This is a genomic window from Atlantibacter sp. MEI4A-1023 (assembly GCF_056155425.1).
In genome coordinates this window covers 1728147-1843018 of sequence record NZ_CM149568.1, presented here as the reverse complement: position 1 = coordinate 1843018, position 114872 = coordinate 1728147, and the positions used below count along the sequence as shown (strand labels likewise).

Genomic DNA, 114872 nt, shown 5'->3' with positions numbered 1-114872 from the left:
GGAGTTATTCCTGCTTGCTTTTCTCATCCCGAATCTTATACCGCTAATGGGGATCATGAATTAACTAATGACGAAAATATTGCAGGCAAAACACTCAATTACTCTGGACATATTGTTGCCAGCGGCGCGGAGTTAGAAGCAAATTGTGATTGCTCCCAGACTGCGCTAACCAAGTCATCTACAGTATATGAAACCAGCTTTGCTGGTAGCCCCTTATTGGCAGGTAGCGAAGAAGGTTACGGTTATTTAAACGACTACATGGATATTGATGTTACAGCTTACACTGATGCCATTGATCATCAGGATGGTGCGGGTTTGCCTGGTATGACAATAAATGTTTATCCCACCCCTGTTTCAGCACGGGAAAGTAAATACAATTCTGTTGCCAATTCAGAGCAGAAAGCCAGCGTATGCCGTGATGGAACTCGACCTTCTGGTGCCACGGACACTAAAAGGCGATTTAAATGGAATGTGATGGCATTTACTCTAAAAGTTAAAAAAGCAATTGTGGGCGAAGTAGTTATTCCCCCTATTGTGGTTGTTCAGAATTACAGTTGCCTGTCATTTGGTTCATCCTCGCCGTGCACACGCGACATGGGCGAACATGTTTCTGATATCTACCTGAGCGGCACACTTTCTGCCCCGTTGAGCTGCACGATTAATGCAGGTAGCACGATTGAAGTAAGCCTGGGGGTAATAGCAGCTAAACAATTTTTCGGCAAAGGACAAAAACCTTCAGGCTATTCGCCACAGAAGGTGGATATTTCTTACCATTGTGACAATGACCCGTTACGTAGCAGCAGCGATACCGTAAAAATGACCCTGACGGCAGACCAGGGGGTGGCTTCGGGTAGTAAAGGATTAATTGCAAACATGGTGGACCGTAGCGATATAGGCGTACGGATGTTTTACGCAGACGATAAAGATGTCACGCTCGACGGTTCAGTAGATATTCCTGTAGTCATTGACCAGGATGGGAACGGACATGTTGCTATGACCGCCACGCCGGTCAGTACAACCGATCAGACGCCGACAGCTGGAAAGTTTGAAGGATATATCACAGTGAAAATGGACTTACGTTAGTAGCAGGTAAGGCGGCATTCGTTGTCCATTTTTATCTATCGGCTGGAGCCTGAAAATTCCTACTCCTGTTAAGTGAAGAACGCCCTCTTCCCCGCCTGTTGCCGTACCCCGGCAACAGGCGGTTTCCCATCAAAACCCTAAGCTGTCCAGCAAGTCATCAACCTGATCCTGGCTCGCCACCACGCCCGCTTTGGTGGTATCCACCTGCGGGCCGTTGAGCAGGCTGTCGTTTTCACGTTTCGCACGGGTTCCCGGTTCCGGCATATTTTCCAGCAGCACCATCAGCAACTGCCGTTCAATTTCCTGAATCACGTCCATCATGCGTTTGATCACCTGACCGGTCAGATCCTGGAAATCCTGCGCCATCATAATTTCCAGTAACTGGGCGTTGGTGTAGCTGGTATGCCCCGGTACATCAGACAGATACTGACGGGTGTCGGTCACCAGCTCGCGGGCGTCGCTCAGTTCGATAGGATTTTCAAACCAGTCGTCCCAGCGTTTGCTCAACGCTTTTGCGCCCTTCTCCAGCTCTTCCTGGTGCGGCTGCGACGCCTCAACGCTGTTCAGCGCGCGCTCCGCCGCCTGGGCGGTCATTTGCACTACATAATCGAGACGATCGCGGGCATCCGGGATCGCTTCCGCGGCTTCGGCAATCGCCTGATCCAGCCCCAGCTCACGCAGGCTGTCGCGCAGCATGCGCGTTAAGCTGCCGATGCGGGCGATAATATCGGCGGCGGAATGTTCTTCACTGGGTTTTATTGCAGGTTGCAGCATCAGGAGCTCCTTACATTCCGAGTTTCTCGAAGATTTTGTTCAGTTTCTCTTCCAGAGTCGCCGCCGTGAACGGTTTCACTACGTAGCCGCTGGCCCCCGCCTGCGCTGCCGCAATGATGTTCTCTTTCTTGGCTTCCGCCGTCACCATCAGCACCGGCATCGCTGCCATTGCGCCGTCGGCGCGGATAGTCTTCAGCAATTCCAGACCATCCATGTTCGGCATGTTCCAGTCGGAGATCACAAAACCAAATCCGCCCGCCTGCAGTTTATTCAGCGCATCAACGCCGTCTTCTGCTTCTTCTACGTTATTGAAGCCCAGCTCTTTCAGAAGGTTGCGCACAATGCGACGCATGGTGGAAAAGTCATCCACAACCAGAAACTTCAGCTCTTTATCCGCCATCAAAATACTCCTTAATTAAATACGTATTGCCTGTCCGGCACTGATTTTCGCCAGCATCTGCTGGCTGACCTGGCTTAGATCGACGACTTCGCTGACGCCACCCATATTGATGGCCTCGCGCGGCATGCCGAACACCACACAACTTGCTTCGCTCTGGGCGATGTTCCAGGCACCCGCCTGATGCATCGCCAACATTCCCGCCGCACCGTCGTTACCCATCCCGGTGAGGATCACCCCAACCGCGTTGCGCCCCGCATATTTGGCGACGGAATGAAACAGCACATCCACAGCCGGACGATGGCGGTTCACCGCCGGGCCGTCGTGAATTTTAATTTGATAGTTTGCCCCGCTGCGCGACAGCTCCATATGACGATCGCCCGGCGCGATATAGGCATGGCCCGGCAAAACGCGCTCACCGTCTTCGGCTTCCTTCACGCTGATCTGGCACAGCTTATTCAGGCGTTCGGCGAAAGAGCGGGTGAATCCGGGTGGCATATGCTGGGTAATCAGCACCGCCGGGGAGGAGAGCGGCAGCGGTTGCAGCACGTGGCGGATCGCCTCAGTGCCGCCGGTGGACGCGCCGATAACAATCAGTTTTTCGGAACTGAGCATCGGGCCGGCTTTCAGCGTCGCGGGCACCGCCTGCTGGGCGCGGGTCGCGACTTGCGCGCGCGCCGCAGTGCGTACTTTCTCGGCGATCATTTCGCTGTAGGCCAGCATCCCTTCACGGATGCCCAACTGCGGTTTGGTGACAAAATCCACTGCGCCCAGCTCCAGGGCGCGCAGGGTCACCTCCGAGCCTTTGCCGGTCAGGGAAGAGACCATCACCACCGGCATCGGCCGCAGGCGCATCAGTTTTTCCAGAAAATCCAGCCCATCCATGCGCGGCATTTCCACATCCAGCGTCAGCACATCAGGGTTGTATTTTTTGATTAAATCCCGGGCCACTAAGGGGTCGGGCGCCGTCGCCACCATTTCCATATCGCTGTGACTGTTGATGATTTCCGTCATGATTTGACGCATCAACGCCGAGTCATCTACAGACAGCACCTTGATTTTACTCATTGTCTTTCCTTACTCAGCGCGTAAACCGTCTGGCCACGGAGCCAGAAATCGCGGCTGAGATTACTGAAATTCTCTGAATGCCCGGCGAACAATAACCCCCCCGGTTTGAGTAACGGCACAAAACGCTTGAGGATCTCCTGCTGTGTTTCTTTATCGAAATAAATCATCACGTTGCGGCAAAAGATTGCGTCAAACGGGCCGGGTACGTTGTACTGCTTATCCAACAAATTCATTGCGGCGAACTCAACGGCGTTGCCGAGTTCACTGCGCACCCGCACCAGCCCTTCATGGGGACCGGTGCCGCGCATAAAGTAGCGTTGCAACTGCTGTGGAGAGAGGGTTTTAAGCTCCTCCTGGCGGTAAATGGCGCTTTTCGCCTTTTGCAGCACTTCGGTGTCGATGTCACTGGCGAACACGTTAAAACGCCCCGGGGCGATGCCCAGCGCGTCGGCGAGCGTGATGGCGATGGAGTACGGTTCCTCCCCCGTCGAGGCGGCGGCGCTCCATACCCGGTACTCCCCGCTGCGTTTGCGCGCGTGTTCGGCCAGCACCGGAAAATGGTGCGCCTCGCGGAAAAACGCCGTCAGGTTGGTGGTCAATGAGTTAACAAAAGCCTGCCATTCTGCGCTGTTCGGGTTCGCTTCCAGCATACTCAGATAGCGACCAAAATCGTCGAGACCCAGGGTGCGTAACCGGCGAACCAGCCGGTTATAAACCATGTCCCTTTTATGCTCAGCCAATACAATCCCGGCGCGCTGATAAATCAGTTGGCATATCCGACGAAAATGCGCGTCGGATAGCGCGAGGCGCTGGGTCATCTGAAACAGTAATGACGTTTGCCCATTGGGCAGTGATGATGTCATAGCGCCTTCTTTACATGGATTCAGGTTAAAACCGGCACCCGTTGCGGGGTGACTGCCACTTCATTGTCTTCCCGGACAATACTTTCAAGATTAAATGCCGATACCAGCGTGGTGAGACGCTCGGCCTGACCGGACAGCGAATCGGTCGCGGCAGCGGCTTCTTCGACTAACGCAGCGTTTTGCTGCGTCACCTGATCCATTTGGCTTACCGCCTGTGCAACCTGCTCAATGCCGCGGCGCTGCTCATCGGATGCCGAGGCGATCTCCCCCATGATGTCGTTGACCTGGGTAACTGAACGAACGATTTCCGACATGGTATTGGCGGCGGTATCCACCAGCTGCGAGCCCTGCTGCACCCGGGATACCGATTCGTCGATCAACACTTTTATCTCTTTCGCCGCATGGGCGCTGCGGCTGGCCAGGTTGCGGACTTCCCCGGCAACCACCGCGAATCCGCGGCCCTGTTCGCCTGCGCGTGCTGCTTCTACCGCCGCGTTCAGCGCCAGAATATTGGTCTGGAACGCGATACCGTCGATCACGCTGGTGATGTCGCTGATTTTCTGCGAACTGACTTCAATGCCGCGCATGGTGCTGGCGACGTTGCCCGCCTGCTCGCCGCCTTTTTTCGCGGTTTGCGCCGCGTCGCGCGCAAGCTGCGAGGCCTGGCGGGCGTTGTCGGCGTTCTGGCCGACGGTGGCGGTCAGTTGCTCCATACTGGCGGCCGTTTCGGCCAGCGACGCCGCCTGCTGCTCGGTACGCGCCGACAGGTCGTTATTCCCGGCGGCGATTTCGCCAATACCGGTATGCATTTCATGGCTACCCTGGCGCACTTGCCCCAGCGTGTCGCGCAGGCGCGTTTGCATTGATTTCAGCGTTTCGAAGATCAACGAAATCTCGTTACGGCCATAGACCTCAATGGTGCGCGCCAGATTACCTTCGGCGATGCTGTCAAAGTGGCTGCGCACAATCGCCAGCGGGGTCACTACCAGCGCGCGTACCCACCACAGCGAGCCCAGCAGCAGGACCATGGCTGAAAGCGTGCCGACGGCAAAAATCAGCCCGGAGATACGCAGATTCAGTTGGCTGTCGTCGCTCGCCTGCTTAACGAACTGGCTGATATGCTGCTGCCATGCGTCATAACTGGCATCAAACGCCTTTTGCGACTGCTGTACCGGAGCGGTCAGGAAATCAGAAATCTGGTTACTTTCCAGCCATGTGGCCTGATGCTCAATGTCATCGCGCCAGGTTTTAAAACTCTGCGCAGTTGAGGCTTTCATCGCCTCGCCGTCCGCCGTCAGCGACGTAATCGCCATAAACTGCTCAAACAGCGCATCCGCCTGCCTGAGGCTGGTACGCGCCGTGGTCATCAGCGCTTTGATATCCTCCGGCGGATAGCTCAGCGCCGTCAGGGTGCCCGCACGGTTCAGCGAGGTGCCTGCTTCCAGCAGTTCGGCGCGGGTTTGGGTCAGGGTGTCGCGCTGGTAATTACTGGTTTCAACCATTTTCAGGTTCTGGTTGTCATCACGGAACGCCCAGAATGACAGGCCGTTACTGCTGATCTGCAATACGCCGCAGAGGATCATTAGTAACATCAAACTGGTCGAGATACGGATACGGTTAAACATTCACTCTCCCACATGGCAACATTGCCGATTCAATCCCGTCATACTTCAAGTTGCCGCATTGTTGGGTATGCTCCCCCGTTCCTGGTCCCTTCTCCCTGTCGCCCATACAACCGCTCAAATTACTCAGGGTGGTTATTAAAATGTTTCCCAGTTGTCGTCCTGGCCGCCAGCGAGCGCCTTACGGGAGGTCAACGCCGGCGCGCCGCCCCCGGGGATGTCGTCGCGGACAGGGTGCGAGTTCTGGTGTGTTGTTGGTTGTGTGTGTATACGAAAAGCGGAAACGGCCTGGGTCAGCAGACTGGCCTGTTCTTCCAGCGCCACGGCGGCGGCGGCGGATTGCTCCACCAGCGAGGCGTTCTGCTGGGTGACGCGGTCCATTTCGGAGACCGCCAGCGCCACCTGGTCGATGCCGCGGCTCTGTTCATCCGACGCCGAGGCGATTTCACCCATGATGTCGGTAACGCGGGTCACGGCGTTGACGATGTCCTGCATGGTGTCGCCTGCGCTCTCCACCAGCACCGAGCCGGTATCCACGCGCGCCACGGAATCGTCAATCAACGCTTTAATCTCTTTTGCCGCCTGGGCGCTACGGCTGGCGAGGTTACGCACTTCCCCGGCAACCACCGCGAATCCACGCCCCTGCTCGCCTGCCCGCGCCGCTTCTACAGCGGCGTTCAGCGCCAGAATATTGGTCTGGAACGCGATGCCATCGATCACGCTGGTGATGTCGGCGATTTTCTTCGAGCTGGCGGCAATGTCGTGCATGGTATTGACCACGCCGTCCACCACTTTGCCGCCGCGCCCGGCGGTTTCCGAGGCGCTCTGCGCCAGCAGCGAGGCCTGGCGAGCGTTTTCGGCGTTCTGTTTCACCGTGGCGGTTAACTGCTCCATGCTGGCGGCGGTTTCTTCCAGCGAGGCCGCCTGCTGTTCAGTGCGTGAAGAGAGGTCATTGTTCCCGGCGGCGATTTCGCTGGTGCCGGTATAGATAGCGTCAGAGCCTTCGCGCACGCTGGTCACGGTGTCGATCAGCTCCTGCTGCATATGCTGGACGCTGGAGGCCAGCGCGGTGATTTCGTTACGCCCGGCGATGTTCAGCTTCGGCGTCAGATCGCCGCTGGCGATTTTACGGATATGGCTAATCACCTGGTTCAGCGGGTTCAGCAAGGCGGTACGGATCCCGAACCACACCAGCACAATCACCACCAGCAGGGCAATGCCCAGCGCGCCCAGTTGCCACAGCGCCAGACGGTAATCCGCTTTGCTACTCTCATACGCGGCCTGGTAAAGTTCGATATTCAGCGCTTCGTACGTTTTGATTGCTTTATCAAGCGCGTTTTGTTTTCCCTGGGTGGCCTGGGCGAAATAGGCGTCCATATTGCCGGTTTCAAGAAACTGCACCAGTTCGGTCAGCGCACCGTTGTAATCGTTGTAGGCTTTTTCCACATCGCTGATGGCGTTAGTCATGGCGGGTAAAGCGACATGGCTTTGCTGGAAGGCGGCGAAATGCGCCTGGGCGCTTTTCAGCGAGGCTTTGGCGCTGTTGAGTAAATCTGTTTTAGCGCTGCTTTGTTGGATGGTCGGCGTCATCAACATGCGCGCCGATGAGCGGCTCAGGTTGATGCGGGTTTGCAGCATCATTTCCCACGCCTCGTTTAACTCCCCCTGCTGGATCCGCAGTTCATGCGAAATGCCGAACGTCTCCTGGTTCTCTTTCACCGAGGTGAAGAACAGGCCGCCGGAAATCAGTTGCAGCAGAGCAAATACCACCAAAACAACCATTAACAGGGTGACGACACGAATACGGTTCAGCATACAGATAACACCTTCTCAGCAGGTCTACTGTCGCTGTTATCGGCACCTTAGCGGGGAACTTTATTGCACAATGTCAATTGGCACGCCTGACGCCACAGCTCGGATGGCGTATCACTCATCCTTCAGGGCCTCCAGCGTCAGTTGATTGTTTCCGGCCTCAATGACCCTCGCCCTATCCGGATCGAGATCGTCCCGGCTCAGTACCACCCGCCACGTGTTATTTTCCTGGTCCGGCGACATAAACATCCCCGCTACCGCCACATACTGCGTCTTCGCCTCCATCGGCATATCGATCGTTACCGCCCCGCCCGGCTGCAGGCGAATGTCTTTCTCTGCCACCAGGTCCGCTTTGATGGCCTGACTGTCCGCCCTGAACAGTGACGGGTAATCCGTGGTATCAAAGGTCTTTCTGTCTTTAAGCTGATAGACCCGCACTATCGTAGACAACGCAGCGCCGCTGGCATTGCTGTTAACCGCCTCACGGGCCCGGATATCCAGATGTACGGTCTTTATCTGCTGATAAAAAATTGATTTGGTCACAGCGACAGTGCCATCCGTAATGCTCTGGGTCAGCCCACAGCCAGCAAGCATCAGGGTGATACCTGCGACCCGTGTAGCCTGGTGAAATTTACCAGCGATAATCGCCATTTTCATCGGTCTCCCTGCGGTGAATATGTTCCTGAACGCGCGCATAGCGGCCCAGATTAATGGTGATGATTTTCGGATATGTCAGGGTGTTTGACGGGTTCAGCGGACGCATCACGGCGGTGCGCCCCAGCTGTACCGCCCCCACACGGGGCTGGCTGCTCATCGTGGCATCCGGAAGCAGCCTACGGTCCACGCGCAACTGCAGCCGCACGTCAAGACGTGACCCGAGATAGACGTGCAGCAGAGCCATTAAATCCGTATGAAGCTCTCCCCCGGGTAGCCAGCCCTGCACTTCTTCCGCCCTGGCGGTGGTAAGCCTCATCAGTACCTGACTGTTCACATCGGTGCCATAGCTCCCCATCACCGGTCGCCTGGCCAGGGTGACGGGGTGGCGCACGCTCATCGTCAGCGGCTTTTTCAGCGGGACGCGTCGCTTATCGTGGTGCCAGATTTTCGCCTGAGTCCCCGGCGCCAGCAGACGCACCAGCGAGGCCATCCCTTCCGCGGTTCGTCCCGGAAGTATCATTACCGGCAACAGCGCCAGAAAGCGTGAGGCAGGTGCGGCGATACTGTCTGTGCAGCCGTCAATCCCCAGCCGCGCCAGCCCCAGCAGATACTGCGATACCTTGTCTTTGCCACCCGCTTCGAAGCTTGTCGGATACGAATATTTACGCCAGATGCGGTAGTACTGGGCAATCAACCGATGGTTGAAGATATCGAGAAAATCAGCGGTCGCCTCGTACCCTTCCCGCCGCTGGCTGATGTCATCGATATAGGGTGTGGGCAGCGGCGACTCGACGCCGTAAAGCCCCATAAAAGTGATGCGCACCGTGGGCGGCAAGTGGGGATATTCCGGCGGCTCAAGGGCTTTCATTTCCGAAGCGGGAAACCCCATCCCCGGATGGGGCCGGAAGCGCACCGGTTCATGACGCATCTGCCAGGTGCTGCCGATCACTGGCTTATCCGGCTGGCTCTGCTCCAGTAGCTGGCAGAAGCGGTAAAAGTTGATATACGGCAGCCGGTCGCCCAGCGCCTCCATCAGCCTGGCAGGCGCGGACTGTGATTCTCTTTCCACCGGATACATTTTCCTTCTGGCTGAACAATGAGCGTGAGCTGGTTAAACTGGTTCATATCGGCATAGAGACCAAAGAACCGGTTAAGCATTTCGCCAAACAGGTGAATATCCCCCTCTCCCGTGAAGCCGTTACTGTCGAGGGTGACTTCGATATCCAGCCCTCGCAGCAGATACCCCTGCTCAAAACGCTGAAGGCGGTGATGCGCGACATGCTGAATGGCTTCCAGCCGGCGGGTATTGAGTTCATCTTCCTGCCAGTTATAGAGTGCCAGCGTTCCGCGCAGCACTTCGGCGGTACTCATCATATTGAGGAAGCCGGAACCGAGATGGCTCAGCACCCGCCAGTGAAAACGGTCTTCGGCAGGGGGGTAAACCGGCAGCGTGGGCTTACAGAGATTTCTTACCGTTAACTGTGTTTGTACCACCTGCTCACAACGGTCAAGCAGCGTGCTCTGGAGCGCGCGGCGCGGTAACTGGCCGTTGGTGCCGGTGATTTGCAGTGATACTGCTTCACGTTCAAATAACCGGTCATCTTCCCACTGGTGACCGCCCAGAATAAGCCAGGTGTCATACAGCCCGGTCACGCTGCGTTTTACGCGGGTGTGGTAATAACGTGGTGGGGCATTACGGCGCATCATTCCGCCTTTATGACGGAAGCTACTGAACGGCACGTACTCCGCATCACGGGTCCGGTTTGAGCCAGTGACCGAATCCACGGAATAAACTTCGGTGTGTCCGTCCTGCAGCCTTTTCGGTCGCAGTAAATATTCGCTTTCAAGACCAGTGATGGTGAGCGGATCTGCTTCCAGCGTGAACAGGTTAACCACCGGCACGCAGTGGAGGCGTACTGCGTCATCGGTCACCGGCAGGTCTGATGGCCACAGGGCGCTGAAGACCACTTCAATGTCGACATACGCAGCGCCAGGCGGGGGCGTGATACCGTCAAGGCCATTCAGGTGGACAAACAAAAACTTGTCCCGGAAGGTGAAATATTCCAGCAGCAGCTGATAACCGCTGAACGCCGTGTCGCCTTTTGGCCACAGCCCTTCCTCTTCACCAAATCCACCCGGGGAGAAATACCCGTCAAGCCGGATACGGTCGGCCTGCCCGGGTAAACGCATGTAGAGCGCTGCCTGCCGTTTCGTCAGCATCAGGTGCAGTTGACTGCTGACCAGGGGTTCAGCCCCGAGATACAGGTTCAGGTGACTCAGGTCAGCATGAGACCAGTCTGCCTGCGTGCTGCAGGCAAAACGGATACGCAGCACCGAGCGGCCATCTGGTTCGGTGGTCATGGTGACGCCCGAGACACCGAGAGGATTGAGCATGACATCCTGGGTAGTACGATAGCGGCAGACTGTATTCTTCGGCCCTACCGGGCGGGAGTAAACTTCAAGACCAGCGGGTATCACTTCCGCCATTTTCACGGACTGACGCGCGGGCGTAAACGCCACCACGGAGAGCGACGGAATCGTACGCAGATAATGTGGCCAGAGCATGCTGACCAGCCCTTCGGTGAGTTCCGGCAGGTCATCATCAATTTTTTCACGCAGCCGCCCCATCGAGAAAGCAAAACCTTCAAACAGGCGTTCAACATACGGGTCGGGTGTACCCGTCTTATCCAGGTCCAGCATCGCGGCCCGGTCCGGGTGGGTCTGGGCAAACTCTTTCGCGGCTTCACGCAGGTAGCGCAATTCCGCGTCATAATAACGCAGGGTTAAATCGTCCATAAAAATAGAATTCCTGGAGAAATTAGTTCATCACATCAGCAACCGGATCTGACGGTGCCACACCGGTCGTGCTGAAAAGCGTCTCCGGCAGACGGAAATTGCGCAGTTTCAGCAGTACCAGCGGCCCTTCTCCGGCTTCGGTTCGCAGGGTGTAATTTAGGATACGTCCGTCCTGCGCTTCCCAGCTCAGGCTGTAACTGCTGCTGACCCCCGGATAAGCACTGACTGCCGCTTTATCAAGCAGGCGTATCCAGCCCCAGGCACCGGGGATATCCGCATACTGGCGGGTACCCGCCTGCGTGCTTATCCAGCTCAGGTTAGCGCCAGGCGCCTCGGTATCCGCAGGCCACGTAAAGCGCTTCCACGTCGGCAACTGGTTTACGTAGATCAGTTTCTGATTGTCGATAATCATGTCAGTCTGCATCACGCCAGCGGCGGTGCCCGGACGCAACTCAAAATTCATACCGGCATTACCTTCGGTGAAGGCCACATCCGAGATATGACTCAGGGTGTTGATGGCATTGAGAAAGGCCGGGTTAAAAGCCAGCCCCTGCGCGTTAATGCTGTCCGGTACCCAGTGGCTGCCTTCCCGGTGTAACACCCCTTTGAGACGGGTCTGGAGAAACTGCGCGATACGCCCGGAATCGGCGTTGAGGTATCTGGCGAGCAGAGGCAGGGAAACATCGCTGCTGCTGTCGCTGAACGGATAGCGGCCCCCAAACGCGCTGTTCCACTCGCTGACCACAGCCTGCTGCCACTGAGTATTAAGGCTCTCTGCCGCCGGGGTCAGTACCTGCTGCCAGGCCTGCTCCATAGGGTTCACGAATACCGCCTGACCAAAACCGCTCCACTCCTGGCCGAGGCCAGCGGCAATCAGGCTGCCATAATCGCGGGTTTCGGTCAGATCGACCGCCTTGCCCTGAAATACCGTCTGGGCAATGGTCTGGGTCATGGCCTGCGGGTCTGCGGCATTGGTCACCTGCTGCAGACGCAATCGCACCTGCGTCACCCGGGTCAGATAAGACTGCAGGCTCTGAGCCCCGGTTCCGGTGCGGCTCTTGTCCATCAGCGCCAGCACCGGGCCAAAGGTCGCGTCCAGCGGACCCTGTACTCCGGCACTCTGATCAATGGCATCCTTGTCGTCACTGCCCAGCAGATTTTTCGCTGATTTCACCAGTGAATCTGAAATCGCTTCGCCTGTTTGTCCGGTGCGCCCCTGCACGTTCAGGGTGTTCATCAGCGCCACCAGAGGCGACTGGCGTACGTCAGCCATCAGGGTCAACTGGTCAATGGAATCTGACAACGTGGCGGCCCGCTTCCAGCGCAGGCTGTTAAGGAACTCCAGCCAGGCACCACCAAAGTCAGCAAAGTAGCGCTCCGTCAGGCGCTTTTTCAGCGCTTCCGGCGAGGTTTCATCCGGGTTTTTCTCCAGCGCTTTGCTGTCAGTGAGTACCCAGTCGAGTTCGTCACGGCGTGCCTTCACCACTTTTTCAATGGCAGGTTGCACCGCCTGCTCCCATGCCTGGCGGGTAAACATCCCCGGCACGATTTCGGGGGTGCTGAACAGACGGGACGCATCGGTATCACCCGTCATGTTTTCCAGGCGCATATCGACATACAGGTGCGCGACCTGAGAGAGCATCTTCTGGTACAGGGTTGATTCACTGTTGCGCACCCCCATCAGGCGAACCAGCAGGGAGCGCGCCTGGCTAACCATGCCCTCATCCGCTGGCAGATGCCACTGTGGATGCGCTGCCAGCTGCGCGCCATAGAATGACAGCAGTGACGGGGCCATACCCTGCCAGACACCGTTTTTCACGCCGTCACGCTCCGGCCACTCATGCATCAGGGCCGTGCTGAACCAGGCGGCGTCCATATGTTCCGGGTGGGCCAGCATCAGGTAAAGCCTGAGCTGGTTATAAGCGCTTTTTGCCCGCTGCTCACGCAGCGGGCTGCCCGGTGGCAATGCATTAAAGGCATTCAGCTGCGCGCGCAGATGGTCAGCAGCGGCATCACGCAGCAGAGGCTGGGCGCTGTCCTGATAACGTGGCCAGAGTGCGGCAAGCAGTGCGTCATTCTGGCTCAGCCCGGCCTGCTCGTACCACGGCACGCCGTGCTCTGAGCGGTACTGTAGGCGGGCAAGGGTTTTTTGAAGTTCAGACAGGGCGTAAAGACGCTGTTCCGGCGGCAGGCTCTGCCGGGCGGCCAGCGCGGCCTGCGCATTCGCGCCGTTAATCTGGTTGCGGTTGGTTACCCAGGAGAGTCCCATCCAGGCGGCCCATGCCACCATAGAAAGCGCGACAACAAACGCCATCACTTTGCGCCACGCCATACCCGGCCTGCGTGGACGCAGTCCAGCCGGAAGCGTTCGGACAGAATCAGGCAGCACATCCCAGCGCTTGTCCATGCCCCAGTGATGCTGTACCGCGCGCTCAGCACCGGCAGAGGGCTGACTGAACACCACACCGGCCAGCGGCAGCGGGCGGTACGGATTGAGCATCACCGACAGCGGCGCGGTCACGCTCTCCGGTTCACGGATGAGCTGGTCGGCCAGCGCCAGTAAGAAATTCTGTTTTACATCACCACAGGTCTGCTGCAGGCCCTGCGAGGTGAGCATTGGCGTCAGGGCAGCGAGCTGTTGAGCCAGCCCCCCGGTGCGGCAGCCCGCAGGCAAAAGACAGCCTGTCGCCTGCACGATACGCCCTTCCGGCTTACCGGCGCGCGGATGCAGGGACCAGACGTACAGCGGGAGTTTCCAGCCCAGCGCATCCATCCGGCTGCTGATGGCATGAGACAGGGAATCCATGGTGCTTTCGGAAGGAACCGGTAGCGGCGGCTCCAGACCGGGTACAGACAACTGGTCAAAGGCCGTGGTGACCCATACCAGGCCATCCACCGGACGGCGGCGCAGTTTACGCAGCGCGGTGAGCCAGGCGCTTTCTGCTGGTGAGTTGAGATCGCCGCCCCAAAGCAGCAGCGTGCCGCGATCTTCTTGCCAGAGCTGGTCGGTGAGGCCAGGGGTCAGTTGTTCCACCTCGGAGGCAGTGCCGGTTATCAAAAGAATGCGCGTTTTACGGCTCCAGCGACGGCCATATAAGTTATGCATCGCGAGGCGAACAATTTTGACCGTCTCGCTGTATTTATCCTGGTCAGCGCGCGATGCATTTTCCTGTCGATGATTTTTACCTGCTAATGCATGAAGCTGCTGAATAAAGGTCAGCGAGATAAGTGATTGCCATAACCGAACAAATAAATCATCACAAAGTAAAATGAATATACATAAACCCGCGACCGTCAACGATAGCGCCAATTTTTTCTCGGTGGTAAGCAGGTAAACAAAGGGGTTTTCAGTCCAGATGAGTCCTCCACCTATAGCCGCAATCAGCAGGACGATTATCCAGGTACTGAGGCGTTTTTTCTTTTTCACATCACTATCCTTTGTGAAGCATTATGCAGGATGGACAATAGCCATTTGGGTAATTTGATCGCCAATAAGTAGCCACTGAGGCAAACCCGAAGTAACGGCATGTTCGCATGCGCAAATCAGTATAATATTGCCCACTGCGGCGGCTGGCCTGCCAAAAGCATCATCCAAAACCTGTTCCCCTTTTTTGGCACATAAAAATCCAGACTTATCCATTACCTGAAGAACAGCGGCCAGCGCATCGCTTTTCACCTGCGTACGCCAAAGATACCAGGGCAATCCTGCGGTTATTTCCCCCCAACTCGCCGACTCTTTAACGGCAGCATCGGCATCCCTTACTATAACTGGACGATGTATCCACATTTTCGGCTTGATATGCTGCCGTTCCAGCCAAGCAGGCGATGCCAACAATAGGGCGGATACAGATTCTGCCTGCCCGTCACGAGCCAGCAAAAATAAATTCATTTCAACAGAAAGTAATAGCGTGTCATCCTGCCTGTCGAGCCACTCATCCACCCACATCAACCCATCGCTTTCAGTAGTGACACTAACGTCATTAACAGTTTTTGACTCAAGAAAGGATCTCTGCCAGGCCGTGATAATTTGCTCTTCTTTCAGTACGCCATCATGATGAAGGCGAACATCGAACTTACCGTTGAATTGTGCCAGTTCGGTGTGAAGCTGCCGGATGACGCGGGTCAGCACTGCTTCAAGGCGTGACTGATATTCTGCTTCATTCAATATTTTTATAGTCGGAGAAAGCAAGGCCGAAGTCAGCACAGACTGAACAGCAGGAAAATAGTGTGTTTGAAGCGCATTTGCTCCCTGTAAAAGCGCGGCAGCAAGTTTATTGCTGGCTACAGGAGTGGTGTAACTTATCCCGAGTACGCCAACGGCTTTCCGACCCAGTAAAACCTGCTTATCATGCTGATCTTGGTGTAAATGGTTCCACCACATTACGCGATCGCGTTCGTTTTCATAGTGTCGTAACCTGACAATATAACCAGTCATCCCTGCAGAAAAAGGAACGAGAAGCGTACAAAACCAGAACCAGGCGGAATATGTCGTCAATCCTTTTGGCCAAAGAGAAAGCACCAATACGGCCCCGATAATACCGATCAGAATAACCACGAGAAACCAGCGTGATTTATCCGGAGGAATCGGTAATGGCTCTGCCTTTGGGATTTGTTTGAGATCAACTGGCATAATTAACGTTTTCCTGCAGCAGGCAATGAAGAAATCAGCGAGCATCCGCAGCCGCAGCGATGACCATGTAGTGCAACAGGCTTGCCATTAATTTTTGAACCTTCATCACCCTCTGCGATATATGTTTCACCATGTTCAGGACAGGATACTTTATCCATCAAACAGGCGACCTCCAGCCCCATAAATTTCACTCCGGAACTTCCTTCAAGCACTGTGCCGCCATGAGTCGTTTTATCATTAATGCGAATTACACCCTGCATACCCATTCCTTTAAGCCAGATAAAAAACAACTCCAAATAACCCTACCCCTATAAATATCATCCAGAATAAAGGGGAGCCATATTTATCAACGAGGCTCTTTTTAAGTTCCCAGCCGGATTTATTAACAATATCAAATACAGGATTTTTAATATCTGTCGTGCTGAATTTATAAGAATACTGTTCTCCAATGGTGCCATCCGTTTTTATGCCCCAGGACTTTCCGAAACTAAATTCTTTGCGACTACCCCACTGGACTTGTTTTTTGAAACCTACTCTCTCTGTGTTTATCTCAGTTTCGATATCGATTGATTTTTCTCTGTAGCTCACTCGATTATTTGATTCATTAAAACTCAGTGTCAATTCGTATTGCTTCTTCAGGCCACCAACGCCAAATAACTCGATCCATTTCGCATCCACAATCTTCCATGAAGCAATTAGCTTATCTCCTTGCGCCATTACAGAAAACGGAATATCGCCATCCTGATTCACTTCCATGAGTCGAGATTTTAATTCCGAGAGAGGAATAGGTCGCTCAGTATTCATATCACCTCCTGTTATTACTGCTTTAAATATTCGAAATCATCATCAATGAATATTAGTTATAAAAATAACCACCATCACATGTGTCACAAAAGTAATATAGACATCATTTTATTTCCTCAGGTGAGTTAACTACACATCGTACTGTAGTGCCATCAGGGAAATCATTATCTGGAATATTATAACCGCGGAAAAAATTCAGACCGACATCTCCAGTAGGATCAGGATGATCCCCCCCGCGCCGCACCTTCCAGTACTGCCCGGTATCTACATCTTTAACAACTGGTTTTTCTGGACCATGACGGTCTTTCCTTGGGGAGTATTTATAATACTCAGGATCATACCAATCTTTTACCCACTCATAACCATTGTCAGCCATGCCATATAAACCAAATGAAGTTGATGGGTATTTATCTACGGAAAAAAAACTGACAAAGCATTTATTCCAAACTGTTCTTCAACTTTATTTCTATCTTCATCAGTAGCGTAGTTTTCTCCTTGTCCACTTTTCTCATTTTCTCGCCAAACTCCATCATCTGTAGCGACTAAAATATTCCTCCCACGATTTCATGCGGCATACTTCCATTGAGCTTCAGTCGGGAGTGAAAAAGGTAATCCAGTTTCATTTTCCAGCCAACTACAGTAGTTATTTGCTTCAGTCCAACTTACTATAGCTGGGCTATTCTTAAAGTGAGTCATTTCAGCTAATATTCCATTTCTCCATTTTTTATCGAATCGCTGCTCGGGCAACCCTGCCATTTTTAGATAAAAATTATAGTCCTCATGTGTGACTTTAAATTTACCGATCGAATAACTGCTGAGTTCTACTTCATGAAGTGGTTTTGTGTCTTTCTCGGGAGAGCAGTGAGGACCGCCATCTCTCATTTTCTTGCAGAAATCGCCCATCCAGAAAGTACCACCTTTGACATAAATTAAATCCGCCTTAACACGACTTATGTAAGTCTGAATTGCTGCTTGCTCTTGCGGGGTATGTTTTATTGTACTCGCTGGATTATCACAACCACAAATAAAAAGAGCCAACGCAATACTCTATTGCTTTATTCTTTTTCTCACTTTATTGGCTCCACAGAATTAACCACGCAACGAACCGTAGTGCTAACAGGATAAGGGTTATCTGTAATTCTGTAACCACGAAAAAATGTTAAACCGACATCACCTGTAGGGTCTGGATTATTACCGCCACGCAATACTTTTCTGTATTGGCCAGTACGTTCATCCTTAACAACAGGTTTTTCTGGCCCTTGCGGGTCTTTTTTATTGGATACATTATAATAATTAGGATCATACCAATCCTTCACCCACTCATAACCGTTATCGGCCATGCCGTATAATCCAAGAGGCGATGGAGGGTATTTGTTGATGGGAAAATGAATTAATGGACCATTCAACCCGGTTTCATGTGCAATCATTATTCGGTCTTTATCTGTAGCGTAGTTTTCGCCTTGTCCACTTTTCTCATTTTCTCGCCAAACTCCATCATCCGTGGCGACTAAAACATTCCTCCCACGACTACGTGCGGCATACTCCCATTGAGCTTCAGTTGGAAGGGAAAATGGTAATCCACTCTCGTTTTTTAACCAGGTACAATAATTGTTCGCCTCAGTCCAGGTTACTACTGCAGGACTATTTTTAAAATAGTTCATAGTCGCCAGCATCTCTTCTTCAAATTTTTCTTTAAAATGCTGATTTGGCAAACCTGCCATTTTTAGATAAAAATTATAGTCCTCATGTGTAACTTTAAATTTACCGATCGAATAACTGCTGAGTTCTACTTCATGAAGTGGTTTTGTGTCTTTCTCGGGAGAGCAGTAAGGACCGCCATCTCTCATTTTCTTGCAGAAATCGCCCATCCAGAAAGTACCACCTTTGACATAGACTAAATTAGCCTTTATACGGCTTAAATAGCTCTGTATTTCTGCTTGTTGTTGTGGAGAATGTTTTATTGAGCTTGCAGAATTGTCACAACCACAAATAAAAAAAGCCAACATTGAAATACATTGCTTTAGTATTTTTTTCACTTAATTGGCTCCTCAGAATTAACTACGCATCGTACCGTCGTGCCATCTGGGAAATCATTATCTGGAATATTATAGCCGCGAAAAAAAGTCAGGCCGACATCTCCAGTCGGATCGGGGTTATTACCTCCGCGTCTAACCTTCCTATATTGCCCAGTTTTTTTATCTTTAATAATGGGTTTATTAGGCCCTTGAGGGTTTTTTACTGGTGAGATATTATAATAGTGTGGATCATACCAGTCTTGAACCCATTCATAACCATTATCAGCCATACCATATAAACCGAGCATCGAAGGAGGATATTTATCTACAGGGAAATGAACTAATATACCATTTATTCCAGTTGAATTTTCAACTATTTGTCTGTCTTCATCAGTTGCATAATTTTCGCCTTTTTTAGTTTTATCATCCTCTCGCCAAAAGCCATCATCCGTTGCTGCTAAAATATACTGACCGCGATTACGTGCAGAATATTCCCATTGTGCTTCTGTTGGAAGAGAGAAGAGTAATCCGGTCTCATTTTTTAACCAGGTACAATAATTATTCGCCTCAGTCCAGGTTAATACTGCAGGACTATTTTTGAAATAAGTCAAGTTTTCCAGCATTTCTTCTTCAAACTTTTCTTTAAAATGCAATTTTGGTAAGCCTGCCATTTTTAGATAAAAATTATAGTCCTCATGTGTGGCTTTAAATTTACTGATCGAATAACCGCTGAGTTCTACTTCATGAAGTGGTTTTGTGTCTTTCTCTGGGGAGCAGTAAGGACCGCCATCTCTCATTTTCTTGCAGAAATCGCCCATCCAGAAAGTACCACCTTTGACATAAATCAAATCCGCCTTAACACGATTTATGTAACTCTGAATTTCTTCTTGCTCTTGCGGGGTATGTTTTATTGTACTCGCTGAATTATCACAACCACCGACGAAAATCATTAATACGAGACTATATTTATAAATACTATACTTTGACATTATTCAATCCCTTCCCATTTTTGCTTATACTGCGCGTCCACTGGTACAAAATGACATAATGAAGTATAAAACGGGTTATTATCGCAGTTTAAAAAATACTGTTTCGAACAGTTTGGAGAAAATGCATATCCGTAGGCGGGGTTATTTTTCAGGCGGCTCATGACTTCGTCAAAATCCCTTAGGTTTAACTTATCAATGATAGCTTCCAGTTCTTGATCCTGATTGAAACCTATCTGCAAAAACACAGACAAATTTTTCTGAGCTAACTTGACTACTGCATCTTCATCCCCAGGGAAGACGGTTCCTTCCTTTGTGATCCGTGTTAATACTTTCTTCCATTCCCGCTTCGTCTGAATACTGGATAAAATGTGTAATACAGCCCTCTTTCTATCTTTATTGGTATCAGGTAGAAAACCATCCCCCTGATTATTGATATCTATACGATCATATGCACCGTCACCTGTAATGATATACAGAGCAATACCTTTCGCTTCTGGAGAGAATTCATACACCTGCCTAGGATCAGCGTTAATCACATTTGCAAAATCATTACGCTTATTTGACTTTTTTTTTGCTTCCGCAATATCGCTGGTTACTTTTTTTACAAAAAAATTAAAATCAGTCACTACATCATTATATTCAGCAATTATATTATTGTAATATCCTTCATAGATATTTTTGCCGCCCATCACCAGCATATAGGATAATGCTAAAAACGCTTCATAAGTAATTACAGTAAGATGCTTATAATCAATACCATATAACTGATAAATAACCCAAATAGCGAACTCCTGGAACAGTTCAGGCGTAATTTCACCTTCTACCTCGCCTTTCGCACCTACGGCCAGACAGAGACTGCCTTTAATATGGAATCTGAACTTTCCTTTTACGAACCGGACTCTAAATTCCCCGCTCAGACCAATCCCCAACTCCGCATCGCCCCCCAGAGTCAGCGAGGCGAAATCCTGGAATTCCCCCAGATGCGCCCCTTTTTTCTTTTCTGACTGACTAATGGGAGGAAGAATTTCCTTTAGTGCAGGAGAATCCAGCCCAAAGGTATTCAACATATTCGGGAGTTCGTCCACCAGCGAATCGAAAGGTTTTAACCATTGTAACGCCCCGCCCAGGCTGCCACCAACTTTTGCGCCACCAAAGGCTTCCCCCTTCAGCTCCAGCCCTTTTGGGTTCTCTTTGCTGTCTTTGATTGTTACGCCTTCTTTTTTTCGGGCAGCGAAACGCGAACCAGGCGTGCGGTTTCCCATCAACAACTGCTTATTACCGAACGTCACAAACTGCAGGTTGCCTTCCGCCTGCGCCGAGGCGCCGACATATCCCGTTAACTCCCCATCAATTTTTGCCCGCAAAACCCCAATTTTCGCTTCCTTAGTATCATTGACCATAAATTTAAGTTCCCAGCCGCTCCGATCTGGAACATAAACGGTTGAGTTCACCTGGCCGCAAAACACGGTTAATTTTGCTTCCGCTTCCCCTTTTATCTGAACCTCACCCGTATCCGGATTCCACTTATTTAGCGTGGAGGCGTTGGCCGTAAGTCGCAGAAATTGTGCACCAGCGGAAACGTCAATATATTTGCCTTCTTTGCTATATTTAGCATATTGATTATTCCATGCATCAGCCCATTCTGTCAGCGTAGTTTCATAGCTAATATCCGCGCTGACCGACATGGTGTTATCCATCATCTGCTTGATAACATTTTTTACAGAGGCCAGTTTGTTTTTTAACGCATTAATATTGATACCGGTGATATTGCCTTTATCATCTCTGGTAAAGATCGCTTCACCGCTGAACGTATCAACCGATATGATAGTAAATTTACTTTTAAACGCGTCATAATCAGACTGCTTTATATAAGAGTAGCAGCGGCCATATATCCCTTTTTTTAATGGTTGAACAGGAATCAACTCAACCACAGGTTTATAGCCCGTCTGCTCATCGAATTCACCTAATTCAGCTTGAAGAGCTTGTGTTGCTTTTTCGAGAACCGTTTCAGCCGTAGTGACTTTATCTTCATACTCAGGCAGTTTATCTTTATTTGCAATGTTTTTGAGATTTGTACCGTACTTCTCAATTGCCTGAGAGTATTCAGCCCTGGCCTTATGTTGTTTATCTACTAACTCGCTAAGCTTGCTCATTACCTTTTCAAGTTCTGCGGCATCAGTCTCTTCAACAAAAATTAACTCAAGTGTTTCTATACGAAAATAACACTGACATGATTTATGCAAAACCACTTTAACATTTTTTTCTACTTTGCTTAGCGAATGTTCCGCAACGGGTGTTCCTTGCTCGCTCATCATCTTGTCCTTGATTATTCATAAAATAATTTGATTGCTTCGGGGTCCACACCATAATGGGCCTGTGTATAGCCATTCTCATCCGTGACGCCACGAATAATCTGTCCATCCTCTGTCTCAATCCGATAAGGAATGTACGGTTTAGGCTGATTATTAGCCTGGTCCTTTATCTGGAATCCACCATTCATCGGATTATGAAACTCGGGATCTTTCACAGCCACAGGAGAAAGAGCCTGTTCAAGCGATGCACCTCCCCCCCACAAAATACGCCCGCTTTTCAGATCTATTTTTCCGGGAGCACCAATTTCCACTGCACCGTCTTTGATTTTGATATATGCACCGCCTTTACTGGTCAGAGTGATCCCCTGAGCCGCATTCAGCACTATCTCACCGCTGACACTGTTGAGATTCATTGCTTTGTCTGACTGAAGTCGCATCGCATCGGTTTGCGCCTGAATATCCACTTTGCCTCGGGCGGCAAATATATTCATTCCCATCTTTTGGGCAAACAGGCTAATAGCTTCACCCGCCGCTACGGTGAATTTTTTCATTATGCCCATATCCACATTTTCTCCTGCAGTTGCGGTCAGCGTATGGCCTGCAGAAAGCTGGATATTTTTCGGTGTTACCAAACCAATACCCGCAGGTGCAGAAGCCAGTAACCCAGCTCCTCTTAACTGCGAAAGAACATTACCAAGCTGCTGCTGAGAACCCGTATCGGCTTCCATTGCTCCCGACACGCTGGCGCTTTGCGCCAGAGAGGTCACTAACCGTAGCGCGTCCTGTAACTGCGCAATAGCAGCCTGCATCTCTAGCATGTCTCCCCGCGCTTTGGGTTGATTATCAGCGCTGATAAAAATACCTTTGCCGCCCCGAATACTCACCCAATCATCCGTTCGCAGTTCAGCCCCCTCTCCGCGAAGCGCCCTGTCAGCGTTGACATTGTGCCCTAAATTAAGCTGCGTCTTGCCCCCATACTCCGTACTGAGCTTAACGTGCTCTTCACCGCGCTTGTCCTCCATACGCAACTTATTCAAACCCGCTGTGCGGATGACATTGCGCGTGCTGTTGGCTTCCGTAACGTGGTCAACATGCCGTGAATCGTGCATTGCGTGCGCGATATACGGGCGGTCCGGGTCGCCTTCATGGAACGCAATGGCAACTTCAGTACCCTGTATTAACGGAAAGTGGAAGCCGTACTTATCGCCACCGTAAGGTTTGGCAAAGCGCACCGGCATACTTTCCATCCCCTGACGCTTGTCGTCACGGTCGGCATCAAACTTCACCCGGTACATGCCCGAGGCGTCCTGCCAGGCGTAGATGTCGTTCTCTTTGGCGCTGGTCACCCGCGCCATCAGGGTCCCGCTGACCACCGGGCGCTTTTTAGCGGCAGGACGCCAGCAGCGGTTCTCAAAGTACGGCATGGCCGCCCACTCCACTTTCAGGGCATTTTTGCGGCTGGCGGTGTAACCGGCGCTGATGATAACGAGGCCGTTTTCCGTTTCCCGGGGCAGCGTTGGCGGGACGGCCGTTTCGGTGATGGTCAGGACCTGGGCAGGCCCCAGGGTGTGATCAGTACTGCTGCCGGTCACCGTGGTCTGGCTGGACAGGAAGCGTTCATGCTCCAGGCGCGCCCAGAAGTTACCGGTTTCGGCAGCGGGATTAATTTTATCGCCGCGCTCAAGGTGGCGCGGACGGTAATGGTAAACCTCACCATAGGTCACGCCCTCGCCATCGCCCCGGGTCATGTCTGCTGGCGCGGTGGTCAGGATGTTCTGGGCTTCCCGGTGGTTGTAGTCACTGGCTGTGACTGTGCGCTCCGCTACGTTGTGCCAGAGACGGACGCCCCACACTGACTCCATCGCGTTGTCATTTGTCCCTGACGGGCTGTTCAGCGGCAGTTTTTTACCAAACGTCCAGGCGCTCTGCTTGTCCGCAAAGTGCACCACCTCGGTCCGGGTGTCAGGCTGTAGCGAGAAGAAATAAAATATTCCCACTTCGGCCAGCAGGCGTTCGATAAACGCAAGGTCACTTTCCTGATACTGGTTAATCTGTTCACGCTTCGGGTATTCGGCCTTCAGGTTGAATTCATACTCCCAGCCTTTCAGGCCATGCTCCTGGAGTACTTCAGTCACCACCTCCGGTATCGATTTATTGACGAAGAAGCGGTGGGTTCGGAACTGATTTTTTAACAGCGCCAGAAACGGCTCAATAATGACTTGATAAGTCGCCTGGTCACGCGAACCGCTGATACGCTTAAAATGGGTGACCACGCCGTGCACCACTTTCTGCCCGGTCAGTCCCATGAGCGGCCCTGTCCCCATAGTCAATGTGGCAGGCTTACTCAGCAACTGTGCGGCATCAATATTCAGATCGCTGCTGGTAAACAGGACGGTGTAATAATACAGCTCACTCATATACTCTTTGCCGCTGAACTCCTCCACATCCAGTGATGAGGCGCAGGACGGTATATTCAGACGGTAGCGGTTCAGCCCGCCTTCAGTTAATGTATTCAGCGTATCAGTCAGACTCATTGTATTAACTCCATGGGATAACCTGCTGTCCATAGCTTTAATTGCCGAAAGGCAGATAACAGGCATGATCGGGGTACTCAGCGAGTACGGAAAAGAGTGATTACGGCTCCCGGCCCGACAGAAAACACGAGGGCTTTTATCAGTAACACAGCCATTTCAACATTATCCGAAGGGAAAAATGTATTTTATTATTCGGTTATTTCGCCGTATGGGCGTGTTATTTCTCTGCTGGTAGGCTGGACATTAAAAATACGTCCATTATTAATCTCCAAAATTATCACGAATTTACGCGGTTCATCCTCATATCTCTTTGATGTTAAAACATACTCAACGATAAACTGGCCGTTTGTCGGAAAACGATAAAAAGACGGAGGAATACATAACAATCCGTTTGCAATTAACAACTCTGGATTGTCAGTGAATTCCTTTTCACGCGATGGTGTGTGTCTGGGATTGATTGAGATGATGGCTGGCTGATAATCCTGTGCATTGACGATATTAAAACAAACATCTTCACCTACCCGGCTTACTTGCGTAGTTTCATCAAAGCGGAGTCTGTCACCGGATCCAGGGCAGCCCGTCAGCGTTAACAGACATATAAAAAACAGTAAGCTCGATCGCAAATAATGACAGGCTACTCTGCTTACCATGGGAAACCTCGTAATGTATTTCGGTATTGTTGACGTATTACAGGCTCAGAAATGTTACCGTCCAGAGTGACGTCATTAGACCTTCGTAAAATAGTCCATGCCCAATACCCATGAGTCTGCAACGTAAAATTATCTGCAATGATTTGTGCTTGCTGCTCCATCGGATAATCACTTAATAAACGGCCATCAAGAGTATAACGATAACTTACCAGCCAACTGATAAGTCCCCGACCAATTACATTCATCCCTCTGGCCCGTTGCCAGACGTGGCTCATTTCATGGATAAACAAATGTTGAAAAGCATCGGTCGACTGTGAAAAATCTTCATGGTACTGATCGCGAAAATACAGCTCACCGTTCGGCGTCATTGCCGTATCTTCATTTTGCAGATTAAAAGGCAAATAACTGTCTTTATGAATCCAGACTTTTGGATACTCAATGGTGGATGCAAATACTGATTGCGCCAGTTGGATTTCACCGATGGTCAACAGCCTGAGTTTTCCATCTTTTATTGTTTGCTGTGTTTTATTAGCCATGAACGAACTCCTGTTCTATCCCCTTCTCCATGAGATCTTCTCTTTATCGTTTCCTGACACGCTACCGCCCCTCGCTGTTTCCCGTGAAGGGGACCAAAGCGCACAAGGTCGGGCTGGCAGGTTGTGGTTTTCTTTGCTGAAGGCCCGCGGGCTGCGGACGCTCAGCAAAAAAAGCGGACAGAGACACTCTGCCCGCTTGCGGCTTACGCGGTGGCGCGTTCGTTCCAGGAATCGGAATGAATGATGTTGCCGTCTTTGTAGGTCCAGGTGATTTTTTCGTAACGCAGTTCAATCTGCTCGAGGTGGTTATGCTTTTCGAAAGAAGGATCCTTGATGTCGTGCATTTTCGGCGCGACTTTCACCAGCTTGACGTTTTCCAGTTTGGTGTTGAAGTACTCCACTTCCTGGCCCGCGTCGTTGATTTTGTACCATTTGAACTCCGCCGTTTTCAGGGTCTGACCGGTGGTCACCGCCTTGTACAGGTACGGGCTGGAGGAGTCGATTTCCTTGGTGAACAGGAACGGGGTGTGAATGCGGGTGCCGGTCAGCTTGCCGGTGTTGTTGTCGGTCGGGATGTACAGGTTGTGCTCCTGCGCCACCACTTCAATGCTGCCTTCACGGTCTTTAACGTCCACGGACCCTTTAATGTCCGCGCCGCCGTCGTCTTTCAGCCAAAGATAAACAGGAATTGCCATGAAATTACTCTCCATTGTGTTGTGAAGCGTCATCATCCTGCGATGACGCCGGGGGGGTGCCCGGCAACTGACAGGCATTCGCCTGCGGCACCAGACTGATTTCGACACGGCGGTTCAGCGCGCGGCCTTCCGGGGTGTCATTGGTGGCGACAGGGCGGCCTGCGCCGTATCCCTGCACCGCAAAACAGCTTTCCGGCACGTCGCCGGTGTCGCGCATCCAGTCGCGTACCGCTCCGGCACGTTTCAGGGACAACGGCTGGTTTATCTGCTGACTGCCGGTGTTATCAGTGTGACCCGCGATCACAATCAGCCAGCCCGGTCTGGCTTTGATGCCCACCAGGGCGTTCACCAGCACGCGGGTGGAGCCCGCCTTAAGGTCCGCGCTGCCGGAGTCGAACAGCGACATGCTGTCGAGGCGGACGGTTTTCGGTCCCTGAATAATCTTTTTGATAACAGGTGGCGGGGGTGCCCAGTCATTCACGGCGGCTTCTACCGGCGGGATCAGCCGCAGACCCTGGTACAGCCCTAACCGGTAGCGAACAGGCGCCCCCCGTCGCTGCCAGTCATCCAGCAAAGCCCCGTCAGCACGCAAACGCTGCTGCGCCCGGAGTTTGGGGGCAACAGGCTGACCGCCAGGATGGTGATAGAGGGCAAGGTGATCGCCAATATTGCGGATAAGACGCTGGTTATTCACCCAGGACGCCAGCATCGCCAGTGCCAGGAAAATCCCCGCTATCAGGCCGGCATAACGCCAGAACACCATCCGGCGGCTGACGCCCCGGCGTCGTGGCAGGACGGGCAGCAACAGCTCCGGCAACGGTAAGGGATCGTCGGTCGGAGCAATGTCCGGGAGCAGTGCCGTGAGGCTGGCAATATGCTGTTGCCACAGGTTGCCGGTCAGCCCCCTGACGGGTGCCATGCAGATCCCCTGGGCACAGAGCTTCAGGGCTGGCAACTCACCATGGCGAACCTGTAACAACGAGTCGACGGTGCTCGCCTGCCAGCTCAGCAGACTGTCCAGCCACAATGCCTGACTCAGGCGTGACAGGCGCTCGCGGGCATCGTTGTCCCGGGTCCACTCAGCCAGTGACAGATTGCCCTGACCGGGCTGATGGACTTGAATGCCGGCGCGATTGTTGACGGCGGTGAACCAGACAGGCTCTGCATCGTGGCAGGCTGGTGGCGGGGACACCCATGTCACTGTCCAGACGGGCGGAATGCTGCCCGTGGCGGTACGACACTGCACCACACCGCGCAGCCAGCCACGCAGTTGCTGGGCGATATCATCCGCAGAGCTGTGCTTTTCGGGCAGGATGGCCAGTAAAATGGAAATCTGCGACACCAGGGCCGGACGGACCTGACTCAGGTGCTGCGCCAGTAGCGGCAATTGCTCTGCATCTTTTACCCACAGATACCAGCCCTGCCGGGTTTCCCGGTGACAGGTTCCGGGTGCAAAGAGCGCCGTGTTATCTCCGCAGGCCAGAATGACGGCCCCCTGAAAATCCTCCGGCGGCAGGTTGTTATCCCCGAGATCCCTCACCGCTACGGCCAGCGACCGGGCAGCCCGCCGCTGGTGCCACAGCATCATGCCGCACACCAGGATAATCAGCAGACTAAGTGCCACGCGGCTAGTGACTGACAACGGCCAGAAACCCAGGATGAGCCACAACGCCAGCACCGTGCTCAACGCCGTTAACAGACTCCGGTAAGCATCACGCATCACTCACCCCGGCCTGACAATCTGGTTCACCAGTTCGGTGAGCGAAGACGAGAGGAAAAACCAGAGTGCAGCCAGTGCCGCCGCGCCGATAACCCAGGATAACCCGTACCCGCCACGACCGCTCCGCAACCGGGACGCCCCGGCCACTATCGGCGAATCCTGCGCCAGTGAAAAGGGCGGCACCCGTTCACCGAGCTTGCGTACCACATCTTCCCGACGTTCATCATCCCGGGCACGATATTGCCCCACAAACCCCAACTGCAGAGTGCGGTATAAGCAGATCAGCACAGCGGTGTCCGGCGCGGTTTCCTTAAGCAAATTACGGATACGCTCCCAGAGTTCTTCCCCGGCATTCAGCGTTCCAAAGAAATGTGCCTGTAGCGGGTCCCGGTGCCAGACCAGATACCCGTTATCTGTCGTCCCACGGTTAAGCACGCTTTCATCAAGCAGGGCGCACAGGGCATACACCATATGATCACGGCTGATATCGCTGTATCCCGCACTGGTCAGCGCGGTCCGAGCCTCCTGAACCAGGCCACAGGCCCGGCGGTATAGTTTTTCCCCTTCCCGTACTTCCTGACCGCCACGAAGCTGGCTGGCCATCAGCCAGCCGGGATAGAAAATACGCTCAATTTCGCTGATATCGGATTTGGTCATGTACGCAGCACCGCAAAGAGTTCAAGGTTCACATCACCGAGCGAGCCCGGAGTGTAAAAAGTACAGCTCTGCGTCTCCAGCATCGCCCGTGCGGCTTCCGTAGACAGATCCAGCGAGAAGTACTGGTTTTCCAGACGCAACGGAATAGCCGCCGGCACATGAGTGAGCGGTTTAATCACCATCCCACTCAGCGCCACATTCACCACATCGGAGACATCGTCAAAACTGCCGGCCTTGCACAACAGCGGGAACCTGATCTGTAGTTCGTGATTGGGCATGGATGAGCGTACAGAGAGGTAGAAATCAGCCCCTTCACGCAGGCGGGCGTCATGCAGGGAGCCTTTCCAGATCTGATCGTGATGATCAAGATGAATACTCACCACCCGTGACGGCAGGCTCGCTTCAAGGAGTTTGTCCAGCAGGGTCAGTAACGGCGTGAACACCTGTTCAGGTGCATCATGCTGATACGCCGGAATATCACCGGCATCGTGCTCCAGCGAGAACGTCAACAGACTGCCGGCAAGGCGGACTAGCTCCCGGTACAGCGGTTCGGGATGGCGGGACGGCGTCTGTAACAGCTCCACCAGAACCGGTTCGGCACTGTTCAGGGCATTGAGCAGCCAGAACAGAGACACGTCGGCCACGGCAAAATCGGCCATACGTTCATTGCTCTCACGGCGCATGGCCATCAGGCGACGACGACGGACCTGTAGACGCACCAGGAGGTCACCCAGCTCAGTGACCAGTAAGGGGCTGGCGGAAAGCGATAGCATGGGCGGGACGAACGACGGGTCCCGGCTCCACTGCCCCTGGGCATTACGCACCAGACGGGCCACCGGACAGGTCAGGTAAGCCGTATTTTCCTGGCTGGATAAGCGCAGCGTGATGGCGTTGCGCAGAACAGCCAGCTCACCGCTTTCATGGCCAGCCAGTTCCTGAACCACCACCCGCTCCGCTTTCCAGCGCCGGGGACGTTCGCTGTCCTGCCCGTTATCCAGATTGCCACCACTGGCACTCAGAAGGGGTAGCGAAGCGACCACCTCAACGGTCTCACTTCCGGCCGCAGGAGACAGGTCGCAGACCGGTGGCAAATTGTCCGCGAGGTCCGTATCCACAATCGTGCCATCCTGAAACCGCAACACCAGGCGGGTGGCGTTCAGTCGGGACAACGCCAGGGCCGCATCATCAAACTCAGCAGCCACCACACCCCAGGGATGAGAAATCCCCATCCGGGCCACCGTGTCAGCAATGTGTGCATTCCAGCGGGCCTGCTGCTGAAACTGTTGCGGGGCCAGTACGGCCCCGTCCTCCCAAAGTGGGCGATAAATTTTCATCCCTGATCCCCCTCGCCTTACGCTTTCGCTTTCGGCATCTGGCTGACCAGGGACAGACTGACGTCCATGCCCTCCACCTGGAAATGCGGTACGGCAAACAGTCTGACGCGGAAGAAGCCCGGGTTGTCCTCAATGTCTTCCACCACCACTTTTGCATCGCGCAGCGGGTGTGAGGCCTGCAGTTCATCACCCGGATCGGTCATTTCCGTCACCAGGCCGCGCACCCAGGTATTGAGCTCCAGCTCAAGCAGGCGGCGATCCTTGGTGGTGCCGATGTTTTCACGCTGAATAAGCTTCAGGTAGTGAGCGATACGCGACAGCAGGAAGATGTACGGCAGACGGGCATTGATACGGCTGTTGGCGGTGGCGTCGGCGGTGTCGTACAGCGCCGGTTTCTGGGTGGAGTTCGCCGAGAAGAAGCAGGCGTAGTCGCGGTTCTTGTAGTAAGACAGCGGGATGAAGCCAAGGTTAGCGAACTCAAACTCGCGGGTTTCCGGGATCATCACCTCAGAAGGAATTTTCACCTGATTCCCGGTACCGAGGTCATACAGGTGAATGGGCAGGTCCTGCACGGCGCCGCCCGCCTGCGGGCCGCGAATTTGTACGCACCAGCCGTTGTTGATGAAGCTTTTCACCATGTTGGCGGCAAAAGCGAACGAGGCGTTGGTCCACAGGTATTTATCGTGTTCCGGCCCCTTCACTTCTTCGGTGTAGTTAAAGCTGCGCACCGGCACGGTATCCGGGCCATACGGCAGGCGGCCCAGCACGCGCGGCATCACCAGACCGATATAGCGGGAATCGTCAGTGTCACGGAAGCTTTTCCACTTGATGTACTCGGCACGGTCAAAATAGTTGCCGATATCCTTGATGGCCGCGACCTGCTCCATGTTGTCTTTTAAAAAGAACGCCGGTCCTGCAGAACCAATAAACGGCATGTGAGCCGCAGCGGAGACTTTTGAAATATTGCGCATCAGCGCCACATCCTGAGCGGATGCATCGAACTCATACGCAGAGATGACCGCGGCAAGGGGTTCGCCACCCGGGGTGTCGTATTCCGCGATGTATGTCTGCTTATACAGTCCGCTCTGAATAATTTCCGGAGCGTCCTCGAAGTCCTGACGCAGCTCTTCTTTGGACAAATCGAGTAATTCCAGCTTCACGTTCTGGCGAAAATCGGTTTTATCCACCAGTGATTTCAGACCCCGCCAGATACTCTCTGTGCGCTGAAACGCTTCATGATGCATGACTTCATCAAGCTGACGGCTTATCTGGAAATCCAGCTCTGCAATATGCTGGTCGAGAATCGTTTTATCCAGCTTGTCCACTTTCTGCCCGGATTTCTGCAGGCACTGCATAAACACTTTCACTGCGGCGGTGACACGCGCATCCGCAGACGTTTCTGCCATCACGGTATTATCATCAAAACCGTTTAAATCACCGAGCTCAGCGACCGGCGTTAAATTAATTTTGTTAAACAGCGAGGCATATACCCCACCCTGCGGCAGTGTTTTTTCAATTGTGGCGCTGCCCGCCAGATTACGGGATTCGTTATTAACTGACATCAGCATTTACTCGTCATTATTCCGTTAAAAGAAGTTCCAGTCATTAATCCTGGAGCGGGGCCAGCGCATTCAGCTCACTGCGCAGTTCATCGGACAGCAGGGGGTCTTTTAATATTGCTTCCAGTTCTTTCCTGAAAGTCACATTATCAAGAAGATTGGATTTCAAATCGCGTAACAGATTACGCATTGAGAGCATGGCACGAAGCTGGGGAATTTGACGCGCGACAGCCTCAGGTTCAAAATCTTTCATATTTTTAAAGGACAGCTTCACATTTTCTTCAGAGCCGTCGTTTGCGAGGGTATTTTTAACGGCGAGACTGACCTGAGGATTAAGGTCAGCGAGAACACTGTTGAAATTATTCCTGTTGACGTTGATCTTTTCGCGTTCAGAAAGGGGCCCTTCTGCCCTGCCATTGCTGAAGTCACCCACGCTCAGGAGCTTCAGCGGCAGTTCAATTTTCTTCCTGGCGCCACCCGTTAAAAGATCCAGTTTTATATTTACGCGCGCACGCGGTATCTCGTTCTGAAATGATTCAGACATATATATTTATCTCCTGAATTAATTAATCCCTTATGCGGGTAGAGTGCCATTATAAAAGATCGGCATTCAATGTTAATACCCAGTTGAGCGTAACGTAAAGGAACAAAACGAATTTATTAATATCTGGAAACACTCATTAAAACCAAACGGTGCTTTATTTTTTCGGGATAACGGGTTCTGCACGGGATGGTAATTAATTACTAGTATGAAATCGAAGTTTATTCGCACAAAAATAAGAATATATAAATGTGTAACAAAAAAAAACACTAATACTGAAAAGTGCAAAAATATAAATATCCCATATGATTTATTTATACTGAAAGCATTGTGTAATATTACTCCTTTGGCTGATACCCGTTAATGTCCGCCAGAATGCATGAAAGAGTGAAGAGATATAAAAAAGAAACACGCGCCCCCTTTACGTTGTTTAACGACATTCTGACTTACTCGGTTCAATTCACCATTAGCTTTTCACGGCAGGCTAATTGCCCTGCCAGTGACTCTTTATCATCACCTGGTTATACCACCACGCCAGACAGATCAAATGCTGGCTGATAACCCTTGCAGTAAGCTGTCCGGCAATAAGTCGCCACGGATGCCCTTCCAGCCACTGGATAAACGCGTCGCAACTACGCAGCGAAATTTGTTGCGGTTGATATGCCAGGGGATCACCGGTGAGTCGTGCCACCATCTTGCGCGCAGTGGCGCTTTCCCATAGCTGCCAGTGATTATTCCACCAGCCGAGACGCCAACTGCCGCGCGGATACCATTCCCCGGCGCAGCCGCTATCCCCCTCCTCCACCACAAACCACAAACGGGTATGACCTGCTTTCACGTCAGACGCCCAGGCGGTGATCGCCGCGCCACGCAGCACGCATTCGTGGGCCAGATAGTGATTGGTGACCGCAGGGAAACGCCGCTTCAGGCGCTGAAAGTGACCGTGCAACGCAATCACCGGGCGAACCATCGTCCCGCTGTCGTTGCGTTTTAACGCCGCGCTGCCGTAGCGGATCTCATCAAACTGACTGCGCGCCAGGAAGCGGTCTTCCGCCGCACGGACCCGCTCCACCAGCGGCAGGTCACGGGGTTCGGGTTGCAATGATTCATCGCCCTGATAGCGCAGGGAGTCCCCCACAGGCCACGGGCTGTAATTGGTGGAGATTTGCACAACCCGCCCGGAATCCGCATCGGCGCTGATGATGACGTAAAGTTGCTGATGGCGGCGCATTCCCTGGAAAGGTAGCGCCATAATTTGGCTGGCGATTCGTGTCACCGGCTGTTCAGCGAAGGGATTCTGGCTTTCGCACCACACCGCTGCCTGTTGTAAAACCCGGTAGGCCGTGGTTTCACCCTGGTGTTCCCCTGCGGCGAGCGCGCTGAGCAGTGTCTCCCGTCGCGTCCCGGCAGCCTGGCTGACGCGCAGGGGCGTGAACGCCCGTCCGCAGGCTGTGCATTGCAAACGCGCGCTACCTGAACGGTTCGAACCATAGCGGATCAACCGGGCATGACAGCCGCGCGGGCAGCCCTGCCCGGTCAGGCCCAGGTGATGGGCAAACAGTTGCGCGAACCAGTCATTGCATTCCGCTTCGTTAAACAGCGGCGGCAGGCTGCCGCATTTCCCGCAGCCAAGCGCCGGATAGCCCAGCCGATACACCGGCCAGACATACTCAGGCGCATCCGCCACACCCAGATTGGCGCATTTTCCGCTTTTACAAACGTTCAGACGCACCTGAAAACGGTTATCCATCACCCGGTTACCCACGCATTGTGTCAGTCGGCACAGGATGACGCGGTTTCCCCGGCATCGTTGTGAGGGCATTCACAAAAGCAAGGCGTGTGGGCGGCAAAGATAGCCGCGCCTCTTTTTCAATTAAGGAATGATGATGAAAGTTAACTATCTCTCTCTGGCGCTCCTCGCGGGCTGGTGCGCACAAGGCCTGGCGCAGGATGTCACGGTCATTTACACCAACGATCTGCATGCTCATGTAGAGCCGTACAGCGTACCGTGGATCGCGGACGGTAAGCGTCCGGTAGGCGGGTTCGCCACGATTTCTACCCTGGTGAAACAGGAAAAAGCGCGTAATCCCACCACCTTTTACTTTGATGCCGGGGACTACTTTACCGGCCCGTATATCAGCAGCCTGACCAAAGGCAAAGCGATTATCGATATCCTTAACACCATGTCGGTGGATGCGGCATCGGTGGGCAACCATGAGTTCGACCACGGATGGGACAATACCCTGCTGCAACTGAGCCAGGCGACATTCCCGATCCTGCTGGGCAACGTGTTTTATCAGAACAGCCAGGTGCCGTTCTGGAATAAGCCGTACACCATTCTGGAAAAAGATGGCATCAAAATCGGCGTGATTGGGCTGCACGGTGTGTTCGCTTTTGACGATACCGTTTCTGCGGCGATGCGCCAGGGTATCGAAGCACGCGATGAGGTGAAATGGCTTCAGCACTATCTGGATGAACTGCGCGGCAAAGTGGATATCACCGTGGCGCTGATGCACGAAGGCATTCCGGCGCGCCAGTCCAGCAAAGGCAGTACCGACGTCAAACGGGCACTGGATAAAGACATTCAAACCGCCAGCCAGGTGAAAGGCCTGGATCTGCTGATCACCGGACATGCCCACGTCGGTACACCAGAACCGATCAAAGTAGGTAATACGCTGATACTGTCTACCGACAGCGGCGGCATTGATATCGGTAAGCTGGTGCTCGACGTCAATCCCAAAACCCGCGCACATACGGTGAAAAGCTTCGAGTTAAAAACGCTGTTTGCCGATGAGTGGAAACCCGATCCGGTAACCCAGCAAACCATCGATAAGTGGAATAAACAGCTACAACAAACGGTAAGCCAGCCGATTGGCGAAACGCCCATTGCCCTGACCCGCGCTTATGGCGAATCCTCTTCCCTTGGCAACCTGTTCACCGATGCGATGATGGCGGCAGCACCGGATGCGCAACTGGCGGTGACTAACTTGGGCGGCCTGCGCGCGGATATTAACGCCGGGAAAATTACCCTCGGCGATGTGATCAGCGCTTTCCCGTTCCCCAATGAACTGACGGTGATGGACCTTAATGGCAAGCAGGTGCGCAACCTGATGGAGCACAGCGCCTCGCTGACTAATGGCGTGTTGCAGGCGTCGAAAGGCGTCCTGATGCGCTACGACACCCATAAAGCGCCGGGCGCGCGGGTGACGCAGTTGACCCTTAACGGCAAACCTATCGAGGATAATCAGGTGTATCGCGTAGCGACCAACAGTTTCCTGGCACCGGGGGGCGACGGATTTATGGCCTTCACTGAAGGGAAAAACAAACAGGTGCGCGGTGGGTACAACTTATCAGATGCGCTAATCGATTATCTGAAAGCGGGCAATAAAATCGACCCGGCAGTGGTGAATGAAAAACGGGTAGAAGAAGTTAAGTAAAAAAAGCCCGGCGGGTTTTGCCTGCCGGGCTTCCTGACGTTTACGCCACGCGAGCGGCAGCGCTGTCCAGCAGCGCCATTTCTTCGCTGTTGAGCAGTTTTTCGATGTTGACCAGGATCAGCATCCGGTCGCCCACCGCGCCGAGGCCGGTCAGGTATTCGGTAGACAGCGTCACAGCGAATTCCGGGGCCGGACGGATCTGATCGTTGGTCAGGGACAGCACGTCAGACACGCCATCCACTACAATCCCCACCACGCGCTGGCCCAGGTTCAGCACGATCACCACGGTGTTGTCGTTGTAATCCACATCTTCCTGATTGAATTTGATGCGTAAGTCGACAATCGGCACAATCACGCCGCGCAGGTTGGTCACGCCTTTGATAAACGACGGCGTGTTGGCGATACGGGTTACCTGATCGTAACCGCGGATCTCCTGCACTTTCAGAATGTCGATGCCGTATTCTTCATCGCCGAGGGTGAATACCAGAAATTCCTGGCCAGACGGCTCTCCGGCCAGCTTGGTTACATTACTCATACCGGTCATTTGCATATTTTCCTAAGCTAATCAGGCGGCTGTCTGCGCCATACGTTGTTCACGGTTAATACCTTGCAGCGCGGATACATCCACAATCAGCGCCACGCTTCCATCACCCAGAATGGTGGCGGCAGAAATACCCGGCACCTTGCGATAGTTGCTTTCAAGGTTTTTCACTACCACCTGGTGTTGACCAATTAACTGATCGACCAGCAGCGCATAACGGCGGTTAGCGCTTTGCAGGATCACCACGATGCCCTGGGTAGCCTGGGTTTTCGCACCTTCGACGTCGAACACTTTCCACAACTCCACCAGCGGCAGGTATTCGCCACGCACTTCCAGCACGCGCTCGCCGCCCGCCAGCGGATGTAAATCTTCTTCGCGCGGTTGCAGGGACTCCATGACCGCGTTGAGCGGCAGAATGAACACTTCTTCATTCACTTTCACCGACATGCCGTCAAGGATAGCGAGGGTCAGCGGCAGCAGAATGCGAATGGTGGTGCCCACGCCCTGTTTGGACTGGATTTCAACGTGGCCGCCCATTTCCTGGATGTTCCGTTTCACCACGTCCATACCCACGCCGCGCCCGGAGACGTCAGTGACCACTTCGGCAGTAGAGAAGCCTGGTGCGAAAATCAGCATACCGACTTCATCGTCAGTCATGTTTTCGCTTACCGGCAGGCCCTGGGACATGGCTTTTGCCAGAATACGCGCGCGGTTCAGCCCTGCGCCGTCGTCGGTGACTTCAATACAGATGTTGCCGCCCTGGTGTTCGGCGGAGAGGATCAGGTTGCCTACCGGGGATTTGCCCGCCGCTTCGCGGTCTGCCGGCATTTCGATACCGTGGTCAAGGCTGTTGCGCACCAGGTGGGTCAGCGGATCGATAATGCGCTCAATCAGGCTCTTATCCAGTTCGGTAGAGCTGCCCTGTAACGTGAGTTCAATCTGTTTGCCGAGCTTGCCCGCCAGGTCGCGTACCAGGCGCGGGAAGCGGCTGAAGACGTACTCCATCGGCATCATACGAATCGACATCACCGACTCTTGCAGGTCGCGGGCGTTGCGCTCCAGCTGGCTCATGCTGGTGATCAAATCCCCGTGCGTCACCGGATCCAGCTCGTTAGAGCGCTGGGCCAGCATCGACTGGGTGATCACCAGTTCGCCGACCAGGTTAATCAACTGGTCAACTTTCTCTACCGCCACGCGGATGCTGGTGTTTTCCCGCTCGCGGGTAGCCGGTTTCTGCTCGCGCTCGGCGCGCGCAGGGGCCGCAGCCACCGGTGCGGGCGGCGCGGCAACGGGGATAGGTTCAGGTTTAGCGTCTTCAACCACCGGTACGGGCGCGGTTTCTACCGGCTGCGCCACCGCGCTGCCAGGCGCGGAAAACGCAATCTGTTCCGGCTCCACCACGAAGCACAGCACGGCGCTAATGTCATCAGCGCTCACGCTGGTATCCAGCGTCGCGCTCAGGGTATTTTCCCCCTGCACCACGTCGCTCAGGTCGCCCAGGTTGGCTAACTCTTCCTGCAACTGCGCCACTTCGCTGGCTTTTAAGCCGCTTAAGGTGATACGCAGCTTACCGACGTCGGCGGCGGCTTCCTGTTGCGGCGTGACCAGCGTCAGGGGTGCCGGTTCTGCACTGGCTTCGCCCTTCGCCTCCAGCGCAAGCTGGCGCAGCGCCTGGCAGATGTATTCGAAGCTGGCAGCGTCCGGCTCTTCTGAACTTTTATACGCGTCGAGCTGTTCCTGCATAATATCTTTGGTTTCCAAAAACAGGTTGATAATGTCGGTGTTGAGTTGCATTTCACCGCGCCGGGCTTCATCAAGCAGGTTTTCCATCAGATGCGTGGTTTCCTGCAACACGCTAAAACCAAATGTGCCGGCCCCGCCTTTTATGGAATGGGCCGCACGGAAAATGGCGTTCAGTTGCTCTGAATCCGGCGCTTCGGGCGCCAAAGAGAGCAGATGCTGCTCCATATCAGCTAACAGTTCGTCAGCCTCATCAAAAAACGTTTGATAAAAATCGCTGATATCCATACTCACGCTATCACCTCGGACCCGGTTGTGGCGGTGTTGAGTTCGTCGCCGGGGGCACTGCCCCCGGTTGGGCTAAATCGCTGAGAGAGCCGTTCTGGCTGTCGGCGTTCTCATGCAATATCGATTGCTCGGTCTGCTTGTTAAGGACCAGGATGCTGATGCGCCGGTTAATGGCTTCATCCGGTCCTTTGTCGGCCAGTTTCATGGTGGCCGACATGCCGACGACGCGCAGCACTTTGCCGTCGTCCAGGCCGCCGATCACCAGTTCACGCCGCGAGGCGTTCGCGCGATCTGCCGACAGTTCCCAGTTGCTGTAGTAGCGCTCGCCGGACGCGTAGGGAATGTCATCGGTATGGCCTGATAAGCTGATTCGGTTGGGAATGTCGTTAAGCACCGGCGCGATGGCGCGCAGAATATCGCGCATATACGGCTCCACTTCGGCACTCCCGGTTTTAAACATCGGGCGGTTCTGGCTATCGATAATCTGGATCCGCAGCCCTTCCGGCGTCAGGTCGATGCGTAAATGCGGTCGCAGCGCACGCAGTTTCGGGTCAGATTCAATCAACTGGTCCAGATCGCCACGCAATTTTTTCAGCCGGCTGGTTTCCATGCGCTTTTTCAGCTCATCGATATCCGGCTCTTTTTTGACTTCACCCTGCGTCTGGGTGTAATCATCGCCGCCGCCCGGAATCGGGCTTTCGCTGTCGGCGATGCGCTGCCCGCCAGTGATCGCAGCAGAAAGCGGGGTACGGAAATAGTCGGCAATTTGCACCAACTCTTTAGGGCTGGCGATGGAAATCAGCCACATCACCAGAAAGAACGCCATCATCGCGGTCATAAAGTCGGCATAGGCAATCTTCCACGAACCGTGTGCGCCGCCGTGGCCTTTATGTTTGCGTTTCTTAACGATAACGATCGGGCGATGTTGATTCTTCATGCGTCTTCCGTCGTCGTTTGTTGATTCGGCGATTTTACGGCGCGTACATGCTCATCCAGCTCGATGAAGGACGGACGCTCGGTGGAGTACAGCGTTTTACGGCCAAATTCGACGGCGATCGGCGGCGCATAGCCGTTCAGGCTGGAGAGCAGCGTGACTTTGACGCACTGCATCATTTTGGTGGTTTCCGCGCTCTTCTGGCGCAGCACGGTCGCCAGCGGGGAAATAAACCCATAAGCCAGCAGAATACCGAGGAACGTCCCCACCATTGCATGGGCGATCAGCGCGCCCAGTTCCGCCGCCGGGCGGTCCGCCGACGCCAGGGCATGCACCACGCCCATCACCGCCGCCACGATACCGAAAGCCGGGAGCGAGTCGCCCATGATCGCCAGACTGTTGGCCGGGATCTCGCACTCGTTCTCGTGGGTTTCGATCTCTTCATCCATCAGCGCTTCGATTTCGAAGGTGTTCATGTTGCCGCTGATGATCAGGCGCAGATAATCGGTGATGAATTCAAGCATCACTTTATCGGCAAGAATACGCGGGTAGCTGGCGAAAATTTCGCTCTCTTTGGGGTTTTCGATATCACGTTCAAGAGAGAACATCCCCTGCTGGCGCGACTTGGCCATCAGGCGGTACAGCAGCGCCATCAAATCCATGTAGGTGCTTTTGTTGTATTTGGAGCCGCGAAACAACAGCGGTAACGCTTTGACCGTGGCTTTGATCGCTTTGCCGTTATTCCCGACGATAAACGCCCCTACCCCTGCGCCCCCAATGATGACAAATTCAGCAGGTTGATAGAGTGCGCCAAGGTGACCGCCGGTCATCATATAACCGCCGAACACTGTACCGAGAACAACCAGGTAACCTATAAGAATCAGCACGACATCTTCCTTCCGCTGTTGACTGTGACAAGGACTCACAAGCGAAAGACGTTTCGTGTCGGACGGGGAATAAAAAAAGCAGCGATAAGAAACTTATCGCTGCTGGAGTGATTCACCACACCTGACGCTTAAACAGCCTGTACGACCTGTTCATCCAGCAGTTGTGGGATAATATCGGCAGTATCTCGGGAAAGTTTACGCCTTTTTACTGCGCGGGAAGGCGGCTGGCATAAGCTACAGGCGAAACTGCCAACCGGCTGATGCGCATGGGTAATAAAATTGCCGCCGCAGCAGTTGCAGGTCGAGAGTTCCAGCATCCCGCTTTCAACAAAACGAACTAATGTCCATGCGCGGGTCAACGCCAGCAGCGGGCCATCATCCTGAGACGGGCACTGTTCGAGGTACAGGCGGTACGCTTTGATCACCGCATCCACACCGGAACATAACCCGGTGCGTAGCAGGTACTGCCATGCGTTACAGAACATCGAGGCATGGATGTTCTGCTCCCAGGTCATAAACCAGTCCGTGGAAAACGGCAGCATACCTTTTGGCGGCGGGCTTCCCCGTAATTCTTTATACAGCTTGATTAACCGCCCACGGCTCAGCTGGGTTTCGCTTTCCAGCATCTGAAGGCGTGCCCCCAGCGTAATCAATTCCATTGCCAGCTGAATGTCGCGCGCTTCCTGAACAATGCTCTTTTCGACCATGATCAGGCCCTTTTCTTTTTGCTGACGTCGTCAGCTGTCGTCGCATTGTTAAGCAGGCGTGTGGAAAGCAGGATCCCGGTGTGAACCTGTTGCAGATCGTCAACGCGTGACTCCTGCGTCAGGCGGGTAATGGTTTGGTGATCGTCAAAACGAAACTGACAGATTAGCTGATTGGTCTCGGCCAATTTTACCATCTGCGGCAGCGTGAGCTCGCCGAGGGTGTTTGCCATCTCTTCAGTTACGCCCAAACGGAACATGGCAGAGGCTTTGTCCTGGCTTATTAAACGTTGAGCCAAAAGAAGATACGACAGGTTGATGTCGTAAATGTGTTTCAGTAACTCGGATGTGTGCATTTTTCCCATCCAGAATAACCAACTGCGTACTATGCGGTATGCCCGCACCCCGTGATGTCGCCAGATAAAATCTGGAAAAATAAAAATAAGGGTTTAATGTTGCAATAAAACAAGTGGTTATTGTAAAGCCCGCGCCACAGGGGCCGGTCGTCACAAAAAGTTACTTATTTGAAGACAATTCTTATTTCCCTTACAAAAAACTAAGATTTTTCCTAAAGCGAGCAAACTGTACTCGTCAGAAATTTTACATACAATCAGGGCGTGATGATAATTTGGAAAATATGTGACACAGATCACATTTATGAATTAAAAATCTTAATAAACCAATCAGAAAAGCTATAGAAACGGTTATTTTTTGAGCAAAACTGGTACGGTTGTCGTATTGCTTTTACGAATAATCATTCATGGCACGTGCTATTTACACCGCCATCAACAAAAGTTTCCGCTCAAATTTAACTCATTTTATTTAACATTAATGAAACATATTTTTCCACCCGTCCGACATAATCTTAAATATATTTAATTGTTAATAATCAATAGATTAAAAATAAAACGTGCGCCAAATAAAATTTTTGTAAATATTTTATTGAAGCGCAACGCAAACCCTGCCTCGCGGATATTTTTGGGTTACGTCTTTACTGCACAACTATTTCACATTCGTTGCATATTCCTTATATAAGAATAATTAATATTTTTTCTGTTAACTGCCTCCATAACCTGGGGTAGTTACCTTGCGCAAACGTTGAAAAGCGCGTATTTCCCTGGTAACGAGCGCCATTTCTCATGTGAGTAAGGAGCGTTACATGAGCTATAAACATCTGCTGGTCGCGGTTGCGCCTACCCCCGAAAGCCATCAACTGGTGGCGAAAGCGGTTTCTATTGTCCGGCCCGTTGAGGGTTCGATTACCTTGATTACTCTGGCATCCGATCCCGAACTGTATAACCAGCTCGCTGCGCCCATGATGGAAAATCTGCGCGAGCTGATGCTCGAAGAAACCCATCTGTTTTTGCAGTCTCTCAAAGATCAGGCTGGCTATCCCATCCATGACACGATTATCGCTACCGGGGAGTTGAGCGAGCATATCCTCAATATCTGCGCCAAAACGCCGGTAGATCTAGTGGTATGCGGCAATCACAATCACAGCTTTTTCAGCAAAGTGACCTGTAGCGCAAAGCGGGTTGTGCAGTCCTGCTCGGTGGATGTGTTACTGGTGTCGCTATAACAAACGCGGCCCAATAAAGGGCCGCGTTTCGTTACAGGTTAAAGCGTGAATGATCAAGCGAGTTTCTGGAACGTCGCAATCTTTTGCTGTAGCTGGCTTTGCGCGCTACGCGGCGCGATCTGCTTTAAGGTGGCCAGGAAGCGCTCCTGCCAGTGATGAATATCGTTTTGCTGCACCACGCACATCATTTCACTGTGGCGTGAAATACGCTCCGCCAGCGGCATGGTTAACGCCCGGTTCATCGCATTAGCAACTTCATCCCGGTCGTATGGATTGACCAGCAAGGCAGAGGTTAATTCATTGGCCGCCCCCGCGAATTTAGACAGCACCAGTACGCCAGGATTCGCCGGATCCTGGGCCGCCACATACTCTTTCGCGACCAGGTTCATCCCGTCGCGCAGCGGCGTAACCAAACCCACATCCGCGTGGCGGAATACTTTCATTAGCAGTTTGCGGTCGAAATGCTGGTTAAGGTAATAGAGCGGTGTCCAGCCCAGTTGTCCGTATTTACCGTTAATGCGCCCGGCCTCGGTTTCCAACTGGTGACGGATATCCTGGTAGGCCTGCACATCGCCGCGCGACGTCGGGGCAATCTGGGTGTAGCGAATTTTACCGTGATGCTGCGGGTAGTTTTCCAGCAGCGCCTCAAAGGCCTGGAAGCGTTCCGGTAACCCTTTGGAATAATCAAGCCGCTCAACCGAGAAGATATTCTTAATAGTTCCCAGCTCTTGTTTCAGCTGTGCCAGTTTTGGCGGCAGCGGGCCCGCAGCCTGGGCGGCGATCTCTTCCGGTTCAATACCAATCGGGTAGACCGAGGTGGTGAACTGTTTCCCGAAGGCGCAATGGCTGTGTTTATCCCGCGTCGTTAGCGTCGTTTGCTGCGCGACACTTTCTAAAAAAGCGTTTTCATCGTTGGAAGTCTGGAAGCCCAACAGATCGTAATCACACAGTTTCTCCAGTAAATCGGCGTGCGGCGGCAAGGCGTTGAAGATTTCCGGCGTCGGGAACGGGATATGTAAGAAGAAACCGATGCGGTTATTGATACCCAGCGAACGCAGTGCGCTGGCGAACGGCAGCAGGTGGTAGTCGTGGATCCACAGGATATCGTCCTCTTCCAGCAGTGGTTTCAGTTTTTCCGCCAGTAGCTGGTTCACCCGCAAATAGCCCTCCCAGGCGTCGCGCTGGAAGTTCACCAGGTCGAGACGGTAGTGGAACGCCGGCCACAGCACGGCATTAGAGAACTGGTTGTAATACTGTTCGTAATCCTGCTCGCTAAGATTAAACGAGGCCCAGGTAATATTATCCCGGCTCACGGTCTTCAGCGGCTGGTCTTCATTACCAATCTCTCCGCTCCATCCAAACCACAAGCCTCCCGCCGCTTTCAGGGCCCCAAGCACGCCAACCGCCAGGCCCCCTGCGCTTGCTTTTTTATCATCGGGCGGCGCGATACGATTAGATACTACGACTAAGCGACTCATAACCTACACTCCTGTCATTCAATTTTTGTTCTTTTTCTAGTTGTATTACCAACTTTTCAAGCCATACGTGGACGGCCTTTACATTCATCAGACGATACTTCGCGTCGGTTTCTCCTTTCCCTACCTTGATGGAAATGCCGTTCATGGCATTCACCGTGGCAAATCCCGCCTCGTCTGTTAAGTCATCCCCGATAAACACCGGGGTGCGGCCTGCGAACGGTTCCTGCTGCATGAACGCCGCAATCGCCTCGCCTTTGTTGATGCCGCGCGGTTTGATTTCCACCACGCATTTACCGGGCTGTAGCGAGAGCTCTTCATACAGGCTCACCAGCGTGGAGGCCAGGCTGAGAATACGTGATTCAAATTCAGGCGCCTGGCGATAGTGCAGCGCAAAGGCCATTCCCTTGCACTCCAGCTCGGTGCCAGGCATTGTCGCCAGTTCGGTTTCAAGGCGCAGTTGCAGCGCGCGCACCAGGTCGGCAGGCAGCGTAACAATATGGGTATTTCCGTTGATGTCGCGACGCTCAGCGCCGTGCACCCCGGCAACAGGGAAACGATGCGGTGCGGCCAGCTTGTCGAGCTCAGCCATAGAACGTCCCGAAATCAACGCCAGCGCCCCATTATGAAGACCGGAAAGCTTTTCCAGGAGGGCACGCACGTCGGTCGGTATGTGAACCAGATCGGGATGAGGTTGAATTTCTGCCAGCGTACCATCGAGGTCAAAGAAAAAAGCCAGGTTTCCGTTATTCAAGGGTGGTAGAGAGAGTTCAGTAGCCACCAGTGGTTTCCTCCTTACACAGTCAAAAGGCAACCAAACAGTTACCTGCCATTATCAATAGCCATGTAAGTATAGACAGTGTGACGAGGCTCGCCATCTCCCTGACGGGCCTGTAAGGCTTGCCAGCGCTGGATTAGTCTGAAAAACGCCATAAAAAAGCCGACCCGTGAGGGTCGGCAATCAATAATTATTACGAATGAATCTCGCGAATAATCGCGATGTTTTTTGTGAAAAAAGATTACACCGTGCGTTTGGCTTTCTGTTTATAGCGGTCGAAAATCACCGCCGCCAGCAGAATCAAACCACGCACCACATACTGGGCGAACGGCGAGATATTCAGCAGGTTCATGGCGTTTTCCACGGTGCCGAGGATCAGAATACCGGCGACTACGTAAGAAATTTTACCGATACCGCCTTTCAGCGAAACGCCACCCAATACGCAGGCCGAGATGACAATCAGCTCATAACCGATAGAAGTCATCGGCTGGCCGCTGGTCATACGGGAGGCCAGGATGATCCCCGCAGCTGCGGAAACCAAGCCGGACAGCACGAAAATGATGATTTTAGTGCGCACTACCGGTACGCCAGCGAGACGCGCCGCCTCTTCGTTACCGCCAATCGCAAGGGTGTTACGGCCAAAAGTGGTTTTATTCAGCAGAAAGCCAAAAATAATCAGGCAAGCCACGGTCAGCCAAATCGGCGCAGGCAGGCCCAGCCAGTTGGCGTAACCCAGGGTAAAGAAGCTTTCGTCTTCAATCCCAACCGCTTTACCGTCAGAGATAATGTACGCCAGGCCGCGCACGATCTGCATGGTGGCAAGCGTAGTGATCAGGGCGTTGATTTTCAGTTTGGCAATAACGAAACCGTTCACAAAGCCGCTGAGCATACCGAGCGCCAGGCCGGCAAATACGCCAATCCACAGGCTTTCGGTCATATTGATGACTACCGCCGTCGTTACCCCGGCACAGGCGATGACCGACGCCACCGACAGGTCAAAGTCCCCGGACGCCAGGCAGAACAGCATCCCGCAGGCCACCATGCCGGACATGGAGATCGCCAGCCCCAGCCCCTTCATATTGATAAAGGTGGCGAAGTTGGGCACAAAAATCGCACAGGCGATAAACAACACGGCAAACACGACCAGCATACCGTACTGGTCCCAGATACGGCCGAGGGTCAGCGATGACTTTGGCGCACCGGATGTGGTTAAAGCAGACATAAACTCTCCTGTATCAGGCGACAGCCTGGCTGATTTTTGGCATCGCAAGGCTTAGCGCGTCTTGTTCGCAGGCCTCGCTATGCAGTAACTCCCCGGCGACTTCCCCTTCACGCATCACAATGATGCGGTCAGCCACCCCGAGCACTTCTGGCAGGTCGCTGGAGGCGAACAGCACCGCCACGCCCTGCGCCGCCAGCGCATAGATAACGTTATAAATTTCGTGCTTCGCCCCCACGTCGATCCCGCGCGTTGGCTCATCAAGCAAAATGACTTTCATCTCTTCCGACAGCCAACGGCCCAGGATCGCTTTCTGCTGGTTGCCCCCGGACAGGTTCATGATCAACTGCCCGGCCGTCGGCGTTTTGATATTGAGAGATTTAATATGGTGCTGGGCGTTTTGCGCCTCCCAGCCGTTGTTAATCAGGCAACCAGCGCTGATGTGCTTGCGCCGCGCGCTGATGTTGATATTGTCCTGCACCGAGTGCACCGGAATAATACCGTCCGCTTTGCGGTCTTCCGGGCACAGCATCATGCCGGAGCGGATCGCGTCGCCTGGTGCACGGATAGCTACCGGCTGGCCGTCGATAAAAATTTGCCCGTCAGTGATCCGGGTGCCGCCGAACATGCCTTTCATCAGTTCGCTGCGCCCTGCCCCGACCAAACCAAACAGGCCGACGATTTCACCGCTGCGTACCGACAGGGAGATGGGCGTACGCACGCCTGGCGCTTTCACGTTTTCCAGACGCAGACGTTCCGGCCCGTATTCGCGCGGTTTCCAGCCGTAGATATCACCGATTTCGCGTCCGACCATCGCCTGCACCAGTTTGTCGTGGTTGACCTGTTGCATATCATCGAAGGTGCAGACGTAGCGGCCATCTTTAAACACCGTGATGGCATCGCTGAGGGCGAAGATCTCTTCCATACGGTGAGACACATACAGGATCACGCGCCCTTCGTTACGCAGTTCGCGGATCACCCGGAATAAGTTTTCGATTTCACGCGCCGACAGCGAGCTGGTGGGTTCGTCAAAGGCGATAACTTTGGCGTTGCGCGCCAGCGCTTTGGCGATTTCGACCATCTGCCACTGCCCGATAGACAGGTATTTGAGCGGCGTTTGCGGATCGATATCCAACCCTAAATGTTCAAGCTGCAGTTTGGCTTCGTAGTTCAACAATGACCGGTTCACAAAACCCATTTTGTGGGGGATCTGGCCCAGATAGATGTTCTCGGCCACGGTCATTTCCGGCACCAGGTGCAGTTCCTGGTAGATGATCGCCACGCCCGCGTTAAGCGCCTGGGTGGTATCGGCAAACGCCACTTCCTGGCCTTTCAGGGCGATGGTGCCCGTGGTCGGGGTATAGTTGCCGCTGAGAATTTTTAACAGGGTCGATTTCCCCGCGCCGTTTTCGCCCATCAGCGCATGAACCTGCCCGGCATGGCAGTCAAAACTGATATCTGATAACGCTTTCACGCCCGGGAAGGTTTTCCCGATGCCGCGAAATGAGAGCCAGGGTGTTGATTGCTGCATAACGCCTCCACAAACCACCTAAAAGGCGAGCGCACCTGCGGCGCTCGCCCAACGACATTACTTACCGCCTAAACCTTTTTTTGCGAGTTCTTCTTTGAAGTTGTCGCGCGTAATCAGCACCACGTCGGTCACCTCGGTGAATTTCGCCGGCTCAGCGCCTTTGGTCACCCAGTTGTAGAGCATTTCGCTGGATTTATAGCCGTGTACGTCCGGGCTTGGCAGCAGAGAACCATAGAAGCCGGTAGCCTGCCCTTTGGACAGTTCGCTCACCGCGTCAACGCCGTTGATGCCGATACCGATCACGTCCGGGGCTTTAAAGCCCTGGCCTTCAGTGGCGCGCACGCCGCCCAGCACGGTGTTATCGTTCATACCGACGATCAGCCAGTGTTTCACTTCCGGATGCTGAACCAGCATGGAGTTAGCGGCGTCGAAAGCGCCTGGGATATCGTTAGACTTGGTCGGAACCTGGTAGATTTGCTTTTCCGGGAATCCGGCGGCTTTCAGCGCGTCCATGGAACCGCCGGTACGACGGCGCGCGGTATCCAGTTCGTTAGCGGTGATGGCCATCACGGCGGTCTCTTTCACATCCCAGCCGCGTTTTTGCATCTCTTTATACAGTTCCTGGCCCTGGCGTTCGCCAATTTTGGTCGCTGCCATCATCACCAGCGGAACGGTATCCATCGGCTTGCCTTTGGCGTTAACGAACTGGTCATCCACCGCGATGACTTTCATGTCATAGCCACGGGCTTTCGCCACAATCGCCGAGCCCAGTTTCGGGTCTGGTGTACAAATCACAAAACCTTTCGCGCCGCTGGCCGCAAGGCTGTCGATGGCGTTAAGGGTTTTTTCACCGTCTGGCACAGCGATTTTGATTACTTCAAAACCTAAATCTTTGCCCGCTTTATCAGCGAACTTCCATTCGGTCTGGAACCACGGCTCTTCCGGTTGCTTCACCAGAAAACCCAGTTTCATGGTTTCTGCGATAGCGGATTGTGACATAACGGCAGCCAGACCGATGGCTGCCAGAGCTTTAGTAAATTTGTGCATGAGCAACTCCAGCTTTAGTTTTCTTTTTGCAGGGTAATGAATCATTAAAATCTTTACTAAAAGGCTTTAAAACAACGCATTAGCTTTTTTGGGAATCAACGTGCTATTGCTGGAGATAGTTTTAGCGGGAAATTGATTATCCATAGGAGAGCAAAATCACATCGCAGAATTACAGTAAAACAGTGCATACATTTAGCGATAAAGAACATAAAATTTGGCTGATATGTATGACAATTAAACTGACAGCAACCAAATAATCCATATTCATAGCTCGACAATCCTTGCGCATTTTTTCGCCAGAGACGGCATTTGCAGAATCAGGCCGACGTTAAGCTTCATTGCTCCCTTAAATTTATAAAACGGGAAAAAAATGAAAAAAATCATTTCAGTGATTTATATAATTTCATGATTCTTTTACCAGACACATGCCTGCTGCGTGCCCGTAATATCGGACTATTACTGATTTACTGCACAAATAATCTTCATCATGGCGGTTCTAATATCGAAACAACATCACAGAATAGCGGCATAGAATAATGAGATAGTGAGCGTATGCTAAAAAATATCGAGGACCTCCCCGCCGAAAATCATTATCGCGATGCTGTATTAACCGCCACTCACAACGTGAATAAAATAGGTTTCTGCGGCGTCTTCGTCGGTATACAGCTTTCAGTTACATAAAGAAATAAGGAAATCCTATGATTACTAGCGGAATGGTACAAAAACTAAATGCTCAGATGAATCATGAGTTTTACACCTCCAATTTGTATCTCCAGCTTAGCGAATGGTGTAGCGAACATAGCCTCAACGGCACCGCGCTGTTTCTACGTCACCAGGCGCAAAATACCGTGACTCAAATGATGCGCATGTTCGACTATATTAAGCAGAGCGGCGCAACGCCGGTGCTCAAGGAACAACACGCCAAATACGGTAATTTCGCTTCTCTGGAAGATCTGTTTGAACATACCGTCAACGATTACCAGCTGCGTATTAAGGCGCTGGCGACCCTGACCGATGAAGCTCGCGCGGCTAACGACACGGCGGCAATCAGCTTTCTGAGGAAGTTTAAAGATGAAGAGCTGGTGGACGGCACGCTGCTACAGGTGATCCTTGACGAGGTGCGCAGCGCCAGGAAGGCGGGCACCAGTATGGAACAGACCGACAAGCATTTAGTGGGCGTTATCGATCTTTATCACTGATCAACATTTTCCGCTGAGGAGGCTATATGCCTCCTTAGTAAAAACCCGGTTTAGATCAGAAACGGACGTTTATGCTGGGAATGTTTTGATATTCACTATCTCATACCATTATTATTCAACCAACAACGCCAATATATATTGACGAAATAGCTTTCATTTTGTCTGCGCTATTATTTATGGCGCTATGCTAATTTAGTGGATATATCTCCTTATATTCTTCCCGCCCGTCAGGTTATTAACTTTGCCAGTTAATGTTAATAAAAAGTAATTAATAGCCAGATTTTTCCCTTCTTTTTGCAAATAAGATCTACCTCTCAATGATTACTCTTACATTTTGTAATGCTTTAGCGATTCACCCAATTAACTTTCAAGGATTGTTATGATCACCATTGAGTTTATCGTTATTATTCTCTGCCTGCTGGTGGGCACCCGCTTCGGTGGCATGGGGCTGGGTCTTATCAGCGGCATTGGTTTATTTATTCTGACCTTTATATTTGGCCTTGAGCCCGGAAAACCACCGGTCGAGGTGATGCTGACAATTCTTGCCGTCATCGGCTGCGCCGCCACGCTGCAAACGGCGGGCGGGCTGAACGTGATGATGCAATTTGCGGAAAAATTGCTGCGCCGTCACCCACAGCACATCACCCTGCTGGCGCCGTTCACCACATGGACCCTCACCTTCCTGTGCGGCACCGGGCATGTGGTCTACACCATGTTCCCGATTATCGCTGATATCGCCCTGAAAAAAGGCATCCGACCGGAACGCCCAATGGCCGTCGCTTCCATCGCTTCACAAATGGCCATCACCGCGTCTCCGGTCTCTGTTGCGGTGGTGTCGCTGGTGTCGATCATCGCGGCGAACCACGGCGTTGGCCAGGCGTTCGGCATTCTGGAAATTCTGGCGGTGTCGGTGCCAGCCTCGCTGTTTGGCGTGCTGATTGCCGCGCTGTGGAGCCTGCGCCGCGGCAAAAACCTCGAAGATGACCAGGAGTTCCAGGAAAAAATCAAAGATCCGAAACAGCGTGAGTTTATCTTCGGCTCTACCGAAACCCTGATGAACCAGGTGTTCCCGAAGCAGGCCTGGTGGTCAACCTGGATTTTCTTCGCCGGAATTTTAGTGGTGGTGCTGCTCGGCGCGATGCAGGATCTGCGTCCGGCCTTTGAAGTGAAAGGCGTAATGAAGCCGCTTTCGATGAACCTGGTGATCCAGATGATGATGCTGATCGCCGGTGCGGTGATGCTGATCGTGTGTAAAGTGAATCCGGCAGCCATTTCTAACGGCGCGGTATTCAAAGCGGGCATGGTGGCGATTTTCTCGGTATTCGGCGTGGCATGGATGAGCGATACCTTCTTCCAGGCGCACCTCGATGAACTGAAAATGGCGCTCGAAGGCGTGGTGAAAAGCCACCCGTGGACCTACGCGCTGGTGCTGTTCCTGGTCTCTAAACTGGTGAACAGCCAGGCGGCAGCCTTAACTGCGGTAGCCCCGATGGGCTTAATGCTCGGCGTGGAGCCAAAAATGCTGATTGCGTTCTTCCCGGCGTCTTATGGCTACTTTATTCTGCCGACCTATCCGAGCGACCTGGCCTGTATCGGTTTTGACCGTTCTGGCACCACCCGCATCGGTAAGTACATTCTTAACCACAGCTTTATCATCCCAGGCTTGATTGGCGTGAGCTGCGCGTGCGTAGCCAGCTACCTGCTGGTCTCCGCCCTGTTCTGATCGCTTAAAACAGCAAACCCGCGCAAGCGCGGGTTTGTTGGTAAAAGTGAAAGGTTAACCGTAGGCGCGCAGCGTCCGCTGGCAGAGGGCCGAACGCACGCAGTCGTCTTTGCCGAAGCGCACTACGCTAATCATTTCGTCATCGTCAAAACGTTCAAGCGCATCGCTCAGCCCTGAGCGAACACCGGATGGCAAATCACACTGGGTAATATCGCCATTAACGATCACCGTGACGTTTTCCCCGAGGCGGGTTAAAAACATTTTCATTTGGGCCGCTGTGACGTTCTGAGCCTCGTCCAGAATCACCACCGCATTCTCAAAGGTACGACCGCGCATATAGGCAAAGGGCGCGATCTCGACTTTACCAATCTCCGGGCGCAGGCAGTACTGCATAAAGGATGCACCCAACCGCTTCACCAGCACGTCATAAACGGGGCGGAAGTAAGGGGCAAACTTTTCGGAGATGTCGCCGGGCAAAAAGCCGAGGTCTTCGTCGGCCTGTAATACCGGGCGGGTCACGATAATCCTGTCGACATCCTTATGTATCAGGGCCTCCGCGGCTTTCGCCGCACTGATAAACGTCTTGCCGCATCCGGCTTCGCCGGTGGCGAATATCAGCTTTTTGTTCTCAATGGCGTTGAGATAACTTTCCTGCGCGTCGGTGCGCGCCACTATCGGCGAGGCGTCGCGGCTGTCCCGCGCCATGCCAATAGCTTCAACACCACTCATCTGCACAAGCGAGGTGACCGATTCTTCTTCACGTTGTTTATGACTCCGTGAGTCGCGTCTCAGCACACGTTTTGCTTCGCGACGAGCTTTGATCACTGCTTTTTGTCTTCCCATGGATGGCACCTTGAATAGTTGGTTTACATATTACGCAGCGCCCTGAGGCGCGCGTTGATGCGCACGAACATATGAGGTTTGGCTTCCTTTTAAGCCATAGACTGCCGGTTAGAGTGATACGCCGGAAAACCGCCGTATCAATAACATCGGTAAAAAGCGCGAAAGAGGGAATATTGATGGTGAAGAAAGCGTTACCGGGAGAAGGCTCACCCGGTGAGGATGTGAAACGTTGAAAAAGGGTTTGTCCATTACAGGACGCTGTCATCCGCGATCTCCATAGTGAATTCAGGTTCACAACCGGGAACTACCGCACACACAATCTCTACACTAAAAATTAGCATAACTACAACAAATTTTTTACTTATCTACAACGATTATACAATCTTACTGATGTGACAGTTATGACAGGGAAATTTTACAGATTTATTTCAACTGGATAGTCATATAAAAAAATTATGGATTAATCGTGAGTAAATGAAAACATTAGCGCCAGAATGGCCTGTTCATCACGCTTTTATTGCTGAAAGCCAGCCGGGAAACCCCGGCTGGCTGTTTCAGTATGATGTTAAATCGATTACTGCGCCTGAAGTTTTGACGGCGCGGGGGAATGGTACACATCGTCCGCTTTTTCAAAACGTTCAATCATGGTTTTAGACGGGGCTTTGCCCATCAGGCTTACCACCACAATACCGATGCTGGCGAAGATAAAGCCTGGGATGATTTCGTACAGGTTAAACCAGGCGAACTGTTTCCAGACGATAACCGTTACCGCACCAATAATCATCCCCACCAGTGCGCCGTTGCGGGTCATACGCGACCACATGACCGACAACAGCACCACCGGACCAAACGCCGCGCCGAAGCCCGCCCATGCGTAGCTCACCAGGCCGAGCACGCGGTTTTCCGGGTTTGCCGCCAGGGCAATCGCCACCAGCGCCACCACCAGCACCATTAAACGGCCAATCCATACCAGTTCACGCTGGCTGGCGTTTTTACGGAAGAAGGCTTTGTACAGATCTTCGGTGATCGCGCTGGAGCACACCAGCAGCTGGCAACTCAGGGTCGACATCACTGCCGCCAGGATTGCCGACAACAGGATACCGGCGATCCACGGGTTGAACAGGATTTGCGCCAGCTCAATGAACACACGCTCGCTGTTCTGGTTAACCGAGGTCGCCAGCGCCGGGTTATTGGTGAAGTACGCGATGCCAAAGAAGCCCACCGCGACCGCGCCTGCCAGGCACAGGATCATCCAGGTCATGCTGATGCGGCGCGCGTTAACGATGGTGTGGTGGGAATCCGCCGCCATAAAGCGCGCCAGAATGTGCGGCTGGCCGAAGTAGCCCAGGCCCCAGCCCATCAGGGAAATAATCGCGACGAGGTTCAGCCCCTTCAGCATATCGACGTTTTCGATGCTCTTCTGTTTGATCACTTCCATCGAATCGCCCAAACCGCCTACCGCGAAAATCACGATAACCGGTGTCAGGATCAGCGCGAAAATCATCAGGCTGGCCTGCACGGTATCAGTCCAGCTCACCGCCAGGAAACCACCGATAAAGGTATACAGGATGGTCGCTGCCGCCCCGGCCCACAGCGCCGTTTCGTAGCTCATGCCGAAGGTGCTTTCGAACAGGCGCGCGCCTGCCACAATGCCCGATGCGCAATAGATGGTGAAGAACACCAGAATGACCACCGCAGAAATAATGCGCAGTACGCGGCTGTTATCCTCAAAACGCCCGGTGAAATAATCCGGTAACGTTAAGGCATTATTGTTGTATTCGGTGTGTACGCGCAAACGCCCGGCCACCAGCTTCCAGTTGATCCAGGCGCCGACGGTCAGGCCGATGGCAATCCAGCTTTCCGAGATACCGGCGATAAAAATCGCGCCCGGTAACCCCATCAACAGCCAGCCGGACATGTCCGACGCCCCTGCGGACAGCGCGGTGACCAGGCTGCCGAGACGGCGTCCGCCGAGGATATAGTCGTCAAAGTTTTTGGTCGAACGCCAGGCGATAAACCCTATCATTATCATGCCAAAGATATAAATCAGGAAAGTCACCACCATCGGTGTGCTTGTTGTCATGCAAAATCTCTCCAAATGGGATCACGTACGGTGTAACCCGTACGTTTATTCGCCGCCGGAACGCAGCAGCTTGGTTATCGTCGCTCTTTAAGGAGCAGTATCCTGCCGTAAGCGGTTTTCATTCACAATCGATTTAACACCCCATTCACAACAAATTCACCCCAGAAACTGCGCGTCTTTTTCAGAGGTTGCACTCGCTCACGCTTTTGGGTGGTTGCACCCGGAAAAAGTGTTAACCAGGCCGTATTTCTTAGGCTACCGCGTCGATTGTGTTTTCGATCATCGTGTTTTCTTATTTAACAATTCATTCATTTTTTGGCTTGCTACTCAGGTCACATTTAACACGGTTGCACAAAGTTGCAACATGATGGATATTGCCGGTACTTGATTACAAAACAGCAAAAAATAAACATGGGAGTTAACAACATGGGCACCACCACCATGGGCGTTAAACTGGATGACGCGACGCGGGAGCGCATTAAATCTGCCGCATCGAAAATTGACCGCACGCCCCACTGGCTGATTAAGCAGGCGATTTTTAATTACCTTGAACGGCTGGAAAATAACGATACCCTGCCGGAGTTGCCTGCCCTTCTGGCGGGCGCGGCTAATGAGAGCGAAGAAGCGCTCAGCGCTGCGGGCGAAGAGAACCATCAGCCGTTCCTGGAATTTGCCGAGCAGATCCTGCCGCAGTCGGTGAACCGCGCGGCGATCACCGCCGCATGGCGTCGCCCGGAGACGGACGCTGTGCCGATGCTGCTTGAGCAAGCGCGCTTAACGCCGGACATGTCCAGCCAGACTCATCAGCTGGCATGGAAACTGGCGGATAAACTGCGTAATCAAAAAACCGCCACTGGCCGCGCTGGCATGGTGCAAAGCCTGTTGCAGGAATTCTCCCTCTCCTCCCAGGAAGGTGTCGCGCTGATGTGCCTGGCGGAAGCCCTGCTGCGTATCCCCGATAAAGCGACCCGAGACGCGCTCATTCGCGACAAAATCAGCAACGGCAACTGGCAGTCCCATATTGGCCGCAGCCCGTCGCTGTTTGTTAACGCCGCCACCTGGGGCTTGCTGTTTACCGGGCGTCTGGTCTCCACTCATAACGAAGCCAGCCTGTCGCGCTCCCTGAACCGGATTATCGGCAAGAGCGGCGAACCGCTGATCCGCAAAGGTGTGGATATGGCAATGCGCCTGATGGGCGAGCAGTTTGTCACCGGGGAAACCATTGCCGAAGCGCTGGCCAATGCCCGCAAGCTGGAAGAGAAAGGTTTCCGTTACTCCTACGATATGCTCGGTGAAGCCGCGCTGACCGCCACCGATGCCCAGGCTTATATGGTTTCTTACCAGCAGGCGATCCACGCCATTGGTAAAGCCTCCAACGGTCGCGGCATTTATGAAGGGCCGGGGATCTCCATCAAGCTGTCGGCGCTGCACCCGCGCTACAGCCGCGCCCAGTATGACCGTGTGATGGAAGAACTCTATCCGCGCCTGAAATCTCTGACCCTGCTGGCGCGCCAGTATGATATCGGGATTAACATCGACGCCGAAGAAGCCGATCGTCTGGAGATCTCCCTCGATCTGCTGGAGAAGCTGTGCTTTGAGCCGGAACTGGCGGGCTGGAACGGCATCGGTTTCGTGATCCAGGCGTACATGAAGCGCTGCCCGTTCGTGATCGACTACCTGATCGACCTGGCGACTCGCAGCCGACGCCGTCTGATGATCCGCCTGGTAAAAGGCGCATACTGGGACAGCGAAATCAAACGCGCCCAGGTGGAAGGGCTGGAAGGTTACCCGGTCTATACCCGCAAGGTGTATACCGACGTTTCCTACCTCGCCTGCGCCAAAAAACTGCTGGCGGTGCCGAACCTGATTTATCCGCAGTTCGCCACCCACAACGCCCACACCCTGTCGGCCATTTATCATCTGGCCGGGCAGAACTACTATCCGGGCCAGTATGAGTTCCAGTGCCTGCACGGCATGGGCGAACCGCTGTACGAACAGGTGGTGGGCAAAGTGGCTGATGGCAAACTCAACCGCCCGTGCCGCATTTACGCTCCGGTAGGGACTCACGAAACGCTGCTGGCGTATCTGGTACGCCGCCTGCTGGAAAACGGCGCAAATACCTCGTTTGTTAACCGCATCGCCGACACCACGCTGCCGCTGGATGAGCTGGTCGCCTGCCCGGTCGCCGCAGTGGAAAAACTGGCAGCCCAGGAAGGCATTCCCGGCCTGCCGCATCCGAAAATCCCGCGTCCGGTAGATCTCTACGGCAATGGCCGCGCTAACTCTGCGGGGCTGGATCTGGCTAACGAACACCGTCTGGCGTCGCTCTCTTCGGCATTGCTGAATAGCGCCACCCAGAAATGGCTGGCGCAGCCGATCCTCGAAGAGGCCGCGTGCGACGGGGAGATGACCCCGGTGATTAACCCGGCGGAACCGCTGGACATTGTCGGCTATACCCGTGAAGCCACCCAGGAAGAAGTCAGCCTGGCGCTGCAAAGCGCAGTAAATAACGCGCCAATCTGGTTCGCCACCCCGCCGCAGGAGCGTGCCGCCATCCTGGAACGCGCCGCGGTATTGATGGAAGACCAGATGCAAACGCTTATCGGCGTGCTGGTGCGCGAAGCGGGTAAAACCTTCAGCAACGCCATCGCCGAAGTGCGCGAAGCGGTAGACTTCCTGCGTTATTACGCGGGCCAGGTACGTGACGATTTTGATAATGAAACCCATCGCCCGCTTGGCCCGGTGGTATGTATCAGCCCGTGGAACTTCCCGCTGGCGATCTTCACCGGCCAGGTAGCTGCCGCACTGGCGGCGGGTAACAGTGTGCTGGCAAAACCTGCTGAGCAAACCCCACTGATTGCCGCCCTGGGCGTACGCATTCTGCTGGATGCGGGCGTACCGGCAGGCGTGGTGCAGTTATTGCCAGGGCGCGGCGAAACCGTTGGCGCGCAGTTGACCAGCGATGAGCGGGTGCGCGGCGTGATGTTTACCGGCTCCACCGAAGTGGCGACGCTGTTGCAGCGCAATATCGCGACCCGTCTCGATCCGCAGGGCCGCCCGACGCCGCTGATTGCCGAAACCGGCGGGATGAACGCCATGATCGTCGATTCTTCCGCCCTGACCGAACAGGTGGTGGTGGACGTAGTTTCCTCGGCGTTCGACAGCGCCGGACAGCGCTGCTCGGCATTGCGCGTGCTGTGCCTTCAGGATGATATTGCCGACCACACCCTGACTATGCTGCGCGGCGCAATGGCGGAATGCCGTATGGGCAACCCGGAGCGCATGACCACCGATATCGGCCCGGTGATTGACGCCGAAGCCAAAGAAAACATTGAGAATCACATTCAGGCGATGCGCGCCAAAGGCCGTCCGGTATTCCAGGCGGTACGCGAGCATCAGGCCGATGCCCGTGAATGGCAAAGCGGCACCTTCGTCAAGCCAACCCTGATTGAACTTGAGCGTTTCGATGAACTGCAAAAAGAGGTGTTCGGCCCGGTACTGCACGTGGTGCGTTACAACCGCAATAACCTCGATGCGCTGATCGAGCAGATCAATGCCGCAGGCTATGGCCTGACGCTGGGGGTTCACACCCGTATCGATGAAACCATCGCTCAGGTCACCGGCAGCGCCAGCGTTGGCAATATGTACGTTAACCGCAATATGGTTGGCGCCGTGGTCGGCGTGCAGCCGTTCGGCGGCGAAGGTCTGTCCGGCACCGGTCCGAAAGCGGGTGGCCCGCTGTATCTGTACCGTCTGCTGGCGAATCGCCCGGAGAACGCGGTAACCACCACCTTTAACCGCAACAACAGCCTGCCGGTGGACAGCCAGTTGCGCACCGCGCTGCTGCAACCGCACGAGGCGCTAACCCAGTGGGCGGCTAACCGTCCGGCGCTGAAAGCGGTATGCGAGTCGTTCGGCCAGCAGGCGCAAACCGGGGTACAGCGCGTACTGCCAGGGCCGACCGGCGAGCGCAACACCTATACCCTGCTGCCGCGCGAACGGGTGCTGTGCCTGGCGGATAACGAAGATGACGCCCTGGTGCAGCTTGCCGCTGTTACCAGCAGCGCCAGCCGCGCGCTGTGGCCGGAAGATAAACTGCATCGCGAACTGGCCGGTAAACTGCCTTCTGCCGTTGCCCAGCGCATCGACTTCGCAGGTGCGGATTCGCTGATGAGCCAGCATTTTGACGCGGTTATCTATCATGGCGATTCCGACCAGTTGCGCACCCTGTGTGAAAACGTGGCGGCCCGCGACGGCGCGATTGTTTCGGTGCAGGGTTTTGCCCGTGGCGAAACCAATCTGCTGCTGGAGCGGTTGTGGATTGAACGCTCGCTCAGCGTTAACACCGCGGCGGCAGGCGGCAACGCCAGCCTGATGACAATCGGCTAACGCTTCGCTACCCTAAAAGCTCCGTTCAGGAGCTTTTTTTTGGGGATCGATCATGAAACGAATAGGATTAACGGTGATTGCGTTGCTGATGTCATCGGCGGCGCTGGCCCAGGATTGTGAAAAGGCCGCCACGCAGATGGAGTTAAATCAGTGTGCAGGAGAAGAGTATAAAAAAGCGGATGGCGAGCTGAACGCGGCCTATAAAAAGGTGTTTACCCACGCCAGCAAAGAGCAGAAGGATTTACTGAAACAGTCACAAAATGCGTGGATCAAAGTGCGTGATGCCGACTGCAACTTCATCGCTTCTGGCGTCGATGGCGGCAGCATTCAGCCGATGATCTTTAGCCAATGCCTGGCGGATAAAACCCGCGAACGCACCGCGTACCTTGACTCGCTGTTGCAGTGTGAAGAAGGCGATTTAAGCTGCCCGCTTCCCCCGGCCAGTTAACGGGGGCGGATGCCCTCGATAATCATGCGCTGGACGTTGTCCACCGTCTGCTGGAAGAAGGCGTCATCCTGTAAGGTGGCGCCGGTTACCGCTTCGACCTGTACCGAAAAATCCGCGTAATGCTGAGTTGTCGCCCAAATCATAAAGATCAGGTGATTGGGATCAACCTGCGCCAGTTTTCCCTGCGCCACCCACCCGGCGACAATCGCCGATTTCTCCTCCACCAGCGGTTTGACGTCCCCGGACAGTTCCCCCATCAATAATGGCGCGCCCTGGAGCATCTCCATACAAAACAGCCGGGAGGCTTCGGGGTAGTCCCGGGACACGTCCATTTTTAAGCGGATGTATTCCCTAATGGCGGTCAGCGGTTCGAGATCGCTGCGAAACGCCCTCAGCGGTGCCAGCCAAATCGACAGGATCTGTTTCAGCACCTCAATATAAAGCGCGTCTTTAGAGGGGAAATAGTAGAGCAGATTGGTTTTCGACACCCCTGCGCACTCGGCGATTTGCTCCAGCGTCGCGCCGTGAACACCATATTTTGAAAACTGGCTGAGGCCTGCCTGTAAAATGGCATCCCGCTTCGCCGCCACCGCCTTTGAACGTTTACCGGCGGGTTTCTTTCCCTGCGTCATGCGTGGATTATCCTTCCGTTTGTTCTACGGCCTGCTCGCTGGCCGTTTTTTTTCTGAGCTTTAGTTCGCTGACCAGCACGCCGAGCACGATGCAGGCACCGCCCAGCAGGGCAATGGCGGGCAGGCGTTCCCCGGCCATCCGACCAAAGATCCCGGCCCATACCGGCTCGCCGGTGTAAATCACCGTGGCCCGCGTCGGCGACACGCTGCGCTGGGCCCAGTTCATGGTGACCTGAATAATGGCGCTAAAGATGCCTAATCCCAACGCCACCACCAGCAGCCCGGTGGAAAACGGCGGAACGCGCTCCCCGGCCGGGGCCATCATCATAAAGGAAACCAGCGAGGCCGTAGCCAGTTGCACCACCGTGACGCGCTTGATATCCACTTTGCCAGCCCAGGCGCTGATCAGAATGATTTCGGCGGCAATCGCCACCGCGCCAATCAGGGTAATGATTTCGCCCTGGCCCATCGCCAGCAGGTTGCCGTCCGGCCCGGCAAGGAACACCAGGCCGATAAACGCCAGCGCCACGCCGATCCACGACATCAGCCCCGGCATTCTGCCCAGGCACAGCCACTGTAACAACGGCACCAGTGGCACATACATGGCGGTAATAAATGCGGATTTGCTGCTGGGAATGGTTTGCAGCCCCCAGGTTTGCAGGCTGTAGCCGAGCGCAATAGCTATGCCGATCGACACGCCTGCTTTAAGTTCCAGGCGCGTCAGCCCACGCAGGGATTTAACCGAAAGCAGGCCAACCGCTAACGCCGCCGTGGCGAAACGTAGTCCCACGAAGAAGAACGGATCGCTGAGGGTCACCGCATACTGGACGGCAAGAAAAGTCCCGCCCCAGAACATGGTAATTAGGATCAGCAAAGCTTCCTGTGGCTTAACGGAAAATTGATAGCGTTGGCGTAGCGAGGACATGAGAGCACCAGAAAATGTGACAGCTCTCAAGTTTGCGATGGATTAAGCCCTGGCGCAACGCTTAAAAACGAAACCGCCGGACGAAGCCGGCGGCGATGTTGATTAACCCCGTTAAAGCTCAGTCATCGGGTTAATCCACAGGGTTTGGCGAGTTCGGGTTACTCATTATTTCCACGGTTGCCGCCATGGCTATTTTTCCCCCCTTTTTTCCCCGCTTCTGATGCACGTTGCGGGTCATTTTTAAAGTTCCCGCCGCTTGCCTGGCCGCCTTTACGGCCAGCTTCTGATGCTCTTTCACGATCTTCTGCAAAGTTGCCAGAACCACCACGATGGTTTGCCATATCTTACCTCCGGTAAGCGAAACATTAGTCTTTATACAGTTTTGAAAGAAAAACAGCCTTATTACCCGCGGGTGACAAGAGAGACATTTCGTTTGCCGCGTGAGTTAAAGCCTAGACCACACGGGCACGCAGATCATTTTTGCGTAACATTTAGCAACATGTAATCCATCAATCGGGTGATTATTAACCGCCATTATCTATAAATAGCTCTAATCAGTACCAAAATTGGTAGGTTTTATATGTGAAAGAATGCAACAGAGCGGCAACGTTGACTAAGTTGCTATACATCAAGCAAAAGTCTGGGAAATTTGCACTCCTGGCGCAACGTCATATCTTTAAAAGAGGGCAACCTGGCGTTGCGAACAAGATATTGAACTCAGGAGTGACTAAAGATGGCGAAGATTTTAGTGCTTTACTACTCAATGTATGGACATATCGAGACCCTGGCACAGGCCGTAGCGGAAGGCGCGCGGGGCGTTGAAGGCGTTGATGTAGAAGTGAAACGCGTTTCCGAAACCATGCCGCCTGACGTCTTCGCCAAAGCAGGCGGTAAAGCGCAAACCACGCCGGAAGCCACCGTCCAGGAGCTGGTAAATTATGACGCGATTATCGTCGGCACCCCTACCCGGTTCGGCAATATGTCAGGTCAGATGCGCACCTTCTGGGACCAGACCGGCGGCCTGTGGGCATCCGGCGCGCTGTACGGAAAAATCGCCAGTGTGTTTAGCTCCACTGGCACCGGCGGCGGCCAGGAACAAACTATTACTTCAACCTGGACTACCCTGGCGCATCACGGCATGGTGATTGTGCCCATCGGTTACGGCACCAAAGAACTGTTTGATATTTCACAGGTGCGCGGCGGTACGCCGTACGGCGCTACGACCATTGCGGGCGGCGACGGCTCGCGTCAACCCAGCGAAGAAGAGTTATCTATTGCCCGTTATCAGGGCCAACACGTCGCCAGCCTGGCGGTTAAACTCAAAGGCTAAAGGTACAGGAGAATATTGATGCCAAATCAACAATCGAAAGCTCATCACGTGGGTGAATGGGCCAGTCTGAGAAATACCTCGCCGGAAATTGCTGAAGCCATTTTTGAAGTGGCGGACTATGACGAAAAACTGGCGGAGAAAATTTGGGAAGAAGGCAATGATGAAGTGCTGATCCGCGCCTTTAAAAAAACCGATAAAGACTCCCTGTTCTGGGGGGAGCAAACCATCGAACGGAAAAACGTCTGAGTTAACGCCCCCGCCGCCCGGCGGGGGCAATATTTTATTTCACCGCCTCTTCTAACACCCCGGTAAATTTATCCCACGGACAAAAACCCTCGCTGTCGGTTGGGCAGCCGTTAAGTTGCAGCGTGACGCGCTGCGGCGGGCTTTCCAGATTGAGCGGCGTGGCGTCGCGTAACTGATCGCTACTCTGATATACGTATTCCACCTTCATCAAATCGCGGTTGGTTTTGCTGTCGTGCCAGCGCTGGAACATAATTTTGCCGCCAATAGGCGTGCGCTCGTACTGGTGGGTAAGCTGGTACGGTTTGAAATCCAGCGCCGTCAGCAGCGAGGCGATATTCGAATCATGCCCCACCAGCACCGTCACGGCAGGACCCTGCTTCTCGGTCACCAGCGCTTTCTGAATGTATTTCACCAGCGGTGCGGCCACGTTGCGCGCCACCTCCGGCGAGGTAAACAGCGTATCCTGATAGCCGTTTTTCAGCTTCGACAATACGCTCCACTGTTTATCGGTTTTGATCTGGCCCCAGGCCACTTCATCCACGGGGAAGCCTTCGTAATACTGGAGCGTAAAGGCATCCACCAGCGAGTTACCCACTTTCAACGGCCCACTCACGCCCGGCTCCTCGGTGGGTTTGGCGCTAAAGGTATCTTTCGCCGCCGTTAAGTCACACACCTGTTTCTGTTTGCAGGAGGGCGAGTCGTCATAACCGGTGATCTCTTCGAGCAAGGTATAGCTTTCATCCAGTTGATATTCACTACGCTGGGTTTCCATCGCTTTCAGCGCCGCCTGCTGGAATTCTGGCGAGGTGTTGGTGATCACCGGATTGAAGGTGGGGTCCATCGTGCCCATTTTTTCCTGATGATGGACCGGAATATCGCAGCCCGGAAACGCGCCGGTTATAAAGAACTGCGCGGTGGCGACGGTGCGTTGCAGGCTGTTAGCGTAAACATAGACCCGCTCGTTCGCCGGGCATTCGCCCTTCGTCACCAACCCCTGTTGGGCAAACCACTCGCGGAAATAGTGGCCCATATACACTTCCAGCACGCCGCCTTTGGTGGTGAGCTGCCCGCCGGGGACATCCCACTCTGGCCATTTTTGCGCGGTGGATTGTTCGAGTACGCTGCCGTTATTGGCAAGCGGCGCGCGTAAGTTATGGCGGCTCATCAGTAAAACCTGCTGGAGCTGATAGCCCTCCGGCGCGGTCTGCGCCTGCGCCAAAGCGGGTAAGAGCACGGCAGAGGCCAGCGCCATTGCGAGTATTTTTTTATTCATGCCAGGTTCCTCAGGACGTTTATTCCAGCAACGAGTGTGGCAGAAAAAACCCCAACACCCCGGCGAGCGGATCGCAAAATGACGGATTTATGACAGGTTAGGCATTCCGGCGGATAAGTTTTATAATGAAACCATATAGTGTTTTTTTTTAAGGAGAAGCGATGAAACGGACCCGTATGGCTAACACCACCTGCCCGGTTGCCCGGTCGCTGGATATCATCGGCGACTGGTGGTCGCTGCTGATTGTACGCGATGCGCTACGCGGTATCACCCGCTTTAGTGAATTTCAAAAAAGCCTCGGCATCGCCAAAAATATGCTCACTGTCCGCCTTAAGCAACTGGTGGACGAAGAGATCCTGCGTTTGCAACCCGCCTCCGACGGTAGCGCCTGGCAGGAGTATGTCTTAACAGAAAAGGGCCTCGCGCTGCAAACGGTTCTGGTGGCGCTATCCCAGTGGGGGAATGATTTTCTGTTTGATGCTGACGAAACGCCTGGCGTGCTGGTTGACATCACCCATCGCAAACCGCTGCGCCGCCTGGAGCTGATCGCCGATGATGGCCGCAAACTGGAACCCGCCGAAGTCCAACCTAAGTTACCGGCCCGCTAAAATATAAACGCCCTTTTGGTTAAAAAAAAAAGCGCGCGAATTGGTTGCATCATAAAACCAAATTATCTACAGTTAATTTAGTTTCAATATGCAACTTAATTCCAAGGAGTCAACCATGAGCAGCGCATCTTCTACAGCAGTGATTACTGGCGCGTCATCCGGTATCGGCGCGGTATACGCCGAGCGGCTGGCAGCCCAGGGGTATAACCTGATACTGGTGGCGCGTCGCGCCGAACGGCTGCAAGCGCTGGCGACACAGTTGGCGGAGCGTTATGCCGTCAACGTAACCCCTGCGATCGCAGATCTCAGCCGGGAGTCAGGCATCGAGGCGGTAGAAAAGGTATTGCGTGAAGATGACGCCATCACCCTGCTGGTGAATAACGCCGGTGCGGCGCAGATGGCGTCGTTTCTGGACAGCAGCGCCCAGGCGCATCAGGACATCATTACCCTGAATATCACTGCCCTCACCCGCCTGTCGCTGGCGGTACTGCCGCGTTTTAAAGCGCGTAACGCCGGGACGATTATCAACATCGCCTCGACGCTTTCGATTCACGCCCGTGGCGAAACCGCGCTGTACAGCGGCACCAAAGCCTACGTGTTAAATTTCTCGCGCGGTTTACAGGCAGAATTTGCCCACAGCGGCGTGCGGATCCAGGTGGTGATGCCGTCCATTACCGCTACGGAAATATGGGGACACTCCGGGATTGCCCATGCGCAACTGCCCGAAGGCACCGTGATGAGCACTGAAGATATGGTCGACGCCGCGCTTGCCGGGCTGGCGCAGGGAGAAAACATCACGATCCCGCCGCTACACGATATGGCGCTGTGGGAACGCTACGAAGAGGCGCGGTTAGCGGTGTTTGCCGCCTCGCGGACCGGTATTCCGGCACCGCGTTATGTGGAATAAACGGTTAAGGCACAGAAGGCCAGCAATGGCCTTCCCGCACTAGACCTGCATATTCATCACGTCCTGGTAGGCCGACACCAGTTTATTCCGCACCTGAATTCCCATTTGCAACGAAACCGATGATTTCTGCAAGTCGACCATCACATCGTTAAGCGAAACGCCTGGCGCGCCGAGTGAAAACTGGTTCGCCTGGGCGCGGGCGGCGTTCTGGGTATCGCTGATGCGACCCAGTGCGGCCTGTAGTTCGCCAGCGAAGCTGACGGCGGGCTGCGGTTGTACCGGCGTGTTGCGCGCAGACAGCATGGTGGCCTGCAACTGCTGAACGACGCCTTCAATCCCCTGAATGGACATAACACTCCCCTGGATCATTTCGAGTAGACGGAGGTTACCACCTTGTCAATGAGATAAAGGCGTTAAATAGCCCCTAAAATCTCATCTATTTGGTTCATCGAAATTCCCGGAAAGCCAAATAATGGCAGCGCCATCATTGTGGAAGTTATTGTGCACGTTGCACCCGGGAGTCCGTTTTGCTTCATAACACCGAAATTGTTGTCCACGCTGAGCGTAGAGGTGCGCGATGAATTCCGCTGCTCAAGCTCAGGCGCCAGCAAATAAAGCCAACGAATGGTTAACCCGCCTGCGTTCAAATCCTCGTATTCCGTTGATGGTGGCCGGCGCGGCTGCGGTCGCTATTATCGTGGCCCTGGTCCTGTGGGCGAAAACCCCGGACTACCGGGTTCTGTACAGTAATCTCAGCGAAAAAGATGGCGGCGCCATCGTTACCCAACTCACCCAAATGAATGTCCCGTACCGTTTCTCTGAAAACGGCGGCGCAATCCTGGTGCCGGCGGATAACGTGCATGAACTGCGCCTGAAGATGGCCGGGCTCGGCCTGCCGAAAGGCGGCGCAGTCGGATTTGAGTTGCTGGACCAGGAAAAATTCGGCATCAGCCAGTTCAGCGAGCAGGTAAACTACCAGCGCGCGCTGGAAGGTGAACTGTCGCGCACCATCGAAACCTTAGGCCCGGTGAAAAGCGCCCGCGTTCATCTTGCCATGCCAAAACCGTCGCTGTTTGTCCGCGAGCAAAAAGCCCCTTCCGCTTCCGTCACGGTGAATCTGGAACCGGGCCGCGCGCTGGATGAAGGGCAAATTACCGCCGTGGTGCATATGGTCTCCAGCGCGGTAGCCGGTCTGCCGCCGGGCAACGTGACCCTGGTCGATCAGGGCGGTCACTTGTTGACCCCGTCCAGCACCGCCGGACGCGATCTGAACGATGCGCAGCTAAAATACGCCGCCGACGTTGAAGGCCGCGTCCAACGCCGTATCGAAGCTATCCTCGGTCCTATCGTCGGCAACGGCAACGTTCATGCCCAGGTGACCGCGCAGATCGATTTCGCCAGCAAAGAGCAAACCGAAGAACAGTACCGCCCGAATAACGATCCGAGCCAGGCAGCCATCCGTTCGCGTCAGCTAAACAGCAATGAGCAAATCGGCAGCGGTTTGCCGGGCGGCGTGCCGGGCGCGCTGTCTAACCAACCTGCGCCGGCGAATAACGCGCCTATTGATGCGCCTGCGGCGCAAAACCCGCAAAACGCGCAGAACAACGGCCAGCGTACCCAAACTGCCAATAACAACAGCACCGTGCCGCGCAACACCCAGCGCGATGAAACCACCAACTACGAAGTCGATCGCACCATCCGCCATACCAAAATGAACACCGGCGATGTGCAGCGTTTGTCCGTGGCGGTGGTGGTGAACTATCGCACCCTGCCAGACGGCAAACCTCTGCCGCTGACCAACGATCAGATGAAGCAGATCGAAGATCTGACCCGTGAGGCGATGGGCTTTACCGAAACGCGCGGCGACACGCTGAACGTGGTGAACTCGCCGTTCACCGAGACGCTGGAAACCGGCGGCGAACTGCCGTTCTGGCAACAGCAGAGCTTTATCGACCAGCTGATGTCCGCAGGCCGCTGGCTGATTGTCCTGATTGTCGCCTGGCTGCTGTGGCGTAAAGCGGTACGTCCGCAGCTACAGCGCCGCGCCGAAGAGACCAAAGCCGTCCAGGAAGTGGCTCGCCAGCAGAAAGAGATGGAAGACGCAGTGGAAGTGCGCCTGACCCGCGACGAGCAAACCCAACAACGTCGCACCACTCAGCGCCTGAGCGCCGAAGTGATGAGCCAGCGTATCCGTGAAATGTCAGATAACGATCCGCGCGTGGTCGCGCTGGTCATTCGCCAGTGGATGAGTAACGAAATATGAGTGAACTGAGCGGTACCGACAAAAGCGCCATTTTGCTGATGACCATCGGCGAAGACCGGGCGGCGGAGGTGTTCAAACACCTCTCCCCGCGCGAAGTGCAACACCTGAGCGCAGCGATGGCCAACGTGCGCCAAATCTCCAATAAGCAGTTGACCGACGTGCTGGCGGAGTTTGAACAGGAAGCCGAACAGTTCGCCGCACTGAGCGTCAACGCCAACGACTACCTGCGTTCGGTGTTGATCAAAGCGCTGGGCGAAGAGCGCGCCGCCAGCCTGCTGGAGGATATTCTCGATACCAAAGAGACCACCTCGGGGATGGAAACGCTCAACTTTATGGAGCCGCAGAGCGCCGCCGACCTTATCCGCGACGAGCATCCGCAGATTATCGCTACCATCCTGGTGCACCTCAAACGCGGCCAGGCGGCGGATATTCTGGCCCTGTTTGACGAGCGCCTGCGTCACGACGTGATGCTGCGTATCGCCACCTTCGGCGGCGTCCAGCCAGCCGCGCTGGCGGAGCTGACCGAGGTACTCAACAACCTGCTCGACGGCCAGAACCTCAAGCGCAGCAAAATGGGCGGCGTAAGAACCGCAGCCGAGATTATCAACCTGATGAAAACTCAGCAGGAAGAAGCGGTTATTACGGCAGTACGCGAGTTCGACGGCGACCTGGCGCAGAAAATTATCGACGAGATGTTCCTGTTCGAAAACCTGGTGGAAGTGGACGACCGCAGTATCCAGCGCCTGTTGCAGGAAGTGGATTCCGAATCGCTGCTGGTGGCGCTCAAAGGCGCCGAACAGCCGCTGCGCGAGAAGTTCCTGCGCAATATGTCCCAGCGTGCGGCAGATATTCTGCGCGACGACCTGGCCAACCGTGGCCCGGTGCGCCTCTCCCAGGTAGAGAACGAGCAGAAGGCCATTCTGCTGATTGTGCGCCGTCTGGCAGAAACCGGCGAGATGGTGATTGGCAGCGGCGAGGATACCTATGTCTAACCAACCGGCCTGGCAGCGCTGGCTGCCTGACGATCTCGCCCCGCCTACAGCGGATTTCGTGATGCCGGAAGCGGTAGAGCCCAATACTGAGCTCACCGCCGCCCAGCAGGAACAGCATCTGCAACAGCAACTGGCGATGCTGCAAACCCAGGCCCATGAACAGGGCTATAACGCAGGCGTCGCCGAAGGCCGCGCCCAGGGGTTTGAACAGGGCCGCCAGGAAGGTTTTCACAAAGGTGTCGAACAGGGCATGGCGGAAGCCCGCAACCAGCAGGCCCCGGTGCATGCCCGGATGCAGCTGCTGGTCAGCGAATTCCAGAACACCCTTGACGCCCTCGACAGCGTCATTGCGTCCCGTCTGATGCAGATGGCGCTGGAGGCCGCGCGTCAGGTGATCGGCCAGTCCGCCGGGGTTGACAACAACGCCCTGATTAAACAGATCCAAATGTTATTGCAGCAGGAACCGCTGTTCAGCGGCAAACCGCAACTGCGCGTGCACCCGGATGATTTACAACGTGTGGAAGAGATGCTCGGCGCAACGCTCAGCCTGCACGGCTGGCGGCTGCGCGGTGACCCGACGCTGCACCCCGGCGGCTGTAAAGTCTCGGCAGACGAAGGCGATCTTGACGCCAGCGTCGCCACCCGCTGGCAGGAACTCTGCCGCCTCGCAGCACCTGGGGTCGTGTAATGACCGCCCGGCTTACCCGCTGGCTGGCGTCGCTCGACGCCTTCGAAGCCAAAATCGCCCAGTTGCCGCCGGTGCGCCGTTACGGGCGACTGACTCGCGCCACAGGCCTGGTACTGGAAGCCACCGGCCTGCAATTGCCGCTGGGGGCGACCTGCATTATTGAGCGCCAGAACGGCAGCCAGACCCAGGAAGTGGAAAGCGAAGTGGTGGGCTTTAACGGCCAGAAGCTGTTTCTGATGCCGCTGGAAGAAGTGGAAGGGATTTTGCCCGGCGCGCGGGTCTATGCCCGGCACGCGGTGGGCGACAATCTGCAAAGCGGCAAACAGCTTCCGCTGGGCCCGGAACTGTTAGGCCGCGTGCTGGACGGCGGCGGTAAACCGCTCGACGGCCTGCCCGCGCCGGAAACCGACTGCACCGGCGCGCTGATCACCCCGCCGTTCAACCCGTTACAACGTACCCCGATTGAAGACGTGCTGGACGTGGGCGTGCGCCCAATCAACGCCCTGCTCACCGTTGGGCGCGGCCAGCGTATGGGCCTGTTCGCCGGTTCCGGCGTCGGCAAAAGCGTGCTGTTAGGCATGATGGCCCGTTACACCCAGGCGGACGTGATTGTGGTCGGCCTGATCGGCGAACGTGGCCGCGAAGTGAAAGACTTTATCGAAAACATTCTCGGCCCCGAGGGGCGCGCCCGCTCGGTGGTGATCGCCGCCCCGGCCGATGTCTCTCCCCTGCTGCGTATGCAGGGCGCGGCCTATGCCACGCGCATCGCCGAAGATTTCCGCGATCGCGGCCAGCACGTACTGCTGATTATGGATTCCCTGACCCGCTACGCCATGGCCCAGCGTGAAATCGCGCTGGCGATTGGCGAACCGCCTGCCACCAAAGGCTATCCGCCATCGGTGTTCGCCAAGCTTCCGGCGCTGGTGGAACGCGCGGGCAACGGCATCTCCGGCGGCGGCTCGATTACCGCCTTTTATACCGTATTGACCGAAGGTGATGACCAGCAGGACCCGATTGCCGACTCGGCGCGCGCGATCCTCGACGGCCACATTGTGCTGTCGCGCCGCCTGGCGGAAGCGGGCCACTATCCGGCAATTGATATTGAAGCGTCTATCAGCCGCGCCATGACGGCGCTGATCACCGAGCAGCATTACGCCCGGGTGCGGATGTTTAAGCAGTTACTGTCGAGTTTTCAACGCAACCGCGATCTGGTGAGCGTGGGGGCGTACGCCAAAGGCAGCGATCCGTTACTGGATAAGGCCATCGCGCTCTGGCCGCAGCTTGAGGCATTTTTACAACAGGGCATTTTCGAGCGTGCCGACGTCGAGAATTCGCTACAGGCACTGGAGCTGATCTTCCCGACGGTGTAACGAGGCGTCAGTGAGGTAACGATGAGTCAGAGCAATGCGCTTAACACCTTAAAAGATCTTGCGGAAAAAGAAGTCGATGACGCCGCTTTGCGGTTGGGTGAAATGCGGCGGGGGTGCCAGCAGGCTCAGGATCAACTCAATATGCTGATCGATTATCAGCACGAGTACCGCGACAACCTGAACCAGGATATGAGCCAGGGTATCGCCAGTACCCGCTGGCAAAACTACCAGCAGTTTATCCAGACCCTGGAAAAAGCCATCGAACAGCATCGGCAGCAGCTGATGCAGTGGAATTCGAAAGTCGATCAGGCGTTAGGTTTCTGGAAAGAGAAAAAGCAGCGTTTGCAGGCATGGCAGACGCTTTCCGATCGACAGGCCAGCGCCGCTCTACTGGCGGAGAACCGGCTCGATCAAAAACGTATGGATGAGTTTGCGCAGCGCGCGTCATTTCGGAAAAGCGAATGATTACATTACCTAAAATTTCAGTGTCCCCAGAGGGCGAAATCGCCGGGCTGGCGGGTTCCGATAAAACCGCCCCGAACGGCGAAACCTTTTTGGCGCTGTTAAGCCAGGCGATGCCTGGTCTGGGCGACGGCAAGACGGTAGACCTCGACGCGCTGGCGGGCGGCACGCCAAAGCTGGCGCTGAAGCCCGGTGAGCTTACCGAAGATGCAGACGCCAAAACCCTGCTCGACGCGATGCTGGCCGGGCTGAACGCCCCGGTTGACGGCCAGGCTGATGACACCGCGGCCGTTGCCCGCGTGACCGATAAAATTCACAGCGTCGCGGAGGATAAACAGCTCAACGAACAGGATATGGCGGCGTTAAGTGCCCTGTTCGCTATGCTGCCGCATCAGCAGACGGCCACGCTGAGTCAAGTAGAGAGCCAGGCCACATCAACTGCGAACATTGCTACTGTGACCAGTAACCTCGCCAAAGCGCTGGCGGGTGATGCGCGCGCAGACGTCAAGAGCGACGGAAAAACGCGCCCTGAAACCCAGAACGTAAGCGGCCAGGCCCAGCCGACCGCCGCCGTCGCGCCGCAGCAGCACGAGGCGGTACAGGCAGCCAGCAATGCCGACAAACTGTTTAACGATGCCAACGCCAGCAGCCCGACTACGCCGTCTGCCCTGCAACCGCTGGTGAGCAGCGCCACGGCGGCCACCACGCCGACCACTGCCGCCATCGCCACGCCGCATACCGCCGTGCTGAATGCCCAGTTAGGCACCGCCGAGTGGCAGCACGCGTTTAGCCAGCAGGTCACTCTGATGACCCGTAACGGGCAACAGAGCGCCGAGCTGCGCCTCAACCCGGAAGATCTGGGCCAGGTGCATATCTCGCTGAAAATTGACGACAACCTGGCGCAGATGCAGTTCGTGTCGCCGCACAGCCACGTGCGCGCCGCGCTGGAAGCCGCGTTGCCGACGCTGCGTACCCAGCTTGCCGAAAGCGGCATTCAGCTTGGGCAGAGCGATATCAGCAGCGAAAGTTTTGCCGGGCAACAGCAGCAGCAAGGGCAGCCACAACAGGGCGGCTCGCGCGGCGGTCAGTTCAGTTTTGCCGGTAGCGGCGAAGAGAGCGTGGCGGCCCCTGCCAGCCTGCAACGCATCGCCCGTGGCGATAACGCGGTGGACATCTTTGCCTAACGCCTGAGGTAGCGTGAATATTCACGTCTTTTCCAGGCTTTAACCGCCCGCAGACACGGGATAATCAGCCACTATGCAGTACTGATAGAGGAAACACGGTCAGATGACTGACAGCGCAATCACTAAAAGCCGTAAACGCTCCATCTGGATCCCGTTACTGGTGCTCATTACTCTCGCTGCCTGCGCCACCGCAGGGTACAGCTACTGGCGGATGCAGCAAACGCCAGAAACCCCGGTAAAAGCGGAACCTGAACCGCCGCCGGCACCGGTATTTTATGCTCTGGATACGTTTACGGTTAACCTCGGCGACGCCGACCGGGTGCTGTATATCGGCATCACGCTGCGTCTGAAAGACGACACCACGCGTCAGCGCCTCAGTGAATACCTGCCGGAAATCCGCAGCCGTTTACTGCTGCTGTTCTCTCGTCAGAGCGCGGAGCAACTCGCTACCGACGAAGGAAAACAGAAGCTGGTCGAAGCCATCAAAGAGACGCTTGCCCAGCCGCTGGTAGCAGGCCAACCGAAGCAGGTCGTGACCGACGTGCTGTACACAGCTTTTATTCTGCGGTAGACCCATGGGCGACAGTATTCTTTCACAGGCCGAAATTGACGCATTGTTGAACGGCGATAGCGACGACAACGTTGAACAAAAAAAGGCTGGCGTCGGCGATAGCGATATTCGCCCTTACGATCCTAATACCCAACGCCGGGTGGTGCGCGAGCGTCTCCAGGCGCTGGAGATCATCAACGAGCGTTTCGCCCGCCAGTTCCGCATGGGGCTGTTTAACCTGCTGCGCCGTAGCCCGGATATCACCGTGGGCGCGATCCGCATTCAGCCCTATCACGAGTTTGCCCGCAACCTGCCGGTGCCGACCAACCTGAACCTGATCCACTTAAAACCGCTGCGCGGTACCGGGCTGTTTGTGTTTTCGCCAAGCCTGGTGTTTATCGCCGTGGATAACCTGTTCGGCGGCGACGGGCGCTTCCCCACCAAAGTGGAAGGCCGCGAATTCACCCATACCGAACAGCGCGTGATTATGCGCATGCTGAAGCTGGCGCTGGAATCGTACAGCGACGCGTGGAAAGCGATTAACCCGCTGGAAGTGGAATACGTTCGTTCCGAGATGCAGGTGAAGTTTACCAATATCACCACTTCGCCCAACGATATCGTGGTAAACACGCCGTTCCATGTCGAGATTGGCAACCTGACCGGCGAGTTTAATATCTGCCTGCCGTTCAGCATGATCGAGCCGCTGCGCGAGCTGCTGGTTAACCCGCCGCTGGAAAACTCCCGCCATGAAGATCAGAACTGGCGTGAGAACCTGGTGCGCCAGGTGCAGCATTCGGAGCTGGAGCTGGTGGCGAACTTCGCGGATATCTCGATGCGCCTGTCGAATATTCTCAAATTAAAACCGGGCGATGTGCTGCCCATCGAAAAACCGGATCGCATTATTGCCCATGTGGATGGCGTACCGGTACTGACCAGCCAGTACGGAACGGTAAACGGCCAGTACGCACTGCGCGTTGAACACCTGATCAACCCGATTTTACATTCGCTGAATGAGGAACAGCCCAAATGAGTGACATTAACAATCCGTCCGACGATAACGGCTCCGTGGACGATCTGTGGGCTGAAGCAATGAGTGAGCAGAAAACCGCGTCCAAAAGCAATGCAGACAGCGTGTTCCGCGCGCTGGAAGGCGGCGACGTCAGCGGGACGCTCCAGGATATCGATTTGATTATGGATATCCCGGTCAAGCTGACCGTAGAGCTGGGCCGCACCCGCATGACCATCAAAGAGCTGCTGCGCCTGACCCAGGGTTCGGTAGTGGCGCTGGAAGGTCTTGCCGGTGAGCCGCTGGATATTCTGATCAACGGCTATCTGATCGCCCAGGGTGAAGTGGTAGTGGTCGCCGATAAATACGGCGTGCGCATTACCGATATCATCACGCCGTCCGAACGTATGCGTCGTCTGAGCCGCTAAATGACTGCCCAGACTTCTACCGTCGCCGCGCCGCAAGCGATGCCGCAGGCTGGATCGTCGCTGATGCAGGTCAGCGGCGCACTGGCCGTGATTATCCTGCTGATTTTACTGGCAGGATGGCTGGCGAAGCGCTTTGGTTTCAGCGCCAAAAGCGGGCTGAGCCGGGATGTGAAACTGCGCAGCAGCGTCAGCCTCGGCACCCGCGAGCGCATCGTGGTGGTGGAAGTGGAAGACGCCCGGCTGGTGCTGGGCGTAACAGCCTCGCAGATCACCCATCTGCATACCCTGCCTCCGGCTCCGGCAGAAACGGCGGTTACGCCATCACAGCCCGCCGAGTTTCAAAACCTGATGAAAAATTTGCTTTCTCGTAACGGTAAACGTTGATGCGTCGCCTCTCTTTATTGCTTCTTATGCTTGGCCTGGCGGCGACGCCTGCCATGGCGCAACTGCCGGGCATTGTCAGCCAGCCGCTGGCCAACGGCGGCCAAAGCTGGTCGCTGCCGGTGCAGACGCTGGTGTTTATCACCTCGCTGACCTTTTTACCCGCCATTTTGCTGATGATGACCAGCTTTACCCGCATCATCATCGTGTTCGGCCTGCTGCGAAATGCGCTGGGCACGCCCTCTGCCCCACCCAACCAGGTGCTGCTCGGGCTGGCGCTGTTCCTGACCTTTTTTATTATGTCGCCGGTGTTGGATAAGATTTATACCGACGCCTATAAGCCGTTCAGCGAAAACCAAATCACCATGGATGTGGCGCTGGAAAAAGGCGCTCAGCCGCTGCGCGAATTTATGCTGCGCCAGACCCGTCAGGCCGATCTGGCGCTATTCGCCCGCCTGGCGAATATTCCTTCGCTGGAAGGACCGGAGGCGGTGCCGATGCGTATTCTGCTGCCCGCCTACGTCACCAGCGAGCTGAAAACCGCGTTCCAGATTGGTTTTACGGTGTTTATTCCGTTCCTGATTATTGACCTGGTGATCGCCAGCGTGCTGATGGCGCTGGGGATGATGATGGTGCCCCCCGCGACCATCGCCCTGCCCTTTAAGCTGATGCTGTTTGTGCTGGTCGACGGCTGGCAGCTGCTGGTGGGTTCCCTTGCGCAAAGCTTTTACAGTTAACGGAGAACGCCGATGACGCCAGAATCGGTCATGATGATGGGCACCGAGGCCATGAAAGTGGCGCTCGCGCTGGCTGCCCCGCTGCTGCTGGTGGCGCTGGTCACCGGCCTTATCATCAGTATTCTGCAAGCCGCCACCCAGATTAACGAAATGACACTGTCGTTCATTCCGAAAATTCTGGCGGTGTTCGTGGCGATTGTGGTGGCAGGCCCGTGGATGCTCAACCTGCTGCTGGATTACGTCCGCACCCTGTTCAGCAATCTGCCGTATATCATCGGTTAACTCGATGCTGCAAATCACCAGCGACCAATGGCTTCACTGGCTTAGCCTTTACTTTTGGCCGCTGCTGCGCGTGCTGGCGCTGGTCTCTACCGCGCCGATCCTCGGCGAACGGGTAATTAGCAAACGCGTTAAGATTGGCCTGGCGTTTATGATCACCTGGATTGTCGCCCCCACCATTCCCGCCAGCGATGTTACCATTTTCTCCGTGGAAGGCTTCTGGCTTGCCATGCAGCAAATCCTGATCGGCATTGCGCTCGGTTTTACCATGCAGTTCGCTTTTGCCGCAGTGCGTACGGCCGGTGAGATTATTGGCCTGCAAATGGGGCTTTCATTCGCGACGTTCTTTGACCCCGGCAGCAAGCTGAATATGCCAGTGCTGGCGCGGTTTCTCGATATGCTGGCAATGCTGCTGTTTTTAAGCCTTAACGGCCATTTATGGCTGATCTCAATGTTGGTGGACACCTTCCACACCCTGCCGATTAATGGCAATCCGCTTAACACCAACGCCTTTTATGCGCTGGCGAAATCCGGCGGGTTAATCTTCCTTAATGGCCTGATGCTGGCGCTGCCGATGGTGACGTTATTGTTGACCCTGAACCTCGCGCTCGGTTTATTAAACCGTATGTCGCCGCAGCTTTCAGTGTTTGTCATTGGCTTCCCGCTCACCTTGTCTATCGGAATGGTGGTGATTATTGCCCTGATGCCATTAATCGCGCCGTTCTGTGAACATTTATTCAGTGAGATCTTTTCCTTATTAAGCGATATTTTGGGTGAAATTCCGGCCACACCTTCTCCTTAATATTTGTGCCGTCATCCTGAGGTAATTCCTAAAATATTTGTTAAATAACATCCACCAGCATAACGCTGGCGCGGGATATAAGCTTTTAGCATTCTCACATTACTTTACATTTGATTTACTTTAAGACCTTTCCTGGCAAATTAAGGTGCGCTTTACGGGATAGTGATGGCGCCTGAATATTCATGTGTATTCTGCATCTGGTAACCCAGTGAAATATTTCAGACGTGTGAATATTTTTCGACAGCAGAATGAACAGGCGGGGTAATGGATTCGTTGTGTTTTAACGGATAACGCGATGAGTGAGGGTGTACCATGTCAACGATCATCATGGATTTATGCAGTTATACCAGACTGGGGTTAATCGGTTATTTAGCCAGTCGGGGTGTACGGAAAAGAAAAATAACCCAAGTGAATGATGTTGAGAGCCTTGAGAAGCAGTGCCGGTTAACGCAGCCGCACGTGGTGTTTATTAATGAGGATTGCTTTATCCATGACGCCGAAAGCAGTCAACGCATCAGGCAGATCATTAATCAACATCCCGGGACATTATTTATTGTGTTTATGGCCATTGCCAATCTTCATTTTGACGAGTATTTACGGGTAAGAAAAAACTTATTAATTAGTTCAAAATCGATTAAGCCAGAATCGCTGGATGAATTATTAGGGAATTATCTGACTAACGCGGCGCAGTGTTTAGGACATATCGCATTACCAACGCTTTCTTTAAGCCGAACGGAATCGAGTATGTTGCGAATGTGGATGTCGGGCCAGGGAACGATCCAAATATCCGATCAAATGAATATTAAAGCGAAAACCGTTTCATCGCATAAAGGCAATATCAAACGCAAAATTAAAACCCATAACAAACAGGTTATTTATCACGTTGTGCGGCTGGCAGACAACGTGACCAGTGGGATATTCGTCAATATGCGTTAAGCAGTAACCCATCTCTGGCTACGCTGGAGATGGATTAACTTATGTTGCCTGGCAATTAATCGACCTTTTCAACAAAAACCCCGTCAGGATGATCTTTCTCGTTAAAGAACCAGATCCCCATCGGATAATCCTCCAGCGATACCAGATACATGGTGCCTTCGTTAAAGGGCTCTACCGCCAATACCACACCGGGTCGACGCGGACCCCCATCCGTTTTCACCGTGACCCGATCGTTAATGTTCATAACTTCTCCTCCCGTATTGATAGTGGCAGTTTAGAACAATTCTCATTTTCTGGCACGAGCTTACCCAGACCGTAGCCCATTTTCTCTATCGACTACACTTAAGGCAGGCTTACTGCGCGAGGTACTGCCGATGAAAACAGTGAAAGAGTTTAGCGATGCTGATCATCGCGAAGTCGAGATTGACGTTGATGCCCTGCTCGCCGCCATTAACCAGCTCAGCGAAAGCGAAGTTCGCCCGGTTGATGATGGGGATGACACACCGCGGGTAAGCGTCAACGGGCATGATTACCATACCTATTCCGAACTTGCTGAGGCGTTTGAACTGGACATTCATGATTTTTCGGTCAGCGAGTTGAACCGCTAGATAAAAATATCCCGGCGGGGGCGCCGGGATAAAACTTGCTGAGCAAGAAGAAGTAAAATTCGTTACACCAGGAAATCTGATGCGACAACCACCATATAGGCAATTATTTTGCATGACAAGAATATATTCACGTCATAAATGTGTACTAATGTGGAATTTATTTGATAAATGTCTTGCACCCCTGAGCCACCGGGGCCTGGCAGAGAACGATGTGACACGTCCAGGGAGATAACCTGACTGTGATTGGGAGTATTCCTAAGCCATCGGATAACCCTGGTTTGAGTGAGATTATTATTAAGGATTGCTTATGCCTTCTTTGACAGAGCCGCTGCTGATTGTTTCCGACCTTGATGGTTGCCTGATTGACAGCCATACCCGGCAGTGGGCAGCCGCGCTTCCGATGTTGGATAAACTGCGTGAGCATAATATCCCTGTCATCCTGTGCAGTAGCAAAACCGCCGCAGAAACCATCGCGATTCAGAATGAACTGGGCCTGCAAGGTGAAGCGTTTATCGCGGAGAACGGTGCGGTCATCCATCTGAATGAAGAGTGGGACGATCACCCTGACTATCCGCGCTTAATCAATGGCGACACGCACGAATCGATTCGTAAGGTACTGGAGGAACTGCGCCAGTCACAGGGGTATAAATTTACCACTTATGATGATCTGGATGACCACACGATCGGCGAAATCACGGGCCTGCCGCCAAAAATGATTGCTCTGGCCAAACTGCAGGAAGCGTCGCAAACGCTCATCTGGCGTGACAGCGATGAACGGTTATCGGCGTTCAGCGATGCTCTTAACCATCTTGGGCTATGCATGATGGAAGGCGGTCATTTCTGGCACGTGCTGGACCAGCGCGGCGGGAAAGGCTCGGCATTAACCTGGCTGATCGACCAGTCCCGCCACCGGGAAGGCGCACGCCCTACAACCATCGCCATCGGCGATAGCCCTAACGACGTAACCATGCTTGACGCGGCGGATTATGCGGTGGTTGTGCAGGGCTACAGTAAGCAGCCGGTCGTGTTAAAAAACGATACCCCGCCGCGCGTTTACCGCACTCAGGAATACGGCCCGGCTGGCTGGTGCGAGGGTCTGGATTATTTTCTGGGCACCTCAGTCCGATGAACAGACACGATTGCGGCCCGTCTGCTTTGCCTGATACAACCGCCGGTCGGCAATAGATTGCAGGTGTTCAAAATCGTAATCGCTTTCCAGCAGCGCACAACTGACCCCAAACGAGGCGCTGATGCGAATGGTCGCGTGTTGGCGCACCAGAATTTCCTTGCTGTCGAGCCGCTCGCGGATGCGTTCAGCAACGGCGATGGCATCCGGCAATAACGTTCCCGGCAGCACAATACAAAACTCTTCCCCGCCCACGCGCCCGGCAATATCATCACCGCGCAGCGACTGACGCAGAATGCTCGCGACATGGGAGAGCGCTTTATCCCCGGTCTGGTGGCCCCAGGTATCGTTAATGCGCTTGAAATGATCGAGATCGAACTGGATCACGCAGAAAGGCAACTGCTGTTGCTGACAGCGCAGGGCAATCTGTTTGGCCCGCTCGATAAACGCGCCGCGATTAAACAGGTGGGTTTGCGCATCATACCAGGCGCGCCACTGGAGCGTTTTCTGCATGGCGAACATATTGCGCACCATCCGGCGTATCACATACCACGACCCTAACAACATCAATGAGAACAGCATCCACAACACACCCAGCACCAGCAAGATGCTGCCAAACTCGCCGTTCAGGCTCTGCTTAAGGGTGTAGCTCCTGATCAAAACGCCATCGAAGTAATTCAATTTCGCCCAGCTAACGTAGCGGGAGCCCATGCGCGCGACACCTTCGTTCTGCCGCGCCATTTCGTGGGCTAAGATGTCGCGCTCCTGATGAGTGAAACCCGTCTCAGCTGGCACCGAATCTGCGGATGAAGCAATCACCTGAAATTGATTATCCAACAGTAAAATTTCGCCGTTTTCGCGGCGAAACATCGCTTCGTTTAAAAAATCATTCATGGTGCCCAGCGAAAAATCCATCGCCAGCACACCATACCACTGGTTTTGATAATCCAGCGGCAGGCTGGCGGTAATCACCTGGTCTTCCTGGCGATTTGCCTCTTTGGCATGCGTCCAGCGCACCCCACGGTCAGGGTTGTTGCGCTGGGTATGGCGGTGGAAATAGGGCCGGGTTACTAACCGGTGATACCGGGAGGCGATATCCTGAGATGCACCATGCGGGGTGTTAGAGAGATAAAAACCGGCGCGGGAGGTATAAAACGTACGGCGTTGCCGATCCTGCTGGGGATCGGCCAGTTGTAAGATCGCGCCGAACTCCAGCGCGGCAATCAGTTCGCTTTCCAGCCGCGACTCGTCGCGGTTGAGCAGTGGATTTTGCCGGACACGCTGGTCGGAAACGCCGTTTACCGGCAGGCCGCGCTGCGCATCAAGACGGATTTGCCACGCCCCGAACTGGCGCTGTTGCGCGAACTGGTCCAGTGCCGCATCGGTGCGGTTGGTAGAAATGGGCGAGCTTAAGGCATGCTGCATGGCGGCGCGATAAAATTGCAACTTATCCACGCTGTACTGAAGATGGCGATCCAGCGCCGCAGCGACGCTTTGAATACGGTTTTTCTGGCTTGCCGTCCAGCCATTTTGTAGCACCACGATTTCACGCCAGGTGAGTAAAGTGGAGCAGAGAAACACCACCAGAAAGCAAATATTGACGATTTTTATCGGGTGCTTTAATCGCCATGCGTGTTGTTTGGCATTAACCGACACAGGCAACGCTCCCTGAAAACAGGCCGGAATGTAAAATGAGTGTGGCATAACGCCGCAGGTACGCCGTCAGAATTGCGCCTAAATTTACCGCTGCCTGCGCGTGGCCAGCGCACAAAATAAAGAGGGAAACCTTTCGGCTTCCCTCTTCACTATCAACGCGTGTGCATTGCTGACGTGCGGTCAATGGTCTTCTTCACGTAAAGCGGATTTACCAACGGTTAATTCATCTTCACGAAAAGCTTCGCGCTGCACACCGAACCCGTCATACCAGCGGCATTCCACCATGCCGCTCGAATAACCGGTTACCACCATACGCGGACCACCATTTTTGCGTTTAACTTCATCGCTGACCACAAAGACCATACCTGCCTCCTGAATCAGTGTGAAACGTTTACAACATAGTCAATTATGGTGATTTTTGCCTGGTATGCGCAGGTATTTTGCGGAAAAATCCTAATGGGCGGGTTTACCGCGCAGCCGGGAAATCATATTTACCACGGTCAGTACTACCGCGCCGATAATAAAACCCAGCACCAGGTTCATCGCTAACGGTAGCAACGCCTGCCCGATTCCACCGCCCTGCTCTGCCCAGTGCTCAATGGCGTGATGTACCGGGCCAATACCGTGTACCACAATACCGCCACCCACCAGGAACATCGCCAGGGTGCCTAAAATCGACAGCGCTTTCATCAGCCAGGGCGCGGTCACCAGCAGCCCTTTCCCCACGGCACGGGCAATGGCGGACGATTTTTTTTCCAGCCAGAAACCGAGATCGTCCAGCTTAACGATGATGCCGACAATGCCGTAAACCCCGATGGTGACCACAATAGCGATGCCGGATAACACCAGCACCTGGTTCAACAGCGGCGCATCCGCCACGATGCCCAGGGTGATCGCCACAATCTCGGCGGAGAGAATAAAGTCGGTGCGAATTGCGCCTTTCACTTTATCGCGCTCATACACCAGCGGGTCCTGCCCTGCGATGGCGTCCAGCCGCGCCTGGCGCTCTTCAGGGGTCTCTTTATGCTTGCGCGCCTGCCAGGAGTGAACCACCTTTTCCACCCCTTCGTAACAGAGAAACGCCCCGCCGATCATTAACAACGGCGTGATAGCCCAGGGCGCGAAGGCGCTGATAATCAGGGCCAGCGGCACCAGAATCAGTTTGTTGATAAAAGAGCCTTTCGCCACTTTCCAGACGACGGGCAGCTCGCGATTGGCGCGCACGCCGGAGACTTGCTGGGCGTTCAGGGACAAATCATCGCCCAGTACCCCGGCGGTTTTTTTCGCCGCCAGCTTGCCCATCATCGACACGTCATCCAGCAGCGTGGCGATATCATCTAACAGCGTTAATAAACTACTCCCGGCCAAAGTTAACTTCCTTCTGTAGGGTTTTAATGCCCCAAAGTATGGAACAAAAGCGATGTGAGCGGTAATAAACTCAGTGGCAATCGGAATATTGGCGCAACGCCCGGCGATTAAATCAGCGGATCGCCCCCGTTTGCCGGGGACGTTTTTTAGGGGTCAATGATGTCAACATTTTTTTAACCCTCAGTGAACATTAAAATGCTCGCCAGCGTAATAGTTTTCGCGTTCACTATAAGCCCGTTATGCTTCATTGCTCGCCTCCGTTCATTGCAAGCGCGTCAGCGAAGCGTCTCTTTTCTTTTTCTTTTGCAACGTGCTGCATCGGCGCGTTGGTGTTTTCTTAATCAAGTCGTGAGGGAGTATGCGTTTCGGAAAACTGTTGCCTCTGGTGGGGTCGCTCTTTGCGTTATATATCATCTGGGGTTCGACCTACTTTGCTATCGCCGTTGGGGTAAAAAGCTGGCCGCCGTTTATGATGGCCGGGGTGCGCTTTTTGGCGGCGGGTTCGCTGCTGCTGGCGGTGCTGCTGGCGACCGGGCATAAACTGCCCGCCATGCGCCCGCTGCTGAATGCCGCACTTATCGGCGTGCTGCTGCTGGCGGTAGGTAACGGTTTTGTGACCGTCGCTGAGCATCAAAACGTCCCTTCCGGGATTGCCGCCGTAATGGTCGCTACCGTTCCGCTGTTTACCCTGATTTTTAGCCGCTTTTTCGGCATTCAAACCCGCATGATTGAATGGCTGGGGATCGCTATTGGCCTTGCCGGCATCGTGCTGCTCAACAGCGGCGGCAACCTCAACGGCAACCCGTGGGGCGCATTGCTTATCCTTATCGGCTCGCTGAGCTGGGCCTTTGGATCGGTCTACGGATCGCGAATTGAATTACCGACCGGAATGATGGCAGGCGCGATTGAAATGCTTTCCGCCGGGATTGTCCTGATGGCGGCCTCGGTGTTGACCGGCGAAAAACTGACGGCAATGCCCGATCTCTCCGGCTTCCTCGCCGTGGGCTACTTAGCGGTTTTTGGTTCGCTTATCGCGATCAACGCCTATATGTATCTGATCCGCAACGTAACGCCCGCCGTGGCGACCAGTTACGCCTACGTTAACCCAGTGGTGGCGGTGCTGCTGGGAACCCGTTTCGGCGGAGAGAGTCTGTCGACAACCGAGTGGCTGGCGCTGGGGGTGATTATTTTCGCGGTGGTACTGGTGACGCTGGGGAAATATCTGTCACCGGGAAAGCCAGTGGTTAAGCCCTGCCCGGTAGAAAAATAACGCTACAGGGCATGGATGCCCTGAATATCAATCTCGGCGAGGCCACCGCCGCCGCACACCCACTCTTCGACCCGCTCACACAGCGCCTCGTCGGAGAGTTTACTCCGGCCACGCAAGGCGCATTCCCAGATAATCAACACCCGCCAGCCCTCTGCCCGCAGTCGTTCAACGTCACGTTTATCCCGCTCTACGTTGCTGGTGATTTTGGTCATCCAGAAATCAGTCCGTGTGGCGGGCACGTTGAACAGATAACAGTCGTGATGATGCCAGAAGCAGCCGTGGGTAAAGATGACGCAGCGGTACGCCTCAATCACGAAATCAGGCTTTCCGGGGAGCGAGGCATCCTGCGCGCGCCAGTCAAACCCCACGGCGGTGAGTAACGGCGCAAGACGCAATTCAATGGCGGTGTCGCGTGTCGCAATCGCCCGCATGTTTTTGCTGCGTATCGCCTTGCTGTGGACATCCGCCATCCATTACCCCTTACGTTGCGCCACCGCCTGTAGTATACGTGATTCAAGCAGTTTAGCCACCGCTGCAAAAACCGGCACCACCACCGAGTTACCAAACTGCCGGTAAGCCTGGGTATCAGACACCGGAATGCGGAAATCATATTGCTTTGGCGATTCAAAACCCATTAACCGTGCGCATTCACGTGGAGTCAGGCGGCGCGGGCGTTGGAGCTGGTTGGCCGGGTTATCAAAATCGGCTTCGCCCAATGCTTTATCCCATCCGCGATCGACCAGGATTTCTGCGCCGTCTTTGTAATAACGCGCCGAAAGCGTGCGCGCCACGCTGGATGGATCGCGCGGGTCAACCATGCCGAAACCAAATCCATTGCCCTTCGCCTGATGCTTTTTGGCATAGCGGTAAAGGTACTTCCACAAAATGGGGCTCAGGATGTAGCGCGCGTCGACAGTGGTATCCAGCAGCTCACCCAGCGCAGGCCGCTGGTCAGGAAAGAATTTATGGACATCACGCAGCGTAAAGCCGTCATGAAGATTGAGATCGCGCCGGAAACCCACCAGCACGATACGCTCGCGGTGCTGGGGCAAAAAGTTTTTGCCATCGATGATTTTTGGATCGTCAGGCCCGACGTCCCTGGCATTCGCCACTTCGTAACCCAGCTCGTCCAGGGTTTGCATGATGATGCGAAAGGTGTTGCCCTTATCATGGCTTTTCAGGTTTTTGACGTTTTCCAGCACAAAAATTGCGGGCTTTTTAGCCGCAATAATCCGCGCCACATCGAAAAACAGCGTGCCCTGCGTATCGCAGGCAAAGCCATGAGCGCGGCCTAAGGCATTTTTCTTCGACACACCCGCAAGGGAAAACGGCTGGCACGGAAAACCTGCCAGCAGCACATCGTGGTCCGGCAGGGTCTTATTGATATGCTCAAACGCCGCATCATCGGTGATATCCGCATGGTGGCTTAACGTAACGTCGCGAATATCTTCATTAAAGGTGTGCGCAAGCGGATCGCAATACCAGTTGGCTTTATAGGTGCGCACCGCGTGTTTATTCCACTCGCTGGTAAAAACGCACTGCCCACCGATGGATTCAAAACCCCGGCGGATGCCGCCGATACCGGCAAACAGATCGACAAAGCGGAACGCATAGTGCGGATGATGCGCGGGCGGCGGCGGCAATAGCGCGGCGATCCGGGACACCTCCGCCGGATAAAGCCGAAAGGTGGTCTCCCCTTCCAACTCTCGCTTGAGGTGCGTGCGGTTCCATTTCTGAACGCCTGCGTCATTCAACACCTGCAATACCGTTTTGGTGTCGTAGATCTCGCTCAGTTTACGCAAAATGGCGACAGACGAGTCAGGCGCGCCGTGCCCGGATGGCGCGCATTGCGCCATAGCAGATTGATTTTCAAGCATTACATAAGCCATTCAGAACGAATTGCCTTAAGAGTACCACAAAACCCGGTGCCGCCGGGTTACAACGCGAATTGACGCATGACCGCCTGATCATACTGATGATGTTCGCCACGTAACTCCGCGCCCAGTTTGGCCATAAACTCCACTAAATAATTGGCGTTCTGACGGGCCAGTTCGCGCCCTTTTTCAGTCTGCATGGAGGCAGGCAGTTTGAGCAGTTTGGTTTGGAAGTGATCCAGCGCCCAGCGTTTATCATCAGGCTCGCGCTGCTGTGCGAAGGGGTCGTTCGCGTCAAACAGTGGGCGTCCGAGCTGACCGGACACGTAGAACACCCGCGCCAGACCAATCGCGCCCAGCGCTTCCAGACGATCCGCGTCCTGGACGATCTTAGCCTCGATACTTTGCGGCGCAATACCTGCGCTGAAGCTGTGCGCCTCAATGGCGTGAGCGATATCCGGGTGCAGCGCCACGGGGAAAGCCGGGAAGTCGCTGGCGAGGATCGTGAGCGCTTTTTCTGCGGCATAGCGGGAAGCGAGATGACGTTCCGGATGGTTTTTCGGTAAATTCACAATGTCGTGAAAGTAGCAGGCGGCGAGAACGGTCAACGACGTCGCGCGTTCATCCATAATGCGCTGGGCTGTCGACCATACGCGGCGAAAATGCGCGAGGTCATGGGCACCGTCTTCGTCGTTAAAATGCTGCTGTAAGTAGCCTTCAAATTGCCTTTGCCAGTCATCAAGGGTCATTACGGTCTCTCCTGAATGCGTGTTCCGCGATGCTAGCACTTACGGGGGGAAGATTTAATCTTCGCGGGGCCGGGTAAATGTGAATCACTCGCCAATAAATGCGATTTTAGTCACATTTAATGATTGAGTGAAAGCAGCTCTGCCTTCCCTTTGTGCACGGTCACATTTCTGGTCTGTTATCTCTCAATAAGTTCACTAAAAAAAGACGCTTTTTAATGTCCATAAATAGACTAAAAAGTAAAAATACATTACACCCATATTTTGCATGCTTTTTAATCGAATATTCAGCATGAAAATATTTTTCATTCACAAAATAAATAATTTAAAATTCACACATGATTAAAATATCTTTGTGTGATGATAAAAAAGGCACAAACCCGTTAAATTAAGAAATTTCCCCAGGCGCTAAAGATGGGAAAAAGAATAATACATCAGCATCATTTATTAATAACTTTTATGGTTACCATTTGAACTTATCATTATAAAACAATCGAGTATACACATATTTAATTGTTATTGTTTAATTACTATTATTTTCGTTGTTTATGTATTTCTATTTTATTATTATTTTGAAATATTCACACAAAGCCAGTTACATATAATCCTGAAATAAAACACACCTCATCCCGTTACTATTCGCTCGGATATAAACGCGTCTTTCAATGAACGTTATAAGGAAGCACTAATGAATAGGAAAGTACTGGCATTTGTTATTCCTGCGCTTTTAGCAGCTGGCGCGGCTAATGCGGCAGAAATTTATAACAAAAACGGCAATAAAGTAGATATCTACGGCAAAGTTGACGCGCGTCATCAGTTCTCCGACGACGCTGGTAACGATGGCGACCAAACTTATGTGCGTTTAGGCTTCAAAGGCGAAACCCAGATCACCTCCGATCTGACCGGTTTCGGTCAATGGGAATACAACATTCAGGCGAACGATACTGAAAGCAGCGGTAACCAGTCTGCGACCCGCCTGGGTTTTGCAGGGATGAAGTTCGGTGAATACGGCTCCTTTGACTACGGTCGTAACTACGGCGTTGTTTACGACATCGAAGCCTGGACCGATATGCTGCCTGTGTTCGGCGGCGACTCTTACACCTACACCGACAACTTTATGGTTGGCCGTGCTAACGGCGTGGCGACCTACCGTAACACCGATTTCTTCGGCATGGTTGAAGGCTGGAACTTCGCGCTGCAATACCAGGGCGCAAACGAAGGTTCAAATAGCCTGTTTGACCAGGAAGGCACCGGTAACCGTAGCGGCGACAATATGCGCAAAGACAACGGCGACGGTTGGGGTATCTCCACAACGTACGACTTTGGCATGGGCTTCAACGCTGGCGCGGCATACGCGTCTTCTGACCGCACCAACGAGCAGCAGGTTGCCAGCACCGCAGGCGGCGAAAACGCTGATGTCTGGACCTTTGGTCTGAAATACGACGCGAACGACGTTTACCTGGCAGCGATGTATTCTGAAACCCGCAATATGACCCCGTACGGCAACAGCACCGGTCATATCGCTAACAAAACTCAGAACTTCGAAGTGACTGCACAATACCAGTTCGATTTTGGTCTGCGCCCGGAAGTGTCCTACCTGCAGTCTAAAGGTAAAGACCTGGCTAAAAATGGTGGCGAAAGCGACGATAACAACGATCAGGATCTGGTCAAATATGTTTCCGTTGGCGCGAACTACTACTTCAACAAAAACTTCTCCACCTACGTTGATTACAAAATCAACCTGCTGGATGAAGACGATAGCTTCTACAATGCCAACGGTATTTCCACCGATGACGTTGTCGGCATCGGCATGATTTATCAGTTCTAATTCCGTGTACGACCCTGAAAATCGGGTCACGCATGAGAAGATCAAACCTGAGCCCGGGTAACCGGCTCAGGTTTTTTTTATTACCTTCAGGACCGGGGAAAATGCGTTTGGCGGTAAGATTTTTGAATTTTATGGAATGAAAGAATCTATTTACTGGTCAGCAAGTGTGACCGGGGTCGTTGCGAGAAAATGAGGTAACTGTTTGAATAGTGGCGGAGAGAGGGGGATTTGAACCCCCGGTAGAGTTGCCCCTACTCCGGTTTTCGAGACCGGTCCGTTCAGCCGCTCCGGCATCTCTCCGTTTTGAACGGTTGCCATGATGCCAGGTTATTTGGCATTTTAATAGTCCTTGCCCTTTCAATTTTGTTCAAACGACGACTTTGCGAGCAGATAGATGATTAAGTGGCCGTGGAAAGCGAATGACTCCACCACAACGACGCCTCTCCCGTGGGATGATGCGTTTACTATTCCCGTTCTGGCGGGCTTTACTCCAGGTGAGCAGCAAAAGCTGATCCGCCTGGCTGAGCGTTTTCTTCAACAAAAACGGCTGGTGGCGCTGCAGGGTTTTGAACTTGACGAGTTGAAATCCGCGCGTATCGCCCTGCTGTTTTGCCTGCCGGTGATGGAACTCGGAATTGAATGGCTGGATGGCTTCCACGAAGTGCTGATTTATCCGGCGCCCTTTGTGGTGGATGATGAATGGGAAGACGATATCGGCCTGGTACATAACCAGCGTTCGGTACAATCCGGACAAAGCTGGCAACAGGGGCCGATTATTCTTAACTGGCTGGATATCCACGACTCTTTTGACGTTTCAGGCTTCAATCTTATTGTCCATGAAGTCGCCCATAAGCTGGATATGCGCAATGGCGACCGCGCCAGCGGCGTGCCCTTTATCGCGCTGCGTGATGTTGCGGGTTGGGAGCACGATCTCCACGCAGCAATGAGCAACATCCAGGATGAAATCGACCTGGTGGGCGAAAACGCGACCAGCATTGACGCCTATGCTGCGACGGACCCTGCAGAATGTTTCGCGGTACTCTCTGAATACTTTTTCAGCGCACCGCAGCTGTTTGCCCCACGGTTTCCCTCGCTCTGGCAGCGCTTCTGCCAGTTTTACGGTCAGGACCCTTTAAAACGGCTTTATTCGGGCGAGACGGATCACTGGGCGGCCCAGGTACATTAAAGCAACGAAATGGTGTTAAAACAGCCAATCGAATCAAGACGTTAATTTTTGCATTGACACACATTAGGGCCGCTATTACTATGCGACCCGTTCACACGATTCCTCTGTAGTTCAGTCGGTAGAACGGCGGACTGTTAATCCGTATGTCACTGGTTCGAGTCCAGTCAGAGGAGCCAAACAACAAAAAGCCCGCTTAAGCGGGCTTTTTGTTGTTTGGCCCGTCTAAACAGCCCGGTCCTTAAATCTGGTAATCAATCGCGACTTCATCACTTTCCAGCGCCTGACGTTTGATCTCGTCAACCGACAAAGCCGAATTACATAACTCAATAAAACGCCATACGTAGTTACGCTGTAGCTGGCCGCGTTTCAACCCTAACCAGACGGTATTGGCATCGAACAGGTGGCGCACGTCCAGCCTGACCAGTTGGCCGCTGTCATGCTCGCCGCTCGCCTGCTCCGCCACAATCCCAATCCCCAGGCCCAGCTCGACATAGGTTTTAATGACATCAGAATCCTGTGCGCTCAGCACGATATCAGGAACGATACCTCTGCGGGCGAACGCTTCATCAATGCGCGAACGGCCAGTGATGCCCTGTCGATAGGTAATCAGCGGCCAGCGGCCCAGTTCATCAAGCGTTAATGGCGAGGCGTGTAAAAGCGGATGCTCTGCCGGCACCAGCAGGCTGTGCGACCATCGAAACCACGGATAAGCCACCAGCAGCGGATCGTTACTCAGGCGCTCGCTGGCGATGCCGATATCCGCCGTCCCGTTTTCCAGCAGGGTTTCGATTTCCTGTGGCGTGCCCTGGATCAGTTCCAGCCTCACCTCAGGAAACAGCGCGCGAAAAGATTTAATCACTGCGGGCAGGCTGTAACGCGCCTGGGTGTGCGTCGTGGCGATGGTCAGGATGCCGCTGGTGTCGTTGGAAAACAGATCCGCCAGCCTACGGACATTACTGGCTTCATTAAGAATACGTTCGGCAATCACCAGTAGCGCTTTACCCGGCTCTGTCATGCCCAGTAAACGCTTACCGCGCCGAATAAATATCTCTATACCCAGCTCGTCTTCCAGTTCGCGAATATGGCGGCTGACGCCGGATTGTGAGGTATAGAGCATACTGGCGACTTCAGTCAGGTTGTAATCCCGCTTCGCCGCCTCGCGGATAATTTTGAGTTGCTGAAAATTCATAATGTCCCCAGAAGCATTCTGATATAACGCTATTGTTAAAGTCAGCGCTTCTGCATAACAAATAATAAAAACCAGCAACTTATTCTTTTCTGGAATATGAACTAGCTAACCAGCAGCAGTTCGCGGCTCTCCATGGCAGGGCGGGATATCAGCGACATAAGTATTTCTTTTACCGCCTGCGCCTGTGGCGATAACGCCAGATGCGCCGAAATATTCAGTGATAACGGTAAGTTTAGCGCCGGGCTGGTAATACGCGCCGTCCAGCCATTAGCCGATTGCGCCAGCGAACGGGCAGCGGATTCTGGCAATACTGTCACCCCCATACCGCTGGCGATAGCGGCGGTCAGCGTCGACACCGAATCAATTTCGCCGATGATTTTGGCCGATAAACGCCGCAGCGAAAAGGCTTCGTCAACGCGTTTGCGTACTGCGCAAAAATCTCGCGGCAGGAATAAATTCATCTCTGCTACGCTGGCTAAATCTACCTGCGGCCCCGGGCAATCCCGGGTACCCACCAGAAATAATTCCTCTTTCAGTAATGGCTGGCTGGCGATCCCGGCAACCGGCGCGCGGTCATACAGCACCGCCATATCCAGTTGGCCGCCAAGCAGTTTATCGTTTAACTGCGCGCCGCTGTTTTCCTGAAGATAAACCAGCACATCCGGAAGCTCGTTACGAACCGCCTGCAACAGCGGCATAGTTATTGCCGCAGCGGCGGTTCCCGGTGCCAGGCCAATCGAGACATGGCCGCTTAACGTATGCCCAACATTATTTACAGCCAGTTGCGCTTGCTCGCACTGGCGCAGAATGGTTCGCGCATGGGCGTAGAGAATTTTCCCGGCCTCGGTTGGCGTCACGCCGCGTTTGGTGCGGATAAGCAGTTGCTGATCCATCTCCCCTTCCAGCGTTGCCACCTGCTGGCTCAGCGCCGGTTGAGCGATGTGCAGCACTTCAGCTGCCTGGGTCAGGCTTCCGATATCCACGATTTTTACGAAATACTTCAGGCGTCTAAGGTTCATCTGGCCCCCTGGATAAATAACATGAACAAACCGACAAGAATGATTTTGCAATATGCTTGCCAGTTTTTTCTCAGGAGGATCCACGCCTTTAACCTGCTGGATAATAAGAGAAACTAATCTTTCGGCACGTTTCTCGAATGGAACACTGTTTTTCTTCTGCCCCATAAGAGGTAGAAATGCACCAATACCGGGCGTCTGTTCTGTTACGCCATTACCGACTTCAGGCTTAATTTGCGGGCAGGTCATTGCCGAGGGTTAACGCTGAAAGCCGATGGCGTTTCATAACCCTGGCAACCAGCCTACTGATATTCATCACGATTATGCATATAACCTGGCGCGTGCGGCGTCGGAATCGCCAGGCTGACGGATAAATCAGCAATCAAAAAGCTTTATGCGAAACAGGCTTTGACAAGCGGATCGCTCGCCGCTAACATGCGCCCCGTTCACACGATTCCTCTGTAGTTCAGTCGGTAGAACGGCGGACTGTTAATCCGTATGTCACTGGTTCGAGTCCAGTCAGAGGAGCCAAATTTAGAAAAGCCCGCTTAAGGAAACTTATGCGGGCTTTTTGTTTTCAACTGCTCAACTGCATCAGGCGGGCTCACATCTCATCATCAATCCGTTCCCCGAACAATCGCACCTCCGGCGGTGTTGCGGGTATAATCTTGCCGATTCTGACCGGTAGCGAGCTGTTCTGTTTGCATAATGTTTTCAACAAATGCCAGTCTTCTTTCTCTGCTTCAATATGGTCAATCATTGAATCAAAAGCGCCGTCCGCAACCTGAATTGTTGGCGTCTTATTCCCGTTGTCTTCGTCGATTGTGTTATCCGGTTCGCTCTTCCATTGCTCTTTAAACGCATCCAGCCTTTCATCTAACGCCTGATAGTTTTCAGTGGCTGACTGCGGCGAGTAGAAAAACAGGCCGCTAATAAAAATCGCTTCCATCACGTCGGCAAATGAAAATGAGGTTTCGCCGGAGATATAACGGCTATGAAGGGCACTGTTTACGCCACTAACGCTGTCGTTGAGCAACCCGTCCTTCCCCACCGTTATCAACGTTTGTTTGTCATAAAGAATGACCGGCAGGTTTTTAATCTGATGGATATTTTCACTGATGCTCCAGCGTTCTTTACTCCCTTTGATAAACCCTGAGGCATCACACTGGGTCTCTATATCAAACTCATGCGACGGCGTTTGCTCGCGATTAAAGTAATCCTGAAGAGACTCCTCTTCTTCCCTGGGCTGATGCTGATAAGCACGATAAAACGACGTCCGGCGATCGATACCTACCCATTCAAGATCCCAGGAAGCCGAACTGGAAGGCTTTTTGATTTCATCAATATAAGCGCCCACATCCCGGTCCAGCCAGGCCGTTAATAGCGCCTTCCAGGGTTCAATCGCCAGGAAAACACTCGCCAGTGTGGTTCCTTGTTCAATGATCACCCGGTGATGAAAATATCTGAGCAGGAAGTACGGATCGGCTTCGGCGACCGTGTTTTGAATTGAAAGCAGCGGTACGGCGGTGGTGTCATCATAGTCTGAGCAAAAGCGCAGTATGCGGTCAGAGCAGAATACTAATTGACCTTCCATGTTTGTTTCCCTCTCCTGATAGTCACAGTGAGCGCATCCTGGCAAACGCAGGCGTAGCCCGTCCAGTTTGTTTGCGGGATCTGGAATCTGTATTCCAGGAGTAACAGGCGGCAAGGTTTTTTCTTACACCCCGCCCAAATAGGCTTTCCTCACCTCCGGGTTTACCAGCAGTTCCGCCCCGCTCCCGCTTAGACGAATTTCTCCGTTGGTCATTACATACCCCCGGTCAGAGAGCTTCAGCGCGTGGTTGGCGTTTTGCTCTACCAAAAACAGCGTCACGCCCTGCTGGGTCAATTCACGCAGGATGTGAAAAATCTGCTTCACCACCAGCGGCGCCAGGCCCAGGCTCGGCTCGTCCAGCAACAGTAATTTGGGGCGGCTCATCAGCGCGCGGGCGATAGACAGCATCTGTTGCTCGCCGCCGGACAGCGTCATTGCCCGCTGGTTGTGCCGCTCCTCCAGCCGAGGGAAAAGCTGGTACATGCGCGCTTTATCTTCTTTCTGATAGCGGTTGCCGATGGCGATTGCGCCCATTAGCAAGTTTTCCTCTACCGTCATATCCGGGAAAATGCGCCGCCCTTCCGGTGCCTGGGCGATGCCATTACTGGCGATAAAATGCGTGGAGCGATGGCTGATATCTTCACCCCGGTAAAGAATTTGCCCGCTGGCGATGCGCGGCTGGCCGAAAATTGACATTAACAGGGTGGATTTACCCGCGCCGTTCGCGCCAATCAGCGAAACGGTTTCGCCCTCGTTTACCGTCAGGGAAATGCCTTTCAGCGCCTGAATCGGCCCATAAAACACGTCTACATCGCGAAACTCCAGCAGCGGTTTCATCCCGTGACCTCCTCTTCCTCTGCGCCCAGATAGGCGGCGATAACGCTGGGGTTGTGCTGGATTTCCTGCGGTGCGCCACGGGCGATCACGTTGCCGTGATCCAATACGATGACGTGGTCGGAAATCTCCATCACCATGCCCATGTCGTGCTCAATCAACAGCACCGTGACGCCGTGCTGCTGGCGCAGTAGCCGTAAGATGCGGCTCAGGGCGTGGGTTTCCACCGGGTTAAGCCCGGCGGCGGGCTCGTCGAGACAGATCATCTCCGGCCCGGTACACATGGCGCGGGCAATCTCCAGCCGGCGCTGCTGCCCGTAGGAAAGCGTGCCCGCCAGCCGGTTAGCGCAATCCACCATTTCCACCACTTCCAGCCAGTAAAATGCCCGATCCAGCGCCTGGTTTTCTGCCTTGCGATAAGCGGCGGTATTGAAAATCCCGGCGATCAGATTACGGTTCGCCAGCATGTGCTGGGCCACCAGCAGGTTTTCCACCACCGACATTTCGCGGAACAAGCGGATATTCTGGAAAGTACGCGCCAGCCCGGCCCGGTTTACCAGATGGGTGCCGCCAAACATCTTGTAGTAGAGCCGAGAACCGAGCCGCCGGGGATGCAGGAAATCATCAGGCCGCAGCTTTTGCCCCAGCACCTCAATGATGTCGGTAGGCGTTCGGGTGTTCAGCAGGATCGCCCCGCCGGTAGCGTGATAAAACCCGGTAAGGCAGTTAAAAACCGTGGTTTTCCCCGCGCCGTTAGGGCCGATTAGCGCGGTAATCGAACCACGTTCTACGTCCAGATTGACGTCATTTAGCGCGTTGATGCCGCCAAAGTGCATCATCAGATGTTCCACTCGCAGGATGCTGTCGCTCATGGCGCGACTCCTTTGCGGGTGGAAAAACCAGCGCGGCTGGTGCGTACCAGGCCACGGGGCCGCCAGATCATCATTACCACCATCAACACGCCGAACAGCAGTACGCGATATTCAGCAAAGCTTCTCAGCAGTTCCGGCGCGACGGTCAGCACAAACGCGGCCAATACCACGCCGAGCGTTGAGCCCATGCCGCCCAACACCACAATCGCCAGGATTAACGCCGATTCGAAAAAGGTGAAGGATGTTGGGTTCACAAACCCCTGGTAAGTGGCGAAGAACACCCCGGCGATCCCGGCGGTGGACGCTCCCAGCATAAAGGCCGAGAGTTTTACCAGCACATGGTTGAGCCCCAGCGAGCGGCAGGCGATTTCATCTTCACGCAGCGCCTCCCAGGCCCGGCCTATCGGCATCCGCGTCAGGCGATGCTTGATAAACAGCACCAGCAGCACCACCAGAACCAGTACCGCGTAGATAAAAATAAACTTCAGGTTAGGGTTATAAGAAATACCGAAGAATTCATGAAAGGGTACGCCGCCGTCTTTGGCGCGCCGGGAAAATTCCAGCCCAAACAGGGTCGGCGCAGGGACGGAGATCCCGTTTGGCCCGCCGGTAAAGCTCAGCCAGTTGTTGAGCACAAGCCGGATGATTTCCCCGAAACCCAGGGTAACAATCGCCAGATAATCCCCATGCATACGCAGCACAGGAAAGCCGAGCAGCGCCCCGGCCAGCGCGGCGAGAAGCGCGCCTAACGGCAGCATCACCCAAAATCCCAGCCCCAGATACTGGTAGCCCAGCGCCAGCCCGTAAGCGCCGATGGCGTAAAACGCCACGTATCCCAGGTCCAGCAGCCCCGCCAGGCCCACCACAATATTTAGTCCTAACCCTAGCAGCACGTAAATCAGCCCGAGGATCGCCACGGTGAGCAGGTATTTGGTAGCAACAAATGGGAACAGCAGCGCGACGACCATTAACAGCGGGATCGCCCAGCGCAGCGGCGATTTGTAATCTACCGGGCGAACATAAACGCCATCGTCCGCGCTTTCAAACTTGCGCACCAGTTTACGTCCCCGCGAGGTTTGCAGCGCCAGGCTGAGGATAAAGCGTCCCGCCATGACAGCCGCCACCAGCAACGCCACGCGATCCGGCGACAGCGTATAGCTGTAGCCGCGCAGCACAACCCCGACAATCGGCCCAAATACCACCAGCGCGCACAGCCCGGCCAGCACCGTGTCCATCAGGCATTTTTTAATATCGATTCCTGGCTTCAATGCCGCATCTGTCATCGTTTACCCCTTAAACCTTCGCGACCACGGGACGGCCCAACAACCCTTGCGGACGGAAAATCAGGATCACCACCAGCAGGGAAAACGAAAACACGTCTTTGTAATCGGAGTTCACCAGCCCGGCAAACTGCGCTTCGGCGACGCCCAACAGCAGGCCGCCGAGCATCGCGCCGGGCAGCGAGCCAATCCCGCCCAGCACCGCGGCGGTAAAGGCTTTAATGCCGATGATAAAACCGGCGTAGAAATCAAAGGTGCCGTAGTTCATGGTGACCAGGACGCCGGCCAGCCCGGCCATCGACGCGCCAATCACAAACACCAGCGAGATCACCCGGTTGGTATTGATGCCGAGGATTGACGCCATCCGCCGGTCCTGCTGGGTGGCGCGGCAAATCCGTCCCAGCCGGGTAAACTGGATGATCCACGTCAGCACTCCCATCCCCGCCACCGCCGCCACCAGGATAAAGATTTTGGTCAGGGTGATTTGCACCACGCCATCGTCAACGTGAAAGCGCAGCACGCCGCTCAACAATGTCGGAATGCCCTGCTGATTCGGCCCCTGGCTTAGCTGGACGTAGTTTTGCAGAATTAACGACATGCCGATGGCGGAAATCAGCGGCGCCAGCCGGGTGGAGTTGCGCAGTGGCCGGTAGGCAATTCGCTCAATCGCCCAGCCATATACGGCGGTAACGGCGACGGTGAAAATCAGCGTGCCGAAAATCAGCAACGGGAAGGACTGAATGCCGAAGCTGGCGAGCAGCGCCAGCCCAATAGCGCAGAGGTAAGCCGAGATCATATAGACTTCGCCGTGGGCGAAATTGATCATTCCGATAATGCCGTACACCATGGTGTAGCCGATGGCGATCAAACCGTAGACAGCGCCTAACGTCAGCCCGTTGATCAGCTGTTGAAGAAAAAATGCATCCATATCAACACTCTCGCCAGTGAGAAGGCTGCCCGTTAGCCGGGCAGCTTTCAGTGTCGCGGCGTTTTACCTGGCGGCAAAACGGACGGGGCAGCAAATTACAGCTGTTTGTATTTGCCTTTGTCATCCCACTGATAAACCACATAGTCCGAGACTTTCAGGTCGCCCTTGCCGTCCCAGGATTTGGGGCCCATCACCGTGTCCACGGTATTGGATTTCAACCATTCGCTGGCTTTTTCGTTGTCTTTCCCGGCACCGTTATAGGCAGCGGCAATGGCCTGGATCGAGGCGTAGGCGTACAGGGTGTAGCCTTCCGGTTCAAAACCGCTGGCACGGAATTTTTCGATGACGGTTTTACCCGCCGGGATAGTGCGCGGATCGTTGCCGAAGGTCATCAGCACGCCGTTGGTAAACTGCGGGCCGCCCGCTGCGGTCACCATCTCTTCAGTCACTACGCAGTCGCCGGAGAAGAATTTCGCCTGAACGCCCTGCTCGCGCATCTGGCGTACCAGCGGGCCGGCTTCCGGGTGACAGCCGCCGAAGTAGACCACGTCGGGTTTCAGCGAGCCGATTTTGGTCACCAGCGCGTTAAAGTCTTTTTCCCCGCGGGACAGCCCTTCATACAGCACCTCTTTGGTCCCGCGTTTTGCCAGCGCCGCTTTGGTGGCATCGGCAAGGCCCTGTCCATAGGTGTCTTTATCGTGAATGATAGCGATTTTCGTCGCTTTCAGGGTGTCCAGCATGTAGTTGGCCGCCACCACGCCCTGCTGGTCGTCGCGCCCGCACATGCGGAACATGCCCTTCATGCCGCGCTCGGTCACCTGCGGGTTGGTGGAGCCCGGCGTGATGGTCAGCACGCCCGCTTCGTCATACACTTCGGACGCGGGCATGGTGGAAGAAGAACAGAAGTGACCGACCACCGCCGAGACTTTGGATTCATCTACCATGCGGTTGGCTACCGCTACCGCCTGTTTAGGCTCACAGGCGTCATCCCCCTGCACCAGCACGATTTTTTCACCTTTGATGCCGCCAGCGGCGTTGATATCTTCCGCCGCCTGGGTCGCGCCCTTCCAGTATTGCGCCCCGTAAGTGGCGTTCGGGCCGGTAAAAGGCCCCGCCACGCCGATTTTGATATCCGCCTGGGCATAAAACGCCGTGGTTAAGCAACCGACGATGGCAACATGCAGCGGTAATTGTTTTATTTTCAAAGACATTCGGATATTCCTCGCACTGTTCAGACACGGCGCCAACGCTGGCGCGGGAAAAATCACTGACTTCGTCAATACACTGGCTTTCGAGCGGGCCGCGAGCGGCTGGTAAGGGTTAAGCAAAAACTTCGCCAGGCAGAAATAAATCGCGAAATTTATTCTGCCGACGCCTCGCCATTCGACAACGCCAGGCGGCGTCAATCAGGCCGGTTGATTAACAATCAAAGAGATGAGTTTGCCATCACGTGGCTGGCTGGGATGCGCGGTTTCCGGACCGTCCAGAATCTTAAACATAGCCGCACGCCCGTCAGGCTGCGCACCTCGCTGGTGCAAATTTGCGGTGAAGATCACCAGTCCGATGCGGATTGTTGAACATTAACAGTCGGTTCAGGGTAGCAATCATTCAGACGGTTGAGTTTTGTCGAGGTTGCTATTCAACACACGACTGTATTACTCCTGTGACATACTATCTGTAATGTTGCACCCGACAGCTTGCCGGGATAAGGAGAGAAGATGAACCAAGCCGTAGTAAGCCTGACGCCAGAACAGGCGCTGGATCAACTGGAAGCCCTTTACGACCAGGCGGTGAACGCCCTGCGCGACGCCATCAGCCTGTACATTTCAGACGGACAATTGCCGGATACCGCCCGCCGCGCCAGCGGGCTGTTTGTCTATCCGCAGCTGCAGGTCAGCTGGGACGGCACTGCGGTTAATCCGAAAAAAACCCGTGCCTACGCCCGGTTTACCCATCCTGGCTGTTACACCACGACCATTACCCGCCCGGCGCTGTTTCGCGCCTATCTGGCGGAGCAACTGGAGCTTCTGTATCACGACTACGGCGCGATCATCGAAGTGTCGCCGTCGCCGCATGAGATCCCCTACCCGTATGTGATTGACGGTTCGGCGCTAACGCTGGATCGCTCCATGAGCGCCGGTCTGGCGCGCCACTTCCCAACCACCGAACTGGCGCAAATCGGCGATGAAACCGCTGATGGCATTTTCCACCCCACCGAGTTTTACCCGCTGTCGCATTTTGACGCGCGCCGGGTCGATTTCTCGCTGGCGCGGCTGCGCCACTACACCGGTACGCCGGTGGAGCACTTTCAGCCGTTTGTGCTGTTCACTAACTACACCCGCTATGTGGATGAGTTTGTGCGCTGGGGTTGCAGCCAGATCCTCGACCCGGACAGCCCCTATATCGCGCTCTCCTGCGCGGGCGGCATCTGGATCACCGCCGATACCGAAGCGCCTGAAGAGGCGATTTCCGATCTGGCCTGGAAAAAACACCAGATGCCCGCCTGGCATTTGATTACCCAGGACGGTCAGGGGATTACGCTGGTGAACATCGGCGTTGGGCCGTCCAATGCCAAAACCATCTGCGATCATCTGGCGGTACTGCGCCCCGATGTCTGGATGATGATCGGCCACTGCGGCGGGCTGCGTGAAAGCCAGGCGATTGGCGATTACGTGCTGGCACACGCCTATCTGCGCGATGACCATGTACTGGACGCGGTGCTGCCGCCGGACATCCCGATCCCGAGCATTGCCGAAGTGCAGCGCGCGTTGTACGACGCCACTAAACAGGTGAGCGGGATGCCGGGTGAAGAAGTCAAACAGCGGCTGCGTACCGGCACAGTGGTCACCACCGACGACCGCAACTGGGAACTGCGCTACAGCGCCTCGGCCCTGCGCTTTAACTTAAGCCGCGCCGTGGCGATTGATATGGAAAGCGCCACCATCGCCGCCCAGGGGTATCGATTCCGGGTGCCCTACGGCACGCTACTGTGCGTTTCGGATAAACCCCTGCATGGCGAAATCAAGCTGCCTGGCCAGGCGAACCGGTTTTACGAAGGGGCCATTTCCGAGCACTTACAGATTGGCATCCGGGCGATAGATTTGCTGCGCGCCGAGGGCGACAGGCTCCACTCCCGCAAACTGCGCACCTTTAACGAACCGCCGTTCCGCTAGCGTTTAGTCCCGGTCCGGGTGAAGAATTTCACCCGGATTTTCGGCAAGTTGTGGAATTAATCAGCAAACGCACTCAAAATCAAAAACAGGCTTTGACAAGCATTCTGCGGGTCGATACTATGCGCCCCGTTCACACGATTCCTCTGTAGTTCAGTCGGTAGAACGGCGGACTGTTAATCCGTATGTCACTGGTTCGAGTCCAGTCAGAGGAGCCAAATTTAGAAAAAGCAGATATCGAAAGGTATCTGCTTTTTTGCTTTTGTAGCTTTTATAGCTTTTCCATTTCCCGCTTTAGCTTCCTTCCTGACGCATCAGTTCAGAATAGCTTCCAGTCTGGCCAGCACTTCATTCACGATATCCTCAGGGATACGTTCCAGACGCTTGCCGCTCCTGGCTTGCATATCGATAGTTCTGGGCTGGTCACAACGAATGACGCCCGTGGTTTTTGTGCCGGTCCCGTCCAGTGAAACGGTAAAACCCGCTGCACGGGCAAATTGTCTGCCACTGGTAACGGGAACAACAACGGGAAGACGGGTAAAGGTATTAAACGATGCCGGAGATACGATAAGCACCGGGCGTTTCCCGCTTTGTTCATGACCCGCAGCGGGATCAAGTGAAACGAGCCAGATTTCGCCTCTGTCCATTACAGGATCTCCTTACCCACCGGCGGTGCATCAATCCATTCACGATCCTCTTTGCTCAGATCAGCGTTGGGATCACACTGCGCCAGCAATTCCTCAAGTGAATAACGGGGCCGTTTTTGGGGCTCAATAATCAGGCAGCCCTTATCAATTGTCATGCCGACTTCACTATCCGTCGTTAGACCCAGCGTTTTAAGCACAGCGGGAGGCACCGCAAGCATCACAGATCCTCCGACCTTTTTAAGGCGAGTGGTATACATATTAAACCTCCAGAAGTTATATTTTAATATAACTTCTAAGGAGGGCAGTGCACAATTAGTCATCAATTCCATTGAGATTTCCTTAACGCAGCCAGGCGTGAAGGCTCATAGTAAGCAACTGATTTAACTGTTGAAATAATTATGATGAATCAGATAAATAAAATGCGGCGCAGCTTCCGTAATTACTTTGCGCCGCCAGGCAGATAAGGAAATTACTGAACAGACGGCACTGCACCCGCCATCACTTTCTGAGCCCGCAGCCAGACAATCTGCGCCTGGACGGCAATCATTATGGCGATCAGCACGATGATTTCACCAAAACCGCTATGCGGTTGCGGATGGTTAAAGTAAAGCCAGGTGCCGAGCAGGAATTTAAACGCCACCAGCCCCAGGAATAAGCCAATCGTTAACGCATTCCCCTGGCTGAAGACTTTTCCGTCCTCAACGGTCAGGTGAGTCAGATTGCCGCGCATCACGCCAACCAGCGCGCTCGCACCGACGCTTAATACCACGGTAGCCCAGGCGATGGCGTCAGTTGGCAGGTAAAAACCGCCGATCACCAGGCCGACAATGCCGTAAATTTTCGCCATTTTAAAACGGCCTTTGCCATTGACTTCGGTACGAAGGGTTTGCTTGTAAACCGACCAGCAGGTCAGCGCAATCAGCATCAGGATTTGAGTGGTCGTCATTTTTACACCTCAGCGATGAGTGGTTATCGGGCGATGACATAATCTTACCAATGGAAAGATAAACGTGGCATCAACAAATGAGCAAAAAAAAACCAGGCATGGCAGCCTGGTTTTGGTCGCGAAGCGGGGAATTTAGAATGTGGTGCCTGTCGCATGATTAATTTGCACCGGCATCCCCGAGCGGCGCTCCAGGGCTTCGGAGACAATCTGCGCATCGGCATCCGGGCTTTCCACTTCTTTACGCAGCGCCCCGGTCAATGTGATCGGCACACGTTTATCCGACTCAAACTCTGTCCGGTTGCGCGACAGCGGCTCGTGCACTTCCAGCCAGCGGGTGCCGTCCGGCTCAAGGGTGGTTTTCACCGGCTGGTCAATCAGCTGCACACGCGTGCCCACCGGGACATTATCGAACAGCAATTTGATGTCATCATCACGCAGGCGGATGCACCCCTGGCTGACCCGCAGACCAATGCCGAAATTAGCATTGGTGCCGTGGATGGCGTACAGGCGGCCAATATAAATCGCATACAGCCCCATCGGGTTATCCGGCCCGGCCGGAACAAACGCCGGCAGCGTGATGCCCTCTTTGGCATATTCGCGACGGGTATTGGCGGTCGGCGTCCATGATGGCGCTTCCTGCTTGCGCTCTACTTTGGTCACCCAGTTACGCGGCGTTTCCCTGCCTGCCTGGCCGATGCCAATTGGCAGCACCACCACGGTTCCGCTGTCTGGCGGATAGTAATACAGCCGCATTTCGGCACCGTTCACCACAATACCTTTACGCGGAGTATCCGGCAGGATCACCTGCTGGGGAATAATCAGTTGGCTGCCCGGTTTAGGCAGATAAGGATCCACGCCCGGATTGGCCTCCAGCATATTGCTCAGCCCGAGCCCATACATTGCCGCGAAGTGCTCCAGCGGCTCGGTGTTGCCTTCCGGTATCGTGATGGTGATATTGCTGCCCACCAGGCGGCTGCCTTCGGGCGGCAAAGGATACGTTGTCGCCCAGGACGCACGCAGCGCGCAAACCAGAAGTAAAAATGAAACCAGTATTAAACGAAGCATAGCGTTCCTTATAGAGTCAGAACTTTAAGCATAGATTGTCAAAACATGACTGAATGTTACAGAAGTATGATCTTATAGCCACCTTCGTGTGAAACGCCCATTCTCTTCAGTCCTAAAAGTTATCTGAATTGCCGTTATTCATGATTTTTGATGATAACAATTATCATTTGCCCTCTTATATAGCTTAGGCTATGTTTTATAGCAGGTGCTATAAATGATGTATTATCAATCAGGAGAGGGGCATGACGGGAACCGGAAAATGGCGCAGTGCGTTCACCCTGGTGGCTTTAGCAGCCGGGATGATGGCATTTCAGGCCAATGCGCAGGAAAAATTTAAAGCAGTCACCACGTTCACCATCATTGCCGACATGGCGAAAAACGTGGCCGGAGATGCCGCCGAAGTAGAATCAATCACCAAACCCGGCGCGGAAATTCATGAGTACCAACCTACGCCTGGCGATATTAAACGTGCCCAGGGCGCAAAGCTGATCCTCGCCAACGGCATGAATCTGGAGCTGTGGTTTCAGAAGTTTTACCAGCATCTGAAAGGTGTGCCGGAAGTGGTGGTAACCAAAGGTATCACGCCGATGGCGATCGGCAACGGGCCGTACCAGGGTAAACCCAATCCTCATGCCTGGATGTCGCCTGATAACGCAATGATCTATGTCGATAACATCCGCGACGCGTTTGTTGAGCACGATCCCGCTAATGCCGACACCTACCGCGCCAATGCCGAGCGCTATAAACAGAAAATCGCCGCCACCCTTGCGCCGCTACATCAAAAACTTGACCAGTTGCCGCCGCAGCAGCGCTGGCTGGTGACAAGCGAAGGCGCATTTTCCTATCTGGCCCGGGACATGGGGCTGAAAGAGCTGTATCTGTGGCCGATTAATGCCGATCAGCAAGGCACACCGCAGCAGGTGCGCAATGTGGTGGATACACTCAAGCGCGAGAATATCCCGACCATTTTCAGCGAAAGCACCGTCTCCGATAAACCGGCTCGCCAGGTCGCCCGTGAAACCGGGGCGCATTACGGCGGCGTCTTGTATGTCGATTCGCTCAGCAAAGCCGACGGCCCGGTTCCCACCTATATCGATTTACTACGGGTGACCACGGACACCATCGTGACAGGCATCCGCGAGGGGGCAGCAAAATGATTTCTCCGTTCAGGCGAGTTCAAACGCCAGAGATTGCTATCCACGGACCCGGCGTGGTGGTTAACCAGGCGACGGTGACCTGGCGCAACGGTCATACCGCGCTGCGTGACGCATCATTTCAACTCCCGCAGGGCAGTATTACCGCGCTGCTGGGCGTTAACGGCGCGGGCAAATCTACCTTGTTTAAAGCCATCATGGGGCTGGTGCCGCTGGCGCGCGGCACCATTACCCTGCTGGGCATGCCAGTGAAAACCGCGCTGGGCAACAACCTGGTCAGCTACGTGCCGCAGTCAGAAGAGGTGGACTGGAATTTTCCGGTGCTGGTGGAAGACGTGGTCATGATGGGGCGCTACGGCTATATGGGTTGGCTTCGCCGTCCGTCTGCTGCCGATCGCCATGCCGTCGACCAGGCGCTAGCGCGAGTGGATATGGGCCATTTACGCCAGCGGCAAATCGGCGAACTCTCCGGCGGCCAGAAAAAACGGGTATTCCTGGCGCGGGCGCTGGCGCAAAACGGCCAGCTGATCCTGCTGGATGAGCCTTTTACCGGCGTGGATGTAAAAACCGAACAGCAGATCGTCTCCCTGCTCGGCCAGCTGCGCGACGAAGGCCGCACCCTACTGGTTTCCACCCATAATCTTGCCAGCGTGCCGTCGTTTTGCGATCACACCTTGCTTATCAACGGCAGCGTAGTGGCCTGTGGGAAAACCGCCGACACCTTTACCCACGCCAATATCGAACGGGCGTTCGGCGGCGTATCCCGTCACCTGTTCACCACCTGTCAGGAGGCGGTATGACGTGGCTGCTTGAACCCTTTAGCTACGGCTGGATGGTCAACGCCATGTGGGTATCGGCGCTGGTGGGCGGCGTCTGCGCGTTTCTCTCCTGCTATTTGATGCTCAAAGGCTGGTCGCTGATTGGCGATGCGCTTTCCCATGCGATTGTCCCGGGCGTAGCGGGCGCATGGATGCTCGGCCTGCCCTTCTCGCTGGGTGCGTTTTTCTCTGGCGGGCTGGCGGCTGCCGCAATGCTGTTTTTGAATCATCGCACCCGGCTGCGCGAGGACGTGATCATTGGGCTTATCTTCTCTTCGTTCTTCGCCCTCGGGTTATTTATGGTGTCGCTCAATCCCACCGCCGTGAATATTCAGTCGATCGTGATGGGCAACGTACTGACCATCGCCCCCTCGGACATCATCCAGCTGTCAGCGATCAGTGGCATTACCCTGCTGATTTTACTGGTGAAGTGGAAAGATCTGCTGGTGACGTTTTTTGACGAAACCCATGCCAGGGCCATTGGCCTCAACCCGGTGCTGCTGAAATGCCTGTTCTTTACCTTGCTGTCGGCCTGCACCGTGGCGGCACTGCAAACCGTCGGCGCGTTCCTGGTGATCTCCCTTGTCGTCACCCCCGGCGCGACGGCGTGGCTGTTTACCGACCGGTTTCCCCGTTTGATTATTATTGCCGTGGCGCTCGGCAGCCTGACCAGCTTCTTCGGTGCCTGGCTCAGTTATTATCTCGACGGGGCGACGGGCGGCATTATCGTCACCCTGCAAACTCTGCTGTTTGTGCTGGCGTTTTTCTTTGCCCCACAGCACGGCGTAATAGCGGCCCGTAAACGGCGGATGACCCGCCCGGAGGTGCGCAATGGTTGAGTGGATCATGGCCCCGCTGGGCTTCGATTTTATGGTTAACGCGCTGATTATTTCAGTGTTGATCGCCATACCCTGCGCCCTGTTATCCTGCTTTTTAGTACTTAAAGGCTGGGCGCTGATGGGCGATGCCATGAGCCACGCGGTATTCCCCGGTGTGGTGATTGCCTGGATGCTCGGTCTGCCGTTTGCTCCCGGCGCATTTGTTGCGGGGATGCTGTGCGCGCTGGCGACAGGCTATCTGAAAGACAACAGCCGTATCCGCCACGATACGGCAATGGGCATCGTGTTTTCCGGGATGTTTGGCTTCGGGCTGGTGTTATACGTCTGGCTCCAGCCGGAGGTGCATCTCGACCACATTCTGTTTGGCGATATGCTGGGCATCGGCGGCAGCGACATCCGTGATACCGCGCTGGTGACGCTACTTACCGTCGGGGTGATCGCCGTGAAGTGGCGCGATCTAGTACTGCATTCTTTCGACCCGGTACAGGCCCAGGCCGTAGGATTACGCTCGACGTTGCTGCATTACGGGTTGTTAGTCTTGCTGGCGCTGACGATTGTCGCCTCGCTAAAAGCGGTAGGGATTATTCTCGCCATCGCGATACTGATAGCGCCCGGCGCGATTGCCTTTTTGATTGCCCGCACTTTTGGCGCGATGTTACTGGTGGCGGTTGGTGTGGCGATTTTCGCGTCGTTGAGCGGGATCTGGCTATCGTTTTATCTCGACAGCGCCCCCGCTCCAACGATCGTGCTGGTGTTAAGCCTGCTTTTTGTGGCGGCAATGATGGCTAACCGTCGTCAGCGAGCCCCGCAGCCTGGCGCGTAACGCCAGGCTTTTTGATGCGTGGGTATTTCTGCAACCAGCGTCCACTAACCATACGCCAGTAGAAGAAAACCCCACGCACTGCCCAGTCGAGGAACATACCGAGCCAGACCCCAATGACACCCATGCCGAGCATAATCCCGAGCACGTAACCGGCAATTACCCGGCAGCCCCACATGCCCAGCATGGTCACCCACATGGCGAAACGGGCGTCACGCGCCCCTTTCAGCCCGGCGGGAAGCACCCACGCCGCCGCCCAAATTGGCATAAACAGCGCGTTCAGCCACAGCAGGTGTTTAACCACCTGGATAACATCTTGCTCGTGGGTGTAAAACGAGGCGATAAGCCCGGCAAACGGCGCGCTCAGCCAGGCGATGGCGGTTAAGCCGAGGGTTGAGATCCAGAAAATATGGCGCAGTTGTAACTCCGCCTGGCTAATCTGCCCTTTACCGAGGCGTTTGCCGACAATAATCGTGGAGGCTGAGCCGAGCGCGTTACCCGGCAGGTTAATCAGCGCCGCCACGGAGAAGGCGATAAAGTTACCGGCTATCACGTTGGTGCCCATTCCGGCAACAAACATCTGGGTGAGCAATTTACCGCCGTTAAACAGCACCGATTCGACGCTGGCCGGCACGCCAATCCCCAGCACTTCACGCAGAATGGAAATATCGAGACGGGTAAAATAGCTGCGCAGCGTGATTTTGAGCGCCGGGTTAAAGCCGATCATCAGCACGTAAATAATACCCAGCGCGCCAATATAGCGTGACAGCGTGAGCCCCAGGCCTGCGCCGGTAAACCCAAGCCCATCCCAAGAAAACAGGCCGTAGATCAGCACGCTGCTGATCATAATGTTCAGGATGTTCATCCCGCCGTTTATTAGCAGCGGGATTTTAGTGTTCCCTGCCCCGCGCAACGCCCCGCTGCCGATCAGCGTGATTGCCGCCGCCGGGTAGCTCCAGACCGTAAGTTGCAAATAGTTCAGCGCCAGCTCTTTAACCTGGCCGGAAGCCTCACCCGCCACCACGTTAATAATCTGCTCGCCGAAATAGTGGATCACCGCCGCCAGCACTACCGCCACGAGGGTCATCAGAATCAACGACTGACGCGCTGCGGCTCTTGCGCGTTTGGGGTCGCGCTTGCCGAGGCTAAAGGCAACAACAACCGTCGTCCCTAAATCGATAGCCGCGAAAAACGCCAGGATCACCATATTGAAACTGTCGGCAAGACCAACACCCGCCATCGCCTCTTTGCCCAGCCAACTCACCAGGAAGGTGCTGAGCACGCCCATCAACAGTACACAGGTGTTTTCTATAAAGATCGGCACCGCCAGCGGCATAATTTCCCGCCAGTAAAGGGTGCGATAACTTTTTCTACGGCCGTGCCAGTGCGTACGCGACAGCGTGCGCCGTAGCGAAGTGGATAAGCTCAAGGTGAATCCATCAGAAAAGTAAAACAACTTTTCAATGATGAGTGAGGAACGGCGTTACTGCAAAGTATTTCCACATTTTTTGTTGGCATTTTCAGCGAAGTGCCGTCAAAGTGGCCAGTCGGCTTGCAGAGAGGGAAATGGGGTTTGACAAAAAGTTTTCCCCCGCTAAGATAAGCCTCCACACGATTCCTCTGTAGTTCAGTCGGTAGAACGGCGGACTGTTAATCCGTATGTCACTGGTTCGAGTCCAGTCAGAGGAGCCAAATTTTAAAAAGCAGATGTCGTAAGACATCTGCTTTTTTGCTTTCTAAAGCCGGCGCGTTTACAGGACAAATTCGTAATGCGAACCGTCAGGCAGTTCCACATCCAGCCGCAGCTTGCCGCCCGCCGCTTCCACATAGCGCTTCAGCGAAGAGAGTTTTAAATCGCGCCCCGGCTTTTCCATCCCTGCTACGGTCGGCTGTTTAATGCCCAGCGCCTGCGCCATCTCCACCTGGGTTTTCTTCACTTTTTCGCGCAGTTCCGCAAGGTGGATATTGAGCAGGATCTCCGTGGCCATCGCCCGCGCTTCGGCGACGACTTCAGGCTTTTCATCCGCAAGCAGCTGTTCCAGCGTTCTGCCCATTGCATTACTCCTCGTCGTATAATTGGTTCAAATATTCGCTGAATTCATGGTCGGCGAGGGGGATCATCTCATCATAGAAGCGCTTGTCATTGCCGACCTTATTCCCCGCACACAGCAGAATGCCGGTATGGGAAGGATCGAAGGCAAACAATACGCGAATGGGATCGCCCCGGCTCTGCACGCTTAACCAGTCATCAAACCTGTCTGTCGTAGCGATTAACCACACATGACCTCCTTATCAATATAGATTCAAACCTATATAGGTGTAAAACGATAATGAGCATGATGGAGCGGGTTAAATGAAAAATCACTCATGATTTTTAGACACGTCGAGTTTGATTCCAGGAAATGGGCCTGCCTCAGCAAAAAGGCAACAAACCGTGGAAGCTATAACGCAATCTTTACGATGGCCGTGTGTTTACTAACGCTACACATTCAATACAGAACACGTAAAAAATCACCGCATCGCGGCGTGGTATTATTTTTTTCGGCAATATTTCACCACCAGACATCACCCCCTTTTATGGTTAACTATGCTGCGTAAAAAGATTTCGCTCGCTCTGCTGTTAATTTTTACTTTTCTCTGCCAGCAAACCTATGCGGCTCATAAATCAACGTCGATATTAAAAACGCATACTGAAAAAACCTATCAAACGCGGTCACGGGTAAATAAGCGCACAAAAACAATAAAGTCGCGGAAAACAAATAAGGAAAAAGATAAAAAAAACAACGGAACGCGTCATGTTATTCCCTCTTCCTTTGCCTATAACCCGGAGTGGGATGGAATGAATGGATATTCCCAATGGCTTGCGGGCCCTTATACATCAGAGCATACCCACCAGAACCATCTGGCAGACAGCGCTGAGAGTTTTTATAGCGACCACCTGCGTGACACCACGGAAAAGGTCGTGAAGCGGCTGCAAGACCAGCTTGGTAAGCCGTATGTCTGGGGCGGCGCCTCGCCTGCACGGGGGTTCGATTGTAGTGGCCTGGTCTTTTTTGCTTATAACCAACATTTGCTGTCCAGGCTTCCGCGTACCGCTAATGAAATGTATCACGATAAACACGCGCACCCGGTGGCTAAAAATGACCTCAAGCGCGGAGACTTAATCTTCTTTGCTATTCACTCTCAGGGCGAACATGCCGATCATGTGGGGGTATATCTCGGCGAGGGCGATTTTATTGAAGCACCGCGTACGGGTTTAAATATTCGTATTAGCCATTTTGACGGCGAGTTTTGGCAGGACCATTATTTGGGCGCAAGACGAATTCTTACTGCAAAAAATATCCAGTAAAACTGGCAAATATCATTAGAGAGAAATGTCACCTGCTATTAAGGCGTAAGTCCCCGGCAGGTGACAGCAGCAAAATTCTGTTTAGCAGGTCGCCCTTCCGCCGGACAAGTCAAACGCCGCCCCGCTGTTGAAGGTACACGCGGCGGAACTGAGCCACATCGCCATTTCCGCCACTTCTTCCACGGTGCCTAACCGCCCCTGGGGTGATTTGGCAATCATGGTCGCCACATGCTCAGGCGCCATCTGGGCCAATAGCGGCGTTTCAATCGCGGCGGGCGCGATGCTGTTTACCCGCAAACCGCTTTGGGCATGTTCTTTGGCGAGGGATTTTGTCAGGGCGATCACCCCCGCTTTCGCCGCGCTGTAGGCGGATGCGTTCGGCGTACCCTCTTTGCCCGCCAGCGACGCCAGATTCACCAGCCAGCTCTGCGGCTGGGCCAGCAACGCCGGAACAAAGGTTCGACATACCTCAAATGTGCCGTTCAGATTAACGTCGACAATTTGCCGCCAGATAGCCGGATCGTAATCAATCAGCGGCATCGTCGGGCCCGCGAAACCGGCACAGTGGACCAGGGTGTCCAGCCTGCCGCTGGTTTGCAGGATCGCCTCGCGCGCTGCCGCCAGTGACGCCGGTTGGGTGATATCCAGCGGCAGTTGAAAGCCGTCGCGGGCGGAATAATGCACATCCAGCATCCAGACCTGCGCGCCCGCCAGCTGAAAGCGGGCGCTTATCGCCTCGCCAATACCGCGCGCCGCGCCAGTCACCGCCACCACGCGGCCAGAAAAATCGTACTGCGGAAAACCATTATTCAAACGCATGCTCTTCTCCGGGAATTTGCCGTCAGCAAAATACGGAAAAGCGGGCTACACCAGTTGCTTCTGGATGGCCGCCACGCAGGCGCGGATCGCACCGATGGCGTCATCGGCCTGCAAGGCGTCGAACCGGTAAGTTGGCATACTCACGCTGATACACCCCACCGCCTGCTGGCCGCTGTTAACAATCGCACTTCCGTAGCAGCAGATATCCAGTTCGTTTTCCTGAATATCCTGCGAATAGCCACGTTCGCGGGTGCGATTGATCTCTTCAGTGATGCCCGCCCGGTCAGTGATCGTATGCTGCGTGAAAGACGTCGGGGTAATTTTCGCCAACATCTGCTCGACCTGCCCGGCGCTGTGCGCCGCCAGCCACGCTTTCCCAACAGAACTGGAAAACAGGCTCACACGCGTCCCGATCCGCGAGGCCATCCGCACCGTGCGATTGGCTTCCAGCTTATCGATGTAAACCATTTCCAGGCCATCGGGGATGGCGAGGTGGACGGTTTCATCCAACCGGTCGCGCAACTGCTCAATATGCGGTCTGGCGATCTGCCGCAGATCGTGGGTCTCCAGGCTGCGCCAGGCAAGGCTCACCAGGCGCGGCCCGAGGTTCAGGGTGTCGTTGTCGTATCTGAGCATCCCTTCCACCACCAGCGCCTCGACAATGCGGTGCACGGTGGGGCGCGGCATGCCAAGCTGCTTTGCCAGGCCGCTGATATTCAGTTGGCCTGGGGTTTCCGATACGGCCTGCAACGCCCGCATAAACTTCTGAAATGCGGCAGTTCCGGGTACAGCGTGCGTGTTTTCCATCGTCTCTTTTCGGGTTATACGGTCAGGTATCCTCCATCCACGGCCAGAATTGTGCCGGTAATAAAGGATGCCGCCGGGCTGCACAGGAAGGTAACGGCCTGGGCCACATCCTCCGGCGTACCCCAGCGTTTTAACGGGGTACGCGACAGGATCGGTCCGGCGCGTTCAGCATCATCCTGCAACGCCTGGGTTAATGGGGTGGCAATCCAGCCGGGGGCGATCGCGTTAACACGGATCTGCTCGTCAGCATAAGCAATTGCCAGGGATTTGGTCAGCTGCATTACGCCACCTTTACTGGCGCTGTAGCCGGGCACCAGCCCGCCGCCAAAGAAGCTCAGCATCGAAGCGGTATTCACAATGCAGCCCGCGCTTTGCGCAAGCTTAGGCCGGGCTATGGCGCAGCAGCGCAGCGTACCGTTCAGGTTGATATCAATGACGTCTTCAAAAGTATCAATCTGGTGCTCGGCACCGCGCTTAATCACCCCGGCGCAGTTGATGAGGATATCAAGCCGGGGGAGATCATCAACAATATGCAGGATCTGTGTGGTGTTGCGCACATCCAGCTCTCGAACCGTGATGTTGCGCGGCAGGTTGTTGCACTCGCTGTTCACCCCGGCGGCGATGACGCTGGCCCCCAGCTTCGACAGCATGGTGGCGATACCAGCGCCGATCCCGGAGGTCCCTCCGGTGACCAGCGCGGTTTTACCGGCGAAAAGCTCAGCGTGAAACGTCATAATTATTGGCCTCGTGGTGAATATCGGTAGCGGCGCTGTCATCCGGCAGCGGTTTTTTGACTAAAACGAAGTAAACGGCGGCAGCCAGCACGGCGATCCCGGCGCTGACCAGCAGCGCGTTGTCATATACCCCGGTGCGCTCAACGATAGCGCCGGTAATAATGGGCGCGAGAGAACCGCCGAAATAGCCACCGCAGTTCTGGATACTGCCGAGGGACGCCACCTGGCGCTTGGGCACAATTACCGTCGCCATGGTCCAGCAGGCCGCGCTCGCCAGGTTGATAAAGAACATCGCCAGGCAGATGTAGCCTACCGCCAGCGTGGTGCTGGTGGTGAAGATCGCCGGAACGGTAAATGCCGCGCCGCCCAGCAAACCCAGGCATACCGGCCACTTACGGCTGTTAATCACGCTGATGCCGCGGTTGGCTAAGATATCCATCACCCGCCCGGCAACCACCATGCCGACCATGCCGAAAATGTACGGGATCGCCACCACCCAGCCGGTACGCGCCAGCGATAATCCGCGCGCATGTTCCAGATAGCCCGGCAGCCAGGTCAGGTACAGCCAGACCATATAGATCACGCCCATAAATCCGAGCAGCATCCCCCAGGTCGTCGCGTGCGTGAACAGCCCGCGCCACTCGCGCCCGGTGATTTTCTTCCCGGTATCGGTAAAGCGCTCGCCCGCGTCGAGGTACTGTTTATCTTCCTGGGTCAGTGTCACCTCGTTACGGTTGCGGTAAATCAGATACCAGCCGATAGCCAGCATGACGCCAAGTATGCCGGTGATGATAAACATCCAGCGCCAGCCGACGGTGAGCATAATGACCGTCAACAGCGGCGGCGCGATGCAGGGGCCGATACAGCTGGAGGCGACGAAGATCCCGGTGGGCGTACCGCGCTCTTTCAGGTTGTACCATTCGCTGATCACCTTCGCGCCCGCCGGGAACAGCGGCGCTTCCGCCACGCCCAGTACAGCGCGGGAAACCAGGAACGTGCTCAGGGAGTTGACCATCCCGCAGGCGGCCTGGGCCACCGACCAGAAAAACATGCCGAAACCCAGCATCATGCGCGCGCCGAAGCGATCGAGCAGCGCCCCTACCGGAAGCTGGGAAAAGGCATAAGCCAGGGAAAACGCCGACAGCAGCCAGCCCATCTCGGTGGGCGTAATATGCATCTCTTCGCGGATGGTGGTATTTGCGATGGAGAGCGCGCTGCGGTCGATATAGTTGATGACGCCGGCAATAGTCAGAAACAGGATCGCAACTAACTGAATGCGCGCCACGCGTTGAGTTTTAGGTACAGAAGTCATAGCGATGTCTCTTTAATTATTATGTGCAGGTGAAAGGACAGACAGCTATCGGATGAACTGGTCGACGTAGTCCGCACCCAGGCCACATTCGGCGTAGTGCTTGCGGCACATATCGATTTTGGTGAACACATCTTCGAATCCGGCGTGATTACCCCAGGGGTCGACGTAATACATACAGCCGTGCACCTGGAACAGGGTGATCATCTCTTCCACACCTTCATCCACCACCAGGGTATGGGTTTCTCCCGGCGGTTCGAACGCATAAGCGCCTTCGGTGGCTTCCCAGTCGTGCTCAAGATAGCGCCAACGGCCTTTCAGCACGAAAGCATGCACCGGCCCCGGATGGCGGTGGCGGCTTAACACGCCGGATTTACGTACCCGCAGCAGGTTCATCCAGTACCCGCCCGAGCGGCTCAGGCACAAGGGACGGAACCAGACATTATCCGCCTGCGGCACCCAGATCCGCTCGTCGGTCGGGATCGCGCCCGGCACCACCAGATCCGGGATCATCTCTTTCGGTTGGTCAAACTGGTACGGCATTCGGCGCAGGGTTTCTGCATCGCTGGTCATTGTGTTGTCACTCATATCGCCCTCTTTGTTCACATTGTGGACATATAATCCATGATATGGATGAAGAAGGTATACGCTTAAAAACGCAGCGATCCACAAACCGCGTCCAGAATTGTGCTTTAAATCACCAAAATAGATACATTCCGGCAACATTAATGCAACCGAATCGGCAATGACGCTTAAAGTGAAACAAGGTTCTGAAAAAAAGAGACACGCATTCCAGAGATTGCAATGGAAGCTTGCACCCCCTGATGCGCCACATACACTTTTGATGGGAACCGATAACAACAAACTTTGCTCGCCCTTACCTTTTGTCCTTTAACGCAGGAGTCCTGATGATGAGTACCCCATTGTTTCACGGCGTTATCCCTCCGGTTGCAACCCTTTTCGACGATGAAGGCCGCTTTTCACCCGAACAGCAGGCACGGCTCATTGAACGGCTGGTCGCCAGCGATATTGACGGGCTATTTTTTCTCGGCAGCGCCGGGGAATTCGCTCATATGTCCGACGCGCTGCGCCAGGAAATTGCGCAATTTTGTATTAAGCAGGTGGCGGGACGTAAACCGGTACTGATCGGCATTGGGCATTCCGGCACCCAACAGGCGATTGAACTGGGATTACACGCCCAGCGCTGCGGGGCCGATGGCGTAGTGGCGATCAACCCGTTCTATAACCCGCTTAGCGAAAGCAATCTGATTGCCCACTATCAGCGCATCAGCACGGCGCTGGAACTGCCGGTACTGCTGTATAACTTCCCGGCCCTGACCGGGCAGCCGCTGCCGGTATCGGTGATTGTCGAGCTGGCAAAAACCTGCCCGAACATTGTCGGGCTAAAAGATACCGTGGACACGCTGTCGCACATCCGAGAAACCCTGGCGGCGGTAAAACCGGTACGACCGGATTTCGCGGTATTCGCCGGTTATGATGAATATCTGTTTGGTACGTTGATTTTAGGCGGCGACGGCTGTATTCCCGCCAGCGCTAACTTTGCGCCCCAGTTGACCTGCGGCATTCTTAAAGCCTGGCGCGAGCAGGATTACGCCAAAGCGGTGGAACTCCAGCAGCGCCTGTCGCTGATCCCGCCGCTGTACGGCATCGATCTGCCGTTCTACAACGCCATTAAATATGCGCTTCAGCTCACCGGGCTGGATATTTCCTGCAATAGTCTGCCTCCCGCCTCCCCGCTGACGGACGAGATGAAAAGCCAGATAAAAGGAATTTTAAAACAGAGCGGCGTGATTTAACGCGACACCGCCGTCTTGCGACGGCGGCTTGTTTCAGCCTTTCGTGACATTTCCCCACACCAGATTTCCCCGGTGAAAGGTAGCCGCGCGGGGTGAAATCCTCGCGACTGCTTCTGCCGAACAGGACGCCTCCACCAGCACAAAACTGGCTTCATCCTGCGCTTTCGGCCAGGCGCGCTGGCCTTTATCATCCAGCGGTAGCACGTCCCCGGTGGCGATCGCCAGCGAGCGCGACAGGGTAAATTCATTAGGGCGAATATAGAGCTGGGCGTAAAGATTGGCCTTTTCCAGCATGTCGCCAAGGCCAAACG

110 protein-coding genes, 5 tRNA genes and 1 pseudogene (2 of these 116 cut by a window edge) are annotated in these 114872 nt (G+C 54.4%); 41 read left to right on the top strand and 75 right to left on the bottom strand.

Annotated features, from left to right (window positions below):
- Positions 1 to 1083, top strand: partial view of a fimbrial protein gene (locus ACVV26_RS08920; protein ID WP_474801047.1) — the 3' portion only. The gene continues 105 nt to the left of window position 1, outside the view; 1083 of the gene's 1188 nt are visible here — the last part of the coding sequence; its start codon lies off the left edge, out of view; its stop codon occupies positions 1081 to 1083.
- Positions 1084 to 1212: 129 nt separating this feature from the next.
- On the opposite strand, the gene cheZ is transcribed toward ACVV26_RS08920, so the two are convergent.
- From cheZ to ACVV26_RS08780, 28 genes are all read right to left on the bottom strand, one after another.
- On the bottom strand, positions 1213 to 1857 hold the full coding sequence (gene cheZ / locus ACVV26_RS08915) for a protein phosphatase CheZ (protein ID WP_312982755.1): 645 nt from the start codon (positions 1855 to 1857) through the stop codon (positions 1213 to 1215).
- Positions 1858 to 1867: 10 nt separating this feature from the next.
- Positions 1868 to 2257, bottom strand: a complete 390-nt coding sequence (gene cheY, locus ACVV26_RS08910; RefSeq protein ID WP_024552273.1) for a chemotaxis response regulator CheY — start codon at positions 2255 to 2257, stop codon at positions 1868 to 1870.
- Positions 2258 to 2272: 15 nt separating this feature from the next.
- A complete protein-coding gene (locus ACVV26_RS08905; protein WP_474801045.1) occupies positions 2273 to 3322 on the bottom strand; it encodes a protein-glutamate methylesterase/protein-glutamine glutaminase in 1050 nt (349 codons plus the stop codon).
- Entirely contained in the window at positions 3319 to 4185 is an 867-nt protein-coding gene (gene cheR / locus ACVV26_RS08900; RefSeq protein ID WP_474801043.1) for a protein-glutamate O-methyltransferase CheR, read from the bottom strand. The genes ACVV26_RS08905 and cheR overlap by 4 nt, the downstream gene beginning before the upstream one ends.
- 20 nt (positions 4186 to 4205) lie before the next feature.
- Positions 4206 to 5810 carry a methyl-accepting chemotaxis protein gene (locus tag ACVV26_RS08895; RefSeq protein ID WP_474801041.1) on the bottom strand — a complete coding sequence of 535 codons (1605 nt, stop codon included), beginning with the start codon at positions 5808 to 5810 and terminating at the stop codon, positions 4206 to 4208.
- Between the two features lie 135 nt (positions 5811 to 5945).
- On the bottom strand, positions 5946 to 7622 hold the full coding sequence (gene tar / locus ACVV26_RS08890) for a methyl-accepting chemotaxis protein II (RefSeq protein ID WP_474801039.1): 1677 nt from the start codon (positions 7620 to 7622) through the stop codon (positions 5946 to 5948).
- A 111-nt stretch (positions 7623 to 7733) separates the two neighbouring features.
- Complete coding sequence (gene tssJ, locus ACVV26_RS08885) at positions 7734 to 8270, bottom strand: type VI secretion system lipoprotein TssJ (protein ID WP_474801037.1); 537 nt, start codon at positions 8268 to 8270, stop codon at positions 7734 to 7736.
- Positions 8251 to 9354 carry a type VI secretion system baseplate subunit TssG gene (tssG, locus tag ACVV26_RS08880; protein WP_474801035.1) on the bottom strand — a complete coding sequence of 368 codons (1104 nt, stop codon included), beginning with the start codon at positions 9352 to 9354 and terminating at the stop codon, positions 8251 to 8253. Before tssG ends, tssJ begins: the two co-directional genes overlap by 20 nt.
- Positions 9309 to 11072 carry a type VI secretion system baseplate subunit TssF gene (gene tssF / locus ACVV26_RS08875; protein WP_474801033.1) on the bottom strand — a complete coding sequence of 588 codons (1764 nt, stop codon included), beginning with the start codon at positions 11070 to 11072 and terminating at the stop codon, positions 9309 to 9311. The genes tssG and tssF overlap by 46 nt, the downstream gene beginning before the upstream one ends.
- A gap of 22 nt (positions 11073 to 11094) precedes the next feature.
- A complete protein-coding gene (locus ACVV26_RS08870; protein WP_474801031.1) occupies positions 11095 to 14499 on the bottom strand; it encodes an ImcF-related family protein in 3405 nt (1134 codons plus the stop codon).
- A 21-nt stretch (positions 14500 to 14520) separates the two neighbouring features.
- Positions 14521 to 15702 carry a hypothetical protein gene (locus ACVV26_RS08865; RefSeq protein ID WP_474801029.1) on the bottom strand — a complete coding sequence of 394 codons (1182 nt, stop codon included), beginning with the start codon at positions 15700 to 15702 and terminating at the stop codon, positions 14521 to 14523.
- 2 nt (positions 15703 to 15704) lie between these two features.
- Positions 15705 to 15962 (bottom strand): PAAR domain-containing protein, encoded by a 258-nt coding sequence (locus ACVV26_RS08860; protein ID WP_474801027.1) that lies wholly within the window; start codon positions 15960 to 15962, stop codon positions 15705 to 15707.
- A gap of 10 nt (positions 15963 to 15972) precedes the next feature.
- Positions 15973 to 16506 carry a hypothetical protein gene (locus ACVV26_RS08855; protein WP_474801025.1) on the bottom strand — a complete coding sequence of 178 codons (534 nt, stop codon included), beginning with the start codon at positions 16504 to 16506 and terminating at the stop codon, positions 15973 to 15975.
- A gap of 103 nt (positions 16507 to 16609) precedes the next feature.
- Positions 16610 to 16882: a hypothetical protein gene (locus ACVV26_RS08850; RefSeq protein WP_474801023.1), complete on the bottom strand. Its 273-nt coding sequence runs from the start codon at positions 16880 to 16882 to the stop codon at positions 16610 to 16612.
- 188 nt (positions 16883 to 17070) lie between these two features.
- Positions 17071 to 17544, bottom strand: coding sequence for a formylglycine-generating enzyme family protein (locus ACVV26_RS08845; protein WP_474801021.1), 474 nt, complete (start codon positions 17542 to 17544; stop codon positions 17071 to 17073).
- Between the two features lie 29 nt (positions 17545 to 17573).
- Positions 17574 to 18542 carry a formylglycine-generating enzyme family protein gene (locus ACVV26_RS08840; RefSeq protein ID WP_474801019.1) on the bottom strand — a complete coding sequence of 323 codons (969 nt, stop codon included), beginning with the start codon at positions 18540 to 18542 and terminating at the stop codon, positions 17574 to 17576.
- Complete coding sequence (locus ACVV26_RS08835; protein ID WP_474801017.1) at positions 18539 to 19510, bottom strand: formylglycine-generating enzyme family protein; 972 nt, start codon at positions 19508 to 19510, stop codon at positions 18539 to 18541. Before ACVV26_RS08835 ends, ACVV26_RS08840 begins: the two co-directional genes overlap by 4 nt.
- Positions 19510 to 21825 carry a hypothetical protein gene (locus ACVV26_RS08830; protein ID WP_474801015.1) on the bottom strand — a complete coding sequence of 772 codons (2316 nt, stop codon included), beginning with the start codon at positions 21823 to 21825 and terminating at the stop codon, positions 19510 to 19512. The genes ACVV26_RS08835 and ACVV26_RS08830 overlap by 1 nt, the downstream gene beginning before the upstream one ends.
- Positions 21826 to 21836: 11 nt before the next feature.
- Positions 21837 to 24356, bottom strand: coding sequence for a type VI secretion system Vgr family protein (locus ACVV26_RS08825; protein ID WP_474801013.1), 2520 nt, complete (start codon positions 24354 to 24356; stop codon positions 21837 to 21839).
- Positions 24357 to 24544: 188 nt separating this feature from the next.
- Entirely contained in the window at positions 24545 to 25006 is a 462-nt protein-coding gene (locus ACVV26_RS08820; protein WP_474801011.1) for a putative T6SS immunity periplasmic lipoprotein, read from the bottom strand.
- Positions 25000 to 25542 (bottom strand): type IV secretion protein Rhs, encoded by a 543-nt coding sequence (locus tag ACVV26_RS08815; protein WP_474801009.1) that lies wholly within the window; start codon positions 25540 to 25542, stop codon positions 25000 to 25002. Before ACVV26_RS08815 ends, ACVV26_RS08820 begins: the two co-directional genes overlap by 7 nt.
- Before the next feature lie 203 nt (positions 25543 to 25745).
- A complete protein-coding gene (gene hcp / locus ACVV26_RS08810) occupies positions 25746 to 26237 on the bottom strand; it encodes a type VI secretion system effector Hcp (RefSeq protein WP_312983560.1) in 492 nt (163 codons plus the stop codon).
- A gap of 4 nt (positions 26238 to 26241) precedes the next feature.
- Positions 26242 to 27957, bottom strand: a complete 1716-nt coding sequence (locus ACVV26_RS08805; RefSeq protein WP_474801007.1) for an OmpA family protein — start codon at positions 27955 to 27957, stop codon at positions 26242 to 26244.
- Positions 27958 to 27960: 3 nt separating this feature from the next.
- On the bottom strand, positions 27961 to 28614 hold the full coding sequence (gene tssL / locus ACVV26_RS08800) for a type VI secretion system protein TssL, short form (RefSeq protein WP_474801005.1): 654 nt from the start codon (positions 28612 to 28614) through the stop codon (positions 27961 to 27963).
- Positions 28611 to 29948: a type VI secretion system baseplate subunit TssK gene (tssK, locus tag ACVV26_RS08795; RefSeq protein WP_474801003.1), complete on the bottom strand. Its 1338-nt coding sequence runs from the start codon at positions 29946 to 29948 to the stop codon at positions 28611 to 28613. The genes tssL and tssK overlap by 4 nt, the downstream gene beginning before the upstream one ends.
- A 17-nt stretch (positions 29949 to 29965) precedes the next feature.
- Positions 29966 to 31516: a type VI secretion system contractile sheath large subunit gene (gene tssC, locus ACVV26_RS08790; protein ID WP_474801001.1), complete on the bottom strand. Its 1551-nt coding sequence runs from the start codon at positions 31514 to 31516 to the stop codon at positions 29966 to 29968.
- A 37-nt stretch (positions 31517 to 31553) separates the two neighbouring features.
- Entirely contained in the window at positions 31554 to 32051 is a 498-nt protein-coding gene (gene tssB / locus ACVV26_RS08785; RefSeq protein ID WP_474800999.1) for a type VI secretion system contractile sheath small subunit, read from the bottom strand.
- Between the two features lie 481 nt (positions 32052 to 32532).
- A complete protein-coding gene (locus tag ACVV26_RS08780; RefSeq protein ID WP_474800997.1) occupies positions 32533 to 33798 on the bottom strand; it encodes a cytoplasmic protein in 1266 nt (421 codons plus the stop codon).
- Positions 33799 to 33934: 136 nt separating this feature from the next.
- On the opposite strand from ACVV26_RS08780, the gene ACVV26_RS08775 reads away from it, so the two are divergent.
- Positions 33935 to 35485, top strand: coding sequence for a bifunctional metallophosphatase/5'-nucleotidase (locus ACVV26_RS08775; RefSeq protein ID WP_474800995.1), 1551 nt, complete (start codon positions 33935 to 33937; stop codon positions 35483 to 35485).
- A 40-nt stretch (positions 35486 to 35525) separates the two neighbouring features.
- On the opposite strand, the gene cheW is transcribed toward ACVV26_RS08775, so the two are convergent.
- The 6 genes from cheW to flhD form a co-directional block, all read right to left on the bottom strand.
- Positions 35526 to 36029 (bottom strand): chemotaxis protein CheW, encoded by a 504-nt coding sequence (cheW, locus tag ACVV26_RS08770; RefSeq protein ID WP_125292190.1) that lies wholly within the window; start codon positions 36027 to 36029, stop codon positions 35526 to 35528.
- Positions 36030 to 36050: 21 nt separating this feature from the next.
- Entirely contained in the window at positions 36051 to 38054 is a 2004-nt protein-coding gene (gene cheA, locus ACVV26_RS08765; RefSeq protein WP_474801795.1) for a chemotaxis protein CheA, read from the bottom strand.
- Between the two features lie 10 nt (positions 38055 to 38064).
- On the bottom strand, positions 38065 to 38991 hold the full coding sequence (motB, locus tag ACVV26_RS08760) for a flagellar motor protein MotB (RefSeq protein ID WP_474800994.1): 927 nt from the start codon (positions 38989 to 38991) through the stop codon (positions 38065 to 38067).
- A complete protein-coding gene (gene motA / locus ACVV26_RS08755) occupies positions 38988 to 39875 on the bottom strand; it encodes a flagellar motor stator protein MotA (protein WP_125292192.1) in 888 nt (295 codons plus the stop codon). Before motA ends, motB begins: the two co-directional genes overlap by 4 nt.
- A gap of 128 nt (positions 39876 to 40003) precedes the next feature.
- On the bottom strand, positions 40004 to 40588 hold the full coding sequence (gene flhC, locus ACVV26_RS08750) for a flagellar transcriptional regulator FlhC (protein ID WP_474801793.1): 585 nt from the start codon (positions 40586 to 40588) through the stop codon (positions 40004 to 40006).
- On the bottom strand, positions 40585 to 40935 hold the full coding sequence (flhD, locus tag ACVV26_RS08745) for a flagellar transcriptional regulator FlhD (protein WP_474800993.1): 351 nt from the start codon (positions 40933 to 40935) through the stop codon (positions 40585 to 40587). Before flhD ends, flhC begins: the two co-directional genes overlap by 4 nt.
- A gap of 803 nt (positions 40936 to 41738) precedes the next feature.
- Between flhD and uspC the strand changes: the two genes are divergently transcribed.
- Positions 41739 to 42158 (top strand): universal stress protein UspC, encoded by a 420-nt coding sequence (gene uspC / locus ACVV26_RS08740; RefSeq protein ID WP_474800992.1) that lies wholly within the window; start codon positions 41739 to 41741, stop codon positions 42156 to 42158.
- A gap of 53 nt (positions 42159 to 42211) precedes the next feature.
- On the opposite strand, the gene otsA is transcribed toward uspC, so the two are convergent.
- The 5 genes from otsA to araF form a co-directional block, all read right to left on the bottom strand.
- Positions 42212 to 43636 carry an alpha,alpha-trehalose-phosphate synthase gene (gene otsA, locus ACVV26_RS08735; RefSeq protein WP_474800990.1) on the bottom strand — a complete coding sequence of 475 codons (1425 nt, stop codon included), beginning with the start codon at positions 43634 to 43636 and terminating at the stop codon, positions 42212 to 42214.
- A complete protein-coding gene (otsB, locus tag ACVV26_RS08730; RefSeq protein WP_474800989.1) occupies positions 43611 to 44414 on the bottom strand; it encodes a trehalose-phosphatase in 804 nt (267 codons plus the stop codon). The genes otsA and otsB overlap by 26 nt, the downstream gene beginning before the upstream one ends.
- Before the next feature lie 238 nt (positions 44415 to 44652).
- Complete coding sequence (araH, locus tag ACVV26_RS08725) at positions 44653 to 45633, bottom strand: arabinose ABC transporter permease AraH (RefSeq protein ID WP_125292198.1); 981 nt, start codon at positions 45631 to 45633, stop codon at positions 44653 to 44655.
- Positions 45634 to 45646: 13 nt separating this feature from the next.
- Positions 45647 to 47161 (bottom strand): L-arabinose ABC transporter ATP-binding protein AraG, encoded by a 1515-nt coding sequence (gene araG / locus ACVV26_RS08720; RefSeq protein ID WP_474800988.1) that lies wholly within the window; start codon positions 47159 to 47161, stop codon positions 45647 to 45649.
- Between the two features lie 57 nt (positions 47162 to 47218).
- The gene (gene araF / locus ACVV26_RS08715) at positions 47219 to 48208 is read right to left on the bottom strand and encodes an arabinose ABC transporter substrate-binding protein AraF (RefSeq protein WP_474800987.1); all 990 of its coding nucleotides are present in this window, start codon (positions 48206 to 48208) and stop codon (positions 47219 to 47221) included.
- Positions 48209 to 48906: 698 nt separating this feature from the next.
- Here araF and ACVV26_RS08710 point away from each other — a divergent pair.
- Positions 48907 to 49407, top strand: coding sequence for a non-heme ferritin-like protein (locus ACVV26_RS08710; protein WP_474800986.1), 501 nt, complete (start codon positions 48907 to 48909; stop codon positions 49405 to 49407).
- 379 nt (positions 49408 to 49786) lie between these two features.
- Positions 49787 to 51130: an anaerobic C4-dicarboxylate transporter gene (locus ACVV26_RS08705; RefSeq protein ID WP_312981445.1), complete on the top strand. Its 1344-nt coding sequence runs from the start codon at positions 49787 to 49789 to the stop codon at positions 51128 to 51130.
- A 54-nt stretch (positions 51131 to 51184) separates the two neighbouring features.
- On the opposite strand, the gene phoH is transcribed toward ACVV26_RS08705, so the two are convergent.
- Positions 51185 to 51973 (bottom strand): phosphate starvation-inducible protein PhoH, encoded by a 789-nt coding sequence (gene phoH / locus ACVV26_RS08700; protein ID WP_474800985.1) that lies wholly within the window; start codon positions 51971 to 51973, stop codon positions 51185 to 51187.
- A gap of 574 nt (positions 51974 to 52547) precedes the next feature.
- Positions 52548 to 54056, bottom strand: coding sequence for a sodium/proline symporter PutP (gene putP / locus ACVV26_RS08695; RefSeq protein WP_312981444.1), 1509 nt, complete (start codon positions 54054 to 54056; stop codon positions 52548 to 52550).
- A gap of 426 nt (positions 54057 to 54482) precedes the next feature.
- Here putP and putA point away from each other — a divergent pair, with 426 nt between their 5' ends.
- Both putA and ACVV26_RS08685 read left to right on the top strand, forming a co-directional pair.
- Entirely contained in the window at positions 54483 to 58445 is a 3963-nt protein-coding gene (gene putA / locus ACVV26_RS08690; RefSeq protein WP_474801791.1) for a trifunctional transcriptional regulator/proline dehydrogenase/L-glutamate gamma-semialdehyde dehydrogenase, read from the top strand.
- A gap of 52 nt (positions 58446 to 58497) precedes the next feature.
- Complete coding sequence (locus ACVV26_RS08685) at positions 58498 to 58893, top strand: lysozyme inhibitor LprI family protein (protein ID WP_474800984.1); 396 nt, start codon at positions 58498 to 58500, stop codon at positions 58891 to 58893.
- Here the strand turns inward: ACVV26_RS08685 and rutR are convergent.
- The 3 genes from rutR to ACVV26_RS08670 all read right to left on the bottom strand — a co-directional run bounded on the left by rutR (position 58890) and on the right by ACVV26_RS08670 (position 60791).
- Positions 58890 to 59525, bottom strand: a complete 636-nt coding sequence (gene rutR / locus ACVV26_RS08680) for an HTH-type transcriptional regulator RutR (RefSeq protein ID WP_474800983.1) — start codon at positions 59523 to 59525, stop codon at positions 58890 to 58892. The genes ACVV26_RS08685 and rutR overlap by 4 nt on opposite strands.
- A 7-nt stretch (positions 59526 to 59532) precedes the next feature.
- Positions 59533 to 60450, bottom strand: a complete 918-nt coding sequence (locus ACVV26_RS08675) for a DMT family transporter (RefSeq protein ID WP_474800982.1) — start codon at positions 60448 to 60450, stop codon at positions 59533 to 59535.
- Between the two features lie 158 nt (positions 60451 to 60608).
- Complete coding sequence (locus tag ACVV26_RS08670; RefSeq protein ID WP_183171853.1) at positions 60609 to 60791, bottom strand: con-10 family general stress protein; 183 nt, start codon at positions 60789 to 60791, stop codon at positions 60609 to 60611.
- 392 nt (positions 60792 to 61183) lie between these two features.
- Between ACVV26_RS08670 and wrbA the strand changes: the two genes are divergently transcribed.
- Together wrbA and ACVV26_RS08660 are read left to right on the top strand one after the other, a co-directional pair.
- A complete protein-coding gene (wrbA, locus tag ACVV26_RS08665; protein WP_474800981.1) occupies positions 61184 to 61780 on the top strand; it encodes an NAD(P)H:quinone oxidoreductase in 597 nt (198 codons plus the stop codon).
- Positions 61781 to 61798: 18 nt separating this feature from the next.
- The gene (locus ACVV26_RS08660) at positions 61799 to 62026 is read left to right on the top strand and encodes a YccJ family protein (RefSeq protein WP_125292211.1); all 228 of its coding nucleotides are present in this window, start codon (positions 61799 to 61801) and stop codon (positions 62024 to 62026) included.
- Between the two features lie 34 nt (positions 62027 to 62060).
- Here the strand turns inward: ACVV26_RS08660 and agp are convergent, their stop codons facing one another.
- A complete protein-coding gene (agp, locus tag ACVV26_RS08655) occupies positions 62061 to 63299 on the bottom strand; it encodes a bifunctional glucose-1-phosphatase/inositol phosphatase (RefSeq protein ID WP_474800980.1) in 1239 nt (412 codons plus the stop codon).
- Positions 63300 to 63460: 161 nt separating this feature from the next.
- On the opposite strand from agp, the gene ACVV26_RS08650 reads away from it, so the two are divergent.
- Both ACVV26_RS08650 and ACVV26_RS08645 read left to right on the top strand, forming a co-directional pair.
- On the top strand, positions 63461 to 63907 hold the full coding sequence (locus tag ACVV26_RS08650) for a winged helix-turn-helix transcriptional regulator (RefSeq protein ID WP_474800978.1): 447 nt from the start codon (positions 63461 to 63463) through the stop codon (positions 63905 to 63907).
- Positions 63908 to 64022: 115 nt separating this feature from the next.
- On the top strand, positions 64023 to 64814 hold the full coding sequence (locus tag ACVV26_RS08645) for an SDR family NAD(P)-dependent oxidoreductase (protein WP_474800977.1): 792 nt from the start codon (positions 64023 to 64025) through the stop codon (positions 64812 to 64814).
- 39 nt (positions 64815 to 64853) lie between these two features.
- On the opposite strand, the gene fliE is transcribed toward ACVV26_RS08645, so the two are convergent.
- Positions 64854 to 65165, bottom strand: coding sequence for a flagellar hook-basal body complex protein FliE (gene fliE / locus ACVV26_RS08640; RefSeq protein WP_125292215.1), 312 nt, complete (start codon positions 65163 to 65165; stop codon positions 64854 to 64856).
- Positions 65166 to 65391: 226 nt separating this feature from the next.
- Between fliE and fliF the strand changes: the two genes are divergently transcribed.
- From fliF to rcsA, 14 genes are all read left to right on the top strand, one after another.
- Positions 65392 to 67077, top strand: a complete 1686-nt coding sequence (gene fliF / locus ACVV26_RS08635) for a flagellar basal-body MS-ring/collar protein FliF (RefSeq protein ID WP_474800976.1) — start codon at positions 65392 to 65394, stop codon at positions 67075 to 67077.
- Positions 67074 to 68069, top strand: a complete 996-nt coding sequence (gene fliG / locus ACVV26_RS08630) for a flagellar motor switch protein FliG (protein WP_312981419.1) — start codon at positions 67074 to 67076, stop codon at positions 68067 to 68069. The genes fliF and fliG overlap by 4 nt, the downstream gene beginning before the upstream one ends.
- Complete coding sequence (gene fliH / locus ACVV26_RS08625; RefSeq protein WP_474800975.1) at positions 68062 to 68757, top strand: flagellar assembly protein FliH; 696 nt, start codon at positions 68062 to 68064, stop codon at positions 68755 to 68757. Before fliG ends, fliH begins: the two co-directional genes overlap by 8 nt.
- The gene (gene fliI / locus ACVV26_RS08620; protein WP_474800973.1) at positions 68757 to 70127 is read left to right on the top strand and encodes a flagellar protein export ATPase FliI; all 1371 of its coding nucleotides are present in this window, start codon (positions 68757 to 68759) and stop codon (positions 70125 to 70127) included. Before fliH ends, fliI begins: the two co-directional genes overlap by 1 nt.
- Before the next feature lie 21 nt (positions 70128 to 70148).
- Positions 70149 to 70592 carry a flagellar export protein FliJ gene (gene fliJ / locus ACVV26_RS08615; protein ID WP_312981401.1) on the top strand — a complete coding sequence of 148 codons (444 nt, stop codon included), beginning with the start codon at positions 70149 to 70151 and terminating at the stop codon, positions 70590 to 70592.
- Positions 70589 to 71773 carry a flagellar hook-length control protein FliK gene (locus ACVV26_RS08610; RefSeq protein WP_474800972.1) on the top strand — a complete coding sequence of 395 codons (1185 nt, stop codon included), beginning with the start codon at positions 70589 to 70591 and terminating at the stop codon, positions 71771 to 71773. The genes fliJ and ACVV26_RS08610 overlap by 4 nt, the downstream gene beginning before the upstream one ends.
- 103 nt (positions 71774 to 71876) lie before the next feature.
- Positions 71877 to 72344 carry a flagellar basal body-associated protein FliL gene (gene fliL, locus ACVV26_RS08605; protein WP_474800971.1) on the top strand — a complete coding sequence of 156 codons (468 nt, stop codon included), beginning with the start codon at positions 71877 to 71879 and terminating at the stop codon, positions 72342 to 72344.
- A 4-nt stretch (positions 72345 to 72348) separates the two neighbouring features.
- The gene (fliM, locus tag ACVV26_RS08600) at positions 72349 to 73353 is read left to right on the top strand and encodes a flagellar motor switch protein FliM (protein ID WP_474800970.1); all 1005 of its coding nucleotides are present in this window, start codon (positions 72349 to 72351) and stop codon (positions 73351 to 73353) included.
- Positions 73350 to 73757 carry a flagellar motor switch protein FliN gene (gene fliN, locus ACVV26_RS08595; RefSeq protein ID WP_474800969.1) on the top strand — a complete coding sequence of 136 codons (408 nt, stop codon included), beginning with the start codon at positions 73350 to 73352 and terminating at the stop codon, positions 73755 to 73757. The genes fliM and fliN overlap by 4 nt, the downstream gene beginning before the upstream one ends.
- Entirely contained in the window at positions 73758 to 74141 is a 384-nt protein-coding gene (gene fliO / locus ACVV26_RS08590) for a flagellar biosynthetic protein FliO (RefSeq protein ID WP_474800968.1), read from the top strand.
- On the top strand, positions 74141 to 74875 hold the full coding sequence (fliP, locus tag ACVV26_RS08585) for a flagellar type III secretion system pore protein FliP (protein WP_409515033.1): 735 nt from the start codon (positions 74141 to 74143) through the stop codon (positions 74873 to 74875). Before fliO ends, fliP begins: the two co-directional genes overlap by 1 nt.
- 12 nt (positions 74876 to 74887) lie before the next feature.
- On the top strand, positions 74888 to 75157 hold the full coding sequence (gene fliQ, locus ACVV26_RS08580) for a flagellar biosynthesis protein FliQ (protein WP_002434937.1): 270 nt from the start codon (positions 74888 to 74890) through the stop codon (positions 75155 to 75157).
- Positions 75158 to 75161: 4 nt separating this feature from the next.
- The gene (gene fliR, locus ACVV26_RS08575) at positions 75162 to 75956 is read left to right on the top strand and encodes a flagellar biosynthetic protein FliR (protein WP_312981390.1); all 795 of its coding nucleotides are present in this window, start codon (positions 75162 to 75164) and stop codon (positions 75954 to 75956) included.
- A 312-nt stretch (positions 75957 to 76268) separates the two neighbouring features.
- Positions 76269 to 76892, top strand: a complete 624-nt coding sequence (gene rcsA, locus ACVV26_RS08570; protein ID WP_474800967.1) for a transcriptional regulator RcsA — start codon at positions 76269 to 76271, stop codon at positions 76890 to 76892.
- Between the two features lie 55 nt (positions 76893 to 76947).
- On the opposite strand, the gene dsrB is transcribed toward rcsA, so the two are convergent.
- Positions 76948 to 77136, bottom strand: a complete 189-nt coding sequence (gene dsrB / locus ACVV26_RS08565; RefSeq protein ID WP_312981386.1) for a protein DsrB — start codon at positions 77134 to 77136, stop codon at positions 76948 to 76950.
- Positions 77137 to 77266: 130 nt separating this feature from the next.
- Between dsrB and yodD the strand changes: the two genes are divergently transcribed.
- Entirely contained in the window at positions 77267 to 77500 is a 234-nt protein-coding gene (gene yodD, locus ACVV26_RS08560; RefSeq protein WP_474800966.1) for a YodD family peroxide/acid resistance protein, read from the top strand.
- A gap of 307 nt (positions 77501 to 77807) precedes the next feature.
- Complete coding sequence (locus tag ACVV26_RS08555; protein WP_474800965.1) at positions 77808 to 78629, top strand: mannosyl-3-phosphoglycerate phosphatase-related protein; 822 nt, start codon at positions 77808 to 77810, stop codon at positions 78627 to 78629.
- Here ACVV26_RS08555 and dgcQ read toward each other — a convergent pair.
- The 3 genes from dgcQ to ACVV26_RS08540 form a co-directional block, all read right to left on the bottom strand.
- Positions 78618 to 80282, bottom strand: coding sequence for a cellulose biosynthesis regulator diguanylate cyclase DgcQ (gene dgcQ / locus ACVV26_RS08550; protein WP_474800964.1), 1665 nt, complete (start codon positions 80280 to 80282; stop codon positions 78618 to 78620). The genes ACVV26_RS08555 and dgcQ overlap by 12 nt on opposite strands.
- Before the next feature lie 180 nt (positions 80283 to 80462).
- Positions 80463 to 80645 carry a YodC family protein gene (locus ACVV26_RS08545; RefSeq protein ID WP_474800963.1) on the bottom strand — a complete coding sequence of 61 codons (183 nt, stop codon included), beginning with the start codon at positions 80643 to 80645 and terminating at the stop codon, positions 80463 to 80465.
- 90 nt (positions 80646 to 80735) lie between these two features.
- A complete protein-coding gene (locus tag ACVV26_RS08540; protein WP_474800962.1) occupies positions 80736 to 81650 on the bottom strand; it encodes a DUF808 family protein in 915 nt (304 codons plus the stop codon).
- Positions 81651 to 82008: 358 nt separating this feature from the next.
- On the opposite strand from ACVV26_RS08540, the gene yedA reads away from it, so the two are divergent.
- Positions 82009 to 82920 carry a drug/metabolite exporter YedA gene (gene yedA, locus ACVV26_RS08535; RefSeq protein ID WP_474800961.1) on the top strand — a complete coding sequence of 304 codons (912 nt, stop codon included), beginning with the start codon at positions 82009 to 82011 and terminating at the stop codon, positions 82918 to 82920.
- 2 nt (positions 82921 to 82922) lie between these two features.
- On the opposite strand, the gene ACVV26_RS08530 is transcribed toward yedA, so the two are convergent.
- Genes ACVV26_RS08530 through ACVV26_RS08520 form a run of 3 tightly spaced genes read right to left on the bottom strand, consistent with a single transcriptional unit; the run spans position 82923 to position 85543 of the window.
- On the bottom strand, positions 82923 to 83390 hold the full coding sequence (locus tag ACVV26_RS08530; RefSeq protein WP_474800960.1) for a very short patch repair endonuclease: 468 nt from the start codon (positions 83388 to 83390) through the stop codon (positions 82923 to 82925).
- Positions 83391 to 83393: 3 nt separating this feature from the next.
- The gene (locus ACVV26_RS08525; RefSeq protein WP_474800959.1) at positions 83394 to 84809 is read right to left on the bottom strand and encodes a DNA cytosine methyltransferase; all 1416 of its coding nucleotides are present in this window, start codon (positions 84807 to 84809) and stop codon (positions 83394 to 83396) included.
- A 47-nt stretch (positions 84810 to 84856) separates the two neighbouring features.
- Positions 84857 to 85543, bottom strand: coding sequence for a phosphohydrolase (locus tag ACVV26_RS08520; protein ID WP_474800958.1), 687 nt, complete (start codon positions 85541 to 85543; stop codon positions 84857 to 84859).
- A 685-nt stretch (positions 85544 to 86228) separates the two neighbouring features.
- On the opposite strand from ACVV26_RS08520, the gene ompC reads away from it, so the two are divergent.
- A complete protein-coding gene (gene ompC, locus ACVV26_RS08515; RefSeq protein WP_474800957.1) occupies positions 86229 to 87368 on the top strand; it encodes a porin OmpC in 1140 nt (379 codons plus the stop codon).
- Positions 87369 to 87578: 210 nt separating this feature from the next.
- Here ompC and ACVV26_RS08510 read toward each other — a convergent pair.
- A tRNA-Ser gene (locus ACVV26_RS08510) sits at positions 87579 to 87668 on the bottom strand.
- A gap of 94 nt (positions 87669 to 87762) precedes the next feature.
- Here ACVV26_RS08510 and mtfA point away from each other — a divergent pair.
- Both mtfA and ACVV26_RS08500 read left to right on the top strand, forming a co-directional pair.
- On the top strand, positions 87763 to 88554 hold the full coding sequence (gene mtfA / locus ACVV26_RS08505; protein WP_474800956.1) for a DgsA anti-repressor MtfA: 792 nt from the start codon (positions 87763 to 87765) through the stop codon (positions 88552 to 88554).
- 100 nt (positions 88555 to 88654) lie between these two features.
- A tRNA-Asn gene (locus ACVV26_RS08500) sits at positions 88655 to 88730 on the top strand.
- Positions 88731 to 88792: 62 nt separating this feature from the next.
- On the opposite strand, the gene cbl is transcribed toward ACVV26_RS08500, so the two are convergent.
- Positions 88793 to 89743: an HTH-type transcriptional regulator Cbl gene (cbl, locus tag ACVV26_RS08495; protein WP_474800955.1), complete on the bottom strand. Its 951-nt coding sequence runs from the start codon at positions 89741 to 89743 to the stop codon at positions 88793 to 88795.
- A 101-nt stretch (positions 89744 to 89844) separates the two neighbouring features.
- On the bottom strand, positions 89845 to 90762 hold the full coding sequence (gene nac, locus ACVV26_RS08490; RefSeq protein ID WP_474800954.1) for a nitrogen assimilation transcriptional regulator NAC: 918 nt from the start codon (positions 90760 to 90762) through the stop codon (positions 89845 to 89847).
- Between the two features lie 452 nt (positions 90763 to 91214).
- Here nac and ACVV26_RS08485 point away from each other — a divergent pair.
- A tRNA-Asn gene (locus ACVV26_RS08485) sits at positions 91215 to 91290 on the top strand.
- Between the two features lie 73 nt (positions 91291 to 91363).
- Here the strand turns inward: ACVV26_RS08485 and ACVV26_RS08480 are convergent.
- The 6 genes from ACVV26_RS08480 to ACVV26_RS08455 form a co-directional block, all read right to left on the bottom strand.
- A complete protein-coding gene (locus ACVV26_RS08480) occupies positions 91364 to 92353 on the bottom strand; it encodes a hypothetical protein (RefSeq protein WP_474801789.1) in 990 nt (329 codons plus the stop codon).
- Positions 92354 to 92476: 123 nt separating this feature from the next.
- Positions 92477 to 93190, bottom strand: a complete 714-nt coding sequence (locus ACVV26_RS08475) for an ABC transporter ATP-binding protein (protein ID WP_474800953.1) — start codon at positions 93188 to 93190, stop codon at positions 92477 to 92479.
- The gene (locus ACVV26_RS08470) at positions 93187 to 94059 is read right to left on the bottom strand and encodes an ABC transporter ATP-binding protein (protein ID WP_474800952.1); all 873 of its coding nucleotides are present in this window, start codon (positions 94057 to 94059) and stop codon (positions 93187 to 93189) included. The genes ACVV26_RS08475 and ACVV26_RS08470 overlap by 4 nt, the downstream gene beginning before the upstream one ends.
- Positions 94056 to 95342 (bottom strand): high-affinity branched-chain amino acid ABC transporter permease LivM, encoded by a 1287-nt coding sequence (gene livM / locus ACVV26_RS08465; RefSeq protein WP_474800951.1) that lies wholly within the window; start codon positions 95340 to 95342, stop codon positions 94056 to 94058. The genes ACVV26_RS08470 and livM overlap by 4 nt, the downstream gene beginning before the upstream one ends.
- Before the next feature lie 10 nt (positions 95343 to 95352).
- Positions 95353 to 96267, bottom strand: coding sequence for an ABC transporter permease subunit (locus ACVV26_RS08460; RefSeq protein WP_474800950.1), 915 nt, complete (start codon positions 96265 to 96267; stop codon positions 95353 to 95355).
- Between the two features lie 95 nt (positions 96268 to 96362).
- Positions 96363 to 97478: a branched-chain amino acid ABC transporter substrate-binding protein gene (locus tag ACVV26_RS08455; RefSeq protein WP_474800949.1), complete on the bottom strand. Its 1116-nt coding sequence runs from the start codon at positions 97476 to 97478 to the stop codon at positions 96363 to 96365.
- 507 nt (positions 97479 to 97985) lie between these two features.
- On the opposite strand from ACVV26_RS08455, the gene ACVV26_RS08450 reads away from it, so the two are divergent.
- Positions 97986 to 99440: an AMP nucleosidase gene (locus ACVV26_RS08450; protein ID WP_474800948.1), complete on the top strand. Its 1455-nt coding sequence runs from the start codon at positions 97986 to 97988 to the stop codon at positions 99438 to 99440.
- Positions 99441 to 99579: 139 nt separating this feature from the next.
- A tRNA-Asn gene (locus ACVV26_RS08445) sits at positions 99580 to 99655 on the top strand.
- 96 nt (positions 99656 to 99751) lie between these two features.
- Here ACVV26_RS08445 and ACVV26_RS08440 read toward each other — a convergent pair.
- From ACVV26_RS08440 to ldtA, 4 genes are all read right to left on the bottom strand, one after another.
- Positions 99752 to 100084 carry a type II toxin-antitoxin system PemK/MazF family toxin gene (locus tag ACVV26_RS08440; protein ID WP_474800947.1) on the bottom strand — a complete coding sequence of 111 codons (333 nt, stop codon included), beginning with the start codon at positions 100082 to 100084 and terminating at the stop codon, positions 99752 to 99754.
- Complete coding sequence (locus ACVV26_RS08435; RefSeq protein ID WP_312981510.1) at positions 100084 to 100341, bottom strand: AbrB/MazE/SpoVT family DNA-binding domain-containing protein; 258 nt, start codon at positions 100339 to 100341, stop codon at positions 100084 to 100086. The genes ACVV26_RS08440 and ACVV26_RS08435 overlap by 1 nt, the downstream gene beginning before the upstream one ends.
- A 212-nt stretch (positions 100342 to 100553) precedes the next feature.
- Positions 100554 to 101030: a hypothetical protein gene (locus tag ACVV26_RS08430; protein WP_474800946.1), complete on the bottom strand. Its 477-nt coding sequence runs from the start codon at positions 101028 to 101030 to the stop codon at positions 100554 to 100556.
- A 132-nt stretch (positions 101031 to 101162) separates the two neighbouring features.
- Complete coding sequence (ldtA, locus tag ACVV26_RS08425; protein ID WP_474800945.1) at positions 101163 to 102095, bottom strand: L,D-transpeptidase; 933 nt, start codon at positions 102093 to 102095, stop codon at positions 101163 to 101165.
- A 242-nt stretch (positions 102096 to 102337) separates the two neighbouring features.
- Here ldtA and ACVV26_RS08420 point away from each other — a divergent pair, with 242 nt between their 5' ends.
- From ACVV26_RS08420 to ACVV26_RS08405, 4 genes are read left to right on the top strand one after another with little or no spacing between them, the layout of a single operon-like run.
- The gene (locus ACVV26_RS08420) at positions 102338 to 103252 is read left to right on the top strand and encodes a metal ABC transporter substrate-binding protein (protein ID WP_474800944.1); all 915 of its coding nucleotides are present in this window, start codon (positions 102338 to 102340) and stop codon (positions 103250 to 103252) included.
- On the top strand, positions 103249 to 104049 hold the full coding sequence (locus tag ACVV26_RS08415; RefSeq protein ID WP_474800943.1) for a manganese/iron ABC transporter ATP-binding protein: 801 nt from the start codon (positions 103249 to 103251) through the stop codon (positions 104047 to 104049). Before ACVV26_RS08420 ends, ACVV26_RS08415 begins: the two co-directional genes overlap by 4 nt.
- Entirely contained in the window at positions 104046 to 104906 is an 861-nt protein-coding gene (locus ACVV26_RS08410) for a metal ABC transporter permease (RefSeq protein ID WP_474800942.1), read from the top strand. Before ACVV26_RS08415 ends, ACVV26_RS08410 begins: the two co-directional genes overlap by 4 nt.
- On the top strand, positions 104899 to 105729 hold the full coding sequence (locus ACVV26_RS08405; RefSeq protein WP_474800941.1) for a metal ABC transporter permease: 831 nt from the start codon (positions 104899 to 104901) through the stop codon (positions 105727 to 105729). The genes ACVV26_RS08410 and ACVV26_RS08405 overlap by 8 nt, the downstream gene beginning before the upstream one ends.
- Here the strand turns inward: ACVV26_RS08405 and ACVV26_RS08400 are convergent.
- Positions 105692 to 107155 (bottom strand): EmmdR/YeeO family multidrug/toxin efflux MATE transporter, encoded by a 1464-nt coding sequence (locus ACVV26_RS08400; RefSeq protein WP_474800940.1) that lies wholly within the window; start codon positions 107153 to 107155, stop codon positions 105692 to 105694. The two genes, ACVV26_RS08405 and ACVV26_RS08400, sit on opposite strands and share 38 nt — an antisense overlap.
- 187 nt (positions 107156 to 107342) lie before the next feature.
- Between ACVV26_RS08400 and ACVV26_RS08395 the strand changes: the two genes are divergently transcribed.
- Positions 107343 to 107418: transfer RNA gene (locus tag ACVV26_RS08395), tRNA-Asn, on the top strand.
- Between the two features lie 59 nt (positions 107419 to 107477).
- Here the strand turns inward: ACVV26_RS08395 and proR are convergent.
- Both proR and ACVV26_RS08385 read right to left on the bottom strand, forming a co-directional pair.
- A complete protein-coding gene (gene proR / locus ACVV26_RS08390) occupies positions 107478 to 107780 on the bottom strand; it encodes a transcriptional regulator ProR (RefSeq protein WP_312972278.1) in 303 nt (100 codons plus the stop codon).
- Between the two features lie 4 nt (positions 107781 to 107784).
- Positions 107785 to 107967 (bottom strand): annotated as a pseudogene (locus tag ACVV26_RS08385) (type II toxin-antitoxin system RelE/ParE family toxin); the annotation flags it as partial.
- Between the two features lie 346 nt (positions 107968 to 108313).
- On the opposite strand from ACVV26_RS08385, the gene ACVV26_RS08380 reads away from it, so the two are divergent.
- Positions 108314 to 109075 (top strand): C40 family peptidase, encoded by a 762-nt coding sequence (locus tag ACVV26_RS08380; RefSeq protein WP_474800939.1) that lies wholly within the window; start codon positions 108314 to 108316, stop codon positions 109073 to 109075.
- Positions 109076 to 109156: 81 nt separating this feature from the next.
- Here ACVV26_RS08380 and ACVV26_RS08375 read toward each other — a convergent pair whose 3' ends face one another.
- The 5 genes from ACVV26_RS08375 to ACVV26_RS08355 are packed head-to-tail and all read right to left on the bottom strand — an operon-like array spanning position 109157 to position 113332.
- Positions 109157 to 109894, bottom strand: a complete 738-nt coding sequence (locus tag ACVV26_RS08375; RefSeq protein WP_474800938.1) for an SDR family NAD(P)-dependent oxidoreductase — start codon at positions 109892 to 109894, stop codon at positions 109157 to 109159.
- A 45-nt stretch (positions 109895 to 109939) separates the two neighbouring features.
- Complete coding sequence (locus ACVV26_RS08370) at positions 109940 to 110701, bottom strand: IclR family transcriptional regulator (protein WP_312981279.1); 762 nt, start codon at positions 110699 to 110701, stop codon at positions 109940 to 109942.
- Positions 110702 to 110715: 14 nt separating this feature from the next.
- Positions 110716 to 111435: an SDR family NAD(P)-dependent oxidoreductase gene (locus tag ACVV26_RS08365; protein WP_474800937.1), complete on the bottom strand. Its 720-nt coding sequence runs from the start codon at positions 111433 to 111435 to the stop codon at positions 110716 to 110718.
- Entirely contained in the window at positions 111419 to 112747 is a 1329-nt protein-coding gene (locus ACVV26_RS08360) for an MFS transporter (RefSeq protein ID WP_474800936.1), read from the bottom strand. Before ACVV26_RS08360 ends, ACVV26_RS08365 begins: the two co-directional genes overlap by 17 nt.
- A gap of 45 nt (positions 112748 to 112792) precedes the next feature.
- On the bottom strand, positions 112793 to 113332 hold the full coding sequence (locus ACVV26_RS08355) for a 2,4'-dihydroxyacetophenone dioxygenase family protein (protein ID WP_312981271.1): 540 nt from the start codon (positions 113330 to 113332) through the stop codon (positions 112793 to 112795).
- A gap of 320 nt (positions 113333 to 113652) precedes the next feature.
- On the opposite strand from ACVV26_RS08355, the gene ACVV26_RS08350 reads away from it, so the two are divergent.
- The gene (locus ACVV26_RS08350) at positions 113653 to 114561 is read left to right on the top strand and encodes a dihydrodipicolinate synthase family protein (protein ID WP_474800935.1); all 909 of its coding nucleotides are present in this window, start codon (positions 113653 to 113655) and stop codon (positions 114559 to 114561) included.
- Between the two features lie 33 nt (positions 114562 to 114594).
- On the opposite strand, the gene ACVV26_RS08345 is transcribed toward ACVV26_RS08350, so the two are convergent.
- A protein-coding gene (locus ACVV26_RS08345; RefSeq protein WP_474800934.1) for an amidohydrolase family protein crosses the window boundary here: on the bottom strand, positions 114595 to 114872 show its 3' portion. Its footprint extends 1117 nt past the window's final position; the window shows 278 of its 1395 coding nt (coding positions 1118-1395); the start codon falls outside the window, past its right edge; it ends in the stop codon at positions 114595 to 114597.

Bases quoted from the DNA above. Each gene is read 5' to 3' on its own strand.
- ACVV26_RS08365 (WP_474800937.1), bottom strand. From the start codon at position 111,435: ATGACGTTTCACGCTGAGCTTTTCGCCGGTAAAACCGCGCTGGTCACC.
- agp (WP_474800980.1), bottom strand. From the start codon at position 63,299: ATGAATAAAAAAATACTCGCAATGGCGCTGGCCTCTGCCGTGCTCTTA.
- tssF (WP_474801033.1), bottom strand. From the start codon at position 11,072: ATGGACGATTTAACCCTGCGTTATTATGACGCGGAATTGCGCTACCTG.
- ACVV26_RS08455 (WP_474800949.1), bottom strand. From the start codon at position 97,478: ATGTCTTTGAAAATAAAACAATTACCGCTGCATGTTGCCATCGTCGGT.
- ACVV26_RS08360 (WP_474800936.1), bottom strand. From the start codon at position 112,747: ATGACTTCTGTACCTAAAACTCAACGCGTGGCGCGCATTCAGTTAGTT.
- cheY (WP_024552273.1), bottom strand. From the start codon at position 2,257: ATGGCGGATAAAGAGCTGAAGTTTCTGGTTGTGGATGACTTTTCCACC.
- wrbA (WP_474800981.1), top strand. From the start codon at position 61,184: ATGGCGAAGATTTTAGTGCTTTACTACTCAATGTATGGACATATCGAG.
- ACVV26_RS08820 (WP_474801011.1), bottom strand. From the start codon at position 25,006: ATGGTAAGCAGAGTAGCCTGTCATTATTTGCGATCGAGCTTACTGTTT.
- cheA (WP_474801795.1), bottom strand. From the start codon at position 38,054: ATGGATATCAGCGATTTTTATCAAACGTTTTTTGATGAGGCTGACGAA.
- ACVV26_RS08555 (WP_474800965.1), top strand. From the start codon at position 77,808: ATGCCTTCTTTGACAGAGCCGCTGCTGATTGTTTCCGACCTTGATGGT.
- ACVV26_RS08855 (WP_474801025.1), bottom strand. From the start codon at position 16,506: ATGAATACTGAGCGACCTATTCCTCTCTCGGAATTAAAATCTCGACTC.
- ACVV26_RS08415 (WP_474800943.1), top strand. From the start codon at position 103,249: ATGATTTCTCCGTTCAGGCGAGTTCAAACGCCAGAGATTGCTATCCAC.
- ompC (WP_474800957.1), top strand. From the start codon at position 86,229: ATGAATAGGAAAGTACTGGCATTTGTTATTCCTGCGCTTTTAGCAGCT.
- ACVV26_RS08460 (WP_474800950.1), bottom strand. From the start codon at position 96,267: ATGGATGCATTTTTTCTTCAACAGCTGATCAACGGGCTGACGTTAGGC.
- ACVV26_RS08375 (WP_474800938.1), bottom strand. From the start codon at position 109,894: ATGCGTTTGAATAATGGTTTTCCGCAGTACGATTTTTCTGGCCGCGTG.
- ACVV26_RS08405 (WP_474800941.1), top strand. From the start codon at position 104,899: ATGGTTGAGTGGATCATGGCCCCGCTGGGCTTCGATTTTATGGTTAAC.
- ACVV26_RS08355 (WP_312981271.1), bottom strand. From the start codon at position 113,332: ATGAGTGACAACACAATGACCAGCGATGCAGAAACCCTGCGCCGAATG.
- proR (WP_312972278.1), bottom strand. From the start codon at position 107,780: ATGGGCAGAACGCTGGAACAGCTGCTTGCGGATGAAAAGCCTGAAGTC.
- ACVV26_RS08830 (WP_474801015.1), bottom strand. From the start codon at position 21,825: ATGATGAGCGAGCAAGGAACACCCGTTGCGGAACATTCGCTAAGCAAA.
- ACVV26_RS08860 (WP_474801027.1), bottom strand. From the start codon at position 15,962: ATGCAGGGTGTAATTCGCATTAATGATAAAACGACTCATGGCGGCACA.
- ACVV26_RS08815 (WP_474801009.1), bottom strand. From the start codon at position 25,542: ATGGCTAATAAAACACAGCAAACAATAAAAGATGGAAAACTCAGGCTG.
- ACVV26_RS08420 (WP_474800944.1), top strand. From the start codon at position 102,338: ATGACGGGAACCGGAAAATGGCGCAGTGCGTTCACCCTGGTGGCTTTA.
- tssC (WP_474801001.1), bottom strand. From the start codon at position 31,516: ATGCTGATGTCAGTTAATAACGAATCCCGTAATCTGGCGGGCAGCGCC.
- otsA (WP_474800990.1), bottom strand. From the start codon at position 43,636: ATGAGTCGCTTAGTCGTAGTATCTAATCGTATCGCGCCGCCCGATGAT.
- ACVV26_RS08470 (WP_474800952.1), bottom strand. From the start codon at position 94,059: ATGAGCGACAGCATCCTGCGAGTGGAACATCTGATGATGCACTTTGGC.
- fliL (WP_474800971.1), top strand. From the start codon at position 71,877: ATGACTGACAGCGCAATCACTAAAAGCCGTAAACGCTCCATCTGGATC.
- fliQ (WP_002434937.1), top strand. From the start codon at position 74,888: ATGACGCCAGAATCGGTCATGATGATGGGCACCGAGGCCATGAAAGTG.
- ACVV26_RS08380 (WP_474800939.1), top strand. From the start codon at position 108,314: ATGCTGCGTAAAAAGATTTCGCTCGCTCTGCTGTTAATTTTTACTTTT.
- tssK (WP_474801003.1), bottom strand. From the start codon at position 29,948: ATGAAAATTTATCGCCCACTTTGGGAGGACGGGGCCGTACTGGCCCCG.
- ACVV26_RS08480 (WP_474801789.1), bottom strand. From the start codon at position 92,353: ATGGAAGGTCAATTAGTATTCTGCTCTGACCGCATACTGCGCTTTTGC.
- ACVV26_RS08430 (WP_474800946.1), bottom strand. From the start codon at position 101,030: ATGACGACCACTCAAATCCTGATGCTGATTGCGCTGACCTGCTGGTCG.
- ACVV26_RS08610 (WP_474800972.1), top strand. From the start codon at position 70,589: ATGATTACATTACCTAAAATTTCAGTGTCCCCAGAGGGCGAAATCGCC.
- ACVV26_RS08450 (WP_474800948.1), top strand. From the start codon at position 97,986: ATGAACCAAGCCGTAGTAAGCCTGACGCCAGAACAGGCGCTGGATCAA.
- tssB (WP_474800999.1), bottom strand. From the start codon at position 32,051: ATGTCTGAATCATTTCAGAACGAGATACCGCGTGCGCGCGTAAATATA.
- yodD (WP_474800966.1), top strand. From the start codon at position 77,267: ATGAAAACAGTGAAAGAGTTTAGCGATGCTGATCATCGCGAAGTCGAG.
- fliI (WP_474800973.1), top strand. From the start codon at position 68,757: ATGACCGCCCGGCTTACCCGCTGGCTGGCGTCGCTCGACGCCTTCGAA.
- ACVV26_RS08905 (WP_474801045.1), bottom strand. From the start codon at position 3,322: ATGAGTAAAATCAAGGTGCTGTCTGTAGATGACTCGGCGTTGATGCGT.
- ACVV26_RS08645 (WP_474800977.1), top strand. From the start codon at position 64,023: ATGAGCAGCGCATCTTCTACAGCAGTGATTACTGGCGCGTCATCCGGT.
- ACVV26_RS08850 (WP_474801023.1), bottom strand. From the start codon at position 16,882: ATGGCTGACAATGGTTATGAGTGGGTAAAAGATTGGTATGATCCTGAG.
- fliO (WP_474800968.1), top strand. From the start codon at position 73,758: ATGACTGCCCAGACTTCTACCGTCGCCGCGCCGCAAGCGATGCCGCAG.
- fliF (WP_474800976.1), top strand. From the start codon at position 65,392: ATGAATTCCGCTGCTCAAGCTCAGGCGCCAGCAAATAAAGCCAACGAA.
- ACVV26_RS08670 (WP_183171853.1), bottom strand. From the start codon at position 60,791: ATGGCAAACCATCGTGGTGGTTCTGGCAACTTTGCAGAAGATCGTGAA.
- araG (WP_474800988.1), bottom strand. From the start codon at position 47,161: ATGCAGCAATCAACACCCTGGCTCTCATTTCGCGGCATCGGGAAAACC.
- ACVV26_RS08520 (WP_474800958.1), bottom strand. From the start codon at position 85,543: ATGACCCTTGATGACTGGCAAAGGCAATTTGAAGGCTACTTACAGCAG.
- ACVV26_RS08895 (WP_474801041.1), bottom strand. From the start codon at position 5,810: ATGTTTAACCGTATCCGTATCTCGACCAGTTTGATGTTACTAATGATC.
- hcp (WP_312983560.1), bottom strand. From the start codon at position 26,237: ATGGCAATTCCTGTTTATCTTTGGCTGAAAGACGACGGCGGCGCGGAC.
- fliR (WP_312981390.1), top strand. From the start codon at position 75,162: ATGCTGCAAATCACCAGCGACCAATGGCTTCACTGGCTTAGCCTTTAC.
- rutR (WP_474800983.1), bottom strand. From the start codon at position 59,525: ATGACGCAGGGAAAGAAACCCGCCGGTAAACGTTCAAAGGCGGTGGCG.
- rcsA (WP_474800967.1), top strand. From the start codon at position 76,269: ATGTCAACGATCATCATGGATTTATGCAGTTATACCAGACTGGGGTTA.
- phoH (WP_474800985.1), bottom strand. From the start codon at position 51,973: ATGGGAAGACAAAAAGCAGTGATCAAAGCTCGTCGCGAAGCAAAACGT.
- fliH (WP_474800975.1), top strand. From the start codon at position 68,062: ATGTCTAACCAACCGGCCTGGCAGCGCTGGCTGCCTGACGATCTCGCC.
- tssL (WP_474801005.1), bottom strand. From the start codon at position 28,614: ATGACCAAATCCGATATCAGCGAAATTGAGCGTATTTTCTATCCCGGC.
- fliP (WP_409515033.1), top strand. From the start codon at position 74,141: ATGCGTCGCCTCTCTTTATTGCTTCTTATGCTTGGCCTGGCGGCGACG.
- cheR (WP_474801043.1), bottom strand. From the start codon at position 4,185: ATGACATCATCACTGCCCAATGGGCAAACGTCATTACTGTTTCAGATG.
- ACVV26_RS08435 (WP_312981510.1), bottom strand. From the start codon at position 100,341: ATGTATACCACTCGCCTTAAAAAGGTCGGAGGATCTGTGATGCTTGCG.
- ACVV26_RS08370 (WP_312981279.1), bottom strand. From the start codon at position 110,701: ATGGAAAACACGCACGCTGTACCCGGAACTGCCGCATTTCAGAAGTTT.
- ACVV26_RS08685 (WP_474800984.1), top strand. From the start codon at position 58,498: ATGAAACGAATAGGATTAACGGTGATTGCGTTGCTGATGTCATCGGCG.
- putP (WP_312981444.1), bottom strand. From the start codon at position 54,056: ATGACAACAAGCACACCGATGGTGGTGACTTTCCTGATTTATATCTTT.
- motB (WP_474800994.1), bottom strand. From the start codon at position 38,991: ATGAAGAATCAACATCGCCCGATCGTTATCGTTAAGAAACGCAAACAT.
- ACVV26_RS08440 (WP_474800947.1), bottom strand. From the start codon at position 100,084: ATGGACAGAGGCGAAATCTGGCTCGTTTCACTTGATCCCGCTGCGGGT.
- ACVV26_RS08525 (WP_474800959.1), bottom strand. From the start codon at position 84,809: ATGGCTTATGTAATGCTTGAAAATCAATCTGCTATGGCGCAATGCGCG.
- ACVV26_RS08475 (WP_474800953.1), bottom strand. From the start codon at position 93,190: ATGAAACCGCTGCTGGAGTTTCGCGATGTAGACGTGTTTTATGGGCCG.
- cheW (WP_125292190.1), bottom strand. From the start codon at position 36,029: ATGACCGGTATGAGTAATGTAACCAAGCTGGCCGGAGAGCCGTCTGGC.
- yedA (WP_474800961.1), top strand. From the start codon at position 82,009: ATGCGTTTCGGAAAACTGTTGCCTCTGGTGGGGTCGCTCTTTGCGTTA.
- ACVV26_RS08650 (WP_474800978.1), top strand. From the start codon at position 63,461: ATGAAACGGACCCGTATGGCTAACACCACCTGCCCGGTTGCCCGGTCG.
- araH (WP_125292198.1), bottom strand. From the start codon at position 45,633: ATGTCTGCTTTAACCACATCCGGTGCGCCAAAGTCATCGCTGACCCTC.
- ldtA (WP_474800945.1), bottom strand. From the start codon at position 102,095: ATGCTTCGTTTAATACTGGTTTCATTTTTACTTCTGGTTTGCGCGCTG.
- ACVV26_RS08710 (WP_474800986.1), top strand. From the start codon at position 48,907: ATGATTACTAGCGGAATGGTACAAAAACTAAATGCTCAGATGAATCAT.
- uspC (WP_474800992.1), top strand. From the start codon at position 41,739: ATGAGCTATAAACATCTGCTGGTCGCGGTTGCGCCTACCCCCGAAAGC.
- ACVV26_RS08530 (WP_474800960.1), bottom strand. From the start codon at position 83,390: ATGGCGGATGTCCACAGCAAGGCGATACGCAGCAAAAACATGCGGGCG.
- livM (WP_474800951.1), bottom strand. From the start codon at position 95,342: ATGACAGATGCGGCATTGAAGCCAGGAATCGATATTAAAAAATGCCTG.
- fliN (WP_474800969.1), top strand. From the start codon at position 73,350: ATGAGTGACATTAACAATCCGTCCGACGATAACGGCTCCGTGGACGAT.
- fliG (WP_312981419.1), top strand. From the start codon at position 67,074: ATGAGTGAACTGAGCGGTACCGACAAAAGCGCCATTTTGCTGATGACC.
- ACVV26_RS08835 (WP_474801017.1), bottom strand. From the start codon at position 19,510: ATGTCAAAGTATAGTATTTATAAATATAGTCTCGTATTAATGATTTTC.
- araF (WP_474800987.1), bottom strand. From the start codon at position 48,208: ATGCACAAATTTACTAAAGCTCTGGCAGCCATCGGTCTGGCTGCCGTT.
- mtfA (WP_474800956.1), top strand. From the start codon at position 87,763: ATGATTAAGTGGCCGTGGAAAGCGAATGACTCCACCACAACGACGCCT.
- nac (WP_474800954.1), bottom strand. From the start codon at position 90,762: ATGAACCTTAGACGCCTGAAGTATTTCGTAAAAATCGTGGATATCGGA.
- ACVV26_RS08825 (WP_474801013.1), bottom strand. From the start codon at position 24,356: ATGAGTCTGACTGATACGCTGAATACATTAACTGAAGGCGGGCTGAAC.
- ACVV26_RS08705 (WP_312981445.1), top strand. From the start codon at position 49,787: ATGATCACCATTGAGTTTATCGTTATTATTCTCTGCCTGCTGGTGGGC.
- fliJ (WP_312981401.1), top strand. From the start codon at position 70,149: ATGAGTCAGAGCAATGCGCTTAACACCTTAAAAGATCTTGCGGAAAAA.
- ACVV26_RS08410 (WP_474800942.1), top strand. From the start codon at position 104,046: ATGACGTGGCTGCTTGAACCCTTTAGCTACGGCTGGATGGTCAACGCC.
- tar (WP_474801039.1), bottom strand. From the start codon at position 7,622: ATGCTGAACCGTATTCGTGTCGTCACCCTGTTAATGGTTGTTTTGGTG.
- ACVV26_RS08775 (WP_474800995.1), top strand. From the start codon at position 33,935: ATGAAAGTTAACTATCTCTCTCTGGCGCTCCTCGCGGGCTGGTGCGCA.
- cbl (WP_474800955.1), bottom strand. From the start codon at position 89,743: ATGAATTTTCAGCAACTCAAAATTATCCGCGAGGCGGCGAAGCGGGAT.
- tssJ (WP_474801037.1), bottom strand. From the start codon at position 8,270: ATGGCGATTATCGCTGGTAAATTTCACCAGGCTACACGGGTCGCAGGT.
- fliE (WP_125292215.1), bottom strand. From the start codon at position 65,165: ATGTCCATTCAGGGGATTGAAGGCGTCGTTCAGCAGTTGCAGGCCACC.
- cheZ (WP_312982755.1), bottom strand. From the start codon at position 1,857: ATGCTGCAACCTGCAATAAAACCCAGTGAAGAACATTCCGCCGCCGAT.
- fliM (WP_474800970.1), top strand. From the start codon at position 72,349: ATGGGCGACAGTATTCTTTCACAGGCCGAAATTGACGCATTGTTGAAC.
- ACVV26_RS08805 (WP_474801007.1), bottom strand. From the start codon at position 27,957: ATGCGTGATGCTTACCGGAGTCTGTTAACGGCGTTGAGCACGGTGCTG.
- dsrB (WP_312981386.1), bottom strand. From the start codon at position 77,136: ATGAACATTAACGATCGGGTCACGGTGAAAACGGATGGGGGTCCGCGT.
- flhD (WP_474800993.1), bottom strand. From the start codon at position 40,935: ATGCACACATCCGAGTTACTGAAACACATTTACGACATCAACCTGTCG.
- ACVV26_RS08780 (WP_474800997.1), bottom strand. From the start codon at position 33,798: ATGGATAACCGTTTTCAGGTGCGTCTGAACGTTTGTAAAAGCGGAAAA.
- ACVV26_RS08865 (WP_474801029.1), bottom strand. From the start codon at position 15,702: ATGCCAGTTGATCTCAAACAAATCCCAAAGGCAGAGCCATTACCGATT.
- ACVV26_RS08660 (WP_125292211.1), top strand. From the start codon at position 61,799: ATGCCAAATCAACAATCGAAAGCTCATCACGTGGGTGAATGGGCCAGT.
- ACVV26_RS08675 (WP_474800982.1), bottom strand. From the start codon at position 60,450: ATGTCCTCGCTACGCCAACGCTATCAATTTTCCGTTAAGCCACAGGAA.
- ACVV26_RS08350 (WP_474800935.1), top strand. From the start codon at position 113,653: ATGATGAGTACCCCATTGTTTCACGGCGTTATCCCTCCGGTTGCAACC.
- tssG (WP_474801035.1), bottom strand. From the start codon at position 9,354: ATGTATCCGGTGGAAAGAGAATCACAGTCCGCGCCTGCCAGGCTGATG.
- ACVV26_RS08545 (WP_474800963.1), bottom strand. From the start codon at position 80,645: ATGGTCTTTGTGGTCAGCGATGAAGTTAAACGCAAAAATGGTGGTCCG.
- putA (WP_474801791.1), top strand. From the start codon at position 54,483: ATGGGCACCACCACCATGGGCGTTAAACTGGATGACGCGACGCGGGAG.